The sequence below is a fragment of the Pleomorphomonas oryzae DSM 16300 genome, from assembly GCF_000422965.1.
Classification (GTDB): domain Bacteria; phylum Pseudomonadota; class Alphaproteobacteria; order Rhizobiales; family Pleomorphomonadaceae; genus Pleomorphomonas; species Pleomorphomonas oryzae.
Genome location: NZ_AUHB01000011.1, coordinates 109,729 through 202,194 on the forward strand (window position 1 = coordinate 109,729; position 92,466 = coordinate 202,194).

Genomic DNA, 92,466 nt, shown 5'->3' on the forward strand with positions numbered 1-92,466 from the left:
TGCCCGCTATCCGGCGCATTTGCAGGCACGCGTCGGCAAGTAACGCCGCGCATTCGGCTTTGACATCGCCCCACCGCCTCGACCCGGCGGTGGGGCCTGCCTTTTCGGCCTATCCAAAAATGACAGGATCATCCCATGCCCGATTTCGGCGAGCCCGAAACCGCCGGACGGCGCACGCGCGCCGCCGACATCCTGTTGCTCGTGGTGCTCGGCGCGCTGATGGCCTTCGCCTCGATCTCGACCGACACCTATTTGCCGGCCTTCCCAGTGATCGCCGCCGATTTCGGCGTCACCGAGGGCCGCATCCAGCTGACCATTTCGAGCTATCTCATCGGCTTCAGCCTGGGCCAGCTCGTCTGGGGACCGATCAGCGACCGCGTTGGCCGGCGCGGGCCGATCATCTGGGGACTGGGACTGTTCATGGCCGTCTCCATCGGCTGCGCCCTGTCGGACAGCGCCGAGGCGCTGATCCTGTGGCGGCTCATGCAGGCGCTCGGCGCCTCGGCCGGGCCGGTGCTGGCGCGTGCCATGGTGCGCGACCTCTACGCCCGCGAGCGGGCGGCGGAGATGCTGTCGACGCTGATGCTGATCATGGCGGTGGCGCCGCTCATTGGCCCCATCGTCGGCGGCCAGATCCTGCTGGTCGGCAGCTGGCGGGCGATCTTCTGGTGCCTGACCGCCGTCGGCGCCCTGTCGGTGGCGGGCGTCATCCTGATCGACGAAACGCTGCCGGATGACCGGCGCGGTGGGGGGCGGCTCGCCGGCGTCTGGAAGAGCTACGGGCGCGTGCTGGCCGACCGGCGGCTCATCGTTTATGCGGCGAGCGGCGGCTTCTATTATGGTGGCGCCTTCGCCTATATCGCCGGCACACCCTTCGCCTATATCGACTACTACAAGGTGCCGGCCGCCGCTTACGGCCTGTTGTTCGCCGTCAACGTCATCGGGCTGATGGCCGCCAATTTCGCCAATGCGCGGATGGTGGCAAGGCTTGGGTCCGACCGCATTCTGCGCTTCGGGGCGGCGGTGGCGGCACTGTCGGGTGTGACGCTGGCGATCGATGCATGGTTGGGTCTCGGTGGCCTCTGGGGCCTTACCATTCCCCTGTTCTTCTATTTCTCGGCCTCCGGCCTGATCGTCGCCAATTCGGTGGCCGGTGCGCTCGCGGCCTTCCCGCGCGAGGCGGGTGCCGCGTCGGCGGTGCTGGGAGCGGTGCACTACGGCGCCGGCATCTTCAGCGCCACGCTGCTCGGCTGGATCTCGGATGGCACGCCCTGGCCGATGGGAGTGGTGATCGGCGCCGGCGGTGTGCTGAGCCTGGTGGCGAGTCTGATGATGAGAAAGGCCTGAGCCTCACCCCTTGAACCTGCGGATGGTCGCCCGGAACAGCGCCCGGTCGGCGCGCGAGAAATAGAGCCAGGTATGGCCGCCGCCGAACACGATCGACGCGGCGAAGGCGATGTCGATGTCCATGCGATCGGGCGAGGGCGGAGGGACGATCAGCGGCTCGATGCAGCGGTCGACCACCCTGCGATATTCGGCATCGAAGGCGATCCAGCCGATCCGCCAGCGCGCGTCCTGGGTGGCGCCGTTGTAGAACATCACCGGCTGATCCTTGTCGTTGGTGAGCAGCGGGCCGGTCGACAGATGGAAATTGTCCCAGGCGCCCTCGCGCGGAGCGAAGGGCTGGCGTTCGTGCTCCCAGGGACCGGCGACGTCTTTCCCGATCGCCAGGCCGATCAGCGAGGCGCCGCCCGCGGCATATTCGTAGAACATCCGCCAGCCGCCGGCCTTGGTGCGATCGACCGTGGCTTCCTTGACGTTGCCCTCGGACGGGGTCGACGCCATCGCCACCCCCTTCTTTTGAAGCTGCTCGATGCTGGGGCCGGCGGCATAGAGCATCTCGCCATGGCGGCGATCGGCGGCGACGCCGGTGTAATAGACGACATAGCCGCCGCCCTGCAGCTGAACCACCGTCGGGTCCTCGCAGCCGCCGGCATCCTCCGGCTCGGGGCCGGGCGCGATCGCCGGCTTGTCGGTGGCAGTGAAGGTCAGCCCATCCTTGCTGGTGGCATACCAGATGGTGCCGGTGTCGCCTTCCTCGCCGAGGCGGGGCACGGCGCGCACCATCATCTGGTATTCGTGATCCTGCGGCCCCTTCCACACATAGGGGCTCATCAGGTCGCGGTGCGCGAGCGGGTTGGGGCCGCGCATCACCACCGGCTCGATCTTCTCGACGTTGAAATCGATCTGAACCATGTCAGGCCCCCAGCGCTTGTTCGAGCGTCAGCCCGCCATCGATCGTCACGACCGCGCCGGTGATGTAGTCGGCCTTGTCCGAACAGAGATAGACGGCGAGAGAGGCGACCTCCTCGGCCTTGCCGGCGCGGCCCCAGGGAATGTGATCGTCCGCCGCGTCGAGGATCCTGGCATCGGCCTGCGCCTTGATGTTCATCGGCGTCAGGATCATGCCGGGCGCGATGGCGTTGATGCCGATCTTCAGCGGCCCGCATTCCACCGCCATGGTGCGGGTGAGGCTGTCGAGCCCTGCCTTGGCGGCGCAATAATCGGCGCCGCCATAGCGAACCGCGGTGGAGTGGATCGAGCTGATATTGACGATGCGCCCCGGCCTCTTCGCGTCGCTGAGGCCGCGCACGAAGGCGCGCGAGGTGAGGAAGGCGCCGGTCAGATCGGTGCGGATCAGCCTGTCCCACTGGGCGAGCGTCATGTCGACGACCGGCACGCCGCTCATGTTGAGCCCGGCGCTGTTGATCAGGATGTCGGGCAGGCCGAGTTCGGCGGTCACCGCCGCGAAGGCGCTCTCGACCAGGGCTTCATCGCCGACGTCGGCGTGGACGACCATCGCCTTGCCGCCGCTGGCAAGGATCGCGTCACGCACGGAGCCCGCCGCCGCGGCATCGGCATAGAAGGTGACCGCGACCGCCGCGCCCTCCGCCGCCAACGCTTTGGCTGAAGCAGCCCCAATGCCGGATTCGCCACCGGTGACGAGCGCAACACGGCCATCAAGCAATCCCATGGAGACCTCCGGCTGCGCCCCAGCCACCAATAGAACTCGCCACCTGCGGGGTGGTTCCCTCGGCACGCCGATCGATGGGGAGGCTTGAGCTGGCGGTGGTCTGAGGGCATGGTCTGCGGCCGAATTCTCTCGTCGGGGCAGGACAGCAAAACCGCTGGCACTTTTGCTGGAGTTGCTCAGTCCGCTCCGCTCCGGTTCTCGAAGCCGTCGCTATCTGCCGCACCCCAGCGAATTTCAAGGCCGGCTCTCGAGCAGACCCGCCTGACCAGAAACGACAAAGCGCCCGAACCGGTCAGGTTTCGAGCGCTCACGTCGTGGTCGGACTTGTCGGCTTTATGCCGTCAGATCCTCAGAGGACGATGCCACGGTTGCGGTTGCTGAGGTTACGCTCGCGGGCTTCGAGGTCGTAACGGTCGCCGGCTTCGTTGAGGTAGGCCAGATCGCGCTCAGCCTGGGTGGGAACGCGGAGGAGCTTGGCGGTACGCTTGAGGGTGGCGAACATTTCGGTTTTCCTTCTTCCAGACCGGAGGTTTCCGGCCTCTTTCTCTCGTTTCTTTTTGCACCCTCAATATAAGTCCGAATGCCCTTGCGACCTAATCGCAAGTTCTGAAGATCACCTTCAGATTCTCTATGGATGATGGATCGTCAGCGGAGTTGGGACGGAGGCCTCGAAGCCAGGCACAAGGAAAAGCCTTGGTTACTGGCTGGCCGGATACGGAAAACCGCCTTTGGAAACAGAAGTCGCTTTAGTTTTTCGGAACTGACGATCTTTGGTTGTACCCAGACAGGTAAGTTAAAGCACCCACTTGCGACCGACCAGAGAGTGGCTTCTTATCAAGTTTATCTAAAGCGTTGAATTCATGAAGATTTGTATCCGGAATAGTGAAGAAGATAGAAATCAAGTTTACGAACATATAAATACCACGCAGAACCAAGTCGTTATATATGGCCTACTTAAATGAAAAAAACTGGTCTCCGTCACAATTTTCATCTTTACGTTGCATCTTTTTCCGGACTTCTAGCGGTCTTTTTTCCTGATTTTTCGTTTGCAGACTCCTACAGTTTTACTGGCGTTCCATCGACAGATGTAACCTATGCTCCGTCCATATCTGCGGGAGTGAACACAAATATAACGTCCTATAGTTCGTCATTTAGGTGGATATATTCGCTTTATCCGTTCAGCGTTGGCTCTTCTGGAACCTATAGCCTTACATCGACGACAACGAGTGTCGTGAACACGACCTTCGTGCTGCATGGCACCTACACGCCGTCAACCACATTCCCGCCGACGACGCCGATTTCCCAGTTCATCGTGAGCGATTTCAGCGGCGGACTCACGGCGACGATTCCGAGCCTGCAGTTGGTCTCTGGGCAGACCTACAGCGTCCTTGTCGCTTACAATCAGACGACACCTGGGTCATACCCTTACACGGTCACACTGACCTTCAATGGCCCAGGTTGCGTGCAGATCAATACCAATGTCTGCGCTGCCGTGGTCACCGACAGGCAGATCGCCGAGGAACTGAAGCTTCAGGCAGCCCAGCAGGGCATGATGCTAAGTGATATGCAGAGCGATGCGATCGTCGGCCAGTTGCATCAGCGCATGGGACAATGGGGCGCCAACCGGGCGTCGGCCGCCGTCCCTCTTGCGCAGGCCTACGCCGACGAACCGCTGAACAAATATGCATCGCTGTTCGATAACGCGATGTCGCAGCAGGCCGCGCAATCGGGCTGGACGGCATGGGCCGATACCGGCGCCGACGGGCTGCGCACCAACTGGAACTCGGATGTTCGGGGCTATCAGGCCGCACAGCAGTTCGGTCTCGACTATCGCATGGCCAACGGGTGGGTCGCCGGCGCCAGCTTCGGCGGCAGCGTCTTCAAGAGCGACTTCGACAACGGCGGCGACCTGTCCGGCAGCGCCTACTGGATTTCGCCTTACCTCGGCATGCGCATCGACAACTGGCTGGTCACGCTCCAGACCGCCTATACCTATACCGACTACGACAGCTTCGACACCGGCACCGGCACTTCCGGGAAAACGCATGGCCAGCGGTTCAGCGGCTCCGTGTCCGTCTCCCGTCAGTTCGATCTGGGCCAGGATTTCTACGTTGTGCCGGAGGCCGTGCTAAGCGCCGGCCGCGAGCACATTTCCGATCTGTCGGGCGCGCAACAAGGCAGCGATCCAAGTTTCTTTTCGACAAAACTCGGCGGCGAACTCGGCTACAAGCTGCAGGGGGGCGGACACGTCTACGGTCTTGCCTATGCGGAATATACCAGCACCAACGCCGATGGTTCGGCGAGCTACCTCTCCACGGACTACGCATCGCAGGATTGGTCGGCGACCCTGGGCGGCGGGTTCGACGCGATGCTCGGCGAACGAGCCAAGCTGGGCCTTGAGGGTAAAGTGCGCGGCGTCGGATCCGAGCGCCTGGTTTATGGCGGGAATGCCCGACTGAGCCTGGATTTTTGAGCAACTGGCGTTGAGTTCGCCTTTACGGAAGGCGGCATCTTCATTCGAGCAGACCGCAGAAACGACAAAGCGCCCGAACCGGCCAGGTTTCGAGCGCTCACGTCGTGGTCAGGCTTGTCGGCTTTCCCGCCGTCGGATCCTCAGAGATCGAAGCCACGGTTGCCGCGGCGGCTGAGGTTGCGCTCGCGCGCTTCGAGGTCGTAACGGTCGCCGGCTTCGTTGAGGTAGGCCATGTCGCGCTCGGCCTGGGTGGGAACGCGGAGGAGCTTGGCGGTACGCTTGAGGGTGGCGAACATCTTAGGTTTTCCTTCTTCCAGACCGGAGGTTTCCGGTCTCTTTCTCTCATTTCTTTTTGCACCCTCAATATACGTCCGAGTGCCCGTGCGACCTAATCGCAAGTTCTGAAAGCCGCCTTCAGATTTCCTATGGGAACTGGTCCGCCGCGAGGGCAGCCTGGTCAGCCTGGCGGAAGCTGATGCCGAATACAATGATGTGCCAGTTGTCGAGGGATCTATTGGCGCCGCACTAAAAGCAACTTCCGCCGTCCTGTTTTCAAGGTAGGACCGAGAGAAGTTGGGTGCCCCGGTCAAATTATCTTCTTTGTATTCTTCGGTTGTAGAAGAATATCTGTGCTACTAGGAATAAATATCGATGCCAGAAACAATTTATTGACAAATATACTTTATATGAATCGAGGGATTTACGAGCGTTTACGACCCCCGTGCGATTGACTCTTGCAGTAGTCCTGGTCGGTCTCGCCAGACTTCGTAGAGGTGGGAATGCGCATTCGGCTCATCGTTCTGGCTGTGATCGCTCTGTGTCTGACGCCATTTCTGGTCGTGCAGCTCCTCGGCGCGCATAAGGAGAGAGCCGCCTCCATTCAGAGGGTGGAGCAGAGCCTGCAGGTTTCGATCGATCGCATTCGCGACCTTCTCGATGGCACGCAGGCCGATATCGAAAACATCTCGGCCAACATATCCATCAGTAGCGCCTATCAGAACACCTCGCCGGAAAGCTGCCGCAACCGCCTTCGGCGGGTGGCGAGCCTGTATGACAGCGTGGCGCATGTTTCCATCCTGACGCCTGAGGCCATCGTCTTTTGCTCGTCCATCGCCGGAGCCGAGGGCGTCCGGGCATCACATGACGGCAAACTCGTCAGAAGCCGGCACAACAACGATACGTTATGGGGAGAAACGCAGGTCAGCGGCATTTCCAATACGCTGGTGATCCCCTCCATGACCGCCATCCGCAATGACCTCGGCATCGACTACATGATCGTCGCTTCGATCGCGGCGAGCACGATGCTCAGCAAGGCTCTGGATTTGTTCGATGTTCCCCTGTCGGAAGCGGCCATTGTCGACGGTCAGGGAAAGGTGGTGACGTCGGAACAGTTCTCCACGTCGGAGTCGATCATTGGCGCCAATCTCATCCGGAGGAGCCTCGACATGCCCTCGGGCGTCTTTGCCGAGAACATGTCGGAGAAGGACGCCTATTATGTTGGCGTCGTGAAGTTCCCCATGAACAATTCCAGGCTCATCTTCCTGTCGCCGCTGAAGGAAGAATACGACAGGGCCAAGAACAGGTTGAAGGGGGCCATCATCCTGGCGCTCGTCGAAGTGTTCATCCTCGCGGCGCTGATGATGTTCTCAGCCGAGTTCTTCTTCGTGCGCAATCTCCGGCGCATCGGCGCCTTTGCCACCGAGATCACCGCCGGCAATCAGGATCGCCGGATCTCGGTCAAGTCGCCGCTTGCCGAGTTCAATGCGCTCGTCGCGGCGCTCAACCTGATGGTCGACAAGCTCGAGGATACCAGCCGGCAGGACGCGTTGACCGGCATCGCCAACCGGCGCGCGCTCGATGCCCATCTCACGCACTGCGATCAACAGCTCGCCGCGGGAAAGGGGCCGTTCGCGGTGGCCATGCTCGACATCGACAATTTCAAGCTGTTCAACGACCGGTTCGGCCACGCGGCCGGCGACAAGACCTTGCAGAGGGTCGGGGAGGCCTTGCGGCGGTTCACCAAGCGCCAGGGCGAGATGGCGGCCCGCTATGGCGGCGAGGAGTTCACGCTGGTGCTGAACGACTGCGATCCGGAGCGGCTGCTCGACCATCTCGAGGTTATCAGGCGGGCGGTAGAAGATCTCGACATCCCCCACCCGGATTCGCCCTACGGCCGCGTCACGGTGAGCCTCGGCTACACGGTAGCCAGCGCGGGGACGACCATGCACCAGGCGATCGAGCGCGCCGACGCGGCTCTCTACCGGTCGAAGGCCAATGGGCGGAACAGGATCAGCGCCGACGACGCGCCGGAGCTGAGCGCGGCTTAGCTCAGAGGGCGGTGTCGAACGGACGCAAGTGTCGGCGTCGAACTGCTAGCGTTTCCGGTGAAAACAGGTTCACCGAAACCGCTCTATCTCTTTGTTAAGGCGCAATTTCGGACGCAAAACCGGTTCCCACTTTTGCTGAAATTGCTCTAGGGCACCGTCGTCCCGACCTTCAGGCGTTCGACCTCTCGCCGGAGGCTGTCGACATCGAAAATGGGCCGTTTGTCGTCCGAGCCGCACTGCCCGCTCCAGCTGATTTCCAAGGCATCTTTGAGCTCCACCAGGGCGCGTCGGTTCTCGTGGAGTGCGCTCAGGATCAGTCCCCGCAGCGCCTTCGTCCGACAGTCAGGTGACCATGGCCTGTCGGTGTCGATCTCCTCAAGCGCCCCGACGAGGTCCCCGCTTTCGAGATTTTTCTTGGCGAGAGAGAGCCTGATCTCGTCGTGTAGCCCATCGCCGCCGATCATCGAGAAGTTCATCTGCTCCACGAAGGTTTCGATCTGACGAGCCTTCGTCGGATCGTCTTGGCGCAGTGCTTCCTCCGCCCGCGCCATCGCCTCATCGGCCGTCTCATAATTGGAGTTTCCGGTCGGCATCGCCTTTTTGATGTAGTCACTCCGGCAGTCGTCAAAATCGAAGATGCGTTGGACCGCCCGCCGCCAGTAGTCGCGCGGCATACTCCCTCCGAGGCGAACGGCTTCGGCCGTCCTGGACTTCATCTCGTCGAGGAAACTCTTTTCGAAGTTTGGCGTGATGGTGTTGAGACAGGCCGAGGCGGCACCGACGTAGAAGAACCAGTCCGTCCCCACGTCGTTCCAGGGCGCACTGTCGATGGCGGCCGATTTCGGAGGCCAGTCGATGCTCAGATACAGTTCGCCGGACCTCGGAGATACAAGCATGACCGGTCCGCGGACATACAGCTGTGCCCCTCCTGCCGTGAGGACACCCCTCGGTCCAAAGGTGCGGAGAAGCTCTTCATCGGGCATGTTCAACAGCTCGCTCAGGATCGCCGGTACGCGATCGAAGTCCATGATGCCTTTGGATTCCTTGAGGAAATTCGCGATGAACAGCCTGACAAGCGCGCTGCGCACTTCCCGGGCGGCGTGCACGGCCGGCAAGGCCTCGTCCTTTCGGGGCGGCACCAAGGTCCAGAGCGCGGCATCAAGTCGCGTGTCGGCTTCCGCGCCGCGCAGAAACTCGACCCAGTCGAACACCTTCGTCTCGATCTTTCGGCGCTGTTCCGCCGGCGCAGCGCGGTAGGTCTCGATGATCAGCCTGAGCTTGCGCTCCCGCTCGACGCGCGGGCCAAGCGGTGCGATCGGATCACGCGCTTGATCACCATGAACCCTCATCTGCGCTCTGACGCTGATGATGTCCAGGTAGCCGGGGACATCCCCGAGCTTGGCGCTCGGCGGCAAGCCTTGCGAGGACATCTTGTTGCGGACGTCAACGAGTGTCGCCATCAACTCCGCAAAGTTCTGGTCCGACAGGGCGTCGTTGCTGGCCGCGGTCTCGAACAGCGAGAGCGTCAACGCATCGAGGGCTTCATCCGCCGGCAGGTTCAGATAATCCTGGTTGAAAAGAGCCGGAAGCACGGCCAGCGATCCGATGATGACACAGACCGTGGCCCCAAGTTCCAACGCCGAAGCTGCGACTCCGAGGCCGGGAATCCGGCTTGATGCGACGAGAAACGCCCGGCGTGCATGTCCGAGCAGCCCGCGTTGATCGGCCGCGCGGACCAGAGCACCAAGTCGGACGAGATGATATTTGCCGACCAGCATGGCCGCCGCGATGCGCAGGCCGACAAGCATCACGATGCCGGCCAACAAGAGAAAGAGCAAATGGTTGAACTGGACGGTGAAAGCCAGAACGGCAAGGGCCGCGGAATAGGCGGACAGGGCGAAGCCGGCGCCCTTGAGACCGTAGGCGAACAGCGTGTCCGCCGGCAAGACCAGGCAGCGCATGTCGAAGCGGAACTGCCTGGAGGTCTTCTTCTTGCCGGACCTTGCGCCGGTGCGCTTGTCGAGCAGCAGGAGGTCGAGATCCGCCGCCGGCAACGCCCGCAGGGCGTCTTTCGGCTCACCATAGGAGTTCGAGGATCGCCGGTCGAGCAACTGGCGAGCCGCCTGCGCCTGCGCCAGCAAGAACTGATAGCGTTCGGCGGCCACAAGGCCGACCCTCTGCTCCAGCGTCGAGCCGGACCAGTTGAAGTGGCACTCTCGTTCGATCATGTCGACGAGCGCAGCATCCCCTTCTCCATGTTCAAAGGAGCCGACGTTCTCCAAGGGTCTTTGAACGCTGTCCGAAAGGATTGTCGACAGGCGCCCCGCGACTGCATCGTGAAAGACCCTGTTAGCCGCGATATCGAGGTCGGAAGCCCTGGCAAACAGCTCGGCCCATGCCGTGTTGGGCGCGCGAACGCTTGACCAGACCGGCCTCTCGGGCGCGAGGCGATTGAGCTCGTCAAGCAGCTCTTGCAACAGCGCATTCGGCGGGGCGCGATCGTCGGGCAAGTCCGGCAGGATGCGGTCCGCGACGGGATCGCCCACTGAAGCGCGCTCGGGCGGCTCGGTTGCCTGAGCGGGCTCCGGCTCGTTGTCATCGCTCCAGGACAGCTCTTCGATATCCTCCGGCGAAAGGACCACCGGCTGGCTGAGGCCGATCCGAAGGGCTTGCTCGCGCGCCTCGACCAGCCGCTGGAAACCGGCCGGGTCTTCGTCCGGACGACAGGTCTTGAGGCATCTCGCATAGGCCTTGAGGATCGCCCGCTCGTCGTCCGTCGGCTCGATCCCCAGAACGGACCAACACTCGCTCGTCTCTCCGAACAGCATCAGAAGCTGACCCCCATTTCAAACCGCTGAAGGGCTTCGGTGAACTGCTGGCGGACCTGCCTGAGGTCGCTGCGGGATTGATCCTCGATGCATTGCTCGAACCAGAAGATCAGCGCCTTGACCTGCTCTCGTTCCTCGCCGAGACAGTCGGCGTAGAGGCGCTCGGCATGCGCGATGAGCGCCCTGTTCTCCTGCTGATCACGCGGCAGGATCTTGATCGAGGCAAGCGCGGCAAAGCGCGCCGCCAACTCCTGATCGGTGAGGGTAGACTGGTTGCGGAACAGGCTGCGGACCAGCTTGCCCGTCGATACCACCTTGACCTCGACCTCGAGCGCGCCGTTGACGTCATAGGTATAGCGAACATCCACGGCTTCCTTGCCGGCCGGTGCCGGCGGCAGGGAGACCTCGATCTGGCCGATCAGGATGTTCTGCGAGGGACGGATGAACTCGCCCTGGAGGACATCGATCCTGATGACGGTTTGCCCGTCGCTGACCGTGTAATAGCGGTTCTCGCGACTGATCGGCACGATGGCGTTGCGCTCGATGATCGACGACATCACCGTTTCGTTGCGCGAGCGCCCGTCGACGACGGCCGTGCCGAGCGTGAAGGGGCACACGTCGGTCATGACGATTTCTTCAAGCCCGCCATCCCTGGTCTTGAGCGCCACCTGAACGGCGGTGCCGAGCGCGATGATGTGATCGGGCTTGGGATGCAGCAGCGGGAAACGCCGGAACAGCCGCGCCACGAGGTCGCGGACGAGCGGCATGCGCGACGCACCGCCCACCAGGACAACCTGATCGAGACGCGTGATATCGATGCGTGCGTCATGGATGGCCCGCTCGATCGGCGCCTTCATCCGGCGAATGAGCGGCTGGCACTGGGTCTCGAACTCGGAGCGGAGCAGGTCGCCCTTGATCGCCTTGCCGGCGATGATGAGCTCATAGTCGACGCTGAGGGCCTCGGAGAGCGCGCGCTTCAGCCGTTCGGCCTCGGCGAGCAACCGGGCCTTCTCGCTGCCGCCAAGATCACCGACGACCAGACCATGGCGCTCCGACAGCATGGCCAGGATCGCGTCGCGGAAGTCGTCGCCGCCGAGCCGGGAATCGCCGGCAGACGCCTTGATCTCCATGATGCCCTCGAACTTGTGCAGCAGCGACACGTCGAAGGTGCCGCCGCCGAGATCGAGAATGAGGAAGGTGCCCTCCTCGACATCTTCGAGGCCATGCGCGAGGGCAGCGGCCGTCGGCTCGTTGATAAGCCGCTCCACGTTCAGTCCGGCAAGATGCGCCGCATCGAGCGTCGCCTTGCGCTGGGTATCGTTGAAATAGGCGGGAACGGAAATGATGGCTTCGGACACCTCCTCGCCAAGTGCCGTCTCGGCATCAAGCTTCAGCGACCGCAGCACGAAGGCGGACAGCTCCTCCGCTCGCCAGGAATGGCTCCCAAGCTTGAAGATCTTGGCGCTGCCCATCGCCCGCTTGAACGACGCGGCGGTCCGATCCGGATGGGTGACGAGGCGATCGATGGCCGCCCGGCCAATCAACACCTCGCCGTTGTCGGCGATGCTGACAGCCGACGGCGTGAGGGCGTCACCAAGTGCGTTCGGCAGGGTTTGGGGACCGTCCTCAGTCCAGACCGCAACGAGAGAGTTCGACGTTCCGAGGTCGATGCCAATGACCGCCATTTTCCTACTTTTCCAATTTCGCCGCCTGCCTCAGCGCAGGCAAAATGCAGGGTTGCGCTTCCTCCCGGATGGAGGTCGCCGCTTGATGGTGTCGACCGATGAGCGATGCGGTACGGAGCAGGAGGGTGCCTGAGCATCCCACCACCGGTGCCTTGCTCGAGGGGAGCTTCGGCAAGCGCTACGGTGCCTTTCTGCCCGCCATGGAAAGCGGCGCACTCACGGCGAGTCACCTGGCAGTTCCCACAAGGGGATGCAACCTGGACGCTATTCCCTCTCGGTGTGGTGCTTGTCAAGATTGACGAGTCGGCAAGCCTGGCCAATCAGATCGTTTAGTGAACGGCTTGGTAATTTGGCGGAGGATTTTTGAGATGCCCGGACTGCCTGGTTATCGACTTCGTTGACCGGCAAGCGCGGGTGAGCGATCTCGGCAATGCGTGCCGGGATGGCGCTCGATACGACAAAGCGCCCGAACCGGTCAGGTATCGAGCGCTCAACGTCATGTCGTAAGTGTCGGCTTTATGCCGCTTCAGTCTCGCATCGGATTTTTCCGAAAACCACTTTTCGGTCCGATGCTCCGTCCTCAGAGGCCGATCGTCCGCGGGAAGGCGCGGCGGTCGAGGTAGCGCTCGCGGGCTTCGAGGTCGTAACGGTCGGTGGCTTGGTTGAGGTAGTCCATGTCGCGCTCGGCCTGGCTGGGGGCGCGAAGGAGCTGGGCAGTACGCTTGAGAGCGTTGAACATTTTCTTTTCCTTTTCCAGACCGGCATATTCCGGTCTCTTCTCTGTTTTCTCTGACATCCTCTATATAGACCCGGAAGCGCCTGAGACCTAATCGCAACTTCTGAAGGCCGCCTTCAGATTTTCTATAGGTGAAAACCCGTTGACGCCCCGATGCGGCCGTCTTCTCAACAAGATCGGCAAGATTGCGTCCTCGCCCCAAGCCGTCATATCTCGGCCTGGCCTTCCAGATAGAAGACGCAGCGTCCCTCCAGCTTCACCCGGTCGCCGACAAGGCGGCAGCCGATTTCGCCGCCGCGGCGGGACGCCTGACAGGCATGAAACGCCGTCTTGTTAAGCCGGGCAGCCCAGTAGGGCGCCAGCATGCAGTGGGCTCCGCCGGTGACGGGGTCTTCCGGGATACCTTTGGCCGGCGCGAAATAGCGACTGACAAAATCGTAGTCGCCGTCGCCCGGGGCCGTGACGATGACCCCCGGACGATCGAGACGGGCGATGGCGGCGAGGTCGGGCGCGAGGCCGCGTACCTCCTGGCTGTCGGCCAGAATGGCGAGATAATTGAATTCATTGCCGTAGACCGCTTCGGGAACCACGCCCAGGGCTTCGGCCAGTCCAGGCGGAGGCGGGATCTCGACCGATGGCCTTGCGGGGAAGTCCATCGCATAGCCATTGCCGGCTCGGATCACAGGAAGCGGGCCGCTCGCCGTTTGGAAGATCACCTCGTCAAGGTCCGGCTCCAGCCGCTCCATGACCACCGCCGCGCTCGCCAGCGTCGCATGGCCACACAGCGGAACCTCCACCGTCGGGGTGAACCAGCGCAGATGATACTGGCCGGCTTGCCAGATCAGGAAGGCGGTTTCGGCCAGGTTGTTCTCGGCGGCTATGGCCTGCATCGTCGCGTCAGCGGGAAAGCGCGGCAGAACCAATACGGCGGCGGGGTTTCCGGCAAACAGCCGATCGGTAAAGGCGTCGATCTGATAAATGGGCACGCGCACTTGGGAGCGCTCCTCGATCCGATTCAAAGGCGAGACAGTCCGGAGGCGCCTTAGAGCTTTGTTAAGACGCAGTTCCGGACGCAAAACCGGTTCCCACTTTTGCTGGAACTGCTCTAGGCCTCGATGTCGAAGTGCGCCACCTTGCCATCTCGCAAGCGGAACACGTGGCCGATCACGTTGGTCGCCAGCACCTTGCCCTGGAGATCGCGGACGGTTTGCTGAACCTCGACCTTGATGGCTCCGTCGTCCCTGCGCTCGAAGCCGACGGGCTCGACGTTTGGATCGATCATGGCCCATTGATGCGTCCAATAGGCGCGGATGGCCTCGCGTCCATAAACGTAGCCGCCCTCCATGCCATTGGCCCAAGCGACATTGTCGGTCAGGGCGGCGAGTACGCCGTCGATGTCGCGCATGTTGAACCGGTCGTAGAGGTCCTGCAGAAACGCGATGCTGTCATCCATGGTGCCTCGGTTGCGTAGGAGCTGTGACTTGCGAGATACGCGAGCGTGACAGGCAAAGTTCCAAACCTTATGACGCCGCCTCACCCCGCCGCCTTCTGCATGGCCAGCCACCGCCCCGGCGGCATGCCGAAGGCGCTGCGGAAATGGCGGGTGAAGTGGGCCTGATCGGCAAAGCCGGCGTCCAGCGCCGCGTCGGCGAGGCGGGTGCCCCGGGCGATCAGCCGCTTGGCGCGATCGAGCCGGCGCATCACCAGGAAGCGGTGCGGGCTGGTGCCGGTGAGGCGGCGGAACTGGCGCGCCAGCTCGTAGCGGTCGAGACCGGTGACCGCTTCCAACGTCTCTGAGCGGACGGCCTCCATGGCATGGGCTTCGAGATAGTCGCGGGCGCGGCGGACGGCCGCCTCGGCGGTGGCCGACGATCTTGTCTGCCTGAGTCCGGCCTGGCGGACGAGGCCAGCGGCGAGGCGCATCAACACGTCGTCCATCTGAAGGTCGCCGGGCTCGCCGTCGAGGTCGGCCAGGATGTCGGCCAGCGCCTGCCAGAGGCCGGCATCTTGCACCACGGGGTCGGCGACAAAGGGCAGGGCGCCGGGGGAGGCGCCCGTGGCGGCGATCATCTCCGGCGGCAGGTAGATCATGCGGTAGATGAGGCCAGCCTCGTCGCCGGCCGCGCCGTCGTGCAGCTCGTCGGGGTGCAGCACGATGACGTTGCCGGGCCGGCTGAACCGCTCGATGCCGCGATAGCGGAAAGTCTGCACGCCGTGCAGCGTCAGGCCCAGCGCGTAGGTGTCGTGGCGGTGCGGCGAGAAGCCGTTGCCGTGAAAGCGCGCCTCCAGCCGCTCGACACCGCCGTCGTCAATGGAAACGCGCAGCCCGTCGCTGAAGCGGCCGCACGAACGTTCAAGACCGGCGGCGGTGCCGGGCGCTAATGCGTCAGCTCTTTCGACCCCTCTCACGGAGTTTGCCGGCATGTTCGACACCAAGATCGCCCTCGTCGTCCGCGATGACCTCGCCACCTGGCAGAAGCTCAACGTCACCGCCTTCCTGACGAGCGGCATCGTCGCGCAAACGCCAACGATTATCGGTGAAGCCTACCGGGATGCGGCCGGTCATGTCTACAACCCGATGTCGATCCAGCCGATGGTGGTGCTGGTCGCCGACCAGGAAACGTTGCGCACCATCCATAAGCGGTCGTTGGAGCGCGGCGTGGTGACGTCGGCCTATGTCGAGGAAATGTTCTCGACCGGTCACGACGGCGCCAACCGCGAAGTGTTCGCCAAGTTCTCGCCGGAGGACGCCAAGCTGGTGGGCATCGCGATGCGGGCCGAGAAGAAGGTGGTCGACAAGATCACCAAGGGGGCGAAGATGCACCCGTGAGGGGAGCAATTTCGTCAATAAGTTGTAGTCGCCACTGGCGCGTGTTTCCAGCCGCACCATATGGAGGGCGGTGACAATCAGGCATACGCCAGAGGCATCAATGTATGACAAGGACCCGTCCGGCTTCCATGAAGCCTTGGGTTTATCGCGGTCCGCCGCACTGGAACAGATCTGGGCTCCCCATCGCAGCCCGGACTATGCGCCCGGCAGCGACGAGTCCGAGCAAGTTTCTGTCGGCCAACTTACCAACGACCCGAAGTTTTCAGAGGGGCAGGAAGCTGGCTCCAAGCGATCCCTTGGCGAGAAAATCATCGATGACATGGCGTACTCGCTGTTTGACGGAATAACGGACGCCCTGTTTTCCAACTGGTGACTCAGCAATAGGCCATGGTGGCGCGCTGCTCGCGCAGCGTCCATTAGAAGGCCGCTACAACCTATTGGCCGATTCCGAGACATATACGCACCACAGCGACCCCCGCCCTGAGGGACGGTAGGCCGGACGCGGCGAATGGCATCGGGATCTCGTCAATAGGTTGTAGACGCGACTCGCTTACGGTTGGCTCTCCGTCCATATCGGACGGCACCAACCGGCGAGTTTCCCGAGGCGGCGATGATCCACAACGACCCCATGGACCTTTACCGTGCCCTCGGGCTGACCTCATCGGCGACCATGGAGGAGATCGGCGCGGCTTTCAGAAAGCGGGCAAAGGAAACCCACCCGGACAGCACGGGACAGGCGTCGGCCGACGCGTTTCGCGAGATGTCAGACGCCTACGATATTCTGGGGGACCCGGTCCGCCGTCAAGAGTACGACAGAGTCGCCCGCGAGCTCTACGAAGAGCAGCAGGGGGGCCGGGAGGCAGTGCGGCTATCTGAGCCGTGGTCTGCACGGCCGTCCGCACGGCGGACAACGCGCTGGCCCATACGGGCCATCGCGCGCGTCTTGACGCTTCTGGTCGGCTGCGCGTTACTCGTTTGGGCGGCCATCGATATGAATGACGAAAGGAACGCCGAGATCGCACTTATCCATGAAAGAGAGGTGGACATCGAGCGGCGCTTTCCGACGTGCGCGAGCCCTCCTTTTGCCGGAACAATTTTGGGGGTCGAGGCGCAGAACGCTGGCTCGTATACTGTATTGCTTGAGAATAGTAGCTTGTATAACATTATCGCGAAGGTGCGAGATGTAAATTCTGGACAGGTCGTTGTGTCTTTCTATATACCGCGTGGGCGGTTGGTTTCATACGATTATCTTTCCGAAAAGAATTATAAAATACAGTATGCTTTTGGAACCAAGTTGGACGTCGAGTGCAGAAATTTGATAGAGCCTGTTGCAATCAGTGAAAATTTTATGGACTTTGACAAAAGTGGATCAGATAGGATCATCTACTATAGATTCGACTATCTTCCGCGCGACTATCCTGCCGACTATGGCCGCCATAGTCGTCCAGCTATCTATTACGTGCGAGTTCCGCTGCGGGAGTTTCTAAAACCCTAGGCGAAGCCGATATCTCTTGGAGTGGCTCAGACAGATGCCTAAGGAGGCCGTCACTGCGAAGGCGCGAAGGTGTTTCCGTTGAGCTTCCCCTCTATGCACTTCGTCCCAACAACGTCAACGTGAATCCCAACTCGGCATATATTCTTGCCATTTGGCGTGAAGCGCCTATATTCACGACAAATGACAGGACAGGCCATGCTGCTGCAACCCATCGAAACCACTCCGATCGAGCGTACCGAAAGCGCCGCCATCACCGACGAGGAAGCGGCGGCGCTGGCGCGGGCGACGGTCAATCTGTTCAAGGCGTGGAAGCTCAGCGATGCCGAGGCGACGACGCTGCTCGGCGGCCTGTCGACACGCACCTGGGCGCGCTGGAAGGAAGGCAGCATCGGGCGGATCGATCGTGATCTCCGCATGCGCATGGCGCACCTGATGGGCATCCACAAGGGGCTGCGCTACCTCTTCAAGGAGCCGGCGCGCGGCTATGAGTGGGTGCGCAAACCCAACGACACCTTCGACGGCAAGTCGGCGCTCGACCTGATGCTGCGTGGCGAACTGTCGGATCTCTCGGACATGCGCGCCTATCTCGACGCCGAGCGGGGCGCGTGGTGACCGACGCCGTCGGGGTTGTCAGGCGGCGGGTTACGTGGCCGAGAACCTATCGCATCATCCGCTCCATCCACCCGCCGATCGACCTGTTCGAGGATATCGCCGACCCGCATGACTGGGAGGCGCTGGCCGCCGTCGAGGCGAAAACCAATCCGCGCGTGCGCGGCCTGATCGGCGATCTCGGCAAGGTGCCAAAGTGGAGGCGGGTCGGCGGCCCCAACGCCAGCTATCTGATGGCGCCCTTCGTCCATTGCTCGCCGCTCAGGCCCGGCCGCTTCACCGACGGCAGCTATGGCCTCTACTATGCCGGCGACAGCGAGGACGTGGCGATCGCCGAGACGATCTATCACCACCAGCGCTTCATGGCGGCGACCCGGGAAGCGCCGGGCTGGACGTCGGATTTCCGGGTGCTGGTGGGGGCGGTCGACGCCGATCTCGACGACGTCAGCGCCGTGCCGGGCGCGCTCGATCCGGACGATTACGCCGCCTCGCAAGCGCTGGGGCGGCAGTTGCGCGGCGCCGGCAGCGACGGCGTGGTCTATCCGAGCGTGCGCCGGACCGGCGGCTGGTGCATCGGCATCTTCTGGCCCGACGTGATCCCCATCCCCGTTCAGGGCGCCCACTATTGCTACCACTGGAACGGCACGCGGGTGGACTTCGTCAAGCGCTACGAGGCGGACGAGACGAACACGGTGTTCGAGGTGGTGTGAGGCAGACGGCTCGACCAGCGCGACCTCCCGCCGAAATTTTCGGGACAAAGGCCGGCCTCCCCTTGTGCGGTGAGGGTCATTTCTGCTGAATTCCGGAACCACCACTTCGCGGGTACGCCATGGTCGCCGGTCCTATGCCTGTCCTCTGTCGTTCCCTCTGGCTCGCGGCGTTTTTGGCCACATTGTCCGGCCCAGCCTTGGCCTTCGGCGAGGACTACTACACCAGCGACAAGGTCTATGACAAAGACGGCAAGTGGACGATTTCGGTCAACACCACCCGCAAGTCCTGCCTGATGCATATGGCCTATGACGACGATACCGTCATCGAGGTCGGCGGTGACCACAGCGAGGACGAGTTCTCCTATTTCCTCATGTTCGGCAACGAGTCCTGGGCCTACGAGGAGGACGAGGACTATGGCGTCATCGTCAAGTACGACCGGCGCAGCACCTGGACCGGCGATGGCGTCGGCGTGAAGGTCAACGATTACAAGGGCGTCGCCGTCGAGGGCGTGAAGGAGGAGGCCGTTGAGGAGTTTGCCGGCGGCAGCAGGCTGAACCTCAAGATTGGCCGCCACGATTACGGCAATTACAGTCTGTCCGGCACGCAGAAGGGCCTCGCCAAGCTACGCGAATGTATCGCCGCCGTGGATGACGGCAGCATTTCGCTGAAGGCGATCGACGACAGCTATCAGGCAGACGCCAGCCCGACACCATCACGACCGGACAAGAGCCATCGCGGGAACACGACGACCGGTGGCGTTCGCGACGACGCGCCGAGCGACAAGACGGAGCCGAGCGACAAGACGGAGCCCACCATTGCCTCCGGCACCGGATTCTTCGTCGACGATGCCGGCCATCTCCTGACTAACGCGCATGTGGTGGAAGGCTGCAGCAAGGCAACGCTCAGGCTCGGCAAGGACCACACCGAGCCCGCCACCATCGTGGCGCGGGAGACAACCAAGGATCTCGCGCTTCTGAAGATGCGCGGCCAGAGCCCTGCCGTCGCCAAGTTCCGCGCCGCGCCGCCGATCCGCCTGGGAGATTCGGTGGTGGTGTTCGGCTACCCACTGACGGGTTATCTGTCGAGCAGCGGCAACCTCTCCACCGGCCTGGTGGCGTCGCTGGCCGGTACCGAGGACAACGAGGCGGAGATGCAGATCTCGGCACCCGTCCAGAGCGGCAACAGCGGCGGCGCGGTGGTCGATCAATCGGGCCATGTCGTCGGCGTCGTCGTTGCCAAGTCGAACATCCAGACCATCGAAAACGACGACATCGAGGTGATCCAGAACGCCAACTTCGCCATCAAGGCCGACGTGGCCAAGGCTTTCCTCGACGATCATTTCGTCGCCTATAAGAGCGAAGCGCCGGGCGATGACCTGAAGACGCCCGATGTCGCGGAGATCGCCCGTGCCTTCAGCGCCCAGGTGACCTGCGAGGTGACGGAGTAGCACCCCTCACGCCGCCACCGATTTCTCGCGCGAGGCCTTGATGTCGCGGCCGGGCGGCTGGCCGAACAGGCGGGCGTATTCGCGGGTGAACTGCTGCACGCTTTCGTAGCCCACCTCGTAGGCGGCGAGGCTGGCGCTCCGGCCTTCCGACAGCATCAGGCGGCGGGCTTCAATGAGGCGCAGTTGCTTCTGGAACTGCAGCGGCGACAGTGAGGTGATCGCCTTGAAATGCTGGTGGAAGGCCGAGGGGCTGAGACCGGCGATATCGGCCAGCCGCTCCACGCGGATGGGCGCGGCGAACTCGGCGCGCAGCACGGCGATGGCGCGGGAGATCCGCTGGGCGTGGCTGTCCTTGACGCCGAGGCTGCGCATGGCGCCGCCGTGCCGGCCGGCAAGGAGCCAGTAATGCAATTCGCGCAGCAGCTGGTTGCCGAGAACGGCCAGCGAGGCGGGGCGATCGAGCAGGCGCATCAGGCGGAGCGCGGCATCTGCCACTTCGGCATCGGTCGGCTCGACGCGGACGGCCGGGCCGAGCGGCGAGGGGGCGGCGGCCATTTCGATGGCGAGTTCCTCGACGAGGCCGAGGTCGAGCTCCAGCACCAGCGAAAAATAGGGCACGGCCGGGCTGGCCTCGGTGATCTGGCTGACGGTGGGCACGTCGGCGGAGATCAGCAGCGATGCGCCGGCGCCGAAATCGAGCGTCTCCGGGCCGATGGTCACCCGCTTCTCGCCCTGCAGTACCAGCGCCACCAGGGGGCGGTTGATGGCATATTGCAGCGCGCTGGGCATGGTGGCGCGGATGACGGCAAGGCCGGGGATCGGCGTCGGCGCGACACCCGAGGCGTCGGCATGGACGGCGGCATGGCGGCGGACGGCGGAGAGCAGCGTTTCGGTCATAGGAGAAAAGTAGGCACGACGGGCTGATGCGCGCAAGAGGGCGTGGAGGATCGGGCAAAGAGGCGCGAGGTCTAGGCAAAGCCAGGTGGCGCTACTGACGGGTGGTGACAGTTCCTCTGAAGGATCAGGCAAAAAGCGGCCAGCTTCAGGCAACCGCAGGTGATCGCGCCGGGCGATGATCGTCCCGTCAAACGAACCAAGGAGACGGCACATGACCATCGCACTCATCACCGGCGCCAACCGTGGCCTCGGCCGCAACGTCGCCACCAGCATCGCCCGCCGTGGCGGCGATGTGATCGTCACCTATCGCGGCAACAAGGCCGAGGCCGACGCGGTGGTGTTCGAGATCACCACCATGGGCCGCAAGGCGGTGGCGCTGAAGCTCGACGTTAGCGACATCAACAGCTTTCAAGGCTTTGCCGAAACGCTCCAGACGACGCTGAGGGACGTCTGGGGGCGCGACAGCTTCGATCACCTCGTCCACAACGCCGGCCACGGCGAGATGGCGGCCTTCGCTGACACCACCGAGGCGCAGTTCGACGGCCTCATCACCGTGCATGTGAAGGGGGTGTTCTTCCTGACGCAGGCGCTGCTGCCGATGATCGCCGATGGCGGCCGCATCGTCACCTACTCCTCGGGGCTGACGCGCGTCTCCTACCCCGGCTTCTCGGCCTATTCGGCGGCCAAGGGGGCGATCGAGGTGCTGACGGTCTATCTCGCCAGGGAGCTCGGGGCGCGCGGCATCACCGCCAACTGCGTGGCGCCCGGCGCGATCGCCACCGATTTCCTGGGCGGCGCAGTGCGCGATACGCCGGAGTATAACGAGGCCTTCGCCAACATGATCGCGCTCGGGCGCGTCGGCCTGCCCGATGACATCGGCCCGATGATCGCCAGCCTCTTGGGCGAGGACAATCGCTGGGTGACGGCGCAGCGGATCGAGGTGTCGGGCGGCCAGGTCATCTGAAAGCCTGGGGACGCGCGACGAGGCGAGGGCGCTCGATGGGCTCCCTCGCTTTGCCTACCGCAACCAAAGCGCGATTGCCTTGGGAATGGCAACAGCCTTAGCTTTCCGTCGAGACGCACAGCGGCGAGGCAGGCCCATGGTTGACCCGTTCCCACCGATCTCTGTGAAGCGGGACCCGGAAGGTCTCGCGCTGGTCGTCGAGGTGACGCTGCCGCAGATCTCGAGCTGGCTGATGCATCAGTTCGAAGACCTGCCGGAACATCTGCTGCAGCATATCCGCGACCTCGATCTGCTCAAGAAGGCGCTGGCGCCGCTCTACGACGAGATGGCCGATGGCGACAGCCTGTGGCTCTGCCGTGGCCGCCCGACGGGGCCGCACGCCGACGAAGGCGTGGCGCTGGTTCGCGAGGGGCGGCCGATCCTCTATATGCGCATGGTCAGCCATTGATCGGAGGGCGCGCTCTTGCAGCGCTATATGAGCGTTGCTCCTCGTTCTGCCTGAGGTCCTTTGCCTTCGCGAAGGAAGACAGTATTATATAGTTGAATCATATACATAGATTGTCTTCCCCGCGAGGGCGGCTTAAGTTCACGCGTGAATTTAGGGGGGATCTCGGGCCGGAAGGGGCGAGGCGCGCCTATAGCGCTCCTCCACCGCATTCGGTCGCCTTGGCTGTCGCTCGGGCCGATCAGCGGCACCAGGAAGAACCAGGCAAGCAGCGGGGGTGCCGATCCATAGCAGAGGGCGGGCGGCGTGAGGAGGACGCCGCCGAAGGCCTCCACCCAACCGCTCTATCTACGACGCCAGCTTGCGCGCGTCGTTGCGCAGGCTGGGCTCGATCTCGGCCATGGGGCGCGGCCTGGCGATCAGGAAGCCTTGCAGCTCGGTGCAGCCGAGCTCGCTCAGCAATCGGCGCTGCTCCTCGGTTTCCACACCCTCGGCGGTGGTCTCCACGCCGAGGTGCCTGCCCAGTTGGACGAGCGCCCGGATGATGGCGTCGGCGTCGGATACCTGGCCGAGCGACCGGACGAAGGTCCTGTCGATCTTGATCTTGTCGACGGAGAGATGGCGCAGGTGGGACAGCGTCGAATAGCCGGTGCCGAAGTCGTCGAGGGCGATGCGCACCCCGCGGCTGCGCAGGCTGTCGAGGATTTCGATTTCGGCCTTGTTGGCGTAGAACACCGCCGTCTCGGTGATTTCCAGCTCTAGAATGTCGGGCGAACAGCCAAGCCGGGCGATGGTGGAGAGCACCCGCTCGGCAAAGCCGGCCTGCCTGAGCTGAACGGGCGACACGTTGACCGCCACGCGGATGTTCAGGTCCAGCGCCTTCACCTGCCGGATGGCCTCCTCGAGGATCCAGTTGCCCAGCGGCACGATCAGCCCGGTTTCCTCGGCGATGGGAATGAAGCGCGACGGCGCGACGATCCCCAGTCTGGGGTGGCGCCAGCGCACCAGGGCTTCCACCGCAACGACCTCGCCGGTGCTGCTCTTCACCTGCGGCTGGAAATGCAGCTCGAATTGCGAGAAATCGCCGAGCGCCTGCCGCATCTCCAGCTCGAGTTGCATGCGGATCTGCCGCCCGTCGTCCATGTCCGGCGAGAACAGCGCGAAGCGGTTTCGGCCCAGCGACTTGGCGCGGTAGAGCGCCACGTCGGCCCGGCGCAACAGCTCGCTGCGCAGGTCGCAGTTGCCGCAGGACTTTGCCACGCCGATCGATGCGCCGATGGTGACGGACGCCTCGCCCATGCTGAACGGCGCGCACGCGGCATCGAGGATGCGGGCTGAGATCGCCTCGGCCTCCTTGGCGTCGGCGAGGAGCAGAACGAACTCGTCACCACCGAGCCGCACGGCCAGATCGCCAGCGCCGGCGCAGGCGGCCAGGCGATCGGCGAAGCTGCGGATCAGCTCGTCGCCGACCAGATGGCCGAAGCAGTCGTTGACCTCCTTGAAATGGTCGAGGTCGATCAGCAGCACGGTCGGGTGCCTCGGCTCCGGGGCACTGAGAATTTCGTCGAGGCGCTGGTAGAGCATCGCCCGGTTGGCAAGCCCGGTCAGCTGGTCGTGGAAGGCGAGATAGCGGTTGTGCGCTTCCGCCTGGCGGATCTCGGTCACGTCGGTGATCACCGCCACCAAGAGGTCGTCGCCGGAGGCCAGCTTGATCGGGCTCTTGCGGGTGATGATCCGCCGCATGTTGCCGGCCCGGTCGAGCAGGTCTTCCTCGTTCTCGTTGGTCTCGCCGGTGGAGAACAAGAGGTCGTCCATGGCCCAGTATTCGTCGACATGGGCATCGGGAAACAGGTCCCGGTCGGTGAAGCCGAGCAGCTCGCTGCCATCCATGCCGAAGAAATCGGCGGCCGTCCGATTGACCAGGGCGAACCGGTGTTCCCGATCCTTGACGAAGATCGGGCAGGGAATGGTGTCGACAAAAGCCTGGAGTGCGTCCACGCTGTCGAAGATCCCGGGAAGCGCCAAGTGAGCCAATTGCGCCGCTCCAGCTGCGGTCCAAACTGCCGCTGTTTTAACCCGGGAAAGCCTTTCCAAGGGTTAAACATTCCCGTTTCAATTGATGGGTTGGAAAAGCACGACCAGAGACTCAGGTTATCCTGCGGTCAACTCGACCAGGAGAGCAGGAGGCGGCAATGGCGCGGTATGCGCCGAACATTGAATATCAAGAATAGCTTACCGGGGCGGGGGGCGGTTAATCCAGTGCCGGGGTCAGGCTTGTGTTTTGTAAAATGTGTATTACATTATAGCACTTAATGAAAAGCAGGTTTGCCAAATGCCGGCTCCTACCCAGATCACGCCCGCCACGAAGCGGGAGCTCAAAGCCATCGGAGGCAAGCTCAAGCGGGCGCGGCTTCTAAGGCGGCTGCCGATGGATGTCGTCGCCGAGCGAGCCGGCACGACGCGCCCGACCTTGCAGCGCATCGAGGCGGGTGATCCCAACGTCCGCGCGGCAACCTACCTGATGGTCATGCAGGCACTCGGTCTTCTCAAAAATCTCGAATTGACCGACCCGCTCGATACCGAGCTCTCGAACGAGCATCTGCCGGTCAGAGTGCGCGGCAAATGAGCGATATCGAAGTCTTTCTCGATGCTTATGGTCGCCTGACGCGCGTCGGCGTGTTGCGCCGACAGGCGGGCGTGCGACGCGAACGGGTCTCCTACGAGCATGACACGAAATGGCTTGCCACATCCGAGGCCTTCCAGTTCGATCCCGGCCTGCCCTTGACACGAGGCTCGATCTCACCGTCCGCCGGACGGGAGATGTTCGGCACGCTCGGAGACAGCGCTCCGGATACCTGGGGGCGCGAGCTGATGCGCCGCCGTGAACGTCGTCTGGCCGAGCAGGAAGGACGACGGGTACGCACGTTACAGGAAACCGACTTTCTGCTGGGCGTCTCAGACGAAACGCGCCTGGGGGCACTGCGATTTCGTTTTGAGGGAGACGAAGAATTCCAGGCCCCGCAAGGCCAGGGCGTTCCGACGACGGTGGCGCTGGGTCGCCTGTTGCAGGCCTCGCATCGTATCCTTCGCGGCGAAGAAACGGACGAGGACCTTCTTCTGATATTCGCCCCTGGCTCCTCGCTGGGAGGCGCGCGGCCGAAGGCATCCGTCGTCGATCAGCATGGACATCTGTCCATTGCCAAGTTTCCCAAGGAAACCGATGCCTATTCCATCTCTCGGTGGGAAGCCATTGCGCTCGACATGGCGCGGGATGCAGGGATCACGACGGTCGAGCACGATCTGATGCCGAGCGATCACGGGCCGATTTTCATGACCCGGCGGTTTGACCGAAAGGACGGCCAGAGGATTCCCTTCATCAGCGCCATGGCGATGACGGAACATGACGATGGCGACGATGACGGAAGTTACCTTGAAATGGTCGACGCCATCGCGCGCCACGGCGCCGAAGCGGAGCGGGATCGCGCCGAGCTTTTCCGCCGCATATGCTTCAGCATCCTGATCAGCAACACCGACGATCACCTCAGGAACCATGGCTTTCTCTGGCAGGGGCGTCGCGGATGGACTTTGAGCCCCTGCTACGACCTCAACCCGGTGCCGGACGGACCTCGCATTCTCAAGACACGCATCGACTACGACGAGGCCACGGCGTCCTTGCAGTTGCTGCGGGATGTCGCGGAATTCTATGTATCCCCCCAGGTTTCGGACGAGATCCTTCGAACATGCGTCTCGGTGACGGCCAACTGGAAGCAATACGCGCAAAGACGTCACGCGCCGCCAGCCGAAATCGCCAGGATGGCGCCCGCCTTCGAGCACGAAGATTTTGACTATGCCATGAAGGTTTGAAGCGATATCAACGTGCCCAACAGGCAGCTCATCTCCCGACGACAGGATGCAAGCTGATGATTACGCTCGCCAAAACCCCGGTTCTGGTGACGCCAACGATGGACGGGCTTGGCGGCTATGAGGACGCGCTCAAGAGGGGCTGGTCGCCCGATCCGAGGCGCGTGGGCGATGCCGCCTATATCAAGGCCGAGCTCGCCGCCCTCCGGAAAGACCGGGTCGGCGCTCTCGACAGGATCCTGAACCATCCCGCCCCGGCGCATAACGCCTCACCGACGATGCCGGTCAATCACACCTTATGGCACGCCCTCTGGATCTCCGACGGCGAGTTCGCCGGCAAGGCCGACCTGCGCTATGTGCCCGAGACCGGCGCCGTGCCCCAGGGCGTGCCGGGCCACATCGGCTATTCCGTCGTTCCCTGGAAGCAGGGCCGGGGCTACGCGACGGCGGCGCTCCGGGCCCTCATCGATTTCGCCAGAAGCAAGGGCCTCACGGAGCTTCAGATCCTCTGCAACGTCGAGAACCTCGCCTCCAGGACGGTGATCGAGAGGGTGGGTGGGGAGGTTGATTTCGTGGGGCCGCATCCGTCGGATTGGCTGGAGCAGGTGAAGCTTTATTATCGGGTGAGGGTTTGAGGGGGCTGGAGGCGCGATAGCGAGCTGATGCGGTGAAGCCACCTCGTACATCCGGGGACTGCGCTGCAAATCTTTGCGGTGATGAGACTAGATTCGGCCCTTGACTGAAGAAGCACTTGGTTGAGCAGATGCTCGACAACGCCGTGCTGAAGGATTTTCTGGGAAAAACTGAGCACGCCCACAGCCAAGTTCGGGGCCGTGCGGCGCCACATCACCCGTCCGGACCTGCCTACGCGCCGTCGGCTGCCGCGGGTGGAGCGAATAAGCGCAAGAGCATCTTCAGAAGCAGCTTGCCGCTCTCCTCCTTATCGAGTTTGGGGTCGCGGACGGCGATGGATTGAGAACCATCGATCACGCTGATGACAATCGCCGCGGCCAATTCCGGATCCAGGTTCGTGTCGACCCGCCCCTCTTCCTGACCCTTGCGCAAAAATGCCGCCACCACGGCCTGCCCTTGACGCGTGCTCTCTTGGACGATCTCGGCCATCGTGGGGTTGTGTCTAGCTTCTGCCAGCATGTCCAGCAACAAGGGGTTATTCATTCTCCCTTTGGTCAGCAAAGCATCCTTTATTCCGTTCACGAACGTGCCAAAGGGGTCTGCACTCTCCATCACGCGCTCGGTGCGCACCATGGCATCGTCGAGGCGGGCCTGGGTGATCGCCGCTATCATTGCCTCCTTACTGTCAAAGTAGTGGAAGAGATGTCCGGGGCTGATTTTTGCCTCCGCGCAGATTGCGGAGGTCGTTGCGCCATGAAATCCGCTGCGAGCGAAGCATCTCCCGGCGGCCTCCAGGATTTCCCGACGCTTCTCTTCGTGCTTGGCTGGATCGACCTTGCGCATCGCATCTTTCCTAAAATTAGATGGCACAATCTATGAAATCGAAATGACGCCGACAATCCTCTGGCCGCGTTCCGCTCTCGCCCGTCTTGCGGCGATCGGAATACCCAGCGTGGAATCTGCGCGCCCTGCCCATGAGGGCCGTTTGGTTGCCGGTAGAAGGCTCACCGCGAGCATCTCAGCTCAATTAATAGACTAATTGGTCTATTAATGTTGACGTCTCAGCGCCGCTGAGTTACGTGGATGAGCGATCAGTCTGAAATCCGGAGGAACATCGCCTCAACTTGATCGCGCGTGGTTCATACCGAGTGTGGGGATGTCCTATGGTAAGGCTATCAAAGATATCGCTTGCCCTTCTCTTGGTGACAGGCGGGTTGGCGGGATGCGCTTCACAACCCGTTCGCTACCAAGGGCTTGCATCCGCAGCGCAACTCACGGCCAATCCGAAAGACAAGGTTGGGCACGTACCCTTCGTCTATGCCGCAAGTAACACCGACTGGTCCCAATACAGCGCTTTTCTCCTCGACCCTGTGCTGATCTATTCGGGCCCCGACGGGCAATTCGGAAACGTCTCCGATGAGGATAAGCGAGCATTGGCGAGCTACATCCAGGAGCAATTCGCCGGAGCCCTTAAAGCCAAATTCGCTGCAGCGACCACTCCCAGCGCTAACACCTTGCGCATCCGGGTTACGCTGACCGGCGTCGAGGCCAACGTACCCATTCTTGGAACGGTATCGAAAGTGGTGCCGGCTGGCGCGGTGATGAATACCGTGCAGACCGCCCGCGACAAGCAGGGACTGCTATCAGGTTCGGTAAGTTACGCGGTCGAAATCTATGACAGCACGTCCAACCGCCTCCTTCGGGCCTACATCAGCAAGCAATACCCCTGGGCTGTAAACGTCTTCGCCAGCTTCGGCCCGCTCGATGCCGCCCGCGCGGGAATCCGCATGGGCGCGGACGATCTTGTCCTTCAACTCGGCCGTAGTCCGAGCTAGACGGCGTTGTGCGGTTGAATCCGCGGCTTCAGAACGGTGCCCTGCACGCGAGGGGATCACGCCCGGGTTGCCTGTTCGGTCTGGCCTGCGGCCACCTGGCCAGGGCCTGGCGGGCGATCGCCGCCAGCTTCTTTCTGGAAAAGCCGGCCTCTAGACTGCCCCTGGTTGCTGATCGATAGTCGGGCCATGACCAACATCCTGTTCATTTGCGGCAAGGCCCGGAAAAGAAGCCCCACGGCAGCGGCAGTCGCCGCCGAACGCCTCGGACAGCCGACCGATTTCGCCGGACTGAGCGCCGACGCGGACGAGCGCGTCGGCCCCGAGCAACTGGCTTGGGCCGACACGATAGCCGTCATGGAGAAGGCACAGCTGTCGCGTTTGAAACGCCAGTTGGGGCCGTCTCTAAAAGGAAAGCGACTCGTCTGCCTGGATATTCCAGACAATTTCGAATTCATGCAGCCAGAACTCGTGGAGCTTGTGACAGCGCGACTGGGACGTATCCTCTGCTGAAGGTCGGGCGCCGACGTCCGCTACGCGCTGTTTCAAGGTGTCGTCAGCCAAAGAAGTTTCCGAGGGCAGAGGCGACTGCCTCGGGCTGCTCCTCCGGTTGGAAGTGTCCGCAGTTCGACACGGTCTCCGAGCGCACGCTGGAACAGAAGGGGGCGAGGGCGCCTCCCAGATCCCGGATCGAGCCCTGGTCCGCCCCGAGGGCTAGGACGGGCAGCTCAAGGCGGCGGCCTTGGGCCAGGCTGGTGTTCTGCTCGGCCGAGCGGGCCAGGTCGCGATAGAAGGCCAGTCCGCTGCGCATGGCCCCCGGTGCGGTGAAAATGCGCAGGTATTCCGAGAGGCAAGCCTCGTCGCACCATGTCGGATCTGCCGATTTCTCCCGAAAGAACCATTCGAGATAGGGACGCTCGCGTCCCTCGAGCAGCAGCTCGGGAAGGTCTGGAACCGCATGGAACGGGAAATGCCAGGTTTTCCACGAGACGTCGGACGAGGACGGCAGGCTGCCGGGCAAGGTAACGCCGGGAATGCCGGCGTCGAGGATCGCCAAGGCTTCCATCTCCGGCTCGAAAAGGTGCGCGTAGGGGAACGCCACCCAGGCACCCACATCATGCGCGGCGAGGAAATATCGCTGCAGACCGAGCGCCGACACGAAGCCATGCAGGCGACGCGCCACCGTTTGCGTATCGTAACCGTTGAGCGGCTTGTCGCTGTCTCCCTGTCCGGGCAGGTCGACGGCCACGATCCGGTAACGGTCCGAGAGGCGCTCCATGACGCCATGCCAAGCGAACCAGCTTTGAGGAAAGCCGGCGAGGAGGAGAAGCGCCGGACGGTCAAGGCTCCCTCCCTCGACATAGTGGAAGCGGAGGCCGTCCGCCCTCAGGAAACGATGGGCGAAGCCATCCGGCGCTGCCGGGAGGGCTGAGGTTTGCATGGTCATGTCCTATCGAATGAGAAAGGCGCCGCTCAGCAGCAAGGCTGCCGCCAAGGCGCGTTGAAGCGTCACCGCCTGGGGGGCGAGCCCGAAGAGCCCGAAGTGGTCGAGCACGAGCGAGAAAATCACCTGGCCCGTCACCACGAGCGCGACGGTACTGCCGGCTCCAAGCCGGGGCGCCGCAAAGGTGATCCCCGCCAGCGTCACGAGACCGCAGACGCCGCCGGCCCAGGCCCAGGCAGGCACGGCGGAGAGGTCGCCGGTGCGCGGCGAGCCGCCCATCGCGAAAAACCCTGCGAGGACAAGCAAAAGGGCGGACAGGGCGGCTGAAAACCCGGCGGCATAGAACATGGAGCCGACGGATCGACCGAGGCGGGCATTGAACAGAGCTTGCAGGGGAAGCATGGCGCCCGCCGAAAGCGCTGCCAGAATGAACCAGGGCATGGGCTTAGCTCAGGAGCTTGAGAGCGCTGGCGATGAGATCGTCATCGTGTTCCCCGATCAGCTCGGCTTTCCCGACCACCCGCAGGCCTTGCAACAGGGCCAGAAGCAGGTCGGCCGTTGCGCCCACGTTCACGTCTGCGGCGATCGAGCCATCGATCTTGCCGTCGCTGAGGAGTTCGACGAGCCATTGCCGGCGCCGCGACATCTGGCGGCGCAGGAGGTCGGCGGCGCTGCCAACAAGGTCCAAGTCGGCAACGCCGGAGACGACCATGCAACCAAGGCGTCCTTCGGGGCCGCGACTGATCTGGAGATAGAAGTCGAGCAAGGCGGCGATCTTGCTCCGCGCATCGTCAAGGCCTCGGAGACGGTCGCCGATCTCCGCCTCTCGCAAGGCGATGTAACGCTCGAGCGACTTGGTGAAGACTCCCAGCTTGTCCTTGTAGGCCTTGTAGATACTTCCGGCGGTCAGGTCTGAGGCCGTGGTGATGTCGCTCACGCTGACGCCCGCAAACCCGTCGCGGCTGAACAACTTGATCGACGCGTCGAGAAACTTCGCTTCGTCGAAAGCGCGAGGCCGGCCCCGTGTCCGCTCCATGTCGATCATTCGCCGATCCCATAATAGGAAATGATCGTTTCCTAATATGAGTTGAAGTCGGCCGTGTCAAGCACGCTATGTGCCCGCCACCGGCGCCGTGCCCGATGGCGTGCCGGGCCACGTGGGCTATTCCGTCGTTCCCTGGAAGCAGGGCAGGGGTTACGCGACGGCGGCGCTCCGGGCGCTGATGGAGCTTGCGAGAGCCAAGGGGCTGGGCGAGCTGCAGATCCTCTGCAACGTCGAGAACCTGGCCTCAAGGACGGTGATCGAGAGGGGGCGGGGAAGTGGATTTCATGGGGCCGCATCCGTCGGATCGGCTGGAGCAGGTGAAGGTGTATTATCGGGTGAGGATTGGTGGGTGAGAAGGCAACAAGGCCAGCTTCACGAGCTGATTCAGCACTAAAGTACGTGACGCCGAAGTCTCTCGGCGATACGCGGCGCGACGGCATGTGCCTACTAGTCGCCTATTGCCTTGTGGCTAAATCTGTTCCATTTCCGTTCTGCGCTCCGTAGTTGTATTAGGCTCAAGAGAGAGGCGCATGCATAAGGGTGGGATCGCAGACAAAGTCGGCAACCGTTTCGAAGCTCGCTGGCTAACGCACCAACTGCTCGGGCTTTTGGACGGAACGATTCTGACTATCACGATCGAAATGCTCGGTGACGACGAGCAAGGCTTCGAGTTCTCGGTTGTTCGGACAAGCGGTACTGAGTGGCACCAGTGCAAGCGCCAGACTGCATCGGGTACGTGGTCGATCGCCGCCCTCGATGCTGCGGGGGTACTGGCAGCGTTTCGCGCCAAGATCGGCACTGGTGGCGCACGTTGCCTATTTGTATCGAGCGATCCCTCACCGCAGCTGAAGTTACTTCAGGAAAAGCTCCCGGCGACTCATAATATCGAAGCCTTCGAAGCCAGCCTTTCGGATAATGAAAGCAGATATTGGAGTGTCCTAAAGGAACGGCTGGGGGGCGACGCCGCTGATGCATTTCGATTTCTCGGACATAGCGAATTCCGCACATTATCCGAGCCCGACCTCACCGACATTGTGCGTGCGCGCCTCGCCTACTGGTTCAAGGGAGACCCAGATACCATTGCCGCTCAGTTCCGCACTTGGCTGGAGGAGGATCATAACTTCAACCGACCGATCGGCTATGACGATGTCATTGCCTTTGTCCGTAAGGCAGGGATTGAGGCCAAGCAATATGAACTTGACCGTTCATTGCCAGGGCGCATTCGCGATGCGACCTCAAGTTATGTCGGCTCCTATCCGCCGCTCGGCGCCGGACTATTCCGGATCGATCGAGAAATTGTTCAGGACATCCTTGGTGGGCTACGGGCCGGCGCAGGAGTGGTTCTGCTCGTAGGCGCCGCAGGTACCGGTAAATCGGCGATTGTCGCTGATGTGATTGATCGGCTGCGTGAGGAGGGCACGCTACATCTCGCGTTCAGGGTCGACCAAGCCGGCTCTGTCGCAACTCTTGATGAGTTGGGCTTGCAGACCGTCGGTACCGCAGATAGCCCGGTCGTAGTCCTTGAAAAACTTGCTGCCCAAAAGAAGGCAGTATTAATCATTGACCAGGCCGATGCGGTTAGTGAGGTTTCAGGACGTGTAGCCAAGCTACGCCGCGTAGTGCTCGATCTAGTTAGAAAAGCTGCGCACTATCCGCACGTTCAGCTCATCTTCGCGTGCCGCAGCTTTGACCTGGAAAACGACCACGCTTTTCGAGAGATCGCCAAGGTTGAGGGCAACGTACGAATAGACGTCGGGGCTTTCGATCGATCCGAGATTGACCCGGTGCTCACCCGGCTTGGCATCCTCCACGATGCCCAAAATTCCCGACTGATGGCGTTGCTTGGGATGCCGATTGGCCTGACGCTGGCCGCGACGCTTGCGCAAAGCGGAATCAGCGATTTGCGTCGGGTCGAGCATCTCTCAGAACTCTATAGCCGGTTGCTCCAGGCGCGTGAGCAAGAGATCCAGCGTGACTTTCGTCCCGGCTGGAATGTTTATGAGCCGCTCACCGCGATTGCCAAAGCGATGAGTGAACGACAGGAACTCGTCGCCTCCGTTGCCACGCTCGATCTCTACGCAGGTGCGCTCGACATTCTCCAGCGTGTTGGGCTTATAGTCGCCCGCGGTCACCGGGTTGGATTTATTCATGAATCTCTGTTCGACTATCTCCACGCGCGCGCGTTCGTGCGGGAGGGCAAGCCTATAATCAACTTTCTGCTCGCAAGCGAACAGACTCTGTTCCGCCGTACGCAGACCCGCCAAATCCTCGCCTTCGAACGTGAGCTTGAACGCGCTCGCTATCTCTCTGACCTCGGTACAATCCTCAGCGATACGCGTGTACGCCCACATATCCGTGAGACGATCGTGCGCTGGCTAGCGACGATTCCCGATCCGACCCCCGCCGAATGGGAGCTGATCGCAAGCTACGCCAAGTGCGATGGGCTTCCACGCAAAACAGGTTATGTAATTTTCGAGCGAAAGCCTTGGTTCGACCTGCTCCAAACGCTGGGTATGCTCAACGGTTGGCTGGCATGTGAAGGCGACGATCTCACCTGGGCGCTAAACTTCCTGCGCTCGATCGTTCCGTTAGCACCGGACGAAATCGCCAAGCTGATCGATGATTTTCTAGAGCGCCGACCCGAGCGTGTCCGTGAAGTGCTCGATATGCTTCGATTCATTGACCCCAAGGTTGATGCGGAACTACTCGCTAACGGCCTAATTACTGCGCTTAGTCTCTCGACGCCGGGAGATTGGCAAAGAGATGGTGACGACTGGGGCGCCTATTATCGATCATGGGTCAAGTCGGCTCCCCGAGAGGCTGCGCGGATCTTTGGGGCACAGTTGGGGCGTTGGTTCGACCTGAATCCGGAAGGGCATCCGTTCATGCGTCGCTACGAGGACGGCGGAGCATCAATGCATTCGCTAAGCGAACTCGCTAGGGCCGCTCCGCTCGCATTCCTTGAGCAATTGCTGCCATTTATGCGCCTAGCGATGGAGCGTACAATCGCAGGTGATAAACGTCCTGCCGAGAATAGCATTTGGCCTTGGCGCCCCCTGAACCGGACCGATGTGCGATCGGTCGACTTGCTTGACATTGTGCGCTCCGCGCTAGCGGAAATCGGCCGCTATGACCCTCTCGCCGCCATGCGGCTGCTCCGCGCGATGGAACCTGAAACACACATCACTAGCCTGCATCTTTTGCTTGAGACAATTCCCGCCAATCCCGAGGCGTTGCATGATCTACTGCTCGAACAGCTCGAAAATCCCGGGCTTTTTGAAGCGGGTTGGCATATGGCTGATGGCCATTCTGCTGGCCGAGCAATTGCGGTAACCATGCCTTGGTTGAACGGGGCCGAACGGGATCAGGTGGAAGCCACAGTCCTGTCAATACGCACCGAGATAGATTATGCCAAGCGTAATCTTCTTCGACGCCGGGACGAGGTGGGGGCACCCGACTTCCCGCTGAAAACTAGCGGTTACGTGATGCATTGGCTCAATCAATCGGGTCGATGCGAATGGTCGGTACTGCTCCAAATCGGCGCGGAACAATTGTCACCGCACGCAGCGAAACGCCTTGCAGAACTTGATCGTAAGTTTGTCGGACAGAGGCCTGAAGAACCCGAAGGCATCAGCGGCGGTTGGGTGCGTTCACCGATTGCTGGCGAGCGCACAAAGTTCATGAGTGACGACGCGTGGCTCAGCGCAATTAAGAAATTCAGCGGCCCGCGCGACGAGATGCGGTCACGCGGGAATGGCCTCATCGGAGGCGCGTGGGAGCTATCGCGAGAGCTAAAAGAACGCGCAAAGGAAGCGCCTGAACGTTTCCTCTCACTATTCTTGCGGTTTCCTGAAGGCACGCACCAAGATTTCGCCAGGGGGATCACTTCCGGTATCGCGGAGTCCAAGCCTAATAGGGAAATGATAGAGCGGGTTCTTGCAGCCGTGAACGCCAATCCGGCTGCGCGTCCGGACGACCAGTCGCTGGCCTGGATGATCCAAGCTTGCAAGGAACCACTCGGACCACAGGCGGAAGCACTGCTTTTGAGGATCGCTACAGGCGACGACGACAGCACGGGCCTTGGTGACACCGATCACAGCAAAGATGCCAACGAGCCCGACTGGAAGCGTGCGTTCACTCTTGGTAGCGACCTGATTGGCAAGGCCATCAACTCAGCGCGCGGTTCAGCCCTCGATACCTTGGGCAGGATCAGCTGGAAATCAAAGGAAGCTTTCGAGAAGTACCGCGCTGCGATCGACGCGATTGTTGGTAAGCCAGCCGCTGCACATATTCATTCGGCACTTAGCGGCCTGATTATGAGCGCGCTGAAGCACGAAGGTAAGCAAGGCGTTGACTGGACGTTGCGAACCGCGCGTTCCTGCCCCGAAGCGTTTTACACCAACGACGGCCAACAGATCATCGGCTGGATCGCCGATCTGGATGCGGAGAGTTTTGCGCAACTGATTAAGCTCTATCTCACCAACGACAATCCACTTGCGCGCGGATTCGCTGCGTTGGCAATATTTCGTCGATCTTTAGACGATCAAGGCTGGTTGCCGCTTGCCGAGACGCTAATTGATGCCGATGCCGAATACCGCTCTGCGGCCGCAGCAGTTGCTGCTTCTAATTTCAAGTCTGCGCGCTTCGGCACGGCCTGTACCGGTTGGTTGACTCGGTTTTTCGATGATGAGGACAAGACGGTCCGGGATGAGGCGAGCGATTGTTTCCGTCAGATGGAGGCCCCTGATATCGTCGTGTATGCTGGCCTCTTTGAAGCATATATTGCTTCCAAGTATTTCGAGATTGATCATACCTTTTTTCTGCATCAGCTCGAACAGGCTCCGCCGGGGCTCGACGAGGTTCTGCTAAAACTGCTTGAAGATACGCTCCAAGCGATCACCAAGAACGGCCGCAAAGCTAATCTTTATGAGATGCATCAGATCGGCGAGCTGTTACTCAAGCTCTATGCGTCGAACATCGCTTATCCCTCAAGGCGAACCCGAGCGCTTGACATGATCGATCTGTTGATTGAGCGAGGTCTTATGGAGATGCAGAAGCTCGAAGCGGTCTGACCGGCGCCGAAGTAAATGAGATACAGAGGCCTGCTTCAGCGCGATGCGCCGTGATGCTCTGCGCAACTGACCAGGCCGAATCCGATCTCTGGTGAACGTCCCAGCCCCTACATCGCCGAATAATCTTCCGTATCCTCCGGAATCCCCAGTCCATCCAGCGGCACCGCGAACTCGGTGAACTTGGCGCAGGAGCGGTCGGCGATGCGGTCGGTGCCTTGCAGGATCACCAGGCCGGAGTTGGCGGCGGCGCCCACCTGAGGGTTACCCTCGGCGGCGTAGAGGATGTAGCTGTAGTCGTCGCTCTTGAACCGCAGCTGGTATTCCATGCCGGCGTAGCGCTGGGCCATCTGGAAGACGTTGCCCGAGGCGGGGGTGCCGACGATCGTCAGCTCGTCGTGGGCGCGGGTGCCGAAATGATAGGTGAGCTGCCCGTCGGCCAGCGTCACGGAGGCGGTCCTCTTGCCGATCGCACAGCTGAAGATCGTTTTGGATTTGCCTTCGGCATGAGCGGGCGACGCGAGGGCAAGAGCGATCAGTGCGCCGAGCGTCGGCAGGATCATGGTCTTCATGGGTCACTCCATCGGCCGGGTCATGTCGGGCTGAACCGCTGGACCTCAGCCGTTTGGCTATTGTTTCGCAGTTGCATCTCGGCCGTCACATGCAGCATGCTAGCGCATGCGCTTGTTGCTGGTCGAAGACAATGTCGAGCTTGCGAGATGGCTGGCGCTTCTTTTGCGCAAGAGCCACTACGCGGTGGACTGCGTCTACACGGGCGAGGATGCCGACGAGGCGCTCAGAACGCAGGATTACGCGCTGGTCCTCCTGGATCTCGGTCTGCCGAACGGCGACGGCTTTTCCGTTCTCAAGAACCTGCGCGGCCATAACCGGAAGGTTCCGGTCATCATCCTGACGGCGAACGACGCCATCTCCAGCCGCGTCAGGGGGCTGGACCTCGGCGCTGACGACTATCTCGTCAAGCCGGTCGACATCACCGAACTGGAAGCTCGCATCAGGGCTCGCTTGCGGCAGACGCTGACCAACCACGCCAACACCGTCGACTATGGCCCGATCTCGCTCGATCTCGGCGCCAGCCAGTTCACCGCCGACGGCGAGGTGCTGCTGTTGACCCCGCGCGAGCATGCCGTGTTGCAAGCCCTCATTCTCAAGGGCGGCAAGCCCATTCAGAAGGCGCATCTGTTCGACGCAGTATTCGGCCTCGACGACGAGGCGAACCCCTCGGCGGTGGAGATCTACGTCCATCGCGTCCGCAAGAAGCTCGAAGGGACCGGCGTTGGAATCGTGACGCTGCGTGGTCTCGGCTATGTCCTGACGCAATCGGAACCCACCCGTGCACCGTGACAGCATTCGCCTCAAGGTGGTTCTCAGCCTGATCGGGCCGCTGATCTTTCTCGCCCTGATCAACGTCTATCTGACCTGGCGCAACGCCGTCGAAACCGCCGATCTCCTGACTGACCGCCTGCTCGCCGCCTCGGCCGCCGGCATCGCCGAACGCATCCACATGGGCGATGACGGCATCGAGGCGCTGATCCCGCCGTCGGCGCTGGCGGTGTTCTCGAACGGCGACGTCGGCGAGCGGATCCACTATCAGGTGCGCGGGCCCGACGGCGAGCTCATTGCCGGCGACCCGGATGTCGCGCTGCCGGCGGAGCCGCTCAGGGACCTGCACATGGTGTTCTTCGACGCCAGCTTCCGCGCCCATGCGGTGCGCCAGGTTGCCTTGCGTCAGCCCGTCATCGGCGGCGGCGACAATGCCAGCGCGGTGGTCATCGTGGGAAGCACCCTGAAGAGCCGCGATGGGCTGGTCTACCGCCTGTGGACCCAGTCCATTCAAGGCCAGCTGTTGCTGGTGGCGGCGGCGGGCCTGCTGTCGGCGGTCGGCATCGGCCTGGGGCTGCGTCCGCTGCTGCGGTTTGCCCGCGAGGTGGAGGAACGCGAGCCGGATCAGCTGCAATCCTTCGATGTCGGCGCCCTGCCGAGCGAACTGCGTCCGCTGGCAACGGCCCTCAATCACGCCTTCGAACGCGTCAGCCGGCAGATTGGCGCGCAACGCCGGTTCATCGCCAATGCGGCCCATCAGCTGCGCACGCCGCTCAGCATCTTGAAGGCGCAGGCCAGCTACGGCCTGCGTGAGCCCAGCCTGGAAGGCAAGCAGCTTGTCCTCGAGGCGCAGGAAGCCCGGATCAACCAGATGTCGCGACTGGTGTCGCAGCTCTTGTCCCTGGCGCGCGCCGAACAGGGCGCCCTGCTGATGAAGGCCGATGTCGACTTCGCCGCACTGACGCGCGACGTGCTGGAAGAGTTCGCGACCGTGGCCATCGACAGGGAGATCGACCTGTCCTTCCAGGACGAGGGCGGCCCCCTTGTCGTCACGGGGCATGCCTCGCTCTTGCGCGAGATCGTCGCCAATCTCGTCGACAACGCCGTGAGATACAGCTCGCCCGGGGCAACCGTGGCCGTCGATCTCTTGCGATACGAAGGGCATGTCAGGCTGACGATCGAGGATAGCGGCCCCGGCGTGTCGGACGAGGACCTGCCGCGCCTGACGGAGCGGTTCTATCGCGGCTCCGGCGCCGAGGGGGAAAGTGGCGCCGAAGGAACCGGCCTCGGGCTCGCCATCGTCCGGGACATCGTCGAGGCACACGACGGCAGCCTGACGCTTGGCCGGCGCACTACGGGTACGGGGCTGGTAGCGACGGTGACGTTGCCAGAGGCGAAAAGCGCCGGGGACGAGCCCTCAGGTCACTCCACCTGAGAGCCCGCCCCGGCTGCCGGACCTGGACTATTCAGTGCATGTCGTGCTGGGGCACCGGGCGCCACTTGGCCAGGCGCTTTTCCACCGCGGTCATCAGATACTCGGCGATCAATGCCACCGCCATGATGATGATGATGGCGGCATACATGCCCGAAGCGTCGAACGATCCCTTGGCGATGTTGATCAACAGGCCGATGCCGTAGCGCGAGCCGACGAACTCGCCGACGATGGCGCCGATGATGGCAAAGCCGAACGACACGTGCAGGCTGGCGAAAATCCAGCTCATGGCCGAGGGAATGATGACATGCCGCGTCAGCTGCCACTGGTTGGCGCCGAGGATCATGGCGTTGGCGATCATGTTGCGGTCGGCCTCGACCACGCCCTGGAAGGCGTTGGAGAACACCACGAAGAACACCATGACAAAGCTGAGCGCGATCTTCGAGCCGAGCCCCAGGCCGAACAGCATGATGAAGATCGGCGCCAGAACGACGCGCGGCACCGAGTTGATCAGCTTGATGTAGATGGAGAAGATGTCCGACAGCATCTTGTTGCGGCCGAGCGCGACACCGGTGACCACGCCGGCGATGGCGCCGGAGAAGAAGCCGGCCAGCGATTCCTCCATCGTCACATAGAGATGGTACCAGAGCGGACCTTCCGATGTGCCTTCCGTGATCCACTCGTAGAGGCGGGCGACGATGCTGGTCGGGATGGAATAGAAGAAGGGGTCGATCCAGTTCATGCGGCCCGACAGCTCCCAGCCGCCCAGCAGCAGGACGAGGATGGTCAGGCGCCAGAACAGCACCTTCTGCCGGCGCTTGCGAATGGAGGTCAGCGCGGCCTGCTCGATTTCGGCGTCGCTGGTGCCGACCGGCACGGTCGATCGGTCTTCGAGGGTGATATCGGTCATGGTTGCCCTTTCATACCAACTCGCGAAGATGCTGACGCATCCGCTCGCTGAAGCCATCGCCGATTTCTCATTTGCATCAGAGGCATGAGAAATCGGCAAACGGAATACCGAGGTCATTTTCAATGCATCTCGGTATCACGCTGCCAGTCCGGCTTGCCGGTAACTGCGTTGGACCTCGTCGCGCAGGTCGTTCCAGATGGTGTGCGCGATGTCGATGAATTGCGGCTCGTAACGGATCTCGGCCATGACGCGCGGGCGCGGAATGCCGATCGGGTAGACGGATTTGACCGTCCCCGGGCCCGAGGTCAGGACATAGACCTTGTCGGCCAGCGCGATGGCTTCTTCCAGATCGTGGGTGATGAAGATGACCGACGCCTTCGAGCCAGCCCAAAGCTTCAGAAGTTCTTCATGCATCAGCACGCGGGTCTGGACGTCGAGAGCCGAGAAGGGCTCGTCCATCAGCAGGATCTTCGGCTCGTTGATGAAGGTCTGAGCGAGCGAGACGCGCTTGCGCATGCCGCCCGAGAGCTGATGCGGATAGTGATGCTCGAACTTCGTGAGGCCGATACGGCTCAGCCAGTCCCGCGCCACCTGGTAGGACTCAGCCTTCGGACGGCCGCGAAACATCGGGCCGGCCACGACATTGTCGATGACGTTGCGCCAGGGAAACAGCGCGTCGGTTTGAAAGACGAAGCCGATGCGCCGGTCGATGCCGTTGATCGGCTGGCCGAAGATGCGGACCTCGCCGGCCGACGGCTTGTTGAGGCCGGTGATGAGATTGAGCGTCGTCGACTTGCCGCAGCCGGTCGGGCCGACCACGGCGACAAACTCGCCCTCGTCGACGCGCATGGAAAAATTGTGGAGGGCAGTCAGGGACTTGCCCGTGGGCGAGACGAACCGGCGGCTGACATTGATCAACTCGACCGAGGGGGCGTTGGAAGCTTGAGTCGACATGAGTTCCTTTCCCTCGGCCCGCGGAACGGACCAAGGCGACATGTGTGATCGCGACGAAAAGGGTGGGGCGACGAAGTCCGCCGCCCCGTGACAATGGACGCGTTACTTCGCGGCCTTCACGAACTCGGTCGTGTAGGTCTTGGTGAGATCGATGGTCTTGCCCTTGACGTTCTTGGAGAAGCCGGAGAGGACGGCGAGCACCGTGGCCGGGCCGTCTTCCGGCATCACGCCATCGGGTGTGAACATCCCCTTGCCGGCATCGAGAGCCTTCACATAGCCCTCCTTGTCGCCGACGTAGTAGTCGGCCGGCATCTCAGCGGCGATCTCGGCGCCGGTGTGGGTGTTGATGTACTTCAGCGTCTTGACGAAGGCATTGGCGAGCTTCTGCGCCGTGTCCTTGTGGCTCTCGACATAGTCGGTGGCCATGTAGAGCGAGGCGGCCGGATAGGTGCCGCCGAGCGCGGCCTTGGCGCCTTCGACGGTGCGCATGTCGACCAGCACGGCCGCCTGGCCGGTCTTCAGCAGGCGGGTGATGGTCGGCTCGGTGGTCATGCCGGCCTGGATCTGGTCCTGCTGCATGGCGGCGATGAAGGTGTCGCCGGCGCCGACGGGCACCGAGGTGAATTCGCCGAGCTTCACGCCGGACTTGACCGCCATATACTGGGTCAGGAAGTTGGTGGACGAGCCGAGCCCGGTCACGCCGAGGTTCTTGCCCTTGAAGTCGGCGGGCGACTTGATCTCGGGATGCTTGGTCGACACCAGCTCGACCTCGCCGGGCGCCCGGCTGAACTGGACGACGGATTCGACGAACTTGCCCTTCGACTGCAGGTCGATGCAATGGTCGTAGAAGCCGACCACGCCCTGCACCTGGCCGGCGAGCAGTTCGTTCTCGGCGTCGACGCCGGCAGCCTCGTTGATGAGGTCCACATCAAGCCCTTCGTCCTTGAAGTAGCCGAGACGCTCGGTCAACTTCGCCGGCAGATAGATCTGCTTTTCATAGCCACCCACGACGATGGTGATCTTGTCGGCGGCATGAACGGCCGACACGGACGCAACGGCGACGAGCGCAAGGGCGGTGGACGAGAGAGCTTTGCTGAATGCCGACATAGGGTTCCTCCTCAGTGATTCTTAGCGCGCCGTTCGATCCGACTGACTCGGACCGGCGCTCCAGGGCCTTGTTGTGTAAGCCTCATCTTGCCGATCCTCTTTTCCCTTCGGCCGGATGACGCTGTTGTTTCTTGGTATTGCATTGCTTTCGCGGAAAACCGGTTCCCACTTTTCCGCACAATGCTAGCGATCGGCTGCTCTTTGTTTCGAGAGCGGATAGGCTAAGTCCGACCGCTAAACTACGTACGTAACACTACAAGCTTTCAGTGAGCTTTCAGTGAGCGCGATGGGCGGACGTGCTTGATGTCCGACGGGTGGGACTGGAACATCACCGTGCCGCATGGCTCGCATTGTCACCGGATTGAGCGGCTGGTTTGGCATCCCACGCGAGCGATACCTGCTGATCTGGTCACGGCTGTGAGGGGGCAGCTTTGCGCTCATGCCGGACATTCGGGGCTAGCCACGATGAACATGAAATCGGACAGGCACTTAAGACACACTAAGCGCCCTTCCATGAGGCCCTGCTTGCCCTATATCATAAGCTATTAAGCCGGGGGGCGTGCATGACAGATTTTCCGGTACCAGGTCCGGCAGGATCAACTCTTACTCTCATGGTCGCATCCGGCCACCCAGTATTCATCGTTGGTCGCAACGGGACGGGCAAATCCGCCCTCATGAACTGGCTCCGGCAAAAGTCTCAGGCGAACGTAGTCTACCTGCCGGGGAGCAGGACTGCTCTTTTCGATGGTGAGAGCCTGTCACTCACGCCCCAAAGCAGAAGGGATCTCACGGACAATCTGGCATACTGGGACATTAAAACCGAGTCCCGGTGGACAAACAATTTTGGCAATCGGCGAAATGAGAAAGCGATTCACGACCTGACGGCGGCGGAACACCAATACAAGAATGACTGCGCGAACACGATCGCAGTAAATTCAGACCCGGTCATAACAGCCGCTGCGATTGCCAAATTGCAATCTAGAGAGTCCCCTCTCGATAAGGTCAACCAGCTCCTTGAGCAAGCCAACATTTCCGTCCAGATGCTCATAGCTGACGATGAACTCAAGGCAGTGTCAGGCGGCAATATATTCAGTTATGCCCGGATGTCCGACGGAGAGCGTATTGCGCTCATACTGATCGCGGAGGTGATCTCGGCGAAGCCGGGCGTGATTTTCTTGATCGACGAGCCCGAGTTGCACCTTCATCGTTTGATCGTCATTCCCCTGATCGCGACGCTTATCAAGTCGCGTCCCGACTGCGAGTTCGTAATCAGCACGCATGAGCTGGATTTACCAACATCTATCGCCAAGTCGCGCGTGTGCATCGTGCGGTCGGTCACTTGGCAATCCGATGGGGAGAAGGCGCATTGGGACTTCGATATCGTTGATCAGATGGACGACCTTCCCGAAGGGCTCGTCACCGATATCCTTGGTTCAAGGCGTCGCGTTCTTTTCACCGAGGGCGCTGCCAGCAGCCTCGACGTTCCAATGTACTCCGTTTTGTTTCCAAAGGTCTCGATCAGGCCGAAAGGCAGTTGCAAGGAAGTGCAGCATGCGGTGTTCGGCATCCACTCGACAACCGGACTTCATCGCACAGAAGCCTTTGGCCTGATCGATAATGACGGTATGACCGAGCAAACCATCAGCGAGTTCCAAGCGGAGAATATCTATCCGCTTCCATTTTTCTCGGTGGAGTCGCTCTACTATGACGCGGATGTCCTAGCTGCTGTCGCTAAGCGGCAGGCGTCGACCCATGAGGCAGATGAGGAGAAGCAAGCCGAATTGGTGGCGGGCTTTCTTGCCGATGTTCTTGCTCAGGGGATCGACGCAGCGGCAAAGCAAGGAACGGCAGAGCATCTGGCCGGTCGGCTCGCCGAGCGGCAAGTGCGCGACGCACTTCTTGCCCAGATGCCGAAGCGGGAGGAACTCATCGCAACGATCTCTCCGACCATTCAGATCGTTGGACAGTCCGCCTATCCTGCAGAGCTTGCGCGTTTCCAAGAAATGATAGCCGCACGAGACCTTCAAGGCATCATAGCCCGCTACCCGGTTCGGCATTCGCAGATCCTCGGTGCCATAGCGAAGGCGCTGAAGTTTCAAGGCCGCGCGGACTATGAGACGGCGGCTGTCGCTCGAATATCTTCGGACGAGGCGTTGCGCGAGAAGCTACTTTTGAAGCTTGCTCCTCTATCAACTGTGATCAACGGATAGACGTGCCGCCAAATTTTACCTGAATCAGAAGCAATCCTTATCTGGAAGCGAAAGATCGCTATCCGCGTTTGGTTTCCCAGAAGCCGCCCGTCCCCTGCCGGCCAATAGCGGACGCTCAGATATTCATCTTCTGAAGCCGATGCCGGCGCCTACCATCCTCATCGTACCACCGGCCCTACCTCCGCCCGGGCCCCGCTTCCCCACATTGAGCGCCACGGCGTCCCGCACCAGCGTCTTGAACGCTTCGGCATCCACCGTTTCGCCCAGCTCTCCTTGTCGCGGATCGAACGGCTGCCTTGGGACCCCAGTCGACGTCACGGCTCCGGCGACCTCGGGGGCGCCTCGCGATCTCTCCCTCATCGATCCTGCACCATTGCCGATTTGGCGTTCATCGGCGCAAAGCCGAACTGCGCCTTGAAGGCGCGGCTGAAGGCGGCCTCGGAGTCGTAGCCCACCTGTCTTGCCACCGACCCGACCTTGGCATCGGGCTGGCGCATCAGGCTGAGGGCGAGGGTCAGCCGCCAGCGGCTGTGGTAGGCAAGCGGGGCCTCCTTCACCAGGGCGGTGAAGCGCGCCGCGAAGCCGGATCTCGACAGGCCGGCCACCTTGGCCAGGTCGAGCACAGTCCAGCGCCGATAGGGTTCGTCGTGGATGGCCTTGAGCGCGCGGCTGATGCGCGGATCGCCCAGCGCGCCCAGCCAGCCGACGCTGCCGCCCTGCTCGATCCTGACCCAGCTGCGGAGAATTCGGATCACCAGCACGTCGATCAGCCGGGAAATCATGATCGACGCGCCGGGATACACCTCGCGCGCTTCCTTCATCATGAAATAGCCGAGGCCTTCGGCCCAGCCGGTGGTTTCGCCGCTCGCCTTGGGAATGTGAATGACCGACGGCAGCGCCGACACCACCCAGGGCACCGCCGCGCTTGCGAAATGAAAGGCACCGGCGATCAGCCGGGTCGGCGCGCCCCCGCCGCCGTGAGAGACGTTGAGCTGTTCGGCGGTGAATTGCTCCGCCATCAGGGTGGCAAGGTCGGCCTCAGTGGTGCACTGGCCATCGCTCAGGCCGTGCCCCACGCCGCGCGGCAGCATGATGAGATCGCCGGTGGCCACCTGAAGCACCCGGCCCTGATCGTTGGCGATCGTCAGGCCGCCTTCCAGCACGATCAGGAAATAGGCCGCCCCCGGCGGAACGCGCAGCGCCCAGGGCTGGCTGAGCTCGGCGGTGAAGACGATTTCGCCATGCAGGCTGACCATGGCCAGGATCTGCGACAGCAGGTCGACGCGCGAGGCGAGCATGCCCTGAGTTTTGGACGATGGAGCATGCAATTCAGGGCCTCGGTCATGGTCATGCATCATGGAAAGCCCTAATTTGGCGGTGTCTTCAACGAGAACTTCTCTCGCTGAAAGAACAGGTTACGCGGAGCGAGGGGCCAGTCCAGGCCTTTCCGGCGCGATCACCGACAGCATTGCAGATTATCCGAATTAGGCAACCGCGCCGATGCGCGCCCACAGGAGTTCTAAATGAAAGCCCTTTTTGTCTCTGCCCTCATGCTCACCACCGCCCTCATGGGCGCTGCCCCGGCCTCGGCCCAGTCCAAGCCTGCCATCAAGAACATCGTTCTCGTGCACGGCGCCTTCGTCGACGAGACCAGTTGGGATGGCGTCGCCGCGATCCTTACCGCTAAGGGTTACCACGTGACGGCGGTGAAGAACCCGCTGACCTCGCTCGCCGACGACGTTGCCGCCACCAAGGCGGTGGTCGATGCACAGGATGGTTCGGTTGTCCTGGTCGGGCATTCCTGGGGCGGCGTGGTGATCGGCGAGGCCGGCGACGACGCCAAGGTGGCCTCGCTCGTCTACGTGTCGGCGTTTGCACCCGACAAGGGCGAGACCATCAGCGCGCTGGCGGCCAGCGGCCCGGCAACGCCTGGCGTGGCGGCCATCCGGCCCGACGCGAAGGGCTACCTGACGATCGATCCGGCCGTGTTCCCCAGCGCGGTGGCGGGCGATCTGCCCAAGCAGATCGGCGAGCATCTGGCGGCGCACCAGATGCCGATCAACCACACCGCCTTCGATGAGCCGGCCAAGGTCGCCGCGTGGCATGAGAAGCCGAGCTGGTACGTGCTGAGCGCCAAGGACCTCGTCCTCGATCCCCACGCCCAGGCCTTCTTTGCCGAGCGGATGAAGGCCAAGGTGACCTCGGTCGAGGGCAGCCATGCCTCGCTGGCCTCGCACGCCAAGGACGTGGCCGCGGTGATCGAAGCGGCGGCCGGTGCGAAGTAGTTTCCGGCAACCGATGCCATCGCCCGCAGGTGCTGGGCGGTGGCATCCGCGGGCAACGCGCGTGAAGGTGCTGGCCGCGGTTTCAATTGGCGCGGCCGAGAAGTAAAAGAGATCACTGGACGCCGTTTGTCCGGTGCGCCATGTCTGGACCATGCGTCCTGTCGTCGACATTCTCGCTGATGAGCCAACCGCTGATGAGCGCGAGCAACTCCTCAAGTTGCTCCTGGACTTCAATGGTCGGCACACAGCTCACCTGATGGAACGGCCCGATCTTGGGATCCTTCTCAGGGACCCCGATACGGCCGAGATTATTGGCGGCCTCTACGCTTGCGACGAATACAACTGGCTGTTCATCAAATATCTCATTGTGCCGGAGGCGCTGAGAGGCAAAGGCCTGGGTGCCGAGCTGATGCGGGAGGCAGAGCGAGTTGCCCGTGAGCGAGGATGCCTTGGCATGTTCCTCGACACGTTCGACTTTCAGGCGAAGCCGTTTTACCTCAAATTTGGGTTTGAGCAGTTTGGCGAGCTTGAGGGAGATGCCCACACGCCTCGCCGGTTCTTTCTGAAGAAGCTGCTTTAATTTCGCCGGGGTTTCTGCTTGCCGACGTTGAGCGCAACGGCGTGGCCGATCAGCGCCTTGAACGCCTCGGCGTCCACCGTCTCGCCCTCGTGGATGTCGATGGCGCGGCGGGTGCCGCCGGTGAGGCCGGCGTTGAACAGGCCCGAGGGGTCGGGCAGGGCGGCGCCCTGGGCGAAGGTCAGCTTGACGTAGGTCTTGTAGACCTCGCCGGTGCAGATGATGCCGGCGTGCTCCCAGGTCGGTACGCCCGAGGGGTTGGTGGGCTTGGCCCATTTCACGGCCTCGACGACGTCGGGATCGGCCTCGCGGATCAGGCCGCGCATCCTTTTCAGCGCTTCGCCCCGCCAGTCGCCGAGCCTTTCGAGCTTCAAGTCGATCTGGGCGGACGGCGAGTCTTGATCGGTCATGGCAGGTCCTCCGGTGCACGCGGCGGTGGCAGCATGCATCGCGTCCCGGCTGGTACGCAATCCCCCTTAGATTCCTCGCGCGTATCTCGCCGGCGGCACGCCGACGTGCCTTGAGAAGGCGATGGTGAAGGTGCTGGCGGAGGCGTAGCCGACGCGTTCGGCGACCTCGGCGACGCCGGCTTCCTCGCGGCGCAGGAGATCCTTGGCCAGCGCCATGCGCCAGGCGAGGAGGTAGTCCATCGGCGACAGGCCGACGACGCGGCGGAAGCGCTCGAAGAAGACGCTGCGGGAGAGGCCGGCTTCCCGGGCGAGCTCCGGCACCGTCCAGGTGCGCGTCGGGTCCTCGTGCAGGCGGCGCAGCGCCACGGCGAGGCGCTCGTCGGCAAGGCCGTTGATCAGGCCGGGGGTGGGGCTGCTGCGTCCGATGGCGCGCAGCGCCTCGATCAGCAGCACTTCCAGAAGGTGGGTGAGGATGACGTCGCGGGCCGGGCGGACAGCGCGCGCCTCCTCGTCCACCAGTTCGACCAGCGTGGCAAGGCGCGGCTCGCCCCGCACGTGAATGAAGCGCGGCAACAGCGACAGCAGCAGGTCGGCATCGGCCGAGCGGAAGGTGCAGTAGCCGATGGCCATCCGCGCGTCGGTCGGCCCGTCCGGCCGGCCGAGCCGGAAGCGCCGCGGGCCGATCTCCAGCGGCAGGGTCACCACACCCTCGGGCGGCGGTTCGACGCTGGAGGTGGAGAAGTCGTTGACCGAGGGGATCAGCACGAAGTCGCCCTTCTCGACGACGATTGGCGGCTGGCCGTCGACCGTCAGAAGGCAGCTGCCCTCGAGGATGGCGGCATAGAAGGGGCGGCCCTCCTCGACCCGCCGCACGCGCCAGGCGCCCGCCGCCTCGACCAGCTTGGAGAAGGAGGCGCTGGGCTGGAGAAGGGTGACGACCTCGGCGAGGGGATCGGTCATTTCCGGACGCTCATAAAAGGATTCTGGACGATGCATCGTAGCAGATCCGGCATTGGCAATCTAGGATGAAGCTCTCAACAAATCAGGAGTAGGTTCCATGACGACGGTCTTGATCACCGGCTGCTCATCCGGTTTTGGACTTGAAACCGCCCGCCTGTTTTTGGGTCGCGGCTGGTCGGTTGTTGCGACGATGCGCCAGCCGAAGGCGGATATTCTGCCGGCCTCCGATCGCTTGAAGGTGCTGCCGCTCGACGTGACGGATGCCGGAAGCATTGCCGCGTGCCTCGCGGCGGCCGGCCCCATCGACGTGCTGGTCAACAATGCCGGCGTCGGCTTTCTCAATGCGCTGGAAGGCACGCCGATGGAGACGGCGCGGCTGCTGTTCGAAACCAACACGCTCGGCACCATGGCGATGACGCAGGCGGTGCTGCCGCAGTTCCGCGAGCGCAAGGCGGGCGTGATCGTCAACGTGACCTCGACGGTGACGGTGGCGCCGCTGCATCTCCTGTCGGTCTACACGGCGACCAAGGCGGCGGTGAATGCGTTCACGGAAAGCGTGGCGCTGGAGCTGGAGCCCTTCGGCATCCGCGCGCGCATCGTGCTGCCGGGCCGGGCACCGGACACCTCGTTCGGCGACAACGCCCGCGGGCTGATGAAGGCGGGCATCCACGACGCCTATTCCGAGATCGCCGAGGGCGTGTTCGCCAGATGGGCCAAGGAGCCGGTGGACGAGGTGACGCACGCCGTCGACGTGGCCGAGGCGGTGTGGCGGGCGGCGACCGATCCGGCGTGTCCGATGCTCATTCCGGCGGGGGTGGATGCTGTGGCGATGATGCGGGCGGCCGAGCGGGTGCTGGCGTGAGGTAGGGCCCGGACGGCCCCGGTACGCGCGCACGATCGTTCAAGATCGGCGTCAGGTCTCGTGCCAAGGTTAGTCGCAGCTAGCCTTGCACGGGATCGATTTCCGTTCCCAGTCAGACACAGGACGTTCAGATGAAACCAGTCAACCTCGACGACAAGCTGAGCCAGTTTTCAAGTCACTGGGATCCGCATGTGGTCGCCGACTATAACGACAACGACGTGATGGTCGTGAAGTTCATGGGCGAGTACCCCTTCCACAAGCACGATACGACCGATGACTTCTTCTATGTCCTGGAGGGCGAAATGGAGATGGACATCGAGGGGGAGCCGCCGCGCACCGTCAAGGCCGGCGAGCTGTTCATCGTTCCCAAGGGCGTCGTGCATCGTCCTCGCGCCAAGAGTGAGGTCAAGGTGCTGCTCATCGAACCGAAAGGCGAGCCGAACTCCGGCGATTCCGGCCGGGAACCAGCCACCAAGCCACGCATCTAGCCGTTCCATCGCTCGATCGACCCTCCGAGGCGGGAGACCCATATGGGCCGATCGCTCCATCCTGCCTGAGATCCTCTGCCTGCGCAGAGGAAGACAAAATTATATCTACGCAGAGGAAAGCAGAATCATTATATCCACGCAGAGGAAAGCAGAATTATATAAAAGAAACAAATATATAGATTGTCTTCCTCTGCGCAGGCAGAGGATCTCGGGCAGAAAAGGGCGAGGCCGGATTATCGGGCTCGACGGGCTTCAACCGTCGCCCTTGTATCTGGCAGCCCTCCGCCGCTGGAAAGGGCGCTACGTTTCGAACGGCTGCGAGGGCGGCTCGGCCAGGGTGAGGTGGTTGCCGTCGGGGTCTCTCATCTGGGCGATGTGTCCGTAGTCGCCTTGGGATTCACCGACCAGGTTCACGCCGAGTTGCTGGAGCGATCGGCGTGCGTCATCCATTTTCGGCACGACGATGGTCAGTCTGCCGGACCCCGCATGCAGCTTATCCAGGAAGATCTGGATGTTGGCGCCGGCGACGTTGCGCCATTGGATCAACCCATCCATGGGGCGATCGTCGGGCTCACGGTCGAAGAGCTGGGTGTAGAACGCTTCGGCAACATCCATGTTCGCCGAGGCGATCGCGGCGTAAATGCCCTGGATTTGCATGCATCGGCCTCCTCATCCGGCCGCCGGCAGGCCGGCCCGATAGCAGGGCGGCATGCCGGCGGAGGTGAACGTTTCATGCCGTTAGCCGGTCTGGCTGTGCATGCCGCCGGGACGGGAGATGCCGGTCAGCGCTTGCCCGGCCACGCCATCGGCGGTGGCCACGGCTATGTCGCCGAGCGAGAGAATGCCCACCAGTTGCTTGTCGCGATCGAGAACCGGCAGGCGGCGCACCTGGGCGTCGCTCATGTTGCGCGTCACCTCGTCGATCTGCTGATCGGCGAAGCAATAGCTGATGTCGTCGGTCATGACGTCGCGCACCTTGGTTTCCGGCCCCTTGCCTCGAGCCACGGCACGGATCGCGATATCCCGGTCGGTGATCATGCCGACGAGGCGGTTGTTGTCGCTCACCGGCAACGCGCCGGCGTCGAGCCTTGCCATCAGCTGGGCGGCTTGGGCGATGCTTTCTTCGACATTGGCGATGGTCACATCACGCGTCATCGCTTCGCTTACTTGCATGAAGGCCTCCTCTGTCTGGGATCGGGCCGCGAGCCGTTCGAGGTCGTTTCTCGCGACGCCGATGGAGGGAAACCAGGCAATCGGCCCGATGTTCCCGCCATGGCGGGTTTTCTTCGGGCGGCCGGGCTTACCGCACCTGCTGCAGCCGGCCGTTGGCGTCGAACCAGCAGGCGAAGACGGCTTGGCGGCCGCGGTCGCGGAAGCTGCCTTGCACCACGAAGCGGCGGCCGTCGCGGCTGGGCAGGCTGGTCATGATGTCGGATGGACGCACGCGGAACCGGGCCGATGCTTCGTCGCGGCAGACGGCGGCCATGCGCTCCATGACGGGGCCGGGACGGCCGGGGATCGGCCCGCCTTGAATCGGCGGCGGCATGCGCGGCGGCATCACCCGGCAGACGGCGTCGGGGCCGCGCATCCTGGAGGACACGTCGAGCCGACCGCCGGGGCCGACGATGACCGAGACGGCGATGGGGCCGAGGCGGGCTTCATAGGAGCGGTCGTCGAAGGTTCTCACCCGGGCCGGCTGGCCGTTGATGAAGATCCGGCCGCCGTTGTCGGCCTGAACGTCGATGCGGCCGGGGCAGGCGGCGCTGAAGGCCGGCACCCTGGCCTCGGCCGGCGTGGCCAGCCAGAAGACGCAGAACACCAGCGACGCGGCGGCGGTGACAGCCGCCTTGCTGCTCGAAATCCAATGGGCGGTCGCATGGACGATCGACATGACAGGGCCTCGTTGTTCGATTGCGGGATCCCCTTTGTTTCCTGGCAATCGGGCGACAGCGAGGCGCCGGAGCAACACGGAGGCTCTAGCTCCGAACGATCTCCATCAGCTCGATGCGATTGCCGAAGGGGTCGCTGACGTAGCGCCGGAGGTAACCGTCGAGTGGCTGGTCGGCGACGGTGGGAAAGCCGGCTTGCTCCAGTTGGGCACAGAGGCTTTCGAGGTTGTCGACGATGAAGGCCGGATGGGCTTTTCTCGCGGCGACAAAATCGGCATCGACGCCGAGATGCACCTTGACGGCGCCGGCTTCGAACCAGCAGCCGCCGCGCGCCTGAAGATGGGCCGGCTTGGGCCGCTCCGTCAGGCCCAGCAAACGGCCGTAAAACGCCCGCGCGGCCGCTTCCCGCCCCGCCGGCATCGCCAACTGGATATGATCGATGCGCTGGATCGCCATGCCGCCTCCAGGTTTGCCTTGGCAGTATAGCCCTGTTTACTCCGTCCGGTCGAAGCTCCGCAGCAGGGTCCACATCTCGCGGCCGCGTGACGGTTGTCCGCGCTCCCGCCCGGATATCAGACGATGCCGAGCTGGTCCTTGATGGCCGGCAGCAGGCGGCGGCTGATGGGGATGGCGCGGCCGCGCCGCGTGACGAATTCGGCGAGGCCGGCGTCGATGTAGCGCAGCTTCTCCACCTGATTGACGTTGATCAGAAACTGGCGGTGGCAGCGCAGCAACGGCGTGCGCCGCTGCAGGAGGTTGAGCGGCACGGCCGTCGGCCGTTCCTCGCCGGAAAGGTCGGTGACGTAGACGCCGGAGAGGCGCGACTCGACGCTCTCCACCTCGTCGATCTTGACGAAATACACCACATGCTGGCCGAAGCAGGGGATCTGGCGCAGGTGGTTGGCTTCCGGCAGGACGGAGAAATCCTGGGTGTGACGATCCGAGCGCAGGCGATCCAGCGTCAGGTCGAGGCGTTCGCGCGTCACCGGCTTCAGGAGATAGTCGAAGGCGTTCTTCTCGAAGGCCTGCACGGCGTAGTCGTCGAAGGCGGTGAGAAAGACGATGTAGGGCATGTTGCCGTGATTGATCAGGCCCAGCATCTCGATGCCGGTGATCTGCGGCATCTGGATGTCGAGAAAGACCACGTCGGGCTTCCGCCGGCCGATCGCTGCGAGCGCCTCGATGGCGTTGCCGCATTCGCCGATGATCTCGATATCCGGCGCTTCCGCGAGAGCCCGGCGCAGCTCCTGGCGGGCGTGCGGTTCGTCGTCGACAATCAGGGCGGTGATCATTGGGGCACGACCTCCATGGGAACGCGGACCGTCGCCAGCGTCGCGACGCCGCGCTGGCAGCTCATCGTCACGCCTGAGCCGTCTCCATAGCGGTTGCGGATGCGCCGGTCGACGATGTTCATGCCGAGCCCCTCGCGCTCGGGCTTGGGCTGATAGAGGCCGGCATTGTCTTCCACCTCCAGGATCAATTCGCCGTCTTCCTTGCGGGCCCGGATGGCGATGCGGCCGATGTCGAGCAGCTGCGAGGTGCCGTGCTTGACGGCGTTCTCCACCAGCGGCTGCAGCGTGAAGGCCGGCAGACGCGCCGACAGCAGATCGTCGGGGATGTTGAACTCCACGACGAGGCGGTCGGGAAAGCGGGCCAGCTGGATGCTGAGATAGGCGCGGATATGCTCGATCTCGTCGGCGAGCGTCACGTCCTCGGTCGGCCGCTTGAGATTCTTGCGCAGGAAAGTCGAGAGGTCAGCGATCAGTTCGCGCGCCTTGGCCGGGTCGTCGTAGGTGATGGACAGGATGGTGTTGAGGGCGTTGAACAGGAAGTGCGGGTTGATCTGGGCGTGCAGGAGCTTGAGTTCGGATTGCAGCAGCAGGCTCTTCTGCCGCTCGTAGCGCCCGGCCAGGATCTGCCCGGACAAGAGCTTGGCGATGCCTTCCCCCAGCGTCCGGTTGATGGTGGAGAAGATGCGCGTCTTGGGCTCGTAGAGCTTGATGGTGCCGATGACCTGCCCGTCCTCGCCGGCCAGCGGGATCACCAGGGACGAGCCGAGGCGGCAGGTGGGACTGATCGAGCATTGATAGGCGACCTCGTTGCCGTCGGCAAAAAACACCTCGTTGTTGGCGATGGCGGTGAGGGTATGCGGCGAGGTGATGGGTGTGCCCGGCAGGTGGTGGTCGTCGCCGATGCCGATGAAGGCGAGAATCTTCTCGCGGTCGGTGATGGCGACGGCGCCGACACCCGTCTGATCGTAGAGGATGCGCGCGACGCGCATGCTGTTTTCCTGGTTGAAGCCCTGGCGCAGCACGCCGTCGGCGTGGGCGGCGATCTCCAGCGCCTTGGCCGAGAAGGCCCGTGACTGGCGATCGATCCGGTCGCGCTGGTCGATGAGGATTTCCATGAACAGGGCGCCGCCGAGGGTGTTGGCGATCAGTTCCGGCAGGGCGATCAGCGCCACGATGCGGAGAGATTCGTCGAAGGGCCGCGACAGGGCGAGGTCGATGGACAATTCGAGAAGGATGCCGATGGCGATGACGGTGGCTGCCAGCGACGGGCTGAACAGCATCTTCACCTTGCCGTGCCGGACCAGGTAGCGGTGGGTCAGGCCGCCGATGAGGCCCTGCACCGCGATGTCGATCGCGGCGGCCAGCGCGAACGAGCCGCCGAGAAGATAGCGGTGGATGCCGCCCGTGATGCCCACCGCCAGCCCGACCACCGGGCCACCCAACAGACCGCCGAGAACGGCGCCGATGGCCGGCGTGTTGGCGATGGCATTGGCCTTGACCACCGGCAGGCCGAGCAGCGTGCCCATGATGCAGAAGGCCGAGAAGATGGCATAGCAGGCCAGCCGGTGCGGCCACAGAATGGTGGCACGGGTCAGCGGGATGAACAGCCGGGTCCGGCTGAGCAGGTAGGCGACGGCGAAGTAGACGCACATCTGCTGCAGCAGCGCCACCGACAGGGATATCACCGACTGAAGGTCCATCGCCAAATCCATCCGCCCCGGCGCCGCGAACCCGCCGCCGGTTCGGTGCACTATAGCCGGGCGGGCAGGCGCCCCGCCCGCTGCAATTGGTTGGAGGGACCGGCCGGTGAACCGGTCCCCCGTTTGGTCTCCCGGCCGTTCTTCTGTTCGTTCAGGGCGCCCAGCGGATGGCCTCGAACACCTGTTCGGCCGCCTCGGGCGTCGGGGCGGCGACCTTCAGCGCCAGGCCGCCGCACGAGGTCTCGCGGTACTTGGAACTCATGTCCTTGCCGATCTCGAACATCACCTCCATCACCTTGTCCAGCGACACCAGCGGCTCGCTCGACCGGCAGAGGGCCATGCGGGCGGCATTGATCGCCTTGATGGCGCCCATGGCATTGCGCTCGATGCAGGGGATCTGCACCTGCCCGCCCACCGGATCGCAGGTCAGGCCAAGGTTGTGCTCCATGGCGACTTCGGCGGCGATGCAGACCTGAAGCGGCGAGGCGCCCAAAAGCTCGGCGAGGCCGCCGGCCGCCATGGAACAGGCGACGCCCACTTCGCCCTGACAGCCCACCTCGGCGCCGGAGATCGAGGCATTGGTCTTGAACAGCGCGCCGATGGCGGCCGAAGCCAGGAAGTAGCGCTGGCAGATGTCGTCGTCGACCGGTTGGATGAAGTGGTTGTAATAGGCCAGCACCGCTGGAACGATGCCGCAGGCGCCGTTGGTCGGGGCGGTCACCACCCGTCCGCCGGCGGCGTTCTCCTCGGAGACGGCCAGGGCGAACATGTTGACCCAGTCGATGACGCTCATGGGATCGCGGCTGAGCGCTTCCGACGAGGCCAGACGCCGCCTGAGCGCCGCCGCGCGCCGCGGCACGTGGAAGGGGCCGGGCAGCACGCCGTCGGCCTTCATGCCGCGCTCCATGCACTGCCGCATCTTCAGCCAGATGTTCGCGAAATAGTCGCGGATCTCCGTCTCATCGTGCAGGCACAGCTCGTTCTGAAGCACCAGCCCGGCGAACGACAGACCGGACCGCCGACAATGGGTGAGCAACTCCTCGGCCGTCGCGTAGGGGTAGGGGAAGGCGGTGGCATCGGGGCCGGCGGCGGTCTGCTCGCCGTCCTCGACGATGAAGCCGCCGCCGACGGAATAGTAGCATTTTTCAAGGAGCACCTGCTCGCCGCAGCGGGCCCGGATGCGCAGGCCATTCTCGTGGCGCGGCAGGTTGGACCGGTGGAAGGTCATCGCCTGCTCGGGAAAGTCGATCTCCGGACCGCCGCGGCCGAGGGGGAGCCGCCGGGTGTTGCGCACCTTCTGGATCAGGCCGGCGATGGCGTCGACATTCACCGTGTCAGGCCGTTCGCCCATCAGCCCGAGAATGAGGGCGACGTCGGTGAGATGGCCGCGCCCGGTGAGGGCGAGCGACCCGTAGACGTCGACGTCGAGGGCGGTGACGCCGGCAAGGCACTCTCCGGCCACGAGGTCGTCAAGGAAGCGGTTGGCGGCCTTCATCGGGCCGATGGTGTGCGAGCTCGAAGGGCCGATGCCGATCTTGTAGAGATCAAACATGCTGAGCATGGCGGAATTCCCTTGCGCGTGGGGCTGAAGGACTCGGCTGAAGGTCTCTCCGGCCGGGATGGCCGGAGAGCCGGGCTCTCAGAGGCTGAGCAGGGAGTAGGAGATGGCGGAGATCGCCACGGCGCCGATGAACACCACCAGGACGTTGGACGGCCGATGGGCGTACTTGCGCATGGCCGGCACCCTGGCGATGGCGTACATCGGCATGATGAACAGCAGGGCGGCGATCACCGGACCGCACAGCGACTCGATCATGCCGAGAATGCTGGGGTTGAGCGTGGCGACGACCCAGATGGCGACGAACATCACCACGGCGCTGATCGCATTGAGCAGGCGGGGCGAGACGGCCTTGCCATGGCTGGCCAGCTCCTGGCTCATCAGGCCGTTGAGGCCTTCGCGGGCGCCGAGATAGTGGCCGAGGAACGATTTCGACATGGCGACGAAGGCGATGGCCGGGGCCAGATAGGCCATCAGCGGGTTCTGGAACTTGTTGCCGAGGAAGGACAGGATCGAGATGTTTTGGGCCTTGGCGGCGGCCATTTCGGCCGGCGACAGCGCAAAGACGCAGCTGAAGACGAAGAACATGACGACGGCGACCATCATGGCGACGGCGGCCTTCTCGATGCGGCGGGCCTTGGGCTCGGCGTCACGGCCGTAATGCTGCTGCTGGGCGACGGCGAAGCGCGAGATCACCGGCGAATGGTTGAACGAGAAGACCAGCACCGGAATGCTGAGCCACAGCGTCAGGCTGAAGTGGCCGACGGTGGGGGTGGCTTCGAGCACCGCCCCGTTCCACTCAGGCGCCAGATAGAGGCCGAGGCCGATCAGCACGAGGCCGAAGGGATAGACGAGCCAGCCCATGACGCGCACCACCATCTGCTCGCCGAGGGTGACGATGCCGAGCAGACCCAGCGACAGCACCAGCGACAACAGGGCGCGGGGCGGCGCCGCCATCGCCAGCTGATGGGTCATGAAGGTCTCGACCGTGTTGGTGAGGCCGACGCCGTAGAGCAGCAGGATCGGCAGGATGGTGCAGAAATACAGGAGGGTGATGAGTTTGCCGGCCGTGGGGCCGAAGTGCTCACCGACCACTTCGGTGATGTCGCTGCCCGGCTTGGACGACGACAGGATGAAGCGAATGAGGCCGCGATGGGCCAGATAGGTCATGGGATAGGCGATGACGGCCATCACCAGCAGCGGCCACAGGCCGCCGATGCCGGCGTTGATTGGCAGAAACAGGGTGCCGGCGCCGATGGCGGTGGCGAACAGTCCGAGCATCCATGTCGTGTCATGGGTGCTCCAGGTCGGTTGTGCGGCCCGCTCCAGGCCAATGTCGATGGTTGAACTGTCGGTCATGATATCTCCTCCCAGTGGGGTGACGGCGATGGGGGTCGCGGTCGTGGGAGGAGGCTAGCGAGGTCGGTCCGGCCGGTGTTGGGCAACCTTCGGAACGGCGGGATAGCAGATCGAACGGTCGAACGGCGCGCCGAGCGGCGACCGACGCGCGTCTTAGGGCCCGTCCGCCGTCCCCGATTCGGCCGGACGCCGCTCGCAAAGGGTCGCGCCGGCGGCGGCCGGCATCGTCGCGATCGGGGGCGGCTGTGTCCCGACCCTCCTTGGGCATCGGGCTTGCGGGGTGATGGTTCGGGGACGCAGCGCCCTTCCGCGCGGGCGGGAGGGCGCTGGTGGAGGCGCAGCCCCATCAACCGCCGAAGCGGGCGGCGATCAGGGCGGCGGCGTCGGCGATCACCTTGTTCTGGCCCTTCATGTCGAGCGGCGAGCCGGTGGTGTAGATCGCCGCCAGGATGGGCGCGGTGTTCGGCCGGTAGAGGACGCCGATGTCGTTGCGGGTGCCGTTGGCGCCGGAGCCGGATTTGTCGGCCACCTGCCAGGTTTTCGGCACCCCGGCCTTGATCAGTGGGCCGGTGACGGTGCCGGCCACCATCCAGTCTTCCAGCTTGTCGCGCGAGGTTTCCTTGAGGGCGTCGCCGATCATCACCGTGTCGAGGTTGGCCAGCATGGCGGCGGGCGTGGTGGTGTCGCGCGCATCGCCTGTTACGGCGCTGTTCAGCTCCGGCTCGGTGCGGTCGAGGCGCGAGGTGGTGTCGCCCAGCGTGCGGGCATAGGCCGTCCAGCCGGCCGGGCCGCCGATCTCCTTGAGGAGGAGGTTGGCGGCGGTGTTGTCGCTGACGCCGACGGCGGCGGCGCACAGGGCCTCGAGCGTCAGATGGCCCTCGGCCACGTGCGCCTTGGTGACCGGGGCGTAGCTGAGGAGATCGTCCTTGCCATAGGCGATCGACTTGTCGAGCTTCAATTCGCCCTTGTCGACGCGGGCGAGAACGGCGGCGGCCGCCAGGAACTTGAAGGTCGAGCACATGGCAAAGCGCTCGTCCGCCCGATAGGCGATGCGCTTGCCGGAGGCCTTGTCGACGGCGGCGACGCCGAGCCGGCCGCCGCTCTGCTTCTCGAGCTTGGCGAACTCGTCATCCGCCTTGGCCATCGCCTGATTGGCCAGCATCAGGCTGAGACCGGTGCCGGCGGCGGTGCCGAGAAAGGTACGGCGGTCTAGAAAAAGAAGGTCGCGCATCGATACCTCTAGCAATCTGTTTGTTGAAAGCCCCGGCGCCACTCTACCGAGGGGCGTGGCGGATATAGGGCGCGAACTCACAAAACTGTTTGGCATTTATCGGCGCTGCCGTGTTCCGAGGCCGATGCTCTCACGGATTCTATTGAAGTTCGGGGCGTCGTTTTTGCCGACAAGGGCTACGACACCAAGGCCATTCGGGCCTAGGCGTGCGGAGCGAAGGGCTTGGCATTTTGCCCTCTCGATCTACGATGCTGCAGTTCTACCTAGGAGAAACTGGATTCTACTGATAGTATCTATCAACAATGGGCCGCAGGAAAAGTATGTCATTATGAGTAATATTGACTCTTTAAAAGAAGATACTAGGGGCAACTCTTGGTAAGAGGGCGCATATATACTTTTAGATTCTGTCGGAATATTATAGAAAGAAACAATTAATATAATTATATATATCAAAACAGTTGTAAAATACTTTTTATTGCTCACCTTCTGTTTTACATTAATTTGTCTCGTTATCGATATTAGAAATACGAAACAGATCCAAGTGATAAATATGATCGTTATGATGTCATTTGAAACAATATAAGCTGCAATTGAACTTTTGAAATCGCCCCTGTCAACGAAGCCGGTCTGTGTGTATCCGTCTATTATAGATTTATTCATTGGCCATGCGGCCATTATAATCGGATTATTCTTAATTGCATCGAGCGTTAGGTATTTTTGGAGCGCGAAATTAGTAATAATAGCGAGAGTTGCGCATAAAAAGCACATATATCGTCCGGTTCGATAACATGTATCCATGGTTCGTTTAAATCGAATGCGCCTTTCACGGTCGTCATTGGATAGGTCTTTGTTATTTAGGTCCAGGTATGCCCAAGGATCGTTCATTTTCGACTCCTCGTAACGGTGACTAGAATAGCATACGGCACCCAAACTTACGGGCGCGCTAGCGCAGCAGTTCGCCGAGGTCGTCCCACGCCATGATGATGTTCTCAGAGCGCCAGATCGGACCGGGGTCGATATGTCGGCCGATGACCTTCGCGCCGAGTGCTTTGTAAAAGCCGATGGCTGCCAGGTTGCCGTCGACCACGCTCAATGCCGCGCCGGGGTAGTGTCGCTCTCTCAGGTGAAGAGCTAGGCGCTTCAGCAGCTGGCGACCGATGCCCCGGCCCTGGAAATCCTGATCCACGTAGAGGAACTTGATTTCACCGCGGCTGCCGAACAGCGGCTCGGATGCGGCGCCGGCCGCGCCGATGCCAACCAGCCGTCCATCGCTTTCGGCAAGGAGGATGAGCTGACCGTCCGTCGGCGCGGCAAGCTTTTCCTTCCATCTCTTACGGCGATGGGCTTCGTCGAGCGTGGCGAAGGCCTCGGTCGGCGCGAGCTCGCTGTAGGTCTGCTGCCACACCACCACATGCAGATGGGCGATGGCCTCGGCGTCTCTCGGTTCGGCGGAGCGAAAGGTGATGTCTGCCATGTCGGGAGGAGGCTCGCGTTATCGACGCCGCCAGCTTGCCCGGTTTGGTGGGATGGGTCCAGAGTGGCTCTCACCGATACGCGAACAGGTCTGCATCCGGATCTCTACGGCCGGCGATGGCGGCGGAGACGATTTCGGCGGCGATGGTTGAGAAGGTGATGCCGTTGCCGCCGAAGCCCATGATGGCGAACACCCGCTCGTGGCCCGGCACGCGGTCGATGATCGGTAGGCCGTCGCGGGTAATGCCGAAGGGCGCGCCCCAGGCATAGGCCGGCTTGCCCAGGTCGAAGCCGGTCAGCGCCTTGAACTTGCCGGCGATCGCCTTGGCTTTCTTGCCAATCTTGTCGGGATCGCTGTTGCTGTCCTCGGACGCCTCGTCCTCGCCACCGACGATGATGCGGCCGGCGGCATCGGCGCGGAAATAGAGGTAGGGGTCGGACGCTTCCCAGACCAGCGTTTCCTTCAGCCAGGCGGGCAGGCGGCGGAGCGGCTTCGAGGCAAGCGCCCAGGTGGAAACGACGCTGTGGGCGGCGCTTTCCATCTGAGGCAGAAACTCGTAGCCGGTGGAGAACACCACGTGCTCGGCGGTGAGCACGGCGCCGTCGCGCGTGGCGAGCGCCACCCCGCCGGGCAGTTCGGCCATGTCGGAAATATCCACCGGCGAGACGAGCCGCGCCTTGCGGGCGAGCGCCGCCTTCAGAAGCCCGGCTGCCAGCTGCGCCGGGTTGGCCGAGGCGGACATCGAGGACAGGATGGCGGCGGGGCGGTCGAGGTCGAAGCGCTCGCCGAGCGCGGCGCGGTCGAGATAGGCGGCGTCGATGCCGATCTCCGCCCGTGCCGCCGCCTCGGCCTTCAGCGCCCGCACGCCCATCTCGTCGCCGGCAAGATAGAGAGCCGGCTTGCGCTCCATGCCGCAGTCGATGCCCAGCCGCTCGGTGAGGGCGATCAGGTGGTCGACCGACCGGGCCGAGCGACGCCAGGCGGCATTGGCCTTGGCGTCGCCGATCTTGCGGCGGAGCCGGACCAGCGGCACGTCGATCTCGTGCAGGATCATGGCGGTGGAGGCAGGGGTGGAGCCGCGCACCGGCGGGCGGCGATCGACGATCAGCACCGACTTGCCATCTCGCGTCAGCGCCTCGGCGACCAGTGCGCCGCTGATGCCGGCGCCGACGACGATCACGTCGAAGCGCTGGCGCGGCAGCGTCCGCTCGGCGGCGACGGTGGAGTTGGGCGTTCGCGTCCAGAGGGAGACCCCCGTGCGGAGGTTTTCACTGCGTGTGGCGCTATCATGATCGGGCATCGGGTCTCCGTTCGGCGGCTGCCAGCGGAGCCGGCCCTGGCGCACCATCAACGGGCGGCGCGGGCGGGCGGTTCCATGGTCATTGCCGTTCTCCTGCCATCTCCTGGCCGGCGATCGTTCGAGGATGGGCGCATTGCGAGAGGAGGTCACGATGAGATCGATGGTTCGCTGGCGGGAGTGGGAGGGCGAGGGCCTGGAGCATTGCGCTCTCCGTTTCGATGATGACGGGCTCACCCTCGAGGGCGTGGTGGTGACCACCGATGAGGGGCTGTTCGGCGCCCATTACCGGCTGCGGACCGATGCCGCCTTCCGGACGCGCGAGGTGCGCATCGCCTTCGTCGGCGGGCCGGTGCTGCATGTCGAGGCCGATGGCGAGGGGCACTGGCGCGACGTGGTCGGCCATCGCGCCCTGCCGGCACTCGATGGCTGCGTCGATGTGGACATCCGCATCACGCCGTCCACCAACACGCTGCCGATCCGGCGGCTGAGGCTGGGGCCGGGCGAAAGCCGCGACATCCGGGTGGCCTATGTGCCGCTGCCGGAGGGCGGCGATCTCCGGCCGATCGCTGTCGGCCAGCGCTACACCTGCCTGATGCCGGACAGCCTTTATCGCTATCAAGGCCTCGACAGTGGTTTTACCGCCGACCTGCCGGTAGACGGCGACGGTCTTGTGATGGATTATCCGGGAGTATTCCGGCGGGTATAGGTGCGAGGGGGCAGCATGCAGGTTGAGACCGTTCGCCAGGGGCGTTGCGATTGCGGCGGCCTCAGCTTCACCGTCCGGGGCGAGCCGGTCCACACGCATGCCTGCACCTGCACGGAGTGCCAGCGCAGCACCGGCAGCGTGATGAGCCATTCGGCCTGGTTCCCGGAGGCGGCGGTGGCCATCGAGGGCGATTACACGCTGCATCACCATCGCGGCTCGGAACATCCCGACCGCTACAGGTGTTTCTGCCCCACCTGCGGCACCGGGCGGTTTTTCAAGTCGGGGGCGGCGTTCCCCGGCACCATCGGTTTTGCCGTGGGTTCCTTCGCCGATCCGGATTTCCCACCCCCACGCTACGTTCTCTACTGGGGCAACCGGCCCAACTGGCTGGGCCAGCCGGAGAGCGTGCCCGTCCGTGCCGAGGCGGAGGAGTGACATGACACTATCGCCTACCTTCCTCGGTTTGCCGGGCCGCCTTGCCGAGGGGCGGCTGCCGCGCGCGGTGATCTTCGGTGCCGGCCATGGCACCGCCTATCCGGGGCGTGACAGCCTTTCCACCGCGGCGGCCGTCGCGGTTCGCGCGGCGAGCCAGGGTGACGGCCCGCTGATCGAGCACTGGGATTTCGACCTCGGCGGGCCGCTGTTCGGCGGTGGGCCGGTTTCCTGCGTCGATATCGGCGATGTCGCCACCAGCGCCGAGGACGGCGCCGGCAACCGCGCCCGCATTTCGGCGAAGACGCGCGAAGTGCTGGCGACCATGGCGGTGCCGATCCTGCTGGGCGGCGACGATTCCGTGGTGATCCCCTTCCTCGCCGGCTTTGTCGACCACGGGCCGATCTGGGTGTTGCAGATCGACGCCCATATCGACTGGCGCGACGAGCTCATGGGTGAGCGCCACGGCTATTCCAGCCCGATGCGCCGGGCGAGCGAGATGGGCCATGTGGAAGGCATCGTGCAGGTGGGCATGCGCGGCGTCGGCAGCGCCCGCCCTGAGGAGATCGAGGCGGCGCTGCGCTACGGCAGCCACCTGGTGACGGCGCGGGAGATCCACGGTCAGGGGGTGGAAGCGGCGCTCCGGCATATTCCCGGCGGTGCGAAGGTGGTGATCACCCTCGACTGCGACGGCCTCGACCCCGGCATCATGCCCGGCGTGGCGGCGCCCAGCCCTGGCGGCCTCAGCTACACCGAAACCATCGACCTGATCGCCGGCATCGGCCGCCGCGCCAACCTCGTCGGCTTCGACCTGGTGGAGCTCTGCCCCGGCGCCGACGTCGGCAACCTCTCGGCGCTGACCGCCGCCCGGCTGGTGGTGAACGCCATCGGGGTGGTGGTGCGGCAGGGGTGAGCGATTGAGATGATGCCGGCCAACCATTCCGGGTCTGTGCGCCGTGTCAGTTTGCACACCGAGCGGCTGACCTTGCGCCCAACGAACCGGGCCGATGCCGACAGGGCCTTCGAGATCCAGTCGGATTGGGACGTGACGCGCATGTTGCGCATGGCCCGGTTCCCGCCGGATCTTGATGAAACGGTGGGCTGGTTTGCCGAGCATGAGCAGGAGTGGCTGGCCGGAACGGCTTACCGGTTCGCCGTGCTGCGCGAAGGCCGCATGATCGGGCTGGTGGATATCGACGAGGTCGACGGCGGCGAGGGCGACCTCGGCTATTGGTTTGAAAAGGCAGGCTGGGGGCAGGGCTTTGCCTTCGAGGCGGCGCGGGCGGTGGCGGACTTTGCCTTTGGCGCATTGGGGCTCACGCGGCTGCGCTCGGGCCACGCCGCCGACAACCCGGCCTCCGGCAACGTGCTCATGAAGCTCGGCTTTCGCCCGCTTAGCGCAACCCGTCGCCCCTCCCGTTCACGCGGCGAAGACATCCTGCACCAGAGTTATGTTCTGATGCGCGAGGAGAGCGGGACGAGATGAGGGCAGCCTATGGCGGCGGCTCGCCTTATCCTGCCCGAGGTCCTCTGCCTTCGCAGAGGAAGACACTCTATGGGAACGGGTGCGAGCGCCTATGCATTTGTTTCCTAAATATAAAACTGTCTTCCTCTGCGAAGGCAGAGGACCTCGGGCAGAACAGGGCAAGCGCAGACTATAGGACGCTTCGATTGCTCGGTCCGTGTGGCCAGCGGGCAGGACGACGCTTCGACCATTTTGGAATCCTCAGTTTCCGCCCCGCCAGGGATCGATGATCGGGACGCCGGCTGCCTTGAAGGCGCTGGCGTCGCGGGTGGCGACGGAAAAGCCGTGGGCGGTGGCGATCGCGGCGATGTAGCCAATCCCTCCCCTCGGAAGGGGAGGGATCACAGTCCGGCTCGCCAGCGTCAGATGCTGGCGTGCACGTTGTGCAGGCCGGCGTAGACGCCGCCGGCGGCCATCAGGGCTTGGTGGGTGCCTTCCTCGACGATGCCGTCGCGCGTCAGCACCAGGATGCGGTCGGCGTGCCGCACGGTGGAGAGGCGATGGGCGATGACGAGGGTGGTGCGGCCCCGCGCCAAGCCCAGCAGCGCCTTTTGCACTGCCCGCTCGCTTTCATTGTCGAGCGCGCTGGTGGCCTCGTCGAAGATCAGCACCGGCGGGTTCTTGAGGAAGGCGCGGGCGATGGTCAGCCGCTGCTTCTGGCCGCCGGAGAGCTTCACGCCGCGCTGGCCGATGTCGGTGTCGTAGCCGTCCGGCAGCGCCTCGATGAACTCATGCGCGTTGGCGGCCCTTGCCGCGGCGACGATCTCCTCGTCACTCGCCTCCGGGCGGCCGTAGCGCAGGTTGTCGATCACCGTGCCGCTGAACAGGTAGACGTCCTGCTGCACCACCCCGACGTTGCGCCGGAGCGAGGCCAGCGTGACGTCGCGCACGTCCTGCCCGTCGATGGTCACGCTGCCGGCCTCCACGTCGTAGAAGCGGGGGATCAGGCTGCAGAGCGTGCTCTTGCCCACGCCCGATGGCCCGACCACCGCCACGAACTCGCCCGGCTCGATGACGAAGGACACGTCCTGGAGCACCAGCGGGCCGTCGTCCTCGTAGCGGAAGCTGACCGCGTTGAAGCCGATGGTGCCGGCCACTCGGCCAAGTGGCCTGGCGGCGGGGCGGTCGGCGATGTCGGGCTGCTGTTCGAGCAGCTCCATGGCGCGGACGAAGCCGGTGTAGCCTTCCTGCCAGAGCCGGAAGAAGTTATCGAGTCGCCGCACCGGATCGACCAGTACGCCGACGCAGAGCAGCAGCGTTAGGAGATCGGCGGCGGATAGGCCGGCGGTCAGGATGCGGATGGCGCCGACCACGATCACCACGACGGTGACCAACTGGGCAAAGCCATCCATGCCGACCCACAGCAACGCCTCGCTGCGATAGCCCGCCTTGCGGCTATCGAGAAACCGCTGGTTCTGCACCTGAAAGCGGTGGAGCTCGTCGCGCTCGTTGACGAAGGACTGCACCACGCGGATGCCGCCCAGCGCATCCTCCACCCGCTCGTTGATGTCGCCGATCCGCTCCTTGGTGGCGCGGAGGGCGACATTCATGCGGCCGCTGTAGCGCGCCGCGTAAGCCACCGCGAAGGGGATCAGCAGCGCGACCAGCAGGGCGACGATGGGATCGATCCAGGCGAGGACCGCCATGGCGCCGCCGAACTTGAGGACGCTGATGGCAAAATCCTCGGGGCCGTGGTGGAAGAGTTCGCCCAGCCACTGCGAGTCATTGCTGATGCGGCTCATCAATTGGCCGGTCCGCTGCTGGTCGTAGAAGCTGAAGGACAGCTTCTGGCAGTGCTCGAACAGTTCGCGGCGCACCTGCGCCTCGATCTTGGCGCCCATCACGTGGCCCTGATAGTCCACGAAATAGGTGGCGAAGGCCTGCACCAGGAAGACGCCGAGCATGGCGCCGCCCAGGATCAGGATCTGGCGGAGAGCATCCGGAGCGCCGGCCAGATCCGGCAGTCGGTTGATGACGTGGTTGGCGATCAGCGGCATGGCCACCGCCGTGGCGGCGACCAGCACCGCGCAGACGAGATCGGCCATCAACAGCGGCAGATGCGGCCTGTAGTAGCCGACAAAGCGCCTGATACGGGCGCGTGCCGTCTGGCGCGCCGGTGAGCCGTTGCGGGAAGACAGGAAGCGGGGGAGGAAGCGTTTACCGCGTCGTTGCGCGCGCGCCTCCCCGTTGGGATGATTGGAAAGCATGAACGATCATGTCCTGGTGTGCACTGAGGGTTTTGCGGCTGGACATGATCGCTTTCATTTCAATCTCCCTCGGTGAAGAAGGGTGAATATGCCGGTTCTGCCGCTCTTTGACAACGATTGGCATGAGCGGTGCCGTAAAAGCCGGGCAAGGCGTGTCATTCAGACAACGCGGTGTGCCGCCCGTTTGCCGCGCGCGGGCCGGTCGCGCCTTGCCATCGGCGCGTGTCGGTCTCGCTATTCTCCGACGTGCTTGGTAGCTTGGCGGGACGGAGCTTTGCCATGACGATTATCCTGAAAGACGAGGATCTCCAGGGCTATGCCTGCATGGGCGTCGCGATCGACGCGGTGGAGAAGGCCCTCGTGGCGCGGGCGCGTGGCGAGGGCGTCTCGCCGCCCCGCCATCACGTGGCCTTTCCGGGACGGGGCGATCTGGTGTTCACGGTGGGCGGCGTTCTGGGAGAGCAGCCGCTGGCCGGCTTCCGCGTCTACGACACCTTCGAGGGCGCCGAGCACACGCAGATCGTTGCCGTCTGGTCGGCGGACGATGCCGAGCTCAAGGGCCTCATCCTTGGCAGGTGGCTGGGCGCCATCCGCACCGGCGCCATTGGCGGCGTCGCCATCCGGCACATGAGTTCGCCGGACGCCCGTGTCGTCGGCGTCGTGGGCAGCGGCCAGCAGGCGCGAACCCAGCTGGCGGCGGCGGTGGCGGTGCGGGATATCACTCTGGCGCGGGTCTTTAGCCGCGACGAGGCGCATCGTGCCGAATTCGCCGAGGAGATGCAGCGGGAGCTCGGTATCGAGGTGCGGCCGGCAGGGAGTGTGCAAGAGGCGGTCGCGGATGCGGACATCGTTCTTTGCGCCACGTCGAGCCCCGAACCAGTGGTCAGCGCCGCCGATCTGAAGCCGGGGGTTCACGTCAATACGCTCGGCCCCAAGGACGTGGACGCGCATGAGCTGGCACTCGACGTGGTGGAGGTGGCGAGGGTCATCGCTACCGACTCCCGGGAGCAGACCCATGCCTACGCCGTGCCGTTCTTTTTGGAAGGCTCAGGCCACGAGCAACGCATGATCGAGCTGTCCGACATCGTCGCGGGAAAGGCGCCGGGACGGAAGGCGGCGGAGGATACCACCCTGTTCTGCTCGGTTGGTTTGGCGGGTACCGAAGTGGCTGTGGCCTCGGCGATCTTCGACAATCTGTGAGGGCGCGCGCGAACCCGATATCGGCCGCTTGGTTCCTCCCGCCTGAGGTCCTGGCCTTCGCCAGGATGACAGATTTATATAAGGGAAACAGATACATATCTGCCCCGGGGCATCTATCAGGCTGTCATCCCCGCGAAGGCCGGTTGAATTCACGCGTGAATTCAAGGTGTACCTCGGGCAGGATGGGGCTCGGCGAGCCATATAGATGGGTGCTCCGTCACATCAAGCCTTCCTCGACGGCTTGATGGATGGTGCGGACCGTGGGGCGGAAGCCGAGGCGGCGGGCCAGCGAGGTGTCGACGTGGAGGTGCCAGGGGTTGGCGAGCGGCGCCGATGACGGCTCCATCGTGCCGCCGGCGATCATCGCCAGTTCGTAGATCGAGGTGGGCGCTTCGTCGGCGATGTTGACGATGTGGCCGTCCATCGCGCCTGTCAGCGCGAGGTCGACGGCGGTGGCGATGTCGCGGTGATGGACGAGGCTCATCCGCTGGGCCGGGTGCATGTTGAAGCGCGGCGCCTGGCGGGGCAGGTCTTCCAGATGGCCGTCGCCCTCGCCATAGACGAAGCCGAAGCGTAGGATCGCCCAGGTGAGCCCGCTGTCGCGCAGCAGGTTTTCGGCGGCGAGCTTGCTGGCGGGATAGGCCTGCTTGGGGTTGGCGGCATCGTCCTCGCGGCCGGGGCGCGGGGTGTCGGCGTTGTAGACGTTGGTGGTGCTGGCCATGATGAAGCGGGCGCCGGGGGCGTGCTTCTGAGCGGCGGCGATCAGGTTGCGGGTGCCGTCGAGATTGCTCTTCCAGATCAGGTCGGTGTCGGGCGTGCGGAACACCGCCGCCAGATGGACGATGGCCGAGACGCCCTCCACCGCCGGCACGAGCGAGGCGGGGTCGAGCAGGTCGGCCTCGATCGCCGTCACGCCTGACGGCGCCGGCTTTCCGGCCCGCAGGAGAGCGCGGCAATCGAGCCCCGCCGCGGCAAGACGCGGCAGAAGGCGGGCGCCAACCAGGCCGGTGCCGCCGGTTACCAGGATGGTCATGATGGTGCTCCCTCAGACAAAAGCTGTTCGAGGCGCTCCGTCGCGGTTTGCAGCACCTTGACCGTCACCGCGATATCCGCCTCGTCCATGCCGCCGAAGGCGACGGAGCGGATGAAGGTCAGGTCCGGCAGCATGCTCCAGAGCGCTGCGCCGGCGGCGGTCAGGCTGAGGCGCTTCTGGCGCTGGTCGGCGCCGTCGGGCCGCTGCTCGACCAGCCCCTTGCGCACCAGCGTGGCGACGATGCCGGTCATGGTGGCCCGCTCGATGGAAAGCAGCCGCACGAGATCGCGCTGCAGGATCGGGCCGGCGGTGGCGAGCTGGTAGAGCACATACCATTGCACCGAGCCGAGATCGTAGGGGCGCAGCACGGAATCCATGACGGCCCGGCCGGCGAAGTAACACCGCTTGGCCCAGGCGCCGACGATGTCCTGACCAAGGGGTTGCGGATCGTCGGGCAAGAGAAGGTCCTCCATATCGCTAGTTACCTAGCAAATATGTATGGTACCAAACAAATGTCAAGAAGGGGTTCCGTTGCTAGGATATTCGCCGGTGCGGCATGGTCGGTCGGGATGGCCATATCGGCCGCTTGGTGCCCTCAGCCCGAGGTCACCGGTCCGCGCCGAGGAAGACGGTATGAGAGAGGCGCACACCGGCAAGGCTCTGTTTCAAATATATAATTCTGTCTTCCTCTGCAAAGGCAGAGGATCTCGGGACGAGAAGACTCGGCGGCTCATATCGAGCTCCCGATCAACTCAGGCGAACTGAGGTTCACCCTCGGCTTGATCGAATGGAAATGTCGACGCGCTCTATATCAATCCTTCGTCCCATTCTGCCTGAGATCCTCTGCCTTCGCAGAGGAAGACAATCTATGGGAGGGGAAACGAGCGGATAGTGTCCTTGCCGCGCTGTCTCCCCAATCCATCAAGCTGTCATCCTGCGCTTTAGGCGCAGGACCTCGGGCAGAAGGCACCAAGCGGTCGATATCGGGCTCGGAGAGACGCGCGTCCTACCGCCAGCCGGAGCGAACCGCTTACAGCCCACCCCTCAATCGCACGGCATCCTTCGAGGGTGGCAGGCCGAATTGGCGGGCGTATTCGCGGCTGAACTGGGTGGGGCTTTCGTAGCCGACGCCGAAGGCGATGGAGGTGGCGTTGCCTTCGCCTGAGATCAGCAGCGAGCGGGCGTGCAAGAGGCGCACGTGCTTCTGATATTGCAGCGGGCTCAGTGCCGTCACCGCCTTGAAGTGGCGGTGGAAGGCGGAAACGCTGAGGGCGGCCATCTCGGCCAGCGCCTCGACGCGCAGCGGCTTGGCGAAATTCTCCCGGATCCAGGCGATGGCGACGCCGATCCGCGACAGCGCGGTGCCGGGGCTGGCGATATCCCGCAGCATCCAGCCGAGCGGGCCCTGCAGCACGCGGAACAGGATCTCGCGCTCGTAGGCCGGCGCCAGGGCGGCGATCTCGTCGGGACGATCCATCAGGCGCAGCATGCGCAGCCAGGCGTCGAGCAGCACGGGCGTCACCGGTGCCACCGAGAAGCCGGAGCCGTAGAGCTCACCGCCGGCAGGTTTGGGCAGGTCGGCCAGGAGGCCCGCGACGATGGCCGGCTCCAGCGTCAGGCTGACAGCGAGATAGGGAGAGCCGTCATCGGCGGCATGCACGGCACCGACCGCCGGCACATCGACCGACAGCAGGAAATAGGTGGCGGGATCGTAGCGGAAGGTGCGATCGCCGACCGTCATGGTCTTGGAACCCGTCAGGATCAGGTTGATCATCGGGTCGTAGACGGCGGCGAGCCGATGCTCGGGGATTTCGCCCTGCACCATGGCGACGCGCGGAATGCCCGTCTCGGTGCGGCGGTTTTCCGCCCGAGCGGCCAATTGCCGGAGGTGGTGAAGCTGATCCTGAAGCTGGCTGTCCATGGCTTCGGTTGTTTCACGGGGCAGGGCTCCGATCAACACAAAAGCAGAAATAGGCAAGGATCGAAGAGGATCGGATGAGCGGTGGCGGGGCCTGCCGGCTATCAAGGATCGACCGAACGAAAGGCCCTTACATGAGCATCGTCATCATCACCGGCGGCAGCCGCGGCATCGGCGCCAGCATCGCAACCGAGTGCGCCCGGCGCGGCAGCGGCGTCATCCTCACCTACAACAGCAACCAGCGGGCGGCCGAGACGGTGGTCGGCGCGATCGAGGCGAAGGGTGGTAAGGCCGTGGCCCTGCAGCTCGATGTCGGCGACAGCGCGACCTTCCCGGCATTTGCCGACGCAGTGCGCCAGCAGCTCACTGCCACCTGGGGCCGTGAGACCTTCGATGCCCTGGTCAACAACGCCGGCTACGGGCGCTTCAACCCGATCGCCACGGTGAACGAAGCCGAGTTCGACGGCCTCTTCCGCGTGCATCTCAAGGGGCCGTTCTTCCTGACGCAGGCGCTGCTGCCGCTGATGGCGAACGGCGGCCACATCGTCAACGTCACCAGCGCCACCAGCCGCGTCGCCACGGCGGGCGTTGCGCCCTATGCCGCCTTCAAGGGCGGGCTCGAGGTGCTGACCCGCTACATGGCCAAGGAGTTCGGCGACCGCCGCATCCGCGCCAACGCTGTCGCGCCGGGGCCCATCCGCACCGAGCTCGGCGGCGGCCTCAGCGCCGACTTCGAGGCACTGCTGGCCGGAGAAACGGCGCTGGGGCGCGTCGGCGAACCGGACGACGTCGGCCGCATGGTGGCCAGCCTGCTGTCGGATGACAATCGCTGGGTCAACGCGCAGATCATAGAGGTCTCCGGCGGCTACATCATCTGACCGCCTGAGCGGAAATCCTACTGGGGCGGGCATATGACTTAGTCTTCTGCGCTTCCGGTGCTCACGAACCTTACGTTCGCTCCGCTCCGGTTCTCGAAGCCGTCGCCATCTGCCTCACCCCAGCGGATTTCGGCTCAGGCTTTGGCGCCTATACTTGGAATATAAAGGTTTGGAGATGCCAGGATGACCGACGACACTTTGCGCAGGACGGCCGATGCGCTGATCGCCGCCACCAACGCCTTCGACACCGAGGCGGCGGTGGCGCTGTTTGCGCCCGACGCGGTGATCGACGACCCGTCGACCGGCCATCGGTTCGACGGTGAGGCCGGCGTGCGCGATTACATCGAGCGCTATTTCGTGGCCTATCGCACGGTGACCCGCTTGCTCTCCATCGACAGCCTCGACGAGGGGCGATGCCGCCTGCGCGTCGATTTCACCGGCGATTTCGGCCACGAGATCGGCCGGCTGGACATCGCGGTCAATGCCGATGGACTGATCGCGCGCATCGATGCCGAGCTGGAATAGCAGCGGATCGCAGGATCCGGGGCGATCGATGGACGGCCAAGGCGGCCGGTCGCCTTCCCGAGTCCCGCAACGCGCGCGCGGCCTATCTCGTCCAGGGGGGCTCGTATTGCCCCTTATTAGGTATCCATGACATGTCGCCCCGCATATCTGCGAGGCGGCCCGGGAGGATTGTCATTCTTCCGCGCAAATGACCTAGGGCAAACATGAGTCGTCGATTCTGGTTTGTTTAGAAATATGCCGGATGGTGCAACCTCCGTGCGTAGTCGGTTTTCGAAAACGCCATTTAGCTGAACCTGACGCGGGGCTCGGATGTCCATACGGCTTCAATTGCTTTTCGTGACTGCACTGACGGCTATTTTGCTGACCATCCAGGTGGTCCTTTCCTTCATGAGTGCCATCGAGGCCAGACGAAGCGCCGATGAGACGATCCAGGCGCAGGCCTTGCAGGACCTTGCCCTCGGCGTGACCCAAGGCTTTGCCATCGATCGCGGCCAGACCAACGGCGTGGCGAGCGGTTTGCAGCTTTCCCCCGAGGCGCTCGACAAGCTGACGGCCATTCGCAAGCAGAGCCTTGCCGATCTCGACAGCCTGCTGACCGAGGCCGGCGGCAACGACACCAGCCAGGTGAAGGTGGCCGTCGCCCAGGCGAGCGACATTCGCGGCCGCATCCACGGCAGCCTGCCAGAGGCCAAGGAGGAGCGGCGGGCGCTGGCGCGCGACTGGTTCGCCGCTGAGACCAAGGCGATCGAGGCGGTGGACAGCCTTGCCAGCACCATGGTGGCCCAGGACGACCACATGGCCAGCTCGCTTTTGGTGCGCGCCGCCGAAGCCCGCCATCAGATCTGGGAGATCGCCGAGTTCCTGGGGCGTGAGCGTGGGCTCGTCAACGGCCTTCTCGCCTCGCAATCGGTGCCGACCACCGAGCAGCTGATGCGCCTTGCCGAATATCGCGGCCACGTGGTCTCTGCCTGGACGGCGGCACGGCCCAAGGTGGAGCAGCTCGGCGCGGACATGTCCGCCCCGCTGGCTGCGGCCGAGGACGCGCTCTCCGGATCGTTCGATGAGGTGCGCCAGACGGCCTATGGCGCCTTCCTTGCCGGCAAGGCTCCGGCGATGTCGGCGCAGGATTGGTTTGCCGCGGCGAGCAAGGCCATCGACAGCGTCGGTGCGCTGCAGAAGGCGGTGGGCGGACATGTGGCGGCGATGATGGAGGCGCAACGCTCGGCCGCCAACGGCGAATTCATCTGGGCCTTCGTGCTGCTGGCGGGCGCCCTCGGGGCCACCGCGCTGACGCTGGCGATCGCCCATTGGGGCATCACCTCGCCACTGACGCGGCTGACCGGCATCACCCGCGCGCTGACGGCCGGCCAGCTCGACGTGGCCATTGCCACCACCGGCCGGCGCGACGAGATCGGCCACCTGTTCCGCTCGGTGATCGACTTCCGCAGCGCCCTGGTGGAGGCGGCGCGGCTGCGCGAGGAGCGCGCCCGGCTGGAACGCGAGGCCGAGGAAGAAAAGATCCGCAATATGCTGAAGCTCGCCGACGGCCTGGAGGCCACGGTGGGAACGGTGGCCGCCGCGCTCGGCACGGCCAGCCAGCAGCTCGAAAGCGCCGCCAACACGCTGTCGGCCGGCGCCGAGGAAACCTCCAACCAGTCGATGGCGGTGGTGCGCGCTGCCGATTTCGCCCAGCAGGGTACGCAGTCGGCGGCCGGCGCCGCCGAGGAGCTGGCCTCGTCGGTGAAGGAAATCGGCCGGCAGGTGGAAGCCTCCAGCGAGGCGGCGAAATCGGCCGTGCGGCTCGCCGACGACACCGCCAAAAAGGTGCTCGGCCTCGCCCACACCGCCCAGCAGATCGAGACGGTGGTGGCACTGATCGCCGACATCGCCGCGCGCACCAACCTCCTGGCGCTCAATGCCACCATCGAGGCGGCGCGAGCCGGCGAGGCGGGCAAGGGCTTCGCCGTGGTGGCCTCCGAGGTGAAGCAGCTGGCGGCGCAGACGGAAAAGGCCACGGCGGAAATCTCCAGCCAGGCGACGCAGATCCAGACCGCCACCAAGGCGTCGTCGGAAGCCATCGAAACCATCGCCACCCGCGTGCGCGACATCGGCGCCACCGCCGCCGCCATCGCCGCGGCGGTGACCGAACAGGAAGCCGCCACCGCCGAAGTGGCCCGCTCCATCTCGATGGCCGCCGACGCCGCCAGCGAAGTGGGCGGCAGCATCTTCGGCGTCGCCGAAGCCGCCAGCGAGACGTCAAGGACCTCGTCGGAGGTGCACGACTCCGCGTCGTCGCTGAGCGGGCTGGTGGGGCAGCTGAAGCAGGAAGTGGCGAACGTGGTGGTGGGGCTGAGGGGGTAGGGGACTTTTTCTGACGCCGGCTTGCCGCCGGCGGCCTATTTCCTGAGCCAGGGTGAGGCGCTGCTCCAGAAGATGACGTCGGCGCCCAGGAAGTCCTCGGCATAGGCCTGGAACTCGGCCTTGGTGAAGGGCTTGCCCGTCTTGGGGTTCTTGTAGGTCAGGGTGGGTTCCTGGACGGCCATGCCGACGAAGGCGAGCTTGCCCTTGTAGCGGTTGAAGAAGGGGTAGGAATTCTTCATCTGGCCCTTGCGGCCGGGAATGATATCGGGTCCGCCGAGGCCGACGTTGTCCCTGGCGGCATAGTCGAACATGCGGCTCATATAGTTGTGGTCGTTGTCCCATTCGCAGGGCCAGAAATTGATGTATTGCACCACGTGCGATTTGGCGAAGGCCCGGCGGGCGAAGGTGAGGTTTTCCATCTCGGCGTCGAAATAGGCGTCGCAGGAAAAGCCGGCCGGCGGCGCGGCGCTGGAGACGTCGATGGAGGTTTCCGGCAGATTGACGCCATAGATGCGGCCGTCGAAGCTTTTCGCCAGCGCGGCCAACAGCTTCTGATAGCGATCGCGTACCGCGGGGTTCCACTGCATGGCCACCCAGCCGGAACCGACCGGCTTGTTTTCACCGGGGTTGTCGATCTGCGGCGCCAGACCGCCGCCATAGGCGGGGTCGGCCATCAGGTAATCCGGCACACGCTTGGCGGTGGGCTCGAAAAAGCGATCCTGCACCTGAATGAAGAGCTTCTTCTTCAGTCCGTCGGCGACGGCGAGATCCGTCTCGATGGCGGAAAAGTCATAGCGATCCTTCTCCGGTTCGAGCTGCCGCCAGTTATAGACGATCTGCACGCCGCCAATATCCGGCCGCTCGAGAATCCTGCGGTTGAGTTCGAGATCGCCGGAGCCGGTGTAGAGGAAACTCTCGGCGGCCGAGGCGGGGGCGCAGAGCGCGACAAGCGCAAGGCTGGCAAGGAAGCTCAGGGATCGCATAAGGGCGGCCTCGGTGTTGGGAACGGGGGAGTTTGGTCGGCTGGAAAGGCGGCTGTTTGATGGTGGGAGGTGAGGCTCCCGGGGGGGGGGGGGAGGGCGACGAGCGCCCTCCTGTTCGTCAGCCTCTGGCAGCCTCGAAAAACGGCTCGGGGCTGTCCGTCTCGATCAGTTTGCGGCCGTCGATCAGCCAGAAGCGATTGCCGGTGGCGCGCACGAAGCTGCGGTCGTGCGACACCAGCAGGCAGCTGGCTGCGTGGGCCAAGAGTTCGCCTTCAAGTGCTTCCTGTCCGTCGATGTCGAGATGGTTCGTCGGCTCGTCCAGCAGGTAGAAGTTGGGCTCCTTGAGCCTGAGCACCAGCAGCCCGAGCCGCGCCTTCTGCCCGCCGGACAGCTCGGCCACCGGCCGACCCTGCATCTCGATGGTCATGCCGGCGCCGGCCAGCAGGCTGCGGGCCCGCTGGTCGCCGACATCGAAGCGGTGGGCGATGGTGTCGTGCGGGCTCTGCCGGTCGTCGAGATCGGCGAGCGCCTGATCGCCATAGCCCAGCACCAGCGAGGGCGTGGCCTTGATGTCGTCCACCGTAACAGACGGATCGGAGATCGCCCGGCGCAGCATCATGACAAGCCGGGTCTTGCCCGTGCCGTTGCGGCCGAGCAGTACGATCCGGTCGCCCTGGCAGATGAACTTCTTGCCCGTTCGGAACAACAGCGTGCCGTCCGGGGTGGTCACCGCCGCGTCGTCCAGCGTCACCAGCACCTTGGCGTGGGTGCCGCGATTGGCGAGCCGGATGGTGCCGGCCGACCGCTCGAGATGGGCGGGCTTTGCTGCATCCTCCAGCTTGTCGGCCCGCTCCTTCAGTTGCTTGGTCTTGACCACCAACAGGTCGCTGCCGGAATTGATGCCGATGTTCTTCAGCTTGGCCGCCTGCCGGCGCAATTGTTCCGCGGTTTTCATGTCGCGGTCGTAGCGCCTGATATCGGCGGCATCCACCTCGTCGAGCGCCAGCCGGGCACGGCTGTAGGGCAAGGCGAAAGCTTGCGAATTCTGCGGCCGCAGAAACAGCGTGCGATTGCACACGGCGTCGAGGAAGGCGCGATCATGGCTCGCCAGCAGCACCGGCATGTCGCGCGGCAGGGCGTTCAGCCAGCTCTCCAGGAGCGCGATCTTGGCGAGGTCGAGATGGTTGGTGGGCTCGTCGAGCAGCAGCACGTCCGGCTCGCTCACCCAGGCGCGGGCGATCAAGGCCAGCCGCTGCCAGCCGCCGCTCAACGCCTTGAGCGGCTGTTCGCGCAACGGCTCCGGCACCTCCAGCCCGTCGAGGACGACGTCGGCGCGCCAGCTTTCGCTGTCGACGTGGTCGGCCGGGAGTGCGTCGAGCACCGCATCGCGGAAGTTTGCTGCCATCAGCGCCGGCCGCACATCCTGCTCCACCATGCCGATGGTCAGGCCACGGGCGCGGGTGATCTCGCCCACTGTGGGGTCCAAGGCCCCGATGATGCACTTCATCAGGGTGGATTTGCCGCGGCCGTTGGCGGCGACGATGCCGATGCGGTCGCCGGCGTTGACGGTGAGGTTCAGGTCGGAAAACAGCGTGCTGGTGAAGGTCACGCCGAGATTGCGCAGGTTGAGAAGGCTCATGTCGGATCTCTGGTCTTGAAGCCTGCATCAGGGCGTCGCGGGCGCGCGGCCGGTGCGATGTGTGATGCGGCAGATAGGGCCAGCGCGAGCGAAAGGCTCGGCGCTAGGGCTCACAAAGGGCAGACCAGGAAATGATCGAGTGAGAAGGCCTCTGGTCAGCCCTGCAAACGCATTTGCAGGGCAGAGACGGGACCACGTGTCCGGTGTGACCGGATATGAAACGCATGCATGTGACCCCTCCTTTCTCCTCAAGCACGGGGCCTGAATATCATCGCTTTTTTTCGGGCGCAATCGGTGGTGGCGTAGACCGCCAGCGTCGCAGGCGGGTATGACTACCTCCGAGCACCGATCCGAGGCCATCCGGAGCGAGCATGACCGGCGGGGCGCTGTGGCGCTTCGCCTCTGGGGAGACAGATGATGACTGCACCGATCAAGATCATGGCGATCCTCTCGGCACGCCCGGGCAAGGCCGCCGAGCTCAGAGCCCTTCTCGACACCATGGTGATCGCCAGCCGGGCCGAGCCGGGCAACCTGCGCTACGACCTCTGGGTCGATCAGGCCGACGACACCCGCTTCGCGCTCGATGAGCTCTATGTCGATGACGCCGCGGTGGCCGCGCATCGCGCCACGCCGCATTTCCAGGCCTATCGGGCCACCGTGGGCGACCTTGCCGAGCGGAGTTCCGTGACGCTCAACGGGCTCTCTGTGGCCTGACAGGAGAGGGCTTTCGATGCTCTGGGTGCGGAGGCGGTTTCAGCGATGAAGCGCGGTTGGCCATAGCCGCCGCGCCTCACCCCTCGCCCTACCTCTCCGCCATGTACCGCCCCGGCGACGTGCCCAGCGTCTTCCGGTACGGGCGGGCTGATGGTCCGCATCGACGCCGATCTCGATTGATGCGTCGCCTTCGTCAGAAGCCCACGCCGGTATAGCGCTCGGAGAGCTCCCAGAGGCGGGCGGCGGCCGTGGCATCCAGCGCTTGCGGCGGGATCTTCGCGTCGGTGGGGTAGCCACGGGTTTCGCCGAGCTTGTCGGGGCCGTAGTAGGCGCCGCCCTTGGCATCCGGCGAGGTGGCGGCATAGAGCGTCGGCAGCGCGCCCTGGGCGGCGGGCTGGAACAGGAACCACAGCAGGGACCGTGTCAGCCCGACGACGCTGCGGCGGCCGGGCGCGTTGTGCAGGAGGTCGGTGCGGGAGATGCCGGGGTGGGCGGCGATGCTGGTGACGCCCCAGCCGGCGGCTTCGCTGCGGCGTTGCAACTCCAGCGCAAACATCAGGCAGGCGAGCTTGGACTGGCCGTAGACTGCCATGGGCTTGTAGCTGTTGGTCGCGCCGAGATCGTCGAAATCGAGGGTAGCGCTTTGAGCGGCGATGCTTGACAGCGTCACCACCCGTGCATCCCGGCCGGCGCGCAACAGCGGCATCAAATGGCCGGTCAGCGCGAAGTGGCCGAAGTAGTTGGTGCCGAGCTGCAGTTCGAAGCCGTCGGCGGTTTCCAGCCGCTTGGGCGGCGTCATCACCCCGGCATTGTTGACGAGCAGATCGAGGTGGCCCCGCTGGCTGTGGAGCCGCGCCGCGAAATCGGCGACGGAGACAAGGCTGGCGAGATCGAGCGGCTCGAAGCGGATCTTGGCGGCGGGTACCTTGCCGGCGATCTCGGCCACGGCCGCCGCGCCCTTCTCCGGGTTGCGGCCGGCGATGATCACCTCGCAACCGGCCCGCGCCAGGGCGAGCGCCGTCTCAAAGCCCAGCCCGCCGGTGCCGGTGACCACGGCCGAGCGGCCGGACTGCGCGGGAATGTCGGATGCCGTCCACTTTGCCATGACGCTGCCTTCTCAAAATACCGCACTCGGTGTAAAATAATATTCGCACTGAGTGTAAATTTCAAGGGCGGGCGGGATGAATAGCAAGGGCGGGCCGGATGCCGCGCACGAGGGCCTCAGGGAGCGCAAGCGGCGGGAGACCTTTCAGCGCATCACCGATCGCGGCGTTCGCCTGTTCATCGAGAAGGGCTATGCGGCGACGACGCTGGACGATATCGCGGCGGCGGCGGGCATCTCGCGGCGAACGTTCTTCTATTATTTCAAGTCCAAGGACGACATTCTGCTGTCGCTGCAGGCCAATGTGGGCGGCATGCTGGTCGCCGCCTTCCGCGAGACGCCCGAGGGCCAGCGGCCGCTCGAAGCCATCCGCGACGCGGCGGTGAAGATGTGCGACAGCATTTCCACCGACGAGATGATCGCCATCGATCGGCTGATGCGCGAGAGCGAGGCCGTTCAGGCCCGCAAGCAGGCGAGCTATGTGGAGCAGGAGAAGGCGCTGTTCGCCGCGCTCCGCGAGCGATGGCCCGACCCGGCCCGCGAAACCGGCCTGAGGCTGGTCGCCATGCTGGCGATCGGCGCCATGCGCCTTGCCACCGAAGCCTTCAACCAGCAAGGCGGCAAGCGCTCGCTCGCCGAGCTGTTGAAGGAGGCCTTCGCGGCGCTGGAGGCCGAGGTGTGATGGCCGTTCACGAGGCCGACGTGAGGATGGCACACACATCGGCCTTGGGCGGCGCGCCGAAGCTAGAGCGCTTTGTTAAGACGCAATTTCGGACGCAAAACCGGTTCCCACTTTTGCTGAAATTGCTCTAGGGACGGTTTTCATACTTTTCGATAAGCGCGATGATGCGCTGCCTGCGGCGCGCCACCTCGTCGATATGCCGATCGAGCGCCGTGAGCTTCTCGCGGAGTGCCGAGAGCACTTCCTTCCCTGTCGGCGGCCCGCCGCTCCTCTGACTGAGGGCTGCCCTGATCTCGTCGAGGGTGAAGCCAAGATCCTGCGCCTGGTGAATGAAGTTGAGTGTCTCCAGCACGTCCACGCCATAGCGTCGATAGCCATTCTCGCCTCTTAGGGCGCGAGGGATCAGCCCGTGCCGCTCGTAAAAGCGGATACGCGAGGTGGAGAGACCCGATCGCCGCGCGACTTCACCTATACGCATGGAAAGTCCTTGACCTTAAACCTAGGTTGAAGGTGTACGCCTGTGTCTTCTCTCCAGCAAGGAGCCGACATGGCGAGGGTTTTGGTAACGGGCGGGACGGGGTTCCTGGGCGCATATTGCATCATCCAGCTGCTTGCGGCCGGCCATGAGGTGCGCGCTACGGTCCGCGATCTGCGGCGAGAACACGATTTGAAGGCCATGCTGCGACAGGCCATACTACGACAAGGTGGGGCGGGAGATCGCGCCGATCAGGTCGCCCTGTTCGCCGCAGATCTCACCATCGACGCGGGATGGAAGCAGGCGACCGCAGGCTGCGATTACGTCCTGCATGTTGCATCTCCCTTTCCGGGCAGGGTCCCCAAGGACGAGAACGAGTTGATCAGGCCCGCGCGGGACGGCGCGCTCCGGGTCTTGCGCGCGGCGAGGGACGCCAAGGTGAGGCGAGTGGTGCTCACCTCGTCGTTCGCGGCGATCGGATATGGGAAGGGCCGCGCGGGAACCTTCACGGAGACGGATTGGACCGATCCCGGCGATCCGACGATCCAACCCTATCAGAAATCGAAGACGCTGGCCGAGCGTGCCGCGTGGAGCTTCATGAAGGAGGAAGGAGGCGCGCTCGAACTTGCGGTCATCAATCCCACCGGCATCCTTGGTCCGGTGCTCGGGGCAGACCTGTCCACGTCGACCCACCTGATAAAGCGAATGTTGGAGGGCAGCACGCCTGGTTGCCCCGACTTGTGGTTCGGTATCGTGGACGCTCGCGACGCCGCCGATCTCCATCTCCGGGCGATGACGAATCCTGCCGCAGCCGGAGAGAGATTTCTCGCGACCGCCGGCCATTTCATGAACGTCGCCCAGATGGCCCAGACCTTGAAGGACCGCTTGGGTGGTTCGGCGCGCGCCGTGTCGACGCGCCAGTTGCCCAATTGGTTGCTGCGAGCGGTCGCACTCTTCGATCCCGAAGTGAGGAGCCTGTTGCCCGAGCTTGGAAAGCAAAAGAATGCGACCGCCGCCAAGGCGCAGCGCCTGCTCGGCTGGAACCCTCGGCCCCCCGAAGAGGCGATCATCGCCACGGCGACCAGTCTGGCGGACCTCAACCTGCTCAAGTCCTGATCGGTCATTCGCCTTCCCGCGGCTGCCGAATTCCAACGTTCGCAATCAGGCGCTTGATGTCAGACGCAGTTCCGGACGCAAAACCGGTTCCCACTTTTGCTGGACCTGCTCTAGCCCAGGCGGGCAAAGGTGGCGCGGATGTCGTCCACGAGCACCTCGGGCCGCTCAAGCGCTGCGAAGTGGCCGCCGTCATTCTCGCCGTTGAAATAGATCACTTGGGAATAGCGCTTTTCGGCCCATCGCCTGGAGATGCGGACGTGCTCGCCCTTCAGCATCGTGAAGCCGGTTGGCACGGCGATCGGACCTTCAGGCTGTCCGCCTGCCGGCCCGCCAGCCTTGGCGAGCTCCCAGTAGAGCCGGGCGGCGGACGCGCTCGTGTTGGGAAGCCAATACAGCATGATGTCGTCAAGCATCTCGTCGAGAGAGAAGGACCCCTCGGCGTCGCCGCGCGTGCCGCCGGTGTCCTGGAACATGGCGTAGATCCAGGCCGCCAGCCCGGACGGCGAGTCCGCCAGCGAATAGCCGATCGTCTGCGGACGCGTGGATTGTTGCTTGGCATAACCGGAAAGATCGTCCCAGAAGTGCCTGGCGTCGCCGAGCATCGCCTTTTCCTCAGGTGAGGCTTCCGCCATTTCCTCAGGCGTCGGCATGACCATCGCGAAATTGAGGTGGGTCCCCACCAGGCCCGCGGGCGTCTTGCGCGCAATGGCGTCGGCGACGCCGGCGCCCAGGTCGCCGCCTTGCATGCCCCAGCGGGTGTAGCCGAGCTGCGCCATCAGCTTGATGTAGAGATCGGCGATCTGGGGCAGGCCGCAACCGGTCGAGGCCGGCTTGCCCGAGAACCCGAAGCCGGGCATCGCGGGCGCCACGATGTGGAAGGTGCGGCGGGCGTCGCCGCCGTGCGCGGCCGGATCGGTCAACGGACCGATCACCTTGCGGAACTCGAGCACCGAGCCCGGCCAGCCGTGCATCATCAGGAGCGGCAGGGCGTCGGGCTCGGGAGAGCGGACGTGGAGGAAATAGAGCTCCTGGCCGTCAATCGTCGCCGTGTGCTGGCCAAGGCTGTTCAGCAGAGCCTCGCAGGCCCGCCAATCGTAGCGGGTGCGCCAATGTTCGCAGAGCGCTTGTACTTTCGCCAACTGCGGCCCTTGGCTGGTATCGGCGACCGTTTCGCGATCCGGCCATCGGGTTTTCGACAAACGCACGCGCAAATCCACGAGCACGCTGTCTGGGATCGCCAGATGGAAGGGCTTGATCGTTCCGGGCATGGTCGTTTCTCCAAAGGCTGGGGCGGCGGCGGGCATCGCGAGGGCGGCGGCGAGCGCAAGGAAGGCGCGGCGATCCAGTTCACCGGGTTTGGGCGTGGGGTCGGAGGCTGGCGGCATGGCGGATCCTTTCACCGCCCCGATGTAGCTTGTTCCGGAAAGAAGGATTAGACGTGGAGAGTGGCACACAGCGTTCCACCTGGGGAACGAGACAATGAACCTGGATGATGTTCGAGTGTTCGCCCGAATTGCCGAGCTCAAGGGCATATCGGCGACCGCACGGGCGCTCGGCCTTCCCAAATCATCGGTCAGCCGGGCGTTGGCGCGCATGGAGGCCATCGCCGGAGCCGCCTTGGTCGAGCGATCCACACGGCATGTTCGGCTGACCGACGCCGGGGTGCTGCTTCACACCCACGCCCTGCGCATTCTGGATGACATCGCCGAGGCGGAAACGGCCCTGGAGGGACTGGCGGGCACGCCGCGCGGACGCCTGCGCGTGAACGCGACGCATGCCTTCGGCATTGGCGTGATCGCCCCGATGCTGCCTGACTTCTTGGCGCGCTACAATGAGGTGCAGGTGGCGCTGGACGCCGACGATCGCCCCATCGACCTGGCAGCGACGGACACCGACCTGGCAATCCGGATCGGCCCGATGGCGGACTCCGCGCTGATCGCTCGCCGGCTGCCTTCGGTGGACTTGTGGCTCTGTGCCAGCCCGGCGTACCTGGCGGCGCACGGGACGCCGAGGACCGTGGCGGACCTGGCGGCTCACAGCCTGGTCGATCGCCAGGATCGCATCAACTGGCGCTTTGCCGACGCCGGCGTGATCGACGTGGAGCCGCGGGTGGTCATACCGGACGCAAGCACACAAAAGATCGTGGTGGAGGGCGGAGCGGGGATCGGTCACCTCCCCGATTATCTCGTCCGCCCGGCCGTCGCGAGCGGGCATCTCGTTCGTCTATTGCCGGAGGTGACCGCCGCCTCGATCGATGTCCATGCGCTCTATCCCAGCCGCCGCAGCCTCTCGGCCAAGGTGCGCGTATTCATCGATGCGCTCGCCGAACACATGCGCGTCACCGCTCGTTTGGCGGAGGGGCGCTGACCTCTGGAAAAGACCCGGGAGCGGACAAGAGCTACTCTCCGTGGCGCAGACTCTGGATCGCCGCGCACGTTCTTCTCCTATTTCAAGTCCAAGGACGACATCCTGCTGTCGCAGCAGGCCAATGTGGGCGGCATGCTGGTCGCCGCCCTCCGCGAAACGCCCGAGGGCCAGCGGCCGCTTGAAGCCATCCGCGAGGCGGCGGTGACGGTGTGCGACAGCATTCCCACCGACGACATGATCGCCCTCGACCGCCTGATGCGCGAGAGCGAGGCCGTCCAGGCCCGCAAGCAGGCGAGAGCTGAGTGGAGCCGGAGAAGGCGCTGTTCCGCCGCCCTCCGCGAGCGATGGCCCAACCCGGCCCGCAAAGTGGGCAGCAGCATCTTCGGCGTGGCGGACGCGGCAAGGGAGACGTCACGAACGTTTATGGAAGTGCGCGCTCTGCATCCTTGCCAGGCGGGCTGGTGGGCCATTAAATCAGGAAGTAGCGAATATGGCGGCAGTTACGCCTCTCGGCCGTGGCATTTCTTCCACTTCTTGCCGCTCCCGCAGGGGCACTTATCGTTTCTGCCGATCTTTTTCTTGGCCTGCGCGCCTGCAATCCGTTTACGCTGCAGCGCTCCGCCCTGCGCGCGCAGACGCTCGATCTCTGCCGTGGAGAGTCCGAAAAGAGTTACATTGCGCAGATGAGCACCGAATAGCTTGGCGTTTTTGTCGTATTCAAGCTCAATGAGGCGGCGCTCTGTCTTGTCGTCCGCGAGCATGACAACGCGCGTATGTTCGAGTGCGCCCTCTATGTTGCGTGGTGCGTCGAGAGACCAAACAAATAATGTCGTCTCCATTTCACCATACCATGAGAGCGGGCGCGCGCGCTTTAGCTCCTTATTTTCCTTCAGTGCGTTCTCGATAGACGAAGCAAAGTTGTCTCGCCAATCGCCGGCGCCGTCCAGGATGAAACTTGATAACTCAGCTCTGTGTAGCTCGTCCGAGGTAGCCAACAGATCGAGAATTTCTGCAACCCGGTATGGCATCTTTTGCCGAGGTTTCGGTGGCGCGTCGCCGACGAGCACGCCACTAAAGTATTCGTCGACCACAGTCGTATAGCCGTCGAACTGCATCTTTTCAGCATTCTTGGAAAGCTCTTCCGCATACTGCGTATAGTTGTTCTCTGTAATGTACATACCGAAGTGATCCATCTCGTCATTGAGGTCGACCTTTTCAGAATGTCCGGCTCTTACGCGCATTTCGACGAAATGCAAAAAGATTAGCGGATTGTCGAACAAATCAGCATAGACACGAAGGTCGTCAATCGAAAGCGGCCACAACGGGCGTTGACCGACATTGATCCCGAGCGGTGCAAGATGTTGCGCGCGAGCCGCCAGCGCTGTGAACGCATCAAGTGTGATTGTGCATACGGTCACATGCCGGAAATCCGAACGTCGCAGTTTCGCAATTTCATTGTGTTCCGCGTCCGCAATCGAGACTTCTGGCGCGCTTTCCAAGAAATCGACAAACCGGCTTCCTTGCCGGGCAGGCGCTTGGAGGAGCGCACGAAGTGACTCAAGATGTGCATTGAGGTCGTTCGCAGGCGACGTGTACGTGAAGGCGCCGCCCTTCACCTCGATTATGAATAAGTGGTCTTCATAGATTAAGATGCCATCGGCCTCATGCCATTGAGCCGGACCGCTGCCAACTTTCCATCTGTAATAAACTGGGCGGTACGCTCGTGCTCCGGGCATCAACCGTTTTAGGTAGGTAAACGGCAATTCTTCAGAGATTGCCTTTTGACCAATATTCCAAGCTTCCTTGTAGGTGGGGTCAAGCTCAACAACGATACGTCGCAGTACGCGGTATATGTTGTCGAACAGGCTGAAGAAGTCAAAGCAATGGGTTGATCCATTGAGCCTAACAAAAGGGCGCCGCATTATCGGCCAAATGCGCAGGGGCCATCCCGCAAATTCGCCGGGGGCGAAGAACTCGGTGTCTTCGCCGGGAGAATAACTCAGCGCGTCGAGCAAGACCTTAGGCAGGTTTGTGTTTTTGCCAACATCGAACAGATCAAAGCCGATCATCGCGCCTGCAAAGCGGTCACGCTGAGCAGCAAGATCGTGGTCTTCAAATAATTCATTCATTAGTTCTTCAAAATCTGCGACTTGGCGCTTAGCAGCAAGTTCGTCAAGCCGAACTATCGATTTCGCGTGTAACTCCTTTATTTCTTCCGCGATGTCTATAAGGCCATGCGTTAGTCGAGTTAGAATCTTATCGAACTCAGCCGCGAGGTCATCTGCGTCCAGCCCGAACAGCTTCAATAGAATCTCAGAATGCGGCGCGAGTACGTCGAGTAACGCCTGCCGCTCATGAAGCTGATAACGTTTGCCCCGAATATTCAGCCAGAGTGTTTCGGCGCGAAACCGAAACTCCTCTAGCTGCATATCGAGTTGTGCGTCTTGAGCTTTTCGGTGAGCCGTCATGCACATCTGATAGTCGAGCGTAAGACGACGGAACAAGCCTTCGATATCCGCTTTCAGCGCAGTCCAATCTTCTTCACCTACATCCGCGGCATACTGCTCCGGCTTCACTGACACGATCATGCTCTGCACATAATCGACCATCCGGGCTGCTAAGAGTTTTTCGGAGTCACTCGCATCTTTGCCACCTATGCCGACCATCATTGTAGAATATTCCCACCAGCCGCGTTGAAGCAGGCGATCGGGGGGGAGACGGGCGATCTGCGCTGCAATGGAAGCGACAAGATCATCGATATCGCTGACTATGATGGGATACTGGGCTGCCAGTCGTGCTTGAATTGCGTCATACTCTTCTCGGGTTGCCCGCGAGCGACCTATTACGAGACGGCCAAAACGCGCAAATTCAATAGGCCCGGCGGCAAAGTGGTCGTCGGGCTTTATATTTTTGGCCTTGTTTCTTTTTGACTTGGCCACGTGAGTTCTCCTGCGCGAGGCGATGTATGCCACACGCTTTTTCGCTTCGGTTTCGAACTTGGTGACATTAATCCTTGAGTGTGAGTTTGGAAGTTCAACTTAGGGTTTTCTACTCGCGAACTGACCGCAGTCCTCGCAAAACCGCAAGGTATCAACATCAGCGCTTGCGCAGGTTTTACATTGTTGTGGAAGTTGATCGTTATTGGCCCGACCTTTGCGGCGCGGACGCTCTACCGGTGCCGTTTCGGCGATGGAATGTAGCTTTTAATCGCAGCGTTTTCCTCACCCTCGCCCCTCTCCGCCATATACCTTCCAGGCGACGTCCCCAGCGTCTTCCTGAACATCGTCACGAAGCTCGGGCCGCTTTTTTACCCGAGTCATCGGCGGCTTTTTGGACGAGGTGCCGACGGTCTGCCATTGGATGGCCGGCACGACGGTGAGCCGTCGTCCCTTCCGCCACCCCGGACAAGAAACGTGCATTCGCCCACCCGCTCCGTCACCCTTTGGGCGCCAACCCGTCCATCACGACATCCATCAGCCGTTCGGCCAGGGCGCGCCCGTCGGCGTCGGCGGGGAGGCGCCAGAGGAAGCTCATGAGCATCAGGATGTCGGCGGAGAGGAGGCCGGGGCGCATGCTGCCCTCGGCGGCGCAGGCGGCGATCAGTTGGTCGAGCGCGGCGATGACCGGGGCATAGGTGTCGCGGATCGCCTCCTGCGCGGCCGGGCTGTGCAGCGCTTCGCCGAGGCCGTGCTTGACGCGGACGTAGTCGGCGAGCGTGGCGAACCAGACGCGGAAGGCTTGATGCGGCGCGTGCTCTGAAAGCAGCCTCGGCACCGACGCCACCAGGCGTTCGATGTCGTGGGCGTAGACGGCGAGAATGAGCGCTTCGCGGCTGGGGAAATGCCGATAGAGCGTGCCGGCGCCGACACCGGCGCGCTTGGCAATCTCGTTCAGCGACGTCTGCCCCGACACGGCGAAAGCGTCATGGGCGATCTCCAGGATGTGCTGACGGTTTTTCGCCGCATCGGCGCGCTGGGCCGACTGGGATTGCTCTTTCACGCCGCCACCTCTCATACCAATTCGCGAAGATGCTGACGCATCCGCTCATTGAGAGCATTGCCGATTTCTCATGTGCGTCAAGTGCATGAGAAATCGGCAAACGGAATGCCAAGAGTCATTTTCAATGCATCTTGGTATCACATATTTTACCGCATGCCTCTTGTTAAACGGAGAACTCTCCGTTAATCCGTTGACAACGAAGCGGAGAACTCTCCGGTCTCGTAGTCTAGCACTGTTGGAGGCATCATGGACACCATCAAGCTCGGCAGCACCGGCCTAGACGTTTCGCCGATCGCCATCGGCGCGATGACCTACGGCGACCCCAAGCGCGGCCATCCCGTGTGGTCGCTGCCGGAGGAAGAGAGCCGGCCGCTGATCCGGCACGCCATCGAGCAGGGCATCAATTTCTTCGATACGGCCAACATGTATTCGCAAGGCTCCAGCGAGGAGATCCTGGGGCGGGCGCTCAAGGATTTCGCCAATCGCGACGACGTGGTGATCGCCACCAAGCTGCGCCATCCGATGCGCCCCGGCCCCAACGGCAAGGGCTTGTCGCGCAAGGCGATCATGACCGAGATCGATCACAGCCTCCGCCGGCTCGGCACCGATTACGTCGACCTCTACCAGATCCACCGCAACGATCCCCTGACGCCGGTGGAAGAGACGCTGGAGGCGCTCAATGATCTGGTGAAGGCCGGCAAGGTGCGCTACCTCGGCGCGTCGTCGATGCATGCCTGGGAATTTGCCAAGGCGCTGCACTTGCAGAAGGCTAGGGGATGGGCGCGCTTCGTCTCCATGCAGGACCACTACAACCTGCTGGCCCGCGAGGAAGAGCGCGAGATGCTGCCGCTCTGCAAGGACGAGGGCGTCGGCACCATCGTCTGGAGCCCGTTGGCGCGCGGCCGGCTCGCGCGTGGCTGGGACGCGGCCAAGGCAACGGCGCGCTCGGGCAGCGACCCGTTCGCCGACATGCTCTACACCAAGCTGACGGCCGACAGCGACCGGGCGATCATCGATGCGGTGGGGGCGATCGCCGAGGCGCGCGGCGTGTCGCGGGCGCAGATCGCGCTCGCCTGGCTGCGGCGCAACCCGGTGGTGACGGCACCCCTCGTCGGCGCCAGCAGCAAGGGCCAGATCGACGACGCCGTCACCTCGCTGTCGATCACGCTCAGCGACGAGGAGGTGCGACGCCTGGAGGCGCCCTATACGCCGCGCCACGATTTCCAGGGCATTTCCGACGATCGGGAGATGCAGCGCATCATGGATCAGGTGCCGGGGTTTGCGCCGGCTGCGCGCTGAGGCGCAGGGTTGCGGCTCCCACAGCGGCGGGCTGCCGATCGACGCCTTGAGCGCGTCGGTGAAGGCGCGGACCTTGGCGCTCGGCTGCGGCAGGGCGCGCAACAGGGGAATGCCGGCCGGCGCCTTGTTCCAGGGCTCGCCCTCCGGCTGAAGGCGGATCAGCTTGCCGGCCTTGACGTCGGGGCCGGCAACCCAGCTCAGCCCCTGTGACGCCGGTCATGCCTGCGGTTGACCAATCGCTGGTGCACCAGACATCCACTCGCGGCGCAGGATGGCGTATTGCATGGTGTCTTCGTAGATCGGATTGCCCGCATCGTCATTGATGAACGATACGAACTCGACGAACACGCCTTCCCGGCGCATGCCAAGCTTTTCGCAGAGGCGCTGCGAGGCCTTGTTGTGGTCTTCGACATAGGCATAAATTCGGCGAAAGCCCTTTGCCCGGAAAAGATGGTCGAACAGGGCCCTTGCGGCTTCGAACGCATATCCCTGACCACCGAATTGCGGATTGAGGTTCCAGCCGACCGAGGCCGTCTCGTCTTCCTCTTCTTCGCTGCCGCCGCCGAACAGATCGCCGATGACCTGACCGGTCTGTTTCAGGCATATCGCCACGCAGCTCTCGTCGAGGGCGCGTTTCCTGACCTCGGTCTCCGCCTCAGCCAGGTCCGCGAGCTTGAGCGAGAGGAAGCAGCGGGCCGTGGGCGCGCGCAGGTAGGCAAAGAGGTCCGCTGCATCGCCCTCCCGGAAGGGCCTGAGGATCAAGCGCTCGGTTTCAATGATCTGCATGTCCAGTACTCTGCAAAAGGCCGTCAATGATGCGAACGGGAAAGGTTGCGATTGGAAACCGGTGTTCCGAGAAGTTGACGGCTCGCATCCCTAGGCGTCGAGGCGATTTCAGCGATGAATTGCGGCTTCAAATTGGAGCTTCCGCTCGCCTCTCACCCCTCGCCATAGCGCTCGGCCATATACCGTCCCGGCGAGGTCCCCAGCGTCTTGCGGAACATCGTCACGAAGCTTGGGACGCTTTCGTAGCCGAGGTCGGCGGCGACCGTTTGCAGGGAGGCGCCGGCGGCCAGCCATTGGATGGCGAGCATGACGGCGAGCTGCTGGCGCCAGCGGCCGAAGCTCATGCCGGTCTCCTCGACGATGCGGCGGGCCAGCGTGCGCTCGCTGAGGCAGGCGCGCTTGGCCCAGACCTCCAGCGTCGAGCGGTCGGCGGGGGCGGCCATCATCGCCTCGGCCAGCTGGCGCAGCTTGGGATCGGCGGGCATGATCAGGTGAAGATCCTCGATCTTCGAGGCTGCCACCTCGTCGAGCAGCACGGCGAGCAGGCGCGAATTCGCCCCGCCTTCCTCGTAGAGCGACGGCAGCCGCGCCCCGCGCCGCATCAGCTCGCGCAGGAGGGGCGACACCGACACGGCGCAGCAGCGCTGTGGCAGGCAATGGCTGACGGAGGGATCGATGAAGGCGTTGTAGCCTTCGAGCGCGCCGCTCATCCACACCGAATGCAACGCGCCGCCGGGAATCCAGATGGCGCTCTGCGGCGGCACGATCCACAACCCGCCCGCCACTTCGCAGCGCAGCACGCCGCGCTGTACCAGGATGAGCTGGCTCTTGACGTGGACATGCGAGGGAAGCTCGACACCGACAAACTTGTCGGCCACGAAGCCATAGATGAGCACCGGCCGGGGCACGTCGTCCGGGTCGATCCAGTCTTCCTGCGGGGAGCCGTTGGTGAGGATGGGCATGCGCCATGCTGGCCTGTCGGCGCCCGTTTGGCAAGATCGAATAATAAACTGTCAGGGCTTCGTAATGACGCCATGGCGGCTTGTCGCTATCTATTCGCAAGAGGCTGTAAGGCCTCCACGACGGTACGAGGACGGCCATGAACGCACTGATCACATTCCCCACGTCCGAGGCGCTCAGGCGGCTGCATCTGGTGGCCGAAGCGTCGGACCGCGAGCTGATGGAACGCAAGAGCCGGGCGATCGCCGACGGCTCCGCCGACCGGGCGATCGCCGACGTCCTGGCCGCCGAGGAGGCGGATTATCGCGGCCTCTATCAGCGCTATCAGGCCAATTTCCTGTCGGTGTCGCCGGTCTACGGCCGCTTTCTCTACATGATGGCGCGCTCGGTGGGGGCCAAGCGGATCGTCGAGTTCGGCTCGTCGATGGCGGTGTCGACCATCTATCTCGCCGCCGCGCTGCGCGACAACGGCGGCGGGCTGTTGATCGGCAGCGAGATCGAGACATCCAAGGTGCTGCGCTCGCAGTTCCACCTCGGCGCGGCCGGGTTGGGCGATCTGGTGGAGATCCGCGAGGGCGACGCGCTGGAGACGCTGAAGGACGTGGGCGGCGAGGTGGACCTGTTGCTGCTCGACGGCGCCTTCTCGCTCTACCTGCCGGTGCTGAAGCTGATCGAACCCTGGCTGAAGCCCGGCGCACCGGTGCTGGCGGAAAAGGCCATCTGCCCGGACTTCCTCGCCTACATCAACAACCCCGCCAACGGCTACCTGTCGCTGCCGCTGCCGATCGATACCGGCCGCCGCAACATTTTTGCAGTTCGAGTAGGCTAATGAACGCACCCCTGAAGGAACCCGGCCGGATCAGCCGCACGCTGATCCGCCTGATGATGAAGCGCGCCCGTGTGGCGGCGAACGAGGCGATTGGCGACGGCTACCGGCTGATCACGCTGGAGGGACCTGAACTCAGGGGCGTCGATTGGCTGCCGGGGCAGAAGATCCAGATGGCCATGGGTTCGGCCTTCGTGACGCGCACCTACACGCCGATCGACTGGGACACGGACGCCGGCAGCACCCGCATCCTCGGCTATGTGCACGGCATGGGCCCGGGCAGCGCCTGGGTGGCCGGCGTCCGGCCGGGCGATGAGTGCGACATTTTCGGCCCGCGCTCCTCGCTGGACCTCAGGCGCATCGACGGGCCGGTCGCTCTCTATGGCGACGAAACCTCGATCGGGCTGGCGCACGCGGCGATGCATGCGGACGCGTCGCGGCGGGTGGCCTGCCATTTCGAGGTGGGGGATAGGGTCGGAAGCGGCATGGCGGCGGCCAGACTCGGCATCGCCGCCGCCGCCACATTCCACGAGCGACGGGCGGACGACGCGCAGCTTGCCGCCCTGGAAGAGAGCCTTGCCGCCCAGGCAGCGGCAGGGGCTCGCTTCGTGCTGACGGGCAAGGCCACCACCATCCAGCGGCTGAGGCAGAGCCTCAAGCGGCTCGGCGTTGCCAGCGGAAGGATAGCCGCCAAGGCCTATTGGGCGCCGGGCAAGGTGGGGCTGGATTGAGAGGATGGGGAGGGGAGACCGATAGTGGCCGGGCATTCCGTTCTGCCCGAGGTCCTTCGCCTACGCGAAGGATGACAGCTTGATAGTTGCTCCTGCGCGGCGTGGATGGTTGCCGATATGTGGCGCTGATGTGCGGCGTCAATAGCTGCTGCAAACGGCTAGATGTTTGTTTGCAAATATAATTCACCTGTCATCCTTCGCGCAGGCCACTGCTGTCCGGTTTAAATTGCGAGCCCTGGGAGAACCATCTGGCTTGGGTCGATGACAGGCGGTTTTGGCGGTGTTTTGAGGTGGCAAA

88 protein-coding genes and 2 pseudogenes (1 of these 90 only partly in view) are annotated in these 92,466 nt (G+C 63.6%); 42 read left to right on the top strand and 48 right to left on the bottom strand.

Annotation, left to right across the window (positions count from 1 at the left end; genetic code table 11):
* A protein-coding gene (locus G522_RS0117955) for an aldo/keto reductase (protein ID WP_026792231.1) crosses the window boundary here: on the top strand, positions 1-43 show its final stretch. It extends 938 nt beyond the left edge of the window; the window shows 43 of its 981 coding nt (coding positions 939-981); its start codon lies beyond the left edge, outside the window; its stop codon occupies positions 41-43.
* A 92-nt stretch (positions 44-135) separates the two neighbouring features.
* A complete protein-coding gene (locus G522_RS0117960; protein ID WP_026792232.1) occupies positions 136-1,347 on the top strand; it encodes a Bcr/CflA family multidrug efflux MFS transporter in 1,212 nt (403 codons plus the stop codon).
* Positions 1,348-1,350: 3 nt separating this feature from the next.
* Here G522_RS0117960 and G522_RS0117965 read toward each other — a convergent pair whose 3' ends face one another.
* The 3 genes from G522_RS0117965 to G522_RS30110 form a co-directional block, all read right to left on the bottom strand.
* Positions 1,351-2,256 (bottom strand): glycoside hydrolase family 130 protein, encoded by a 906-nt coding sequence (locus tag G522_RS0117965; protein WP_026792233.1) that lies wholly within the window; start codon positions 2,254-2,256, stop codon positions 1,351-1,353.
* A gap of 1 nt (position 2,257) precedes the next feature.
* The gene (locus tag G522_RS0117970) at positions 2,258-3,034 is read right to left on the bottom strand and encodes an SDR family NAD(P)-dependent oxidoreductase (RefSeq protein WP_036839891.1); all 777 of its coding nucleotides are present in this window, start codon (positions 3,032-3,034) and stop codon (positions 2,258-2,260) included.
* A gap of 349 nt (positions 3,035-3,383) precedes the next feature.
* Positions 3,384-3,536 (bottom strand): DUF3563 domain-containing protein, encoded by a 153-nt coding sequence (locus G522_RS30110; RefSeq protein ID WP_156886983.1) that lies wholly within the window; start codon positions 3,534-3,536, stop codon positions 3,384-3,386.
* Positions 3,537-4,265: 729 nt separating this feature from the next.
* Between G522_RS30110 and G522_RS0117980 the strand changes: the two genes are divergently transcribed.
* Positions 4,266-5,507 (top strand): autotransporter outer membrane beta-barrel domain-containing protein, encoded by a 1,242-nt coding sequence (locus G522_RS0117980; protein WP_026792235.1) that lies wholly within the window; start codon positions 4,266-4,268, stop codon positions 5,505-5,507.
* 140 nt (positions 5,508-5,647) lie between these two features.
* Here G522_RS0117980 and G522_RS30115 read toward each other — a convergent pair whose 3' ends face one another.
* Positions 5,648-5,803 (bottom strand): DUF3563 domain-containing protein, encoded by a 156-nt coding sequence (locus tag G522_RS30115; protein ID WP_156886984.1) that lies wholly within the window; start codon positions 5,801-5,803, stop codon positions 5,648-5,650.
* Positions 5,804-6,286: 483 nt separating this feature from the next.
* On the opposite strand from G522_RS30115, the gene G522_RS29150 reads away from it, so the two are divergent.
* A complete protein-coding gene (locus G522_RS29150; protein ID WP_051228781.1) occupies positions 6,287-7,834 on the top strand; it encodes a sensor domain-containing diguanylate cyclase in 1,548 nt (515 codons plus the stop codon).
* A 146-nt stretch (positions 7,835-7,980) separates the two neighbouring features.
* Here the strand turns inward: G522_RS29150 and G522_RS0117995 are convergent, their stop codons facing one another.
* From G522_RS0117995 to G522_RS0118020, 6 genes are all read right to left on the bottom strand, one after another.
* Positions 7,981-10,662, bottom strand: a complete 2,682-nt coding sequence (locus tag G522_RS0117995) for a hypothetical protein (RefSeq protein ID WP_026792236.1) — start codon at positions 10,660-10,662, stop codon at positions 7,981-7,983.
* Positions 10,662-12,347 (bottom strand): molecular chaperone HscC, encoded by a 1,686-nt coding sequence (locus tag G522_RS0118000; protein WP_026792237.1) that lies wholly within the window; start codon positions 12,345-12,347, stop codon positions 10,662-10,664. The genes G522_RS0117995 and G522_RS0118000 overlap by 1 nt, the downstream gene beginning before the upstream one ends.
* 580 nt (positions 12,348-12,927) lie before the next feature.
* Entirely contained in the window at positions 12,928-13,086 is a 159-nt protein-coding gene (locus tag G522_RS30120; protein ID WP_156886985.1) for a DUF3563 family protein, read from the bottom strand.
* Between the two features lie 203 nt (positions 13,087-13,289).
* Positions 13,290-14,075, bottom strand: coding sequence for a PhzF family phenazine biosynthesis protein (locus G522_RS0118010; protein ID WP_026792238.1), 786 nt, complete (start codon positions 14,073-14,075; stop codon positions 13,290-13,292).
* A gap of 113 nt (positions 14,076-14,188) precedes the next feature.
* Positions 14,189-14,536 (bottom strand): nuclear transport factor 2 family protein, encoded by a 348-nt coding sequence (locus tag G522_RS0118015; protein WP_026792239.1) that lies wholly within the window; start codon positions 14,534-14,536, stop codon positions 14,189-14,191.
* 80 nt (positions 14,537-14,616) lie between these two features.
* Complete coding sequence (locus G522_RS0118020) at positions 14,617-15,507, bottom strand: AraC family transcriptional regulator (protein ID WP_026792240.1); 891 nt, start codon at positions 15,505-15,507, stop codon at positions 14,617-14,619.
* Here G522_RS0118020 and G522_RS0118025 point away from each other — a divergent pair.
* The 6 genes from G522_RS0118025 (at position 15,506) to G522_RS29160 (ending at position 20,175) form a co-directional block, all read left to right on the top strand.
* Positions 15,506-15,913, top strand: coding sequence for a DUF2000 family protein (locus tag G522_RS0118025; RefSeq protein ID WP_026792241.1), 408 nt, complete (start codon positions 15,506-15,508; stop codon positions 15,911-15,913). The two genes, G522_RS0118020 and G522_RS0118025, sit on opposite strands and share 2 nt — an antisense overlap.
* Positions 15,914-16,013: 100 nt before the next feature.
* Positions 16,014-16,286 carry a hypothetical protein gene (locus tag G522_RS0118030; protein WP_026792242.1) on the top strand — a complete coding sequence of 91 codons (273 nt, stop codon included), beginning with the start codon at positions 16,014-16,016 and terminating at the stop codon, positions 16,284-16,286.
* Positions 16,287-16,523: 237 nt separating this feature from the next.
* Positions 16,524-17,408 carry a J domain-containing protein gene (locus G522_RS29155; RefSeq protein ID WP_051228783.1) on the top strand — a complete coding sequence of 295 codons (885 nt, stop codon included), beginning with the start codon at positions 16,524-16,526 and terminating at the stop codon, positions 17,406-17,408.
* 195 nt (positions 17,409-17,603) lie between these two features.
* Positions 17,604-18,020, top strand: coding sequence for an MbcA/ParS/Xre antitoxin family protein (locus G522_RS0118040; RefSeq protein WP_026792243.1), 417 nt, complete (start codon positions 17,604-17,606; stop codon positions 18,018-18,020).
* Entirely contained in the window at positions 18,017-18,727 is a 711-nt protein-coding gene (locus tag G522_RS0118045) for an RES family NAD+ phosphorylase (protein ID WP_026792244.1), read from the top strand. The genes G522_RS0118040 and G522_RS0118045 overlap by 4 nt, the downstream gene beginning before the upstream one ends.
* 173 nt (positions 18,728-18,900) lie before the next feature.
* Positions 18,901-20,175, top strand: coding sequence for a S1C family serine protease (locus G522_RS29160; protein ID WP_169453552.1), 1,275 nt, complete (start codon positions 18,901-18,903; stop codon positions 20,173-20,175).
* Positions 20,176-20,181: 6 nt separating this feature from the next.
* Here G522_RS29160 and G522_RS0118055 read toward each other — a convergent pair whose 3' ends face one another.
* Positions 20,182-21,072 carry an AraC family transcriptional regulator gene (locus G522_RS0118055; protein WP_026792245.1) on the bottom strand — a complete coding sequence of 297 codons (891 nt, stop codon included), beginning with the start codon at positions 21,070-21,072 and terminating at the stop codon, positions 20,182-20,184.
* A gap of 211 nt (positions 21,073-21,283) precedes the next feature.
* Between G522_RS0118055 and G522_RS0118060 the strand changes: the two genes are divergently transcribed.
* Entirely contained in the window at positions 21,284-22,036 is a 753-nt protein-coding gene (locus G522_RS0118060; RefSeq protein WP_026792246.1) for an SDR family oxidoreductase, read from the top strand.
* Between the two features lie 136 nt (positions 22,037-22,172).
* Positions 22,173-22,484, top strand: a complete 312-nt coding sequence (locus G522_RS0118065; RefSeq protein ID WP_026792247.1) for a hypothetical protein — start codon at positions 22,173-22,175, stop codon at positions 22,482-22,484.
* A 345-nt stretch (positions 22,485-22,829) separates the two neighbouring features.
* Here G522_RS0118065 and G522_RS27505 read toward each other — a convergent pair whose 3' ends face one another.
* A complete protein-coding gene (locus G522_RS27505) occupies positions 22,830-24,479 on the bottom strand; it encodes a putative bifunctional diguanylate cyclase/phosphodiesterase (protein ID WP_169453553.1) in 1,650 nt (549 codons plus the stop codon).
* 334 nt (positions 24,480-24,813) lie between these two features.
* On the opposite strand from G522_RS27505, the gene G522_RS0118075 reads away from it, so the two are divergent.
* Genes G522_RS0118075 through G522_RS0118085 form a run of 3 tightly spaced genes read left to right on the top strand, consistent with a single transcriptional unit; the run spans position 24,814 to position 26,977 of the window.
* Complete coding sequence (locus G522_RS0118075; protein ID WP_026792248.1) at positions 24,814-25,107, top strand: helix-turn-helix domain-containing protein; 294 nt, start codon at positions 24,814-24,816, stop codon at positions 25,105-25,107.
* Positions 25,104-26,345 carry a type II toxin-antitoxin system HipA family toxin gene (locus tag G522_RS0118080; protein ID WP_026792249.1) on the top strand — a complete coding sequence of 414 codons (1,242 nt, stop codon included), beginning with the start codon at positions 25,104-25,106 and terminating at the stop codon, positions 26,343-26,345. Before G522_RS0118075 ends, G522_RS0118080 begins: the two co-directional genes overlap by 4 nt.
* Before the next feature lie 56 nt (positions 26,346-26,401).
* On the top strand, positions 26,402-26,977 hold the full coding sequence (locus G522_RS0118085) for a GNAT family N-acetyltransferase (protein WP_036839892.1): 576 nt from the start codon (positions 26,402-26,404) through the stop codon (positions 26,975-26,977).
* A 229-nt stretch (positions 26,978-27,206) separates the two neighbouring features.
* Here the strand turns inward: G522_RS0118085 and G522_RS0118090 are convergent, their stop codons facing one another.
* Positions 27,207-27,818, bottom strand: coding sequence for a TetR/AcrR family transcriptional regulator (locus G522_RS0118090; RefSeq protein WP_026792251.1), 612 nt, complete (start codon positions 27,816-27,818; stop codon positions 27,207-27,209).
* Between the two features lie 320 nt (positions 27,819-28,138).
* Here G522_RS0118090 and G522_RS0118095 point away from each other — a divergent pair, with 320 nt between their 5' ends.
* Positions 28,139-28,810 (top strand): DUF3313 domain-containing protein, encoded by a 672-nt coding sequence (locus G522_RS0118095; protein ID WP_036839894.1) that lies wholly within the window; start codon positions 28,139-28,141, stop codon positions 28,808-28,810.
* 186 nt (positions 28,811-28,996) lie between these two features.
* Positions 28,997-29,320, top strand: a complete 324-nt coding sequence (locus tag G522_RS0118100; RefSeq protein WP_026792253.1) for a low molecular weight protein tyrosine phosphatase family protein — start codon at positions 28,997-28,999, stop codon at positions 29,318-29,320.
* 43 nt (positions 29,321-29,363) lie between these two features.
* On the opposite strand, the gene G522_RS0118105 is transcribed toward G522_RS0118100, so the two are convergent.
* From G522_RS0118105 to G522_RS0118115, 3 genes are read right to left on the bottom strand one after another with little or no spacing between them, the layout of a single operon-like run.
* Complete coding sequence (locus tag G522_RS0118105) at positions 29,364-30,248, bottom strand: alpha/beta fold hydrolase (protein WP_026792254.1); 885 nt, start codon at positions 30,246-30,248, stop codon at positions 29,364-29,366.
* Between the two features lie 9 nt (positions 30,249-30,257).
* On the bottom strand, positions 30,258-30,692 hold the full coding sequence (locus tag G522_RS0118110) for a DMT family transporter (RefSeq protein ID WP_026792255.1): 435 nt from the start codon (positions 30,690-30,692) through the stop codon (positions 30,258-30,260).
* A 4-nt stretch (positions 30,693-30,696) separates the two neighbouring features.
* Complete coding sequence (locus G522_RS0118115; RefSeq protein ID WP_026792256.1) at positions 30,697-31,296, bottom strand: TetR/AcrR family transcriptional regulator; 600 nt, start codon at positions 31,294-31,296, stop codon at positions 30,697-30,699.
* A 112-nt stretch (positions 31,297-31,408) separates the two neighbouring features.
* Between G522_RS0118115 and G522_RS27510 the strand changes: the two genes are divergently transcribed.
* The gene (locus G522_RS27510; protein ID WP_245586689.1) at positions 31,409-31,690 is read left to right on the top strand and encodes a GNAT family N-acetyltransferase; all 282 of its coding nucleotides are present in this window, start codon (positions 31,409-31,411) and stop codon (positions 31,688-31,690) included.
* Between the two features lie 136 nt (positions 31,691-31,826).
* Positions 31,827-36,368: an NACHT domain-containing protein gene (locus G522_RS0118125; protein ID WP_026792257.1), complete on the top strand. Its 4,542-nt coding sequence runs from the start codon at positions 31,827-31,829 to the stop codon at positions 36,366-36,368.
* Between the two features lie 107 nt (positions 36,369-36,475).
* Here G522_RS0118125 and G522_RS0118130 read toward each other — a convergent pair whose 3' ends face one another.
* Positions 36,476-36,937, bottom strand: a complete 462-nt coding sequence (locus G522_RS0118130) for a hypothetical protein (RefSeq protein ID WP_026792258.1) — start codon at positions 36,935-36,937, stop codon at positions 36,476-36,478.
* A gap of 106 nt (positions 36,938-37,043) precedes the next feature.
* Between G522_RS0118130 and G522_RS0118135 the strand changes: the two genes are divergently transcribed.
* Positions 37,044-37,727 carry a response regulator gene (locus G522_RS0118135; protein WP_026792259.1) on the top strand — a complete coding sequence of 228 codons (684 nt, stop codon included), beginning with the start codon at positions 37,044-37,046 and terminating at the stop codon, positions 37,725-37,727.
* Positions 37,717-39,141, top strand: a complete 1,425-nt coding sequence (locus G522_RS27515) for a sensor histidine kinase (RefSeq protein WP_036839897.1) — start codon at positions 37,717-37,719, stop codon at positions 39,139-39,141. Before G522_RS0118135 ends, G522_RS27515 begins: the two co-directional genes overlap by 11 nt.
* Positions 39,142-39,172: 31 nt before the next feature.
* On the opposite strand, the gene G522_RS0118145 is transcribed toward G522_RS27515, so the two are convergent.
* The 3 genes from G522_RS0118145 to G522_RS0118160 all read right to left on the bottom strand — a co-directional run bounded on the left by G522_RS0118145 (position 39,173) and on the right by G522_RS0118160 (position 42,109).
* Positions 39,173-40,048, bottom strand: a complete 876-nt coding sequence (locus G522_RS0118145; protein ID WP_026792260.1) for an ABC transporter permease — start codon at positions 40,046-40,048, stop codon at positions 39,173-39,175.
* A gap of 135 nt (positions 40,049-40,183) precedes the next feature.
* Positions 40,184-41,002, bottom strand: a complete 819-nt coding sequence (locus G522_RS0118155; protein WP_026792261.1) for an ABC transporter ATP-binding protein — start codon at positions 41,000-41,002, stop codon at positions 40,184-40,186.
* Positions 41,003-41,104: 102 nt separating this feature from the next.
* The gene (locus G522_RS0118160) at positions 41,105-42,109 is read right to left on the bottom strand and encodes an ABC transporter substrate-binding protein (protein WP_026792262.1); all 1,005 of its coding nucleotides are present in this window, start codon (positions 42,107-42,109) and stop codon (positions 41,105-41,107) included.
* Between the two features lie 563 nt (positions 42,110-42,672).
* On the opposite strand from G522_RS0118160, the gene G522_RS0118165 reads away from it, so the two are divergent.
* Positions 42,673-44,319, top strand: coding sequence for an AAA family ATPase (locus tag G522_RS0118165; protein ID WP_084633266.1), 1,647 nt, complete (start codon positions 42,673-42,675; stop codon positions 44,317-44,319).
* A gap of 356 nt (positions 44,320-44,675) precedes the next feature.
* On the opposite strand, the gene G522_RS0118175 is transcribed toward G522_RS0118165, so the two are convergent.
* Positions 44,676-45,674 (bottom strand): cupin domain-containing protein, encoded by a 999-nt coding sequence (locus G522_RS0118175; RefSeq protein ID WP_051228809.1) that lies wholly within the window; start codon positions 45,672-45,674, stop codon positions 44,676-44,678.
* A gap of 168 nt (positions 45,675-45,842) precedes the next feature.
* Between G522_RS0118175 and G522_RS0118180 the strand changes: the two genes are divergently transcribed.
* Entirely contained in the window at positions 45,843-46,604 is a 762-nt protein-coding gene (locus G522_RS0118180; RefSeq protein WP_026792265.1) for an alpha/beta hydrolase, read from the top strand.
* Positions 46,605-46,755: 151 nt separating this feature from the next.
* On the top strand, positions 46,756-47,184 hold the full coding sequence (locus G522_RS0118185; RefSeq protein ID WP_026792266.1) for a GNAT family N-acetyltransferase: 429 nt from the start codon (positions 46,756-46,758) through the stop codon (positions 47,182-47,184).
* Here G522_RS0118185 and G522_RS0118190 read toward each other — a convergent pair.
* Together G522_RS0118190 and G522_RS0118195 are read right to left on the bottom strand one after the other, a co-directional pair.
* Positions 47,181-47,591, bottom strand: a complete 411-nt coding sequence (locus G522_RS0118190; RefSeq protein ID WP_026792267.1) for a DUF1801 domain-containing protein — start codon at positions 47,589-47,591, stop codon at positions 47,181-47,183. The genes G522_RS0118185 and G522_RS0118190 overlap by 4 nt on opposite strands.
* 66 nt (positions 47,592-47,657) lie before the next feature.
* On the bottom strand, positions 47,658-48,551 hold the full coding sequence (locus G522_RS0118195) for an AraC family transcriptional regulator (RefSeq protein ID WP_026792268.1): 894 nt from the start codon (positions 48,549-48,551) through the stop codon (positions 47,658-47,660).
* A gap of 97 nt (positions 48,552-48,648) precedes the next feature.
* On the opposite strand from G522_RS0118195, the gene G522_RS0118200 reads away from it, so the two are divergent.
* Positions 48,649-49,413: an SDR family oxidoreductase gene (locus tag G522_RS0118200; RefSeq protein ID WP_026792269.1), complete on the top strand. Its 765-nt coding sequence runs from the start codon at positions 48,649-48,651 to the stop codon at positions 49,411-49,413.
* Positions 49,414-49,544: 131 nt separating this feature from the next.
* Positions 49,545-49,901, top strand: coding sequence for a cupin domain-containing protein (locus G522_RS0118205; RefSeq protein ID WP_026792270.1), 357 nt, complete (start codon positions 49,545-49,547; stop codon positions 49,899-49,901).
* Between the two features lie 300 nt (positions 49,902-50,201).
* On the opposite strand, the gene G522_RS0118210 is transcribed toward G522_RS0118205, so the two are convergent.
* The 9 genes from G522_RS0118210 to bla all read right to left on the bottom strand — a co-directional run bounded on the left by G522_RS0118210 (position 50,202) and on the right by bla (position 58,930).
* Positions 50,202-50,558, bottom strand: coding sequence for a VOC family protein (locus G522_RS0118210; protein ID WP_026792271.1), 357 nt, complete (start codon positions 50,556-50,558; stop codon positions 50,202-50,204).
* An 81-nt stretch (positions 50,559-50,639) separates the two neighbouring features.
* On the bottom strand, positions 50,640-51,074 hold the full coding sequence (locus tag G522_RS0118215) for a CBS domain-containing protein (RefSeq protein WP_026792272.1): 435 nt from the start codon (positions 51,072-51,074) through the stop codon (positions 50,640-50,642).
* Between the two features lie 127 nt (positions 51,075-51,201).
* The gene (locus G522_RS29165) at positions 51,202-51,792 is read right to left on the bottom strand and encodes a hypothetical protein (protein WP_051228793.1); all 591 of its coding nucleotides are present in this window, start codon (positions 51,790-51,792) and stop codon (positions 51,202-51,204) included.
* Positions 51,793-51,877: 85 nt separating this feature from the next.
* Complete coding sequence (locus G522_RS0118225; protein WP_026792273.1) at positions 51,878-52,246, bottom strand: VOC family protein; 369 nt, start codon at positions 52,244-52,246, stop codon at positions 51,878-51,880.
* Positions 52,247-52,362: 116 nt separating this feature from the next.
* Entirely contained in the window at positions 52,363-53,082 is a 720-nt protein-coding gene (btsR, locus tag G522_RS0118230) for a two-component system response regulator BtsR (protein ID WP_026792274.1), read from the bottom strand.
* Positions 53,079-54,782, bottom strand: coding sequence for a sensor histidine kinase (locus G522_RS0118235; protein WP_026792275.1), 1,704 nt, complete (start codon positions 54,780-54,782; stop codon positions 53,079-53,081). The genes btsR and G522_RS0118235 overlap by 4 nt, the downstream gene beginning before the upstream one ends.
* 151 nt (positions 54,783-54,933) lie before the next feature.
* Positions 54,934-56,343, bottom strand: coding sequence for an L-serine ammonia-lyase (locus G522_RS0118240; protein WP_026792276.1), 1,410 nt, complete (start codon positions 56,341-56,343; stop codon positions 54,934-54,936).
* 78 nt (positions 56,344-56,421) lie between these two features.
* A complete protein-coding gene (locus G522_RS0118245; RefSeq protein WP_026792277.1) occupies positions 56,422-57,699 on the bottom strand; it encodes an SLC5/6 family protein in 1,278 nt (425 codons plus the stop codon).
* Positions 57,700-58,045: 346 nt separating this feature from the next.
* Positions 58,046-58,930 (bottom strand): class A beta-lactamase, encoded by an 885-nt coding sequence (gene bla, locus G522_RS0118250; protein ID WP_036839910.1) that lies wholly within the window; start codon positions 58,928-58,930, stop codon positions 58,046-58,048.
* A 111-nt stretch (positions 58,931-59,041) separates the two neighbouring features.
* On the opposite strand from bla, the pseudogene G522_RS30530 reads away from it, so the two are divergent.
* Positions 59,042-59,156: pseudogene (locus tag G522_RS30530) on the top strand (IS5/IS1182 family transposase); the annotation flags it as partial.
* Between the two features lie 717 nt (positions 59,157-59,873).
* Here G522_RS30530 and G522_RS0118255 read toward each other — a convergent pair.
* Positions 59,874-60,404 (bottom strand): GNAT family N-acetyltransferase, encoded by a 531-nt coding sequence (locus G522_RS0118255; protein ID WP_026792279.1) that lies wholly within the window; start codon positions 60,402-60,404, stop codon positions 59,874-59,876.
* 70 nt (positions 60,405-60,474) lie between these two features.
* Entirely contained in the window at positions 60,475-61,704 is a 1,230-nt protein-coding gene (locus G522_RS0118260; RefSeq protein ID WP_026792280.1) for an NAD(P)/FAD-dependent oxidoreductase, read from the bottom strand.
* 151 nt (positions 61,705-61,855) lie between these two features.
* On the opposite strand from G522_RS0118260, the gene G522_RS0118265 reads away from it, so the two are divergent.
* The 4 genes from G522_RS0118265 to G522_RS0118280 are packed head-to-tail and all read left to right on the top strand — an operon-like array spanning position 61,856 to position 64,328.
* Positions 61,856-62,410 (top strand): putative glycolipid-binding domain-containing protein, encoded by a 555-nt coding sequence (locus G522_RS0118265; RefSeq protein WP_026792281.1) that lies wholly within the window; start codon positions 61,856-61,858, stop codon positions 62,408-62,410.
* A gap of 15 nt (positions 62,411-62,425) precedes the next feature.
* Complete coding sequence (locus tag G522_RS0118270) at positions 62,426-62,845, top strand: GFA family protein (RefSeq protein ID WP_026792282.1); 420 nt, start codon at positions 62,426-62,428, stop codon at positions 62,843-62,845.
* A gap of 1 nt (position 62,846) precedes the next feature.
* Positions 62,847-63,755: an arginase family protein gene (locus G522_RS0118275; protein ID WP_026792283.1), complete on the top strand. Its 909-nt coding sequence runs from the start codon at positions 62,847-62,849 to the stop codon at positions 63,753-63,755.
* Positions 63,756-63,764: 9 nt separating this feature from the next.
* Positions 63,765-64,328 carry a GNAT family N-acetyltransferase gene (locus tag G522_RS0118280; RefSeq protein WP_051228795.1) on the top strand — a complete coding sequence of 188 codons (564 nt, stop codon included), beginning with the start codon at positions 63,765-63,767 and terminating at the stop codon, positions 64,326-64,328.
* Positions 64,329-64,568: 240 nt separating this feature from the next.
* Here G522_RS0118280 and G522_RS29680 read toward each other — a convergent pair whose 3' ends face one another.
* Both G522_RS29680 and G522_RS0118290 read right to left on the bottom strand, forming a co-directional pair.
* A complete protein-coding gene (locus tag G522_RS29680) occupies positions 64,569-64,712 on the bottom strand; it encodes a PIN domain-containing protein (RefSeq protein ID WP_425414078.1) in 144 nt (47 codons plus the stop codon).
* Between the two features lie 17 nt (positions 64,713-64,729).
* On the bottom strand, positions 64,730-66,412 hold the full coding sequence (locus tag G522_RS0118290; RefSeq protein WP_245586690.1) for an ABC transporter ATP-binding protein: 1,683 nt from the start codon (positions 66,410-66,412) through the stop codon (positions 64,730-64,732).
* A gap of 441 nt (positions 66,413-66,853) precedes the next feature.
* Here G522_RS0118290 and G522_RS0118295 point away from each other — a divergent pair, with 441 nt between their 5' ends.
* Positions 66,854-67,774: an ornithine cyclodeaminase family protein gene (locus G522_RS0118295; protein ID WP_026792286.1), complete on the top strand. Its 921-nt coding sequence runs from the start codon at positions 66,854-66,856 to the stop codon at positions 67,772-67,774.
* Positions 67,775-67,991: 217 nt separating this feature from the next.
* Here the strand turns inward: G522_RS0118295 and G522_RS0118300 are convergent, their stop codons facing one another.
* The 3 genes from G522_RS0118300 to G522_RS0118310 all read right to left on the bottom strand — a co-directional run bounded on the left by G522_RS0118300 (position 67,992) and on the right by G522_RS0118310 (position 70,728).
* Positions 67,992-68,807, bottom strand: coding sequence for an NAD-dependent epimerase/dehydratase family protein (locus tag G522_RS0118300; RefSeq protein ID WP_026792287.1), 816 nt, complete (start codon positions 68,805-68,807; stop codon positions 67,992-67,994).
* Positions 68,804-69,184, bottom strand: coding sequence for a MarR family winged helix-turn-helix transcriptional regulator (locus G522_RS0118305; protein WP_210162941.1), 381 nt, complete (start codon positions 69,182-69,184; stop codon positions 68,804-68,806). Before G522_RS0118305 ends, G522_RS0118300 begins: the two co-directional genes overlap by 4 nt.
* 653 nt (positions 69,185-69,837) lie before the next feature.
* Entirely contained in the window at positions 69,838-70,728 is an 891-nt protein-coding gene (locus G522_RS0118310) for an AraC family transcriptional regulator (protein ID WP_026792289.1), read from the bottom strand.
* A gap of 131 nt (positions 70,729-70,859) precedes the next feature.
* On the opposite strand from G522_RS0118310, the gene G522_RS0118315 reads away from it, so the two are divergent.
* The 3 genes from G522_RS0118315 to G522_RS0118325 all read left to right on the top strand — a co-directional run bounded on the left by G522_RS0118315 (position 70,860) and on the right by G522_RS0118325 (position 74,489).
* Entirely contained in the window at positions 70,860-71,603 is a 744-nt protein-coding gene (locus tag G522_RS0118315) for an SDR family NAD(P)-dependent oxidoreductase (protein ID WP_026792290.1), read from the top strand.
* Between the two features lie 183 nt (positions 71,604-71,786).
* Positions 71,787-72,128 carry a nuclear transport factor 2 family protein gene (locus tag G522_RS0118320; RefSeq protein ID WP_084633268.1) on the top strand — a complete coding sequence of 114 codons (342 nt, stop codon included), beginning with the start codon at positions 71,787-71,789 and terminating at the stop codon, positions 72,126-72,128.
* Positions 72,129-72,437: 309 nt separating this feature from the next.
* Complete coding sequence (locus G522_RS0118325) at positions 72,438-74,489, top strand: methyl-accepting chemotaxis protein (protein ID WP_026792292.1); 2,052 nt, start codon at positions 72,438-72,440, stop codon at positions 74,487-74,489.
* A 35-nt stretch (positions 74,490-74,524) separates the two neighbouring features.
* Here G522_RS0118325 and G522_RS0118330 read toward each other — a convergent pair whose 3' ends face one another.
* Positions 74,525-75,472 carry a hypothetical protein gene (locus G522_RS0118330; RefSeq protein WP_026792293.1) on the bottom strand — a complete coding sequence of 316 codons (948 nt, stop codon included), beginning with the start codon at positions 75,470-75,472 and terminating at the stop codon, positions 74,525-74,527.
* 118 nt (positions 75,473-75,590) lie between these two features.
* Positions 75,591-77,111 carry an ABC-F family ATP-binding cassette domain-containing protein gene (locus G522_RS0118335; RefSeq protein WP_026792294.1) on the bottom strand — a complete coding sequence of 507 codons (1,521 nt, stop codon included), beginning with the start codon at positions 77,109-77,111 and terminating at the stop codon, positions 75,591-75,593.
* A gap of 414 nt (positions 77,112-77,525) precedes the next feature.
* On the opposite strand from G522_RS0118335, the gene G522_RS0118340 reads away from it, so the two are divergent.
* Entirely contained in the window at positions 77,526-77,825 is a 300-nt protein-coding gene (locus G522_RS0118340) for a putative quinol monooxygenase (RefSeq protein ID WP_210162939.1), read from the top strand.
* 193 nt (positions 77,826-78,018) lie between these two features.
* On the opposite strand, the gene G522_RS0118345 is transcribed toward G522_RS0118340, so the two are convergent.
* Entirely contained in the window at positions 78,019-78,930 is a 912-nt protein-coding gene (locus G522_RS0118345) for an SDR family oxidoreductase (protein ID WP_026792296.1), read from the bottom strand.
* 76 nt (positions 78,931-79,006) lie between these two features.
* Between G522_RS0118345 and G522_RS0118350 the strand changes: the two genes are divergently transcribed.
* The gene (locus G522_RS0118350) at positions 79,007-79,609 is read left to right on the top strand and encodes a TetR/AcrR family transcriptional regulator (RefSeq protein ID WP_026792297.1); all 603 of its coding nucleotides are present in this window, start codon (positions 79,007-79,009) and stop codon (positions 79,607-79,609) included.
* A gap of 127 nt (positions 79,610-79,736) precedes the next feature.
* Here the strand turns inward: G522_RS0118350 and G522_RS0118360 are convergent, their stop codons facing one another.
* Positions 79,737-80,087, bottom strand: coding sequence for a MerR family transcriptional regulator (locus G522_RS0118360; protein WP_026792298.1), 351 nt, complete (start codon positions 80,085-80,087; stop codon positions 79,737-79,739).
* A gap of 69 nt (positions 80,088-80,156) precedes the next feature.
* Between G522_RS0118360 and G522_RS0118365 the strand changes: the two genes are divergently transcribed.
* Entirely contained in the window at positions 80,157-81,200 is a 1,044-nt protein-coding gene (locus G522_RS0118365) for an SDR family oxidoreductase (RefSeq protein ID WP_026792299.1), read from the top strand.
* A 110-nt stretch (positions 81,201-81,310) separates the two neighbouring features.
* Here the strand turns inward: G522_RS0118365 and G522_RS0118370 are convergent, their stop codons facing one another.
* Positions 81,311-82,585: an epoxide hydrolase family protein gene (locus tag G522_RS0118370; RefSeq protein ID WP_210162940.1), complete on the bottom strand. Its 1,275-nt coding sequence runs from the start codon at positions 82,583-82,585 to the stop codon at positions 81,311-81,313.
* 94 nt (positions 82,586-82,679) lie between these two features.
* Between G522_RS0118370 and G522_RS0118375 the strand changes: the two genes are divergently transcribed.
* A complete protein-coding gene (locus G522_RS0118375; protein WP_026792301.1) occupies positions 82,680-83,567 on the top strand; it encodes a LysR family transcriptional regulator in 888 nt (295 codons plus the stop codon).
* Between the two features lie 500 nt (positions 83,568-84,067).
* Here G522_RS0118375 and G522_RS30535 read toward each other — a convergent pair whose 3' ends face one another.
* Complete coding sequence (locus G522_RS30535) at positions 84,068-86,506, bottom strand: YecA family protein (protein ID WP_051228797.1); 2,439 nt, start codon at positions 86,504-86,506, stop codon at positions 84,068-84,070.
* A gap of 496 nt (positions 86,507-87,002) precedes the next feature.
* Positions 87,003-87,566, bottom strand: coding sequence for a TetR/AcrR family transcriptional regulator (locus G522_RS0118390; RefSeq protein ID WP_026792303.1), 564 nt, complete (start codon positions 87,564-87,566; stop codon positions 87,003-87,005).
* Between the two features lie 246 nt (positions 87,567-87,812).
* On the opposite strand from G522_RS0118390, the pseudogene G522_RS0118395 reads away from it, so the two are divergent.
* Positions 87,813-88,778 (top strand): annotated as a pseudogene (locus G522_RS0118395) (aldo/keto reductase); the annotation flags it as partial.
* Positions 88,779-89,081: 303 nt separating this feature from the next.
* Here the strand turns inward: G522_RS0118395 and G522_RS0118405 are convergent.
* Complete coding sequence (locus G522_RS0118405) at positions 89,082-89,651, bottom strand: GNAT family N-acetyltransferase (protein WP_026792305.1); 570 nt, start codon at positions 89,649-89,651, stop codon at positions 89,082-89,084.
* A 152-nt stretch (positions 89,652-89,803) separates the two neighbouring features.
* Positions 89,804-90,613, bottom strand: a complete 810-nt coding sequence (locus G522_RS0118410; protein ID WP_026792306.1) for an AraC family transcriptional regulator — start codon at positions 90,611-90,613, stop codon at positions 89,804-89,806.
* Between the two features lie 137 nt (positions 90,614-90,750).
* Here G522_RS0118410 and G522_RS0118415 point away from each other — a divergent pair, with 137 nt between their 5' ends.
* A complete protein-coding gene (locus tag G522_RS0118415) occupies positions 90,751-91,440 on the top strand; it encodes an O-methyltransferase (protein WP_026792307.1) in 690 nt (229 codons plus the stop codon).
* Positions 91,440-92,168, top strand: a complete 729-nt coding sequence (locus G522_RS0118420) for a siderophore-interacting protein (RefSeq protein ID WP_051228801.1) — start codon at positions 91,440-91,442, stop codon at positions 92,166-92,168. The genes G522_RS0118415 and G522_RS0118420 overlap by 1 nt, the downstream gene beginning before the upstream one ends.
* Positions 92,169-92,466: the final 298 nt, after the last annotated feature.

Coding starts and splice junctions, on each gene's coding strand:
- G522_RS0117960 (WP_026792232.1), top strand. CDS start 136: ATGCCCGATTTCGGCGAGCCCGAAACCGCCGGACGGCGCACGCGCGCC.
- G522_RS0117965 (WP_026792233.1), bottom strand. CDS start 2,256: ATGGTTCAGATCGATTTCAACGTCGAGAAGATCGAGCCGGTGGTGATG.
- G522_RS0117970 (WP_036839891.1), bottom strand. CDS start 3,034: ATGGGATTGCTTGATGGCCGTGTTGCGCTCGTCACCGGTGGCGAATCC.
- G522_RS30110 (WP_156886983.1), bottom strand. CDS start 3,536: ATGTTCGCCACCCTCAAGCGTACCGCCAAGCTCCTCCGCGTTCCCACC.
- G522_RS30115 (WP_156886984.1), bottom strand. CDS start 5,803: ATGTTCGCCACCCTCAAGCGTACCGCCAAGCTCCTCCGCGTTCCCACC.
- G522_RS29150 (WP_051228781.1), top strand. CDS start 6,287: ATGCGCATTCGGCTCATCGTTCTGGCTGTGATCGCTCTGTGTCTGACG.
- G522_RS0117995 (WP_026792236.1), bottom strand. CDS start 10,662: ATGCTGTTCGGAGAGACGAGCGAGTGTTGGTCCGTTCTGGGGATCGAG.
- G522_RS0118000 (WP_026792237.1), bottom strand. CDS start 12,347: ATGGCGGTCATTGGCATCGACCTCGGAACGTCGAACTCTCTCGTTGCG.
- G522_RS30120 (WP_156886985.1), bottom strand. CDS start 13,086: ATGTTCAACGCTCTCAAGCGTACTGCCCAGCTCCTTCGCGCCCCCAGC.
- G522_RS0118015 (WP_026792239.1), bottom strand. CDS start 14,536: ATGGATGACAGCATCGCGTTTCTGCAGGACCTCTACGACCGGTTCAAC.
- G522_RS0118025 (WP_026792241.1), top strand. CDS start 15,506: ATGTTCGACACCAAGATCGCCCTCGTCGTCCGCGATGACCTCGCCACC.
- G522_RS0118020 (WP_026792240.1), bottom strand. CDS start 15,507: ATGCCGGCAAACTCCGTGAGAGGGGTCGAAAGAGCTGACGCATTAGCG.
- G522_RS0118030 (WP_026792242.1), top strand. CDS start 16,014: ATGTATGACAAGGACCCGTCCGGCTTCCATGAAGCCTTGGGTTTATCG.
- G522_RS29155 (WP_051228783.1), top strand. CDS start 16,524: ATGATCCACAACGACCCCATGGACCTTTACCGTGCCCTCGGGCTGACC.
- G522_RS0118040 (WP_026792243.1), top strand. CDS start 17,604: ATGCTGCTGCAACCCATCGAAACCACTCCGATCGAGCGTACCGAAAGC.
- G522_RS0118055 (WP_026792245.1), bottom strand. CDS start 21,072: ATGACCGAAACGCTGCTCTCCGCCGTCCGCCGCCATGCCGCCGTCCAT.
- G522_RS0118060 (WP_026792246.1), top strand. CDS start 21,284: ATGACCATCGCACTCATCACCGGCGCCAACCGTGGCCTCGGCCGCAAC.
- G522_RS0118065 (WP_026792247.1), top strand. CDS start 22,173: ATGGTTGACCCGTTCCCACCGATCTCTGTGAAGCGGGACCCGGAAGGT.
- G522_RS0118075 (WP_026792248.1), top strand. CDS start 24,814: ATGCCGGCTCCTACCCAGATCACGCCCGCCACGAAGCGGGAGCTCAAA.
- G522_RS0118080 (WP_026792249.1), top strand. CDS start 25,104: ATGAGCGATATCGAAGTCTTTCTCGATGCTTATGGTCGCCTGACGCGC.
- G522_RS0118085 (WP_036839892.1), top strand. CDS start 26,402: ATGATTACGCTCGCCAAAACCCCGGTTCTGGTGACGCCAACGATGGAC.
- G522_RS0118090 (WP_026792251.1), bottom strand. CDS start 27,818: ATGCGCAAGGTCGATCCAGCCAAGCACGAAGAGAAGCGTCGGGAAATC.
- G522_RS0118095 (WP_036839894.1), top strand. CDS start 28,139: ATGGTAAGGCTATCAAAGATATCGCTTGCCCTTCTCTTGGTGACAGGC.
- G522_RS0118100 (WP_026792253.1), top strand. CDS start 28,997: ATGACCAACATCCTGTTCATTTGCGGCAAGGCCCGGAAAAGAAGCCCC.
- G522_RS0118105 (WP_026792254.1), bottom strand. CDS start 30,248: ATGCAAACCTCAGCCCTCCCGGCAGCGCCGGATGGCTTCGCCCATCGT.
- G522_RS0118110 (WP_026792255.1), bottom strand. CDS start 30,692: ATGCCCTGGTTCATTCTGGCAGCGCTTTCGGCGGGCGCCATGCTTCCC.
- G522_RS0118115 (WP_026792256.1), bottom strand. CDS start 31,296: ATGATCGACATGGAGCGGACACGGGGCCGGCCTCGCGCTTTCGACGAA.
- G522_RS0118125 (WP_026792257.1), top strand. CDS start 31,827: ATGCATAAGGGTGGGATCGCAGACAAAGTCGGCAACCGTTTCGAAGCT.
- G522_RS0118130 (WP_026792258.1), bottom strand. CDS start 36,937: ATGAAGACCATGATCCTGCCGACGCTCGGCGCACTGATCGCTCTTGCC.
- G522_RS0118135 (WP_026792259.1), top strand. CDS start 37,044: ATGCGCTTGTTGCTGGTCGAAGACAATGTCGAGCTTGCGAGATGGCTG.
- G522_RS0118145 (WP_026792260.1), bottom strand. CDS start 40,048: ATGACCGATATCACCCTCGAAGACCGATCGACCGTGCCGGTCGGCACC.
- G522_RS0118155 (WP_026792261.1), bottom strand. CDS start 41,002: ATGTCGACTCAAGCTTCCAACGCCCCCTCGGTCGAGTTGATCAATGTC.
- G522_RS0118160 (WP_026792262.1), bottom strand. CDS start 42,109: ATGTCGGCATTCAGCAAAGCTCTCTCGTCCACCGCCCTTGCGCTCGTC.
- G522_RS0118165 (WP_084633266.1), top strand. CDS start 42,673: ATGACAGATTTTCCGGTACCAGGTCCGGCAGGATCAACTCTTACTCTC.
- G522_RS0118175 (WP_051228809.1), bottom strand. CDS start 45,674: ATGCATGACCATGACCGAGGCCCTGAATTGCATGCTCCATCGTCCAAA.
- G522_RS0118180 (WP_026792265.1), top strand. CDS start 45,843: ATGAAAGCCCTTTTTGTCTCTGCCCTCATGCTCACCACCGCCCTCATG.
- G522_RS0118185 (WP_026792266.1), top strand. CDS start 46,756: ATGCGTCCTGTCGTCGACATTCTCGCTGATGAGCCAACCGCTGATGAG.
- G522_RS0118190 (WP_026792267.1), bottom strand. CDS start 47,591: ATGACCGATCAAGACTCGCCGTCCGCCCAGATCGACTTGAAGCTCGAA.
- G522_RS0118195 (WP_026792268.1), bottom strand. CDS start 48,551: ATGACCGATCCCCTCGCCGAGGTCGTCACCCTTCTCCAGCCCAGCGCC.
- G522_RS0118200 (WP_026792269.1), top strand. CDS start 48,649: ATGACGACGGTCTTGATCACCGGCTGCTCATCCGGTTTTGGACTTGAA.
- G522_RS0118205 (WP_026792270.1), top strand. CDS start 49,545: ATGAAACCAGTCAACCTCGACGACAAGCTGAGCCAGTTTTCAAGTCAC.
- G522_RS0118210 (WP_026792271.1), bottom strand. CDS start 50,558: ATGCAAATCCAGGGCATTTACGCCGCGATCGCCTCGGCGAACATGGAT.
- G522_RS0118215 (WP_026792272.1), bottom strand. CDS start 51,074: ATGCAAGTAAGCGAAGCGATGACGCGTGATGTGACCATCGCCAATGTC.
- G522_RS29165 (WP_051228793.1), bottom strand. CDS start 51,792: ATGTCGATCGTCCATGCGACCGCCCATTGGATTTCGAGCAGCAAGGCG.
- G522_RS0118225 (WP_026792273.1), bottom strand. CDS start 52,246: ATGGCGATCCAGCGCATCGATCATATCCAGTTGGCGATGCCGGCGGGG.
- btsR (WP_026792274.1), bottom strand. CDS start 53,082: ATGATCACCGCCCTGATTGTCGACGACGAACCGCACGCCCGCCAGGAG.
- G522_RS0118235 (WP_026792275.1), bottom strand. CDS start 54,782: ATGGACCTTCAGTCGGTGATATCCCTGTCGGTGGCGCTGCTGCAGCAG.
- G522_RS0118240 (WP_026792276.1), bottom strand. CDS start 56,343: ATGCTCAGCATGTTTGATCTCTACAAGATCGGCATCGGCCCTTCGAGC.
- G522_RS0118245 (WP_026792277.1), bottom strand. CDS start 57,699: ATGACCGACAGTTCAACCATCGACATTGGCCTGGAGCGGGCCGCACAA.
- bla (WP_036839910.1), bottom strand. CDS start 58,930: ATGCGCGACCTTCTTTTTCTAGACCGCCGTACCTTTCTCGGCACCGCC.
- G522_RS0118255 (WP_026792279.1), bottom strand. CDS start 60,404: ATGGCAGACATCACCTTTCGCTCCGCCGAACCGAGAGACGCCGAGGCC.
- G522_RS0118260 (WP_026792280.1), bottom strand. CDS start 61,704: ATGCCCGATCATGATAGCGCCACACGCAGTGAAAACCTCCGCACGGGG.
- G522_RS0118265 (WP_026792281.1), top strand. CDS start 61,856: ATGAGATCGATGGTTCGCTGGCGGGAGTGGGAGGGCGAGGGCCTGGAG.
- G522_RS0118270 (WP_026792282.1), top strand. CDS start 62,426: ATGCAGGTTGAGACCGTTCGCCAGGGGCGTTGCGATTGCGGCGGCCTC.
- G522_RS0118275 (WP_026792283.1), top strand. CDS start 62,847: ATGACACTATCGCCTACCTTCCTCGGTTTGCCGGGCCGCCTTGCCGAG.
- G522_RS0118280 (WP_051228795.1), top strand. CDS start 63,765: ATGATGCCGGCCAACCATTCCGGGTCTGTGCGCCGTGTCAGTTTGCAC.
- G522_RS0118290 (WP_245586690.1), bottom strand. CDS start 66,412: ATGGCCGATCTCGTCTGCGCGGTGCTGGTCGCCGCCACGGCGGTGGCC.
- G522_RS0118295 (WP_026792286.1), top strand. CDS start 66,854: ATGACGATTATCCTGAAAGACGAGGATCTCCAGGGCTATGCCTGCATG.
- G522_RS0118300 (WP_026792287.1), bottom strand. CDS start 68,807: ATGACCATCCTGGTAACCGGCGGCACCGGCCTGGTTGGCGCCCGCCTT.
- G522_RS0118305 (WP_210162941.1), bottom strand. CDS start 69,184: ATGGATTCCGTGCTGCGCCCCTACGATCTCGGCTCGGTGCAATGGTAT.
- G522_RS0118310 (WP_026792289.1), bottom strand. CDS start 70,728: ATGGACAGCCAGCTTCAGGATCAGCTTCACCACCTCCGGCAATTGGCC.
- G522_RS0118315 (WP_026792290.1), top strand. CDS start 70,860: ATGAGCATCGTCATCATCACCGGCGGCAGCCGCGGCATCGGCGCCAGC.
- G522_RS0118320 (WP_084633268.1), top strand. CDS start 71,787: ATGACCGACGACACTTTGCGCAGGACGGCCGATGCGCTGATCGCCGCC.
- G522_RS0118325 (WP_026792292.1), top strand. CDS start 72,438: ATGTCCATACGGCTTCAATTGCTTTTCGTGACTGCACTGACGGCTATT.
- G522_RS0118330 (WP_026792293.1), bottom strand. CDS start 75,472: ATGCGATCCCTGAGCTTCCTTGCCAGCCTTGCGCTTGTCGCGCTCTGC.
- G522_RS0118335 (WP_026792294.1), bottom strand. CDS start 77,111: ATGAGCCTTCTCAACCTGCGCAATCTCGGCGTGACCTTCACCAGCACG.
- G522_RS0118340 (WP_210162939.1), top strand. CDS start 77,526: ATGATGACTGCACCGATCAAGATCATGGCGATCCTCTCGGCACGCCCG.
- G522_RS0118345 (WP_026792296.1), bottom strand. CDS start 78,930: ATGGCAAAGTGGACGGCATCCGACATTCCCGCGCAGTCCGGCCGCTCG.
- G522_RS0118350 (WP_026792297.1), top strand. CDS start 79,007: ATGAATAGCAAGGGCGGGCCGGATGCCGCGCACGAGGGCCTCAGGGAG.
- G522_RS0118360 (WP_026792298.1), bottom strand. CDS start 80,087: ATGCGTATAGGTGAAGTCGCGCGGCGATCGGGTCTCTCCACCTCGCGT.
- G522_RS0118365 (WP_026792299.1), top strand. CDS start 80,157: ATGGCGAGGGTTTTGGTAACGGGCGGGACGGGGTTCCTGGGCGCATAT.
- G522_RS0118370 (WP_210162940.1), bottom strand. CDS start 82,585: ATGCCGCCAGCCTCCGACCCCACGCCCAAACCCGGTGAACTGGATCGC.
- G522_RS0118375 (WP_026792301.1), top strand. CDS start 82,680: ATGAACCTGGATGATGTTCGAGTGTTCGCCCGAATTGCCGAGCTCAAG.
- G522_RS0118405 (WP_026792305.1), bottom strand. CDS start 89,651: ATGCAGATCATTGAAACCGAGCGCTTGATCCTCAGGCCCTTCCGGGAG.
- G522_RS0118410 (WP_026792306.1), bottom strand. CDS start 90,613: ATGCCCATCCTCACCAACGGCTCCCCGCAGGAAGACTGGATCGACCCG.
- G522_RS0118415 (WP_026792307.1), top strand. CDS start 90,751: ATGAACGCACTGATCACATTCCCCACGTCCGAGGCGCTCAGGCGGCTG.
- G522_RS0118420 (WP_051228801.1), top strand. CDS start 91,440: ATGAACGCACCCCTGAAGGAACCCGGCCGGATCAGCCGCACGCTGATC.